Origin of the sequence: Streptomyces longhuiensis, assembly GCF_020616555.1 — a bacterium.
Taxonomy (GTDB): Bacteria; Actinomycetota; Actinomycetes; order Streptomycetales; family Streptomycetaceae; genus Streptomyces; species Streptomyces longhuiensis.
This window is the reverse complement of sequence record NZ_CP085173.1, coordinates 3,073,037-3,186,287: the sequence shown is the minus strand read 5'-3', so window position 1 is coordinate 3,186,287 and position 113,251 is coordinate 3,073,037. Positions and strand designations below refer to the sequence as shown.

General features: G+C 71.4%; 104 protein-coding genes and 2 riboswitches (2 of these 106 cut by a window edge). Of the genes, 53 read left to right on the top strand and 51 right to left on the bottom strand.

Annotation, left to right across the window (positions count from 1 at the left end):
• A protein-coding gene (gene lipB, locus LGI35_RS14880; protein ID WP_227294320.1) for a lipoyl(octanoyl) transferase LipB crosses the window boundary here: on the bottom strand, nucleotides 1-450 show its 5' portion. It extends 381 nt beyond the left edge of the window; only the first 450 of its 831 coding nucleotides appear in the window; the start codon lies at nucleotides 448-450; its stop codon lies beyond the left edge, outside the window.
• A 435-nt stretch (nucleotides 451-885) separates the two neighbouring features.
• On the opposite strand from lipB, the gene LGI35_RS14875 reads away from it, so the two are divergent.
• A complete protein-coding gene (locus tag LGI35_RS14875) occupies nucleotides 886-2,376 on the top strand; it encodes an NsdA family TPR-like regulatory protein (RefSeq protein ID WP_227294319.1) in 1,491 nt (496 codons plus the stop codon).
• Between the two features lie 21 nt (nucleotides 2,377-2,397).
• On the opposite strand, the gene LGI35_RS14870 is transcribed toward LGI35_RS14875, so the two are convergent.
• From LGI35_RS14870 to LGI35_RS14855, 4 genes are all read right to left on the bottom strand, one after another.
• Nucleotides 2,398-4,569: a family 20 glycosylhydrolase gene (locus tag LGI35_RS14870; RefSeq protein WP_227294318.1), complete on the bottom strand. Its 2,172-nt coding sequence runs from the start codon at nucleotides 4,567-4,569 to the stop codon at nucleotides 2,398-2,400.
• A gap of 231 nt (nucleotides 4,570-4,800) precedes the next feature.
• On the bottom strand, nucleotides 4,801-6,147 hold the full coding sequence (locus LGI35_RS14865; RefSeq protein ID WP_227294317.1) for an NAD(P)/FAD-dependent oxidoreductase: 1,347 nt from the start codon (nucleotides 6,145-6,147) through the stop codon (nucleotides 4,801-4,803).
• A 242-nt stretch (nucleotides 6,148-6,389) separates the two neighbouring features.
• Nucleotides 6,390-7,229 carry a peptidoglycan recognition protein family protein gene (locus LGI35_RS14860; RefSeq protein WP_227294316.1) on the bottom strand — a complete coding sequence of 280 codons (840 nt, stop codon included), beginning with the start codon at nucleotides 7,227-7,229 and terminating at the stop codon, nucleotides 6,390-6,392.
• 99 nt (nucleotides 7,230-7,328) lie between these two features.
• Nucleotides 7,329-8,132: an SDR family NAD(P)-dependent oxidoreductase gene (locus LGI35_RS14855; RefSeq protein WP_227294315.1), complete on the bottom strand. Its 804-nt coding sequence runs from the start codon at nucleotides 8,130-8,132 to the stop codon at nucleotides 7,329-7,331.
• Nucleotides 8,133-8,269: 137 nt separating this feature from the next.
• On the opposite strand from LGI35_RS14855, the gene LGI35_RS14850 reads away from it, so the two are divergent.
• The gene (locus LGI35_RS14850; protein ID WP_227294314.1) at nucleotides 8,270-8,941 is read left to right on the top strand and encodes a TetR/AcrR family transcriptional regulator; all 672 of its coding nucleotides are present in this window, start codon (nucleotides 8,270-8,272) and stop codon (nucleotides 8,939-8,941) included.
• Nucleotides 8,942-8,944: 3 nt separating this feature from the next.
• Here LGI35_RS14850 and LGI35_RS14845 read toward each other — a convergent pair whose 3' ends face one another.
• The gene (locus LGI35_RS14845) at nucleotides 8,945-10,051 is read right to left on the bottom strand and encodes a PP2C family protein-serine/threonine phosphatase (protein WP_227294313.1); all 1,107 of its coding nucleotides are present in this window, start codon (nucleotides 10,049-10,051) and stop codon (nucleotides 8,945-8,947) included.
• A 91-nt stretch (nucleotides 10,052-10,142) separates the two neighbouring features.
• Nucleotides 10,143-10,631: a GNAT family N-acetyltransferase gene (locus LGI35_RS14840; protein ID WP_227294312.1), complete on the bottom strand. Its 489-nt coding sequence runs from the start codon at nucleotides 10,629-10,631 to the stop codon at nucleotides 10,143-10,145.
• Nucleotides 10,632-10,694: 63 nt separating this feature from the next.
• On the opposite strand from LGI35_RS14840, the gene LGI35_RS14835 reads away from it, so the two are divergent.
• Entirely contained in the window at nucleotides 10,695-11,618 is a 924-nt protein-coding gene (locus LGI35_RS14835) for a TIGR01777 family oxidoreductase (RefSeq protein ID WP_227294311.1), read from the top strand.
• 328 nt (nucleotides 11,619-11,946) lie between these two features.
• Here LGI35_RS14835 and LGI35_RS14830 read toward each other — a convergent pair whose 3' ends face one another.
• The 9 genes from LGI35_RS14830 to LGI35_RS14790 all read right to left on the bottom strand — a co-directional run bounded on the left by LGI35_RS14830 (nucleotide 11,947) and on the right by LGI35_RS14790 (nucleotide 24,271).
• The gene (locus LGI35_RS14830; protein ID WP_227300307.1) at nucleotides 11,947-12,498 is read right to left on the bottom strand and encodes a DUF4240 domain-containing protein; all 552 of its coding nucleotides are present in this window, start codon (nucleotides 12,496-12,498) and stop codon (nucleotides 11,947-11,949) included.
• Nucleotides 12,499-12,601: 103 nt separating this feature from the next.
• Nucleotides 12,602-13,579, bottom strand: coding sequence for a helix-turn-helix transcriptional regulator (locus tag LGI35_RS14825; protein ID WP_227294310.1), 978 nt, complete (start codon nucleotides 13,577-13,579; stop codon nucleotides 12,602-12,604).
• Nucleotides 13,580-13,598: 19 nt separating this feature from the next.
• Nucleotides 13,599-14,372 (bottom strand): VOC family protein, encoded by a 774-nt coding sequence (locus LGI35_RS14820; protein WP_227294309.1) that lies wholly within the window; start codon nucleotides 14,370-14,372, stop codon nucleotides 13,599-13,601.
• 100 nt (nucleotides 14,373-14,472) lie between these two features.
• The gene (gene aceE, locus LGI35_RS14815; RefSeq protein ID WP_227294308.1) at nucleotides 14,473-17,172 is read right to left on the bottom strand and encodes a pyruvate dehydrogenase (acetyl-transferring), homodimeric type; all 2,700 of its coding nucleotides are present in this window, start codon (nucleotides 17,170-17,172) and stop codon (nucleotides 14,473-14,475) included.
• A 284-nt stretch (nucleotides 17,173-17,456) separates the two neighbouring features.
• Nucleotides 17,457-18,080: a GntR family transcriptional regulator gene (locus LGI35_RS14810; RefSeq protein ID WP_100592131.1), complete on the bottom strand. Its 624-nt coding sequence runs from the start codon at nucleotides 18,078-18,080 to the stop codon at nucleotides 17,457-17,459.
• A 169-nt stretch (nucleotides 18,081-18,249) separates the two neighbouring features.
• Nucleotides 18,250-20,022 carry a 2-oxoglutarate dehydrogenase, E2 component, dihydrolipoamide succinyltransferase gene (sucB, locus tag LGI35_RS14805; protein WP_227294307.1) on the bottom strand — a complete coding sequence of 591 codons (1,773 nt, stop codon included), beginning with the start codon at nucleotides 20,020-20,022 and terminating at the stop codon, nucleotides 18,250-18,252.
• 132 nt (nucleotides 20,023-20,154) lie between these two features.
• Nucleotides 20,155-21,543 (bottom strand): dihydrolipoyl dehydrogenase, encoded by a 1,389-nt coding sequence (lpdA, locus tag LGI35_RS14800; RefSeq protein WP_100592133.1) that lies wholly within the window; start codon nucleotides 21,541-21,543, stop codon nucleotides 20,155-20,157.
• A gap of 283 nt (nucleotides 21,544-21,826) precedes the next feature.
• Nucleotides 21,827-23,362, bottom strand: coding sequence for a leucyl aminopeptidase (locus tag LGI35_RS14795; RefSeq protein WP_227294306.1), 1,536 nt, complete (start codon nucleotides 23,360-23,362; stop codon nucleotides 21,827-21,829).
• A 126-nt stretch (nucleotides 23,363-23,488) separates the two neighbouring features.
• The gene (locus LGI35_RS14790) at nucleotides 23,489-24,271 is read right to left on the bottom strand and encodes an adenosylcobinamide-GDP ribazoletransferase (protein ID WP_227294305.1); all 783 of its coding nucleotides are present in this window, start codon (nucleotides 24,269-24,271) and stop codon (nucleotides 23,489-23,491) included.
• 67 nt (nucleotides 24,272-24,338) lie between these two features.
• Here LGI35_RS14790 and LGI35_RS14785 point away from each other — a divergent pair, with 67 nt between their 5' ends.
• On the top strand, nucleotides 24,339-25,094 hold the full coding sequence (locus tag LGI35_RS14785; RefSeq protein ID WP_227294304.1) for a hypothetical protein: 756 nt from the start codon (nucleotides 24,339-24,341) through the stop codon (nucleotides 25,092-25,094).
• Here the strand turns inward: LGI35_RS14785 and LGI35_RS14780 are convergent.
• From LGI35_RS14780 to cobT, 3 genes are all read right to left on the bottom strand, one after another.
• A complete protein-coding gene (locus LGI35_RS14780; RefSeq protein ID WP_227294303.1) occupies nucleotides 25,043-25,744 on the bottom strand; it encodes a hypothetical protein in 702 nt (233 codons plus the stop codon). The two genes, LGI35_RS14785 and LGI35_RS14780, sit on opposite strands and share 52 nt — an antisense overlap.
• Nucleotides 25,741-27,516: a phosphatidylglycerol lysyltransferase domain-containing protein gene (locus LGI35_RS14775; protein ID WP_227294302.1), complete on the bottom strand. Its 1,776-nt coding sequence runs from the start codon at nucleotides 27,514-27,516 to the stop codon at nucleotides 25,741-25,743. The genes LGI35_RS14780 and LGI35_RS14775 overlap by 4 nt, the downstream gene beginning before the upstream one ends.
• Nucleotides 27,517-27,638: 122 nt before the next feature.
• On the bottom strand, nucleotides 27,639-28,742 hold the full coding sequence (cobT, locus tag LGI35_RS14770) for a nicotinate-nucleotide--dimethylbenzimidazole phosphoribosyltransferase (RefSeq protein WP_227294301.1): 1,104 nt from the start codon (nucleotides 28,740-28,742) through the stop codon (nucleotides 27,639-27,641).
• 183 nt (nucleotides 28,743-28,925) lie between these two features.
• Between cobT and LGI35_RS14765 the strand changes: the two genes are divergently transcribed.
• Complete coding sequence (locus tag LGI35_RS14765; protein WP_227294300.1) at nucleotides 28,926-30,035, top strand: class I SAM-dependent methyltransferase; 1,110 nt, start codon at nucleotides 28,926-28,928, stop codon at nucleotides 30,033-30,035.
• A 23-nt stretch (nucleotides 30,036-30,058) separates the two neighbouring features.
• Here LGI35_RS14765 and LGI35_RS14760 read toward each other — a convergent pair whose 3' ends face one another.
• The gene (locus LGI35_RS14760; protein WP_227294299.1) at nucleotides 30,059-31,258 is read right to left on the bottom strand and encodes a bifunctional adenosylcobinamide kinase/adenosylcobinamide-phosphate guanylyltransferase; all 1,200 of its coding nucleotides are present in this window, start codon (nucleotides 31,256-31,258) and stop codon (nucleotides 30,059-30,061) included.
• Between the two features lie 100 nt (nucleotides 31,259-31,358).
• Here LGI35_RS14760 and LGI35_RS14755 point away from each other — a divergent pair, with 100 nt between their 5' ends.
• On the top strand, nucleotides 31,359-31,577 hold the full coding sequence (locus tag LGI35_RS14755) for a hypothetical protein (RefSeq protein ID WP_227300306.1): 219 nt from the start codon (nucleotides 31,359-31,361) through the stop codon (nucleotides 31,575-31,577).
• A gap of 174 nt (nucleotides 31,578-31,751) precedes the next feature.
• Here LGI35_RS14755 and LGI35_RS14750 read toward each other — a convergent pair whose 3' ends face one another.
• Nucleotides 31,752-32,459, bottom strand: coding sequence for a class I SAM-dependent methyltransferase (locus LGI35_RS14750; protein ID WP_227294298.1), 708 nt, complete (start codon nucleotides 32,457-32,459; stop codon nucleotides 31,752-31,754).
• 83 nt (nucleotides 32,460-32,542) lie between these two features.
• On the bottom strand, nucleotides 32,543-33,169 hold the full coding sequence (locus LGI35_RS14745; RefSeq protein ID WP_227294297.1) for a DUF3043 domain-containing protein: 627 nt from the start codon (nucleotides 33,167-33,169) through the stop codon (nucleotides 32,543-32,545).
• A 271-nt stretch (nucleotides 33,170-33,440) separates the two neighbouring features.
• Here LGI35_RS14745 and LGI35_RS14740 point away from each other — a divergent pair, with 271 nt between their 5' ends.
• The 5 genes from LGI35_RS14740 to LGI35_RS14720 all read left to right on the top strand — a co-directional run bounded on the left by LGI35_RS14740 (nucleotide 33,441) and on the right by LGI35_RS14720 (nucleotide 39,896).
• The gene (locus LGI35_RS14740; RefSeq protein ID WP_116502507.1) at nucleotides 33,441-34,238 is read left to right on the top strand and encodes a PspA/IM30 family protein; all 798 of its coding nucleotides are present in this window, start codon (nucleotides 33,441-33,443) and stop codon (nucleotides 34,236-34,238) included.
• A gap of 21 nt (nucleotides 34,239-34,259) precedes the next feature.
• Nucleotides 34,260-34,538 (top strand): PspA-associated protein PspAA, encoded by a 279-nt coding sequence (gene pspAA / locus LGI35_RS14735; RefSeq protein ID WP_227294296.1) that lies wholly within the window; start codon nucleotides 34,260-34,262, stop codon nucleotides 34,536-34,538.
• A gap of 88 nt (nucleotides 34,539-34,626) precedes the next feature.
• Entirely contained in the window at nucleotides 34,627-35,859 is a 1,233-nt protein-coding gene (locus LGI35_RS14730) for a sensor histidine kinase (RefSeq protein ID WP_423835706.1), read from the top strand.
• Entirely contained in the window at nucleotides 35,856-36,554 is a 699-nt protein-coding gene (locus tag LGI35_RS14725; RefSeq protein ID WP_227294295.1) for a response regulator, read from the top strand. The genes LGI35_RS14730 and LGI35_RS14725 overlap by 4 nt, the downstream gene beginning before the upstream one ends.
• Nucleotides 36,555-36,740: 186 nt before the next feature.
• Entirely contained in the window at nucleotides 36,741-39,896 is a 3,156-nt protein-coding gene (locus LGI35_RS14720) for an efflux RND transporter permease subunit (RefSeq protein ID WP_227294294.1), read from the top strand.
• A 79-nt stretch (nucleotides 39,897-39,975) separates the two neighbouring features.
• Here LGI35_RS14720 and nadA read toward each other — a convergent pair whose 3' ends face one another.
• The gene (nadA, locus tag LGI35_RS14715; protein WP_227294293.1) at nucleotides 39,976-41,166 is read right to left on the bottom strand and encodes a quinolinate synthase NadA; all 1,191 of its coding nucleotides are present in this window, start codon (nucleotides 41,164-41,166) and stop codon (nucleotides 39,976-39,978) included.
• A gap of 279 nt (nucleotides 41,167-41,445) precedes the next feature.
• Here nadA and LGI35_RS14710 point away from each other — a divergent pair, with 279 nt between their 5' ends.
• A complete protein-coding gene (locus LGI35_RS14710; protein ID WP_100592151.1) occupies nucleotides 41,446-41,802 on the top strand; it encodes an iron-sulfur cluster assembly accessory protein in 357 nt (118 codons plus the stop codon).
• A gap of 75 nt (nucleotides 41,803-41,877) precedes the next feature.
• Here the strand turns inward: LGI35_RS14710 and LGI35_RS14705 are convergent, their stop codons facing one another.
• Together LGI35_RS14705 and LGI35_RS14700 are read right to left on the bottom strand one after the other, a co-directional pair.
• Complete coding sequence (locus LGI35_RS14705; RefSeq protein WP_227294292.1) at nucleotides 41,878-43,359, bottom strand: hypothetical protein; 1,482 nt, start codon at nucleotides 43,357-43,359, stop codon at nucleotides 41,878-41,880.
• Nucleotides 43,360-43,490: 131 nt separating this feature from the next.
• Nucleotides 43,491-43,703 (bottom strand): hypothetical protein, encoded by a 213-nt coding sequence (locus LGI35_RS14700; RefSeq protein WP_227294291.1) that lies wholly within the window; start codon nucleotides 43,701-43,703, stop codon nucleotides 43,491-43,493.
• A 133-nt stretch (nucleotides 43,704-43,836) separates the two neighbouring features.
• On the opposite strand from LGI35_RS14700, the gene LGI35_RS14695 reads away from it, so the two are divergent.
• Nucleotides 43,837-44,811, top strand: a complete 975-nt coding sequence (locus tag LGI35_RS14695) for a carbohydrate kinase family protein (RefSeq protein ID WP_227294290.1) — start codon at nucleotides 43,837-43,839, stop codon at nucleotides 44,809-44,811.
• Between the two features lie 5 nt (nucleotides 44,812-44,816).
• Here LGI35_RS14695 and LGI35_RS14690 read toward each other — a convergent pair whose 3' ends face one another.
• Entirely contained in the window at nucleotides 44,817-46,205 is a 1,389-nt protein-coding gene (locus LGI35_RS14690) for a cysteine desulfurase/sulfurtransferase TusA family protein (RefSeq protein ID WP_227294289.1), read from the bottom strand.
• Between the two features lie 337 nt (nucleotides 46,206-46,542).
• On the opposite strand from LGI35_RS14690, the gene ctaC reads away from it, so the two are divergent.
• The 4 genes from ctaC to LGI35_RS14670 all read left to right on the top strand — a co-directional run bounded on the left by ctaC (nucleotide 46,543) and on the right by LGI35_RS14670 (nucleotide 51,023).
• Nucleotides 46,543-47,502: an aa3-type cytochrome oxidase subunit II gene (gene ctaC / locus LGI35_RS14685; RefSeq protein ID WP_227294288.1), complete on the top strand. Its 960-nt coding sequence runs from the start codon at nucleotides 46,543-46,545 to the stop codon at nucleotides 47,500-47,502.
• A complete protein-coding gene (gene ctaD / locus LGI35_RS14680) occupies nucleotides 47,499-49,235 on the top strand; it encodes an aa3-type cytochrome oxidase subunit I (RefSeq protein WP_116502518.1) in 1,737 nt (578 codons plus the stop codon). Before ctaC ends, ctaD begins: the two co-directional genes overlap by 4 nt.
• Nucleotides 49,232-49,630 carry a cytochrome c oxidase subunit 4 gene (locus LGI35_RS14675; RefSeq protein WP_227294287.1) on the top strand — a complete coding sequence of 133 codons (399 nt, stop codon included), beginning with the start codon at nucleotides 49,232-49,234 and terminating at the stop codon, nucleotides 49,628-49,630. The genes ctaD and LGI35_RS14675 overlap by 4 nt, the downstream gene beginning before the upstream one ends.
• A gap of 133 nt (nucleotides 49,631-49,763) precedes the next feature.
• Nucleotides 49,764-51,023, top strand: coding sequence for a L,D-transpeptidase (locus LGI35_RS14670; protein ID WP_227294286.1), 1,260 nt, complete (start codon nucleotides 49,764-49,766; stop codon nucleotides 51,021-51,023).
• A gap of 80 nt (nucleotides 51,024-51,103) precedes the next feature.
• Here LGI35_RS14670 and LGI35_RS14665 read toward each other — a convergent pair whose 3' ends face one another.
• Nucleotides 51,104-51,505 carry a DNA-binding transcriptional response regulator gene (locus tag LGI35_RS14665; RefSeq protein ID WP_227294285.1) on the bottom strand — a complete coding sequence of 134 codons (402 nt, stop codon included), beginning with the start codon at nucleotides 51,503-51,505 and terminating at the stop codon, nucleotides 51,104-51,106.
• A gap of 187 nt (nucleotides 51,506-51,692) precedes the next feature.
• Between LGI35_RS14665 and ctaE the strand changes: the two genes are divergently transcribed.
• From ctaE to LGI35_RS14635, 6 genes are all read left to right on the top strand, one after another.
• Nucleotides 51,693-52,313 (top strand): aa3-type cytochrome oxidase subunit III, encoded by a 621-nt coding sequence (gene ctaE, locus LGI35_RS14660; RefSeq protein WP_100592161.1) that lies wholly within the window; start codon nucleotides 51,693-51,695, stop codon nucleotides 52,311-52,313.
• Between the two features lie 74 nt (nucleotides 52,314-52,387).
• Nucleotides 52,388-53,197, top strand: coding sequence for a cytochrome bc1 complex diheme cytochrome c subunit (qcrC, locus tag LGI35_RS14655; protein ID WP_227294284.1), 810 nt, complete (start codon nucleotides 52,388-52,390; stop codon nucleotides 53,195-53,197).
• The gene (gene qcrA / locus LGI35_RS14650; protein ID WP_227294283.1) at nucleotides 53,194-54,252 is read left to right on the top strand and encodes a cytochrome bc1 complex Rieske iron-sulfur subunit; all 1,059 of its coding nucleotides are present in this window, start codon (nucleotides 53,194-53,196) and stop codon (nucleotides 54,250-54,252) included. Before qcrC ends, qcrA begins: the two co-directional genes overlap by 4 nt.
• Complete coding sequence (gene qcrB, locus LGI35_RS14645) at nucleotides 54,249-55,886, top strand: cytochrome bc1 complex cytochrome b subunit (RefSeq protein WP_227294282.1); 1,638 nt, start codon at nucleotides 54,249-54,251, stop codon at nucleotides 55,884-55,886. The genes qcrA and qcrB overlap by 4 nt, the downstream gene beginning before the upstream one ends.
• Before the next feature lie 159 nt (nucleotides 55,887-56,045).
• Nucleotides 56,046-57,110: an anthranilate phosphoribosyltransferase gene (trpD, locus tag LGI35_RS14640; protein ID WP_227294281.1), complete on the top strand. Its 1,065-nt coding sequence runs from the start codon at nucleotides 56,046-56,048 to the stop codon at nucleotides 57,108-57,110.
• Nucleotides 57,111-57,223: 113 nt separating this feature from the next.
• A riboswitch (SAM riboswitch) is annotated at nucleotides 57,224-57,340 on the top strand.
• A 167-nt stretch (nucleotides 57,341-57,507) separates the two neighbouring features.
• A complete protein-coding gene (locus LGI35_RS14635) occupies nucleotides 57,508-58,869 on the top strand; it encodes an aminotransferase class V-fold PLP-dependent enzyme (RefSeq protein WP_227294280.1) in 1,362 nt (453 codons plus the stop codon).
• A gap of 69 nt (nucleotides 58,870-58,938) precedes the next feature.
• Here the strand turns inward: LGI35_RS14635 and LGI35_RS14630 are convergent, their stop codons facing one another.
• Nucleotides 58,939-59,220 carry an Lrp/AsnC family transcriptional regulator gene (locus tag LGI35_RS14630; RefSeq protein ID WP_100592167.1) on the bottom strand — a complete coding sequence of 94 codons (282 nt, stop codon included), beginning with the start codon at nucleotides 59,218-59,220 and terminating at the stop codon, nucleotides 58,939-58,941.
• A 40-nt stretch (nucleotides 59,221-59,260) separates the two neighbouring features.
• Nucleotides 59,261-60,016, bottom strand: a complete 756-nt coding sequence (locus LGI35_RS14625) for a rhomboid family intramembrane serine protease (protein WP_227294279.1) — start codon at nucleotides 60,014-60,016, stop codon at nucleotides 59,261-59,263.
• Between the two features lie 156 nt (nucleotides 60,017-60,172).
• Here LGI35_RS14625 and LGI35_RS14620 point away from each other — a divergent pair, with 156 nt between their 5' ends.
• The 5 genes from LGI35_RS14620 (at nucleotide 60,173) to LGI35_RS14600 (ending at nucleotide 65,704) form a co-directional block, all read left to right on the top strand.
• Nucleotides 60,173-60,412, top strand: coding sequence for a hypothetical protein (locus LGI35_RS14620; protein WP_100592168.1), 240 nt, complete (start codon nucleotides 60,173-60,175; stop codon nucleotides 60,410-60,412).
• Between the two features lie 40 nt (nucleotides 60,413-60,452).
• Nucleotides 60,453-61,802, top strand: coding sequence for an NYN domain-containing protein (locus tag LGI35_RS14615; RefSeq protein WP_227294278.1), 1,350 nt, complete (start codon nucleotides 60,453-60,455; stop codon nucleotides 61,800-61,802).
• 317 nt (nucleotides 61,803-62,119) lie between these two features.
• On the top strand, nucleotides 62,120-63,145 hold the full coding sequence (locus LGI35_RS14610) for a C40 family peptidase (RefSeq protein WP_227294277.1): 1,026 nt from the start codon (nucleotides 62,120-62,122) through the stop codon (nucleotides 63,143-63,145).
• A 258-nt stretch (nucleotides 63,146-63,403) separates the two neighbouring features.
• The gene (locus LGI35_RS14605) at nucleotides 63,404-64,444 is read left to right on the top strand and encodes a C40 family peptidase (RefSeq protein ID WP_227294276.1); all 1,041 of its coding nucleotides are present in this window, start codon (nucleotides 63,404-63,406) and stop codon (nucleotides 64,442-64,444) included.
• A gap of 51 nt (nucleotides 64,445-64,495) precedes the next feature.
• Complete coding sequence (locus tag LGI35_RS14600) at nucleotides 64,496-65,704, top strand: hypothetical protein (RefSeq protein WP_227294275.1); 1,209 nt, start codon at nucleotides 64,496-64,498, stop codon at nucleotides 65,702-65,704.
• 12 nt (nucleotides 65,705-65,716) lie between these two features.
• Here the strand turns inward: LGI35_RS14600 and LGI35_RS14595 are convergent, their stop codons facing one another.
• On the bottom strand, nucleotides 65,717-66,955 hold the full coding sequence (locus tag LGI35_RS14595; RefSeq protein ID WP_227294274.1) for a glycosyltransferase 87 family protein: 1,239 nt from the start codon (nucleotides 66,953-66,955) through the stop codon (nucleotides 65,717-65,719).
• A 78-nt stretch (nucleotides 66,956-67,033) separates the two neighbouring features.
• Here LGI35_RS14595 and LGI35_RS14590 point away from each other — a divergent pair, with 78 nt between their 5' ends.
• Nucleotides 67,034-68,176, top strand: coding sequence for a glycosyltransferase family 4 protein (locus tag LGI35_RS14590; protein WP_227294273.1), 1,143 nt, complete (start codon nucleotides 67,034-67,036; stop codon nucleotides 68,174-68,176).
• Between the two features lie 161 nt (nucleotides 68,177-68,337).
• Here LGI35_RS14590 and LGI35_RS14585 read toward each other — a convergent pair whose 3' ends face one another.
• On the bottom strand, nucleotides 68,338-70,134 hold the full coding sequence (locus LGI35_RS14585; RefSeq protein WP_227294272.1) for an AMP-dependent synthetase/ligase: 1,797 nt from the start codon (nucleotides 70,132-70,134) through the stop codon (nucleotides 68,338-68,340).
• A gap of 309 nt (nucleotides 70,135-70,443) precedes the next feature.
• On the opposite strand from LGI35_RS14585, the gene LGI35_RS14580 reads away from it, so the two are divergent.
• From LGI35_RS14580 to LGI35_RS14555, 6 genes are all read left to right on the top strand, one after another.
• Nucleotides 70,444-71,205 (top strand): metallophosphoesterase family protein, encoded by a 762-nt coding sequence (locus LGI35_RS14580; protein ID WP_227294271.1) that lies wholly within the window; start codon nucleotides 70,444-70,446, stop codon nucleotides 71,203-71,205.
• A gap of 80 nt (nucleotides 71,206-71,285) precedes the next feature.
• Complete coding sequence (locus LGI35_RS14575) at nucleotides 71,286-71,720, top strand: SRPBCC family protein (RefSeq protein ID WP_116502535.1); 435 nt, start codon at nucleotides 71,286-71,288, stop codon at nucleotides 71,718-71,720.
• A gap of 223 nt (nucleotides 71,721-71,943) precedes the next feature.
• Nucleotides 71,944-73,110, top strand: a complete 1,167-nt coding sequence (locus LGI35_RS14570; protein WP_227294270.1) for an ArsA family ATPase — start codon at nucleotides 71,944-71,946, stop codon at nucleotides 73,108-73,110.
• 87 nt (nucleotides 73,111-73,197) lie between these two features.
• Complete coding sequence (locus LGI35_RS14565) at nucleotides 73,198-73,683, top strand: DUF5304 domain-containing protein (RefSeq protein ID WP_227294269.1); 486 nt, start codon at nucleotides 73,198-73,200, stop codon at nucleotides 73,681-73,683.
• A 53-nt stretch (nucleotides 73,684-73,736) separates the two neighbouring features.
• Nucleotides 73,737-74,690 carry an ROK family glucokinase gene (locus LGI35_RS14560; protein WP_100592179.1) on the top strand — a complete coding sequence of 318 codons (954 nt, stop codon included), beginning with the start codon at nucleotides 73,737-73,739 and terminating at the stop codon, nucleotides 74,688-74,690.
• 75 nt (nucleotides 74,691-74,765) lie between these two features.
• On the top strand, nucleotides 74,766-75,524 hold the full coding sequence (locus LGI35_RS14555) for an endonuclease/exonuclease/phosphatase family protein (protein ID WP_227294268.1): 759 nt from the start codon (nucleotides 74,766-74,768) through the stop codon (nucleotides 75,522-75,524).
• Between the two features lie 5 nt (nucleotides 75,525-75,529).
• Here LGI35_RS14555 and LGI35_RS14550 read toward each other — a convergent pair whose 3' ends face one another.
• A complete protein-coding gene (locus tag LGI35_RS14550; protein ID WP_227294267.1) occupies nucleotides 75,530-76,264 on the bottom strand; it encodes a hypothetical protein in 735 nt (244 codons plus the stop codon).
• On the bottom strand, nucleotides 76,257-77,036 hold the full coding sequence (locus tag LGI35_RS14545; RefSeq protein WP_227294266.1) for an alpha/beta hydrolase: 780 nt from the start codon (nucleotides 77,034-77,036) through the stop codon (nucleotides 76,257-76,259). Before LGI35_RS14545 ends, LGI35_RS14550 begins: the two co-directional genes overlap by 8 nt.
• A gap of 164 nt (nucleotides 77,037-77,200) precedes the next feature.
• On the opposite strand from LGI35_RS14545, the gene LGI35_RS14540 reads away from it, so the two are divergent.
• From LGI35_RS14540 to LGI35_RS14520, 5 genes are all read left to right on the top strand, one after another.
• A complete protein-coding gene (locus LGI35_RS14540; protein WP_227300304.1) occupies nucleotides 77,201-77,980 on the top strand; it encodes a lysophospholipid acyltransferase family protein in 780 nt (259 codons plus the stop codon).
• 57 nt (nucleotides 77,981-78,037) lie between these two features.
• Complete coding sequence (macS, locus tag LGI35_RS14535; protein WP_227294265.1) at nucleotides 78,038-79,267, top strand: MacS family sensor histidine kinase; 1,230 nt, start codon at nucleotides 78,038-78,040, stop codon at nucleotides 79,265-79,267.
• Nucleotides 79,264-79,959, top strand: coding sequence for a response regulator (locus LGI35_RS14530; protein WP_227294264.1), 696 nt, complete (start codon nucleotides 79,264-79,266; stop codon nucleotides 79,957-79,959). Before macS ends, LGI35_RS14530 begins: the two co-directional genes overlap by 4 nt.
• 150 nt (nucleotides 79,960-80,109) lie before the next feature.
• A complete protein-coding gene (locus LGI35_RS14525; RefSeq protein ID WP_116502543.1) occupies nucleotides 80,110-81,138 on the top strand; it encodes a 6-phosphofructokinase in 1,029 nt (342 codons plus the stop codon).
• 133 nt (nucleotides 81,139-81,271) lie between these two features.
• Nucleotides 81,272-82,276 (top strand): 2-hydroxyacid dehydrogenase, encoded by a 1,005-nt coding sequence (locus LGI35_RS14520; protein WP_227294263.1) that lies wholly within the window; start codon nucleotides 81,272-81,274, stop codon nucleotides 82,274-82,276.
• On the opposite strand, the gene LGI35_RS14515 is transcribed toward LGI35_RS14520, so the two are convergent.
• Both LGI35_RS14515 and LGI35_RS46605 read right to left on the bottom strand, forming a co-directional pair.
• Nucleotides 82,222-84,135 carry an anthranilate synthase family protein gene (locus LGI35_RS14515; protein WP_227294262.1) on the bottom strand — a complete coding sequence of 638 codons (1,914 nt, stop codon included), beginning with the start codon at nucleotides 84,133-84,135 and terminating at the stop codon, nucleotides 82,222-82,224. The two genes, LGI35_RS14520 and LGI35_RS14515, sit on opposite strands and share 55 nt — an antisense overlap.
• A gap of 105 nt (nucleotides 84,136-84,240) precedes the next feature.
• Entirely contained in the window at nucleotides 84,241-84,297 is a 57-nt protein-coding gene (locus tag LGI35_RS46605) for a trp operon leader peptide (RefSeq protein ID WP_227300303.1), read from the bottom strand.
• A gap of 100 nt (nucleotides 84,298-84,397) precedes the next feature.
• On the opposite strand from LGI35_RS46605, the gene LGI35_RS14505 reads away from it, so the two are divergent.
• Entirely contained in the window at nucleotides 84,398-85,750 is a 1,353-nt protein-coding gene (locus LGI35_RS14505; protein ID WP_227294261.1) for a class II 3-deoxy-7-phosphoheptulonate synthase, read from the top strand.
• A gap of 143 nt (nucleotides 85,751-85,893) precedes the next feature.
• The gene (locus tag LGI35_RS14500) at nucleotides 85,894-86,148 is read left to right on the top strand and encodes a (2Fe-2S)-binding protein (RefSeq protein WP_227294260.1); all 255 of its coding nucleotides are present in this window, start codon (nucleotides 85,894-85,896) and stop codon (nucleotides 86,146-86,148) included.
• Between the two features lie 25 nt (nucleotides 86,149-86,173).
• Here the strand turns inward: LGI35_RS14500 and bfr are convergent, their stop codons facing one another.
• The gene (gene bfr / locus LGI35_RS14495; protein ID WP_116502549.1) at nucleotides 86,174-86,653 is read right to left on the bottom strand and encodes a bacterioferritin; all 480 of its coding nucleotides are present in this window, start codon (nucleotides 86,651-86,653) and stop codon (nucleotides 86,174-86,176) included.
• Nucleotides 86,654-86,819: 166 nt separating this feature from the next.
• Between bfr and LGI35_RS14490 the strand changes: the two genes are divergently transcribed.
• Nucleotides 86,820-87,452, top strand: a complete 633-nt coding sequence (locus LGI35_RS14490) for a sulfite oxidase-like oxidoreductase (RefSeq protein WP_227294259.1) — start codon at nucleotides 86,820-86,822, stop codon at nucleotides 87,450-87,452.
• A gap of 31 nt (nucleotides 87,453-87,483) precedes the next feature.
• Here LGI35_RS14490 and LGI35_RS14485 read toward each other — a convergent pair whose 3' ends face one another.
• The 6 genes from LGI35_RS14485 to thiO form a co-directional block, all read right to left on the bottom strand.
• Nucleotides 87,484-88,032 (bottom strand): DUF4396 domain-containing protein, encoded by a 549-nt coding sequence (locus tag LGI35_RS14485; protein ID WP_227294258.1) that lies wholly within the window; start codon nucleotides 88,030-88,032, stop codon nucleotides 87,484-87,486.
• Nucleotides 88,033-88,112: 80 nt separating this feature from the next.
• Nucleotides 88,113-88,988, bottom strand: a complete 876-nt coding sequence (locus LGI35_RS14480) for a deoxyribonuclease IV (RefSeq protein WP_227294257.1) — start codon at nucleotides 88,986-88,988, stop codon at nucleotides 88,113-88,115.
• 34 nt (nucleotides 88,989-89,022) lie between these two features.
• Nucleotides 89,023-90,969, bottom strand: coding sequence for a Stk1 family PASTA domain-containing Ser/Thr kinase (gene pknB / locus LGI35_RS14475; RefSeq protein WP_227294256.1), 1,947 nt, complete (start codon nucleotides 90,967-90,969; stop codon nucleotides 89,023-89,025).
• A 94-nt stretch (nucleotides 90,970-91,063) separates the two neighbouring features.
• Nucleotides 91,064-91,858, bottom strand: a complete 795-nt coding sequence (locus tag LGI35_RS14470) for a thiazole synthase (RefSeq protein WP_227294255.1) — start codon at nucleotides 91,856-91,858, stop codon at nucleotides 91,064-91,066.
• 3 nt (nucleotides 91,859-91,861) lie between these two features.
• Entirely contained in the window at nucleotides 91,862-92,077 is a 216-nt protein-coding gene (thiS, locus tag LGI35_RS14465) for a sulfur carrier protein ThiS (protein WP_227294254.1), read from the bottom strand.
• Nucleotides 92,074-93,258 carry a glycine oxidase ThiO gene (gene thiO, locus LGI35_RS14460; RefSeq protein ID WP_227294253.1) on the bottom strand — a complete coding sequence of 395 codons (1,185 nt, stop codon included), beginning with the start codon at nucleotides 93,256-93,258 and terminating at the stop codon, nucleotides 92,074-92,076. The genes thiS and thiO overlap by 4 nt, the downstream gene beginning before the upstream one ends.
• Nucleotides 93,256-93,369, bottom strand: a riboswitch (TPP riboswitch). (Overlaps the previous gene by 3 nt.)
• Nucleotides 93,370-93,429: 60 nt before the next feature.
• Between thiO and LGI35_RS14455 the strand changes: the two genes are divergently transcribed.
• From LGI35_RS14455 to LGI35_RS14430, 6 genes are all read left to right on the top strand, one after another.
• Complete coding sequence (locus LGI35_RS14455; protein WP_227294252.1) at nucleotides 93,430-93,774, top strand: avidin-fold protein; 345 nt, start codon at nucleotides 93,430-93,432, stop codon at nucleotides 93,772-93,774.
• 115 nt (nucleotides 93,775-93,889) lie between these two features.
• A complete protein-coding gene (locus tag LGI35_RS14450) occupies nucleotides 93,890-95,125 on the top strand; it encodes an NAD(P)/FAD-dependent oxidoreductase (protein ID WP_376571010.1) in 1,236 nt (411 codons plus the stop codon).
• Between the two features lie 74 nt (nucleotides 95,126-95,199).
• Nucleotides 95,200-95,565 (top strand): Rv2175c family DNA-binding protein, encoded by a 366-nt coding sequence (locus LGI35_RS14445; protein ID WP_116502558.1) that lies wholly within the window; start codon nucleotides 95,200-95,202, stop codon nucleotides 95,563-95,565.
• 86 nt (nucleotides 95,566-95,651) lie between these two features.
• Nucleotides 95,652-96,299 (top strand): thiamine phosphate synthase, encoded by a 648-nt coding sequence (gene thiE, locus LGI35_RS14440; RefSeq protein ID WP_227300302.1) that lies wholly within the window; start codon nucleotides 95,652-95,654, stop codon nucleotides 96,297-96,299.
• Nucleotides 96,300-96,385: 86 nt separating this feature from the next.
• Nucleotides 96,386-97,306 carry a methylenetetrahydrofolate reductase [NAD(P)H] gene (gene metF / locus LGI35_RS14435; protein WP_227294250.1) on the top strand — a complete coding sequence of 307 codons (921 nt, stop codon included), beginning with the start codon at nucleotides 96,386-96,388 and terminating at the stop codon, nucleotides 97,304-97,306.
• A 46-nt stretch (nucleotides 97,307-97,352) separates the two neighbouring features.
• Nucleotides 97,353-98,195 carry a hypothetical protein gene (locus LGI35_RS14430; RefSeq protein WP_227294249.1) on the top strand — a complete coding sequence of 281 codons (843 nt, stop codon included), beginning with the start codon at nucleotides 97,353-97,355 and terminating at the stop codon, nucleotides 98,193-98,195.
• 19 nt (nucleotides 98,196-98,214) lie between these two features.
• On the opposite strand, the gene LGI35_RS14425 is transcribed toward LGI35_RS14430, so the two are convergent.
• The 5 genes from LGI35_RS14425 to LGI35_RS14405 form a co-directional block, all read right to left on the bottom strand.
• Nucleotides 98,215-99,714: a phytoene desaturase family protein gene (locus tag LGI35_RS14425; RefSeq protein WP_227294248.1), complete on the bottom strand. Its 1,500-nt coding sequence runs from the start codon at nucleotides 99,712-99,714 to the stop codon at nucleotides 98,215-98,217.
• 59 nt (nucleotides 99,715-99,773) lie between these two features.
• Complete coding sequence (locus LGI35_RS14420) at nucleotides 99,774-100,388, bottom strand: DUF4126 domain-containing protein (protein WP_227294247.1); 615 nt, start codon at nucleotides 100,386-100,388, stop codon at nucleotides 99,774-99,776.
• Nucleotides 100,389-100,777: 389 nt separating this feature from the next.
• The gene (locus tag LGI35_RS14415; protein WP_100592205.1) at nucleotides 100,778-101,386 is read right to left on the bottom strand and encodes a TetR/AcrR family transcriptional regulator; all 609 of its coding nucleotides are present in this window, start codon (nucleotides 101,384-101,386) and stop codon (nucleotides 100,778-100,780) included.
• Between the two features lie 35 nt (nucleotides 101,387-101,421).
• The gene (locus tag LGI35_RS14410) at nucleotides 101,422-103,506 is read right to left on the bottom strand and encodes a YhgE/Pip family protein (protein WP_227294246.1); all 2,085 of its coding nucleotides are present in this window, start codon (nucleotides 103,504-103,506) and stop codon (nucleotides 101,422-101,424) included.
• A complete protein-coding gene (locus LGI35_RS14405; protein ID WP_227294245.1) occupies nucleotides 103,478-104,287 on the bottom strand; it encodes an ATP-binding cassette domain-containing protein in 810 nt (269 codons plus the stop codon). Before LGI35_RS14405 ends, LGI35_RS14410 begins: the two co-directional genes overlap by 29 nt.
• A gap of 161 nt (nucleotides 104,288-104,448) precedes the next feature.
• On the opposite strand from LGI35_RS14405, the gene LGI35_RS14400 reads away from it, so the two are divergent.
• From LGI35_RS14400 to LGI35_RS14390, 3 genes are all read left to right on the top strand, one after another.
• On the top strand, nucleotides 104,449-105,003 hold the full coding sequence (locus LGI35_RS14400) for an SAV_6107 family HEPN domain-containing protein (RefSeq protein ID WP_227294244.1): 555 nt from the start codon (nucleotides 104,449-104,451) through the stop codon (nucleotides 105,001-105,003).
• A 128-nt stretch (nucleotides 105,004-105,131) separates the two neighbouring features.
• Nucleotides 105,132-105,902, top strand: coding sequence for a methyltransferase (locus tag LGI35_RS14395; RefSeq protein ID WP_227294243.1), 771 nt, complete (start codon nucleotides 105,132-105,134; stop codon nucleotides 105,900-105,902).
• Between the two features lie 272 nt (nucleotides 105,903-106,174).
• Complete coding sequence (locus tag LGI35_RS14390; RefSeq protein WP_227294242.1) at nucleotides 106,175-106,594, top strand: DUF3040 domain-containing protein; 420 nt, start codon at nucleotides 106,175-106,177, stop codon at nucleotides 106,592-106,594.
• A 186-nt stretch (nucleotides 106,595-106,780) separates the two neighbouring features.
• On the opposite strand, the gene LGI35_RS14385 is transcribed toward LGI35_RS14390, so the two are convergent.
• The 4 genes from LGI35_RS14385 to LGI35_RS14370 form a co-directional block, all read right to left on the bottom strand.
• Entirely contained in the window at nucleotides 106,781-109,189 is a 2,409-nt protein-coding gene (locus tag LGI35_RS14385) for a transglutaminase TgpA family protein (RefSeq protein WP_227294241.1), read from the bottom strand.
• Nucleotides 109,190-109,223: 34 nt separating this feature from the next.
• Nucleotides 109,224-110,573, bottom strand: coding sequence for a DUF58 domain-containing protein (locus tag LGI35_RS14380; RefSeq protein WP_227294240.1), 1,350 nt, complete (start codon nucleotides 110,571-110,573; stop codon nucleotides 109,224-109,226).
• The gene (locus tag LGI35_RS14375; RefSeq protein WP_227294239.1) at nucleotides 110,573-111,592 is read right to left on the bottom strand and encodes an AAA family ATPase; all 1,020 of its coding nucleotides are present in this window, start codon (nucleotides 111,590-111,592) and stop codon (nucleotides 110,573-110,575) included. The genes LGI35_RS14380 and LGI35_RS14375 overlap by 1 nt, the downstream gene beginning before the upstream one ends.
• A 218-nt stretch (nucleotides 111,593-111,810) precedes the next feature.
• Nucleotides 111,811-112,422, bottom strand: coding sequence for a beta-class carbonic anhydrase (locus LGI35_RS14370; protein WP_227294238.1), 612 nt, complete (start codon nucleotides 112,420-112,422; stop codon nucleotides 111,811-111,813).
• A gap of 255 nt (nucleotides 112,423-112,677) precedes the next feature.
• Here LGI35_RS14370 and rsmH point away from each other — a divergent pair, with 255 nt between their 5' ends.
• Nucleotides 112,678-113,251 carry the 5' portion of a 16S rRNA (cytosine(1402)-N(4))-methyltransferase RsmH gene (gene rsmH, locus LGI35_RS14365; protein ID WP_116502573.1) on the top strand. 386 nt of this gene lie beyond the right edge of the window, so 574 of the gene's 960 nt are visible here — the first part of the coding sequence; it begins with the start codon at nucleotides 112,678-112,680; its stop codon lies off the right edge, out of view.

Here is a 113,251-nt window from a genome sequence, read left to right as displayed (position 1 = left end):
GGACAGGCCGCCGAGCTTCGGGCGCTCCTCGGTCGCGTCCTTGGCGTCTCCGAGCACCCACACGCCCGCCCGGCCCTCGACGCGGGAGGTCGCCACGCCGAACTCGGCGCAGACCGCGATCATCGCGTCCTCGAGGCGGCGCAGGTGCGCGACCACGTCGACGGGGCGCGGCAGCTTCTGGATCGGGTAGCCGACGAGCTGGCCCGGGCCGTGCCAGGTGATCTTGCCACCCCGGTCCACGTCCACGACGGGAGTGCCGTCCAGCGGACGCTCCTCGGGCGCGGTACGGCGGCCCGCGGTGTAGACCGGCGGGTGCTCGAGAAGCAGGCAGGTGTCGGGGACCTCGTCCGCGAAACGGGCGGCGTGCACACGGCGCTGCTCGTCCCAGGCCTCCTGGTAGTCGACCGAGTCCGCTCCGAAACCCAAGCGGACGAACCGCAACTCATTCACGGTCAGTGCCTCCCTAGAACCTTCAGCGTGCACATATCGCGCCCCCAGCCACTGTACGGGCAGGGCTTTCATGCCAGCCGTTCAGGGAATCCTCACACGATCGGATGAAAGGGGGTCCCGGCCGGTCTGATCAGGAGCCCGCGTGCGCGCTGCGTGATAGCTTCGGCGCCGTCCGTGAGCGGGAGCCGCTCGTGGGCCTACCGCCTGACGGGCGGGAAGTCAGGCTTGTGGAGGCTGTGTAAGACCGGATTCCGGTCCGGCAGGGCCTGTGAAGCAGGAACCCACCGAGGTCCCGTGTGAGCGGGGCGGCAGGAGATTCCCCGCTTGCGGGGGAGGACGTCACATTCGCGCCGTTCCATGTGGGAGCAGTGCAGAGGGGGGCGCACGGTGGCCCCCCTCTACGGCTTCCTAGGGCCCGGAAGGCAATCGCAAAGCATGACGGAACGACCTCCGCAGCGCACGCCCAACCGCCAGCTTGCCGCGCTCATCGCGGAGGCAGGGTTCTCCAACGCCGGACTGGCCCGCCGAGTCGACCAGCTCGGCCTGGAGCACGGTCTCGACCTGCGCTACGACAAGACATCCGTGACCCGCTGGCTGCGTGGCCAGCAGCCCCGCGGCACCACCCCCGCACTGATCGCCGAGGTGTTCACCCGACGCCTGGGCCGCCGGCTCTCCGCCCAGGACCTGGGGCTCGACGCCTGCTCCCCGGTCTACGCGGGTCTGGAGTTCGCCGCCTCGCCCGAGGAGGCCGTCGACATCGTCAGCGGCCTGTGGCGCAAGGACTCGGGCAGCCATGCCGAGCTCCGCAAGATCGCGTTCACCCCGGCGGGACTCGTCGTACCCAGCCGGGACTGGCTGATCGGGCGGGCCGACGACCGGGTCGCCCACGGGGACCACGGCGGTCCCGGCGGCGTACGGATCCCCGCCCAGGGACGCTCTTCGGCCAAGCTTCCGTCCGGGCCCGAACAAGGGCCGCCCCCCTTGCCCCGGCAGCGCGGCCACGGCGAGCGCGGGCCCGGCCAGCGGGTCACCGCGGGCGACATCGCGGCCCTGCGCTCCGTCGGCGAACTCTTCCGCTCCCTCGACCAGGCGTACGGCGGTGGCCACGCCCGCCAGGCGCTCGTGCGCTACCTGGAGCACGAGGCCGAGCCGATGCTGCGGGGCACCTATGGGGAGCAGACCGGCCGGCGGCTCTTCGCGGCCACCGCCGATCTGACCCGGCTCGCGGGCTGGACCTCGTACGACATCGCCGCGCACGGGCTCGCGCAGCGGTATTTCGTGCAGGCGCTGCGGCTGTCGCAGGCGGCGGGGGACCGGACGTACGGGTCGTACGTGCTGGTCACGATGAGCCGCCAGGCCGTCTATCTCGGGCACGGGCGCGAGGCCGTCCAGCTGGCGCGGGTCGCCCAGCAGGGCGTGGGGTCCTCGGCGCCGCCCGCCGTACAGGCGCTCCTGCACGCGGCCGAGGCGCGCGGGCACGGCGTGCTCGGCGAGGTGCGCGCGTGCACGGCGTCGCTGGTGCGCGCCGAGCGGTCGCTGGAGGCGGTGCGGACCGGGGACGACGTGCCGCACTGGGCGCGGTTCTTCGACGAGGCGCAGCTGGCCGACGAGTTCGGGCACTGCCACCGGGATCTCCAGCAGTACCGCGCGGCGGCGCAGCACGCGGAGCGCTCGCTCCAGCTGCGAGCGCCCGGCTTCGCGCGCAGCCGGCTGTTCTGCCGGGTGGTGCTCGCCTCCGCGCGGCTCGGGCTCGGCGAGCTGGACCAGGCGTGCACCCTCGGCGCCGAGGCCGCGCAGGCCGCCTCCGAGATGCGCTCCGTGCGGGCGCACGAGTACGTGCGGGAGTTCGAGCGGCGTCTGGAGCCCTACCGCGACGCGGCCCCGGTGCGCGGATACCGGGACCGCGTCGCCGCCCTCAGCCACTGACGGGGCGGCGGCCGGCGGGTACTACGGGGTGTCCTTCGCGGACAGACCGGCGACCTGGGCGGCCGTCAGGGGCTCGTCCCAGGTGGTGAGTTCGTCGAGGTTGCCGCGCAGGCTCACCTTCTCCGTGCCGATGGAGCGCAGGGGCAGGGGGATCGACGCGTCGACCGTGCCGACCCGCTTCCCGTCGGCGTAGAGCGTGGTGTGGCCCGGTGTCGCCACCCACGTCAGCCGGGTCCAGCGATCGAGCGGCAGCGTGTGGTCGAAGCTGAGGTCGGCCGAGCCGTACCGGGTGAAGCCGACCTTGCCCGTGCCGTACTGCATGAGCTTGAGCGCGCCCACCTTCGAGCTGAGCAGCACCTGGTCCGCGGTGCGGGCCGTGGGCCGGACCAGCACCGACACGGTCCACGGCTCGGTCACGTCCAGGCCGCCGAAGCCGACACCGTCCCGGTCCGAGTCGAAGCGCCACGCCTGTCCGCGCACGCCGTCGTCCACCGGCGTCGGGTTGTTGATGATGTACGACGTGCCCGGCAGGTCACCCGCCGTGTCCTCCGCGAAGATCGTGTTGCCGGGGCTGCCCGCGTACGTCCAGCCCTTCGGGTACGCGGCCGTGTCGAAGGTCCAGCGATGGCTCGGCCGGCCGTCGTTCACCCGGAGCTTCACCGGTGTCGCGGTGATGCCGGGCGGGTCGCCGATACGGGCCGCGCGGGCCCGGAAGTCGGCCAGGGTGTCCGGGGTGGCCGTGCCGTTCCAGGCGCGGTCCGCGAGGATCGCCCGGGCGCCGGCCATCGACTGCTCGAAGTACGCGTCGTCGGCCCAGAAGTTGTAGTCGGCCCAGTTGGTCAGGCCGGAGCCGAGCATGTCGGGTGCCGTGCTGACGGTCCAGCTGTCGTACATCCAGGGCTCGTTCGGGTACAGGTGGTGGTAGTTGTTCGGGGTGTCGTAGAACGGGCCGATGGCGATCTCGTCGTGGCCCGGCACGGCGGGCTCGGCGCCCGTGCCCTCCCAGGTGAGGAAGACGACCGGGCCGTGGACGGTCTGCTGGGGCGCGGCCAGGTGCTCGGAGCCGTTGTAGACGGCGGTGCGCTTGCCGTGCGAGGCGATCACATCATCCAGGGTGTTGATGTACCGGTTGAGGAGATCGCCGAGCGTCGACACATCGGGCGAGGCGGCCAAGTAGTCCTGTACGCGGGGGCAGTTGGCGAGCTGGCCCGGCACCTCCTCGCCGCCGATCGAGAACAGCGGCGCGTCGAACCAGCCGGCGAACTCGTCGACGATCTGCTTCGTCTTCGCCACCGCCTTCTCGCTGGTCATGTCGATGATCCAGGCGGGCGTGAGGTGCGAGTGCGTGTGCGCGGCCGTGCAGGGGTTCGTACCTGAGCCGAAGCCGATGCCGAACGCGTCGCTGATCGCCGTCGCGTGGCCGGGGACCTCCAGGCCCGGCATCAGCTGTACGTGGTGGCGGGCCGCGAAGGACTTGAGGTGCTCGATGTCGGCGCGGCTGTAGCTGTGGTCGGGGTCCGCGAGCCCCGGGAACTTCGGGCTGTACAGGCGGAAGCCCTCCGACTCGGAGAGGTGCAGCATGAGCGTGTTCAGCTTCTGGTCGCCCATCCTGCGGATCAGGTTCTCCAGGTACGGGATCTTCCAGTACTTGCGGCCCGCGTCGAGGTGGACCATGCGGATCGCCTGCGTGGGGACGTCGGTGGCGCGGGCCCGGGGGAGCGTGCGGTGCCCGTCGTCCGTGGAGCGCAGGAGCTGGAGGAGCGTGCGGATGCCGTAGAAGAGGCCGTGCGTGGAGGCGGCCCGGATGCGGACGGCGCCGTCCGAACTGTCGAACCGGTACCCCTCCGCGCCGAGTTCACGGTCGTCGGCGAGGCCGAGGACGATGTCGCCGGGCCCGGCATGGGCCACGTCGCTCGCGACGCGCGGCTCGATGCCGGAGACCTGTCCGAGCTCCGTGCGCAGCTGGGCGGCGAGCTGCTGCACGCTCTGGCGGGCCGGGCCGGGGAACTCGGCGCGGCCAGACGGCTCGGAGGTCTCGGCGCGGGCGCGCGGGTCGACCAGGACGCGGGTGCGGGGCGTGAGGGTGACCGTGCCGCCGAGGGAGGTCCAGTCGGTGGGGCGGGGGACCACGGAAGGCTGCCCGGCGGGCGGTTCGGGGTTCTGCTCCGCGGGCTGGGCTGCTGACGACGGCACTACAGCTCCGATGAATCCGGTGACAAGGGCTAGGACGAACAGCAGGGCTGACGCCGTTCTTCGCACTGCGGCCTCCAGGGACAAGGGTGCGGATGTGGGGACCGTAAAGGGGAGTTGCAGTGGAGGCAAGGGTGCGCGTGCGGGAATGAGGGCGCCCGCCTCCGGAATGTGCCACGGAGACGGGCGCGTAAGGGGACCCTATAGAGGTCGGATGTGTGGCGTGGGTTCGGGTCAGGCGGCCGCCGACAACCTGCCGGTCGTCGGGGCCAGTTGGACGCCCAGGTCCGTGAGGATCGCGTGCGCCGCCCGGCGGCCCGAGTGGAGGGCGCCCTGCACCGTGCTCGTGCCGCGGTGGTCGCCGCAGACATAGAGGCCGTCGAGGAGCCGCACCGGGCGGTGCAGGTCGTGCGGGGCCGGCATCGCGGGCACCGCCTCCGGGTCGTGGTGGACCGCGAGGGTCTCCCAGTCGGAGGTCGACGTGCCGTAGAGGGCGGCCAGTTGGGCCCGCAGCTCGCGCTCGGGCGGCGGCGGGCCGAGGACCGTCGAGGAGACGAGCGCGCGGCCGGCCGGGGCGCGGGTCGGGTCGACCTGGCTGATCACCGCGGTGTATGCGACGGGGCCCAGCCGGTCGGCGTCGAGGAGCAGCGCCGGGTCGGTGAGCGGCGGCTCGGGGACCGCGTGGTGGACGACCGTGACGGGGTGGAAGTCCGGCACGCGCAGCCCCGGGAGCAGCTCGGCCGCGGCGCGCGCCCCGGTCGCCAACAGCGTCGAACGGCACCGGAGTTCACCCTGTTCCTCGGTCGTCACCGAGTTCGCGGAGATGGCGCTGACGCGGACACCGGTGCGGACCGTGCCCGGCGGGAGCCCGGCGGCGAGCATTTCGGGCAGGGCGTCGGCGCCGCCCTCGGGGACGCAGAGGCGGCCGCGCGCGTAGGCGTGCAGGGCGAGGTCCGCGCACCGGCTCGACGAGGTCAGGTCCGGGTCGCACAGGAGCGCCGACAGGAGGGGGCGCACAAAGCCGTCGAGGGTACGGGCGGGCAGCCCGCGGCCGATCAGCGCCTCGGAGGCGGGGAGTTCGGGGCGCGCGAGAAGGCGGGGCACGGGCGTCGCGGCAAGGCGGGCCAGGGCCCTGGCGAGCCGGGCGTGATCCAGGGGGCTGCCGAGTGGAGCGGTGGGGCGCGGACTCCTGGAGGTGCGGGGGCGGGGCACCCTGGGGGCGCTCGCGAGGGCGCGCGCCGTTGTGAGTGCGCCCTTTGCGCGCCGTGGGGCCGGGAGCTCCCCGGTGCGATGGCGGCGGCCGTCGCTGTGCACCAGCACACCCGGCGAGAAGGGGCGCAGGACGAGGGCGTCCAGGCCCGGGGCACGGCGCAGTTCGGGGTCCGAGGTGCACAGGAGCCGGCCGATCCGGTCCAGGCGGAACCCGTCGACCTTCTCCGTGGACATGCGGCCGCCCACACAGGGGCCGGCCTCCAGGACCAGGGTGGGGACGCCCGCCCTGGTCAGGCGGTGGGCGGCCAGGAGTCCCGCGACCCCGGCTCCCACGATGACGACGTCCGCGTGCTGTGCGGGCTCAGGCACGTGCGCCTCCCTGGCGGTTGTGCGGCTGGTGAGAGCCGTCGCTCGTACCCCGGACCGTCCGGCCGGCGCACGAAGACGGGCTCCGAAGGCGTCCTACCCCCCGGCGAACCCGCGTACGGCTCCGGAACACCCGGGCTGTACCCGAGTCCGTCGAGGGTAGGTCCGGGCCCCGGCACAGGGAGTCGCGCGTAGCCCGGGCACGGTCGCACAGGGGGCGCCCGGGGCCGCCGGACGCGGGGTCCCTAGCGCCCCTGGAGCGCCGCCGCCCGCTGCCTGATCTCCGGGAGCGCGGCCATCAGGGCCTGCCCCGGGCAGTACGTCTCGTACTCGTCCCGGTGCGCGGCGATGGCGTTGAACTCCGCCGTCCTGCCCTTGGGGAAGCGGCTGAGGCTGTTCGTCGAGGTGAGGCGGACGCGGGAGCGCGGGTCGACGTTCGCGAGGCCCAGCTTCCAGGCTGCCAGCGCCGCGATGGAGTTCGTCATGGCGCGGGGCACCGGGGTGCCCGCGACGAAGGTGCCGATGGCGGCGATGCCCGCCGTGCCCTTGTTGAAGCCCTGCGCGTGCGCCCCCACGACCGCCTTGTCGACGCCGCCCGCCCGGCCCTCGTAGATCGTGCCGCACCTGTCGACGAGGAAGTTGTAGCCGATGTCGTCCCAGTTCCGGCCGCCCGCCTGGCCCGTGTACAGGTAGCGGATGATGCGGGGCGTGTCGGCGCAGTCGTAGCCGTTCGGCGAGTCCGTGTGGTGGAGGAAGACCGCCGTGACGCGGGCGGCGTACCGGGCGGGCGGCCTGCGGTCGGTGTCGGCCAGCCACTTGGCCCGCGGCACGATGCGGGGCAGCGCCGCGGTGTACGGACGGTCGACCGGCCGGCGCACCGGCGACAGTACCGGCGGCCGGCGCACCGGTACGGCGGCCGGCGGCAGCGCCGGCGCGGCCCGGTCGGCGGGGGTGCGGCCCGCGGCCCGGCCCGACTTCGCCGCTGAACCGCCGTCCCCGGGCCCGACGGTCACGGCACACATCAGCAGCAGGCCGAAGACCGTGGCCACCGGTGCGCAGTACAACGTCATACGGAAGACGCGCATACGTGCCACTCTCCGTCGCGCGCCCGGGGCCCGCCCCGCACGCGGCGCCATACGAGTGATCGCGGACCCTCCGCAGGTCAGACCCGCCTTCGGCGCAGATCAGAAGTGCGTACCGCCGTCGATCCTGATCTCCGTGCCGGTGATGAACCTGCCGTCGTCCGAGCCGAGCAGCGCGACGACGGACGCCACGCTCTCCGGCCCCGCGAAACCCTGGCCGATGGCCGGCGCCAGCTTCATGAACAGGCTCATGTCGGCGTCCTCGGGCAGGCCGGGGCCGCTGCTCTGCCGGCTGGCGCCGGAGCCGTCGGTCATGCCGGAGGAGATGGAACCGGGCTGTACGGCGGTGAACCGGATGCCCTGCTTGCCGTACTCGCTCGCCAGGGCGTGCGTCATGGACTGGATGCCGCCCTTGCTCGCCGCGTACGCCGCCATGTAGGGGTGGGCGAACGTCGCCGACGTCGAGCTGAAGTTGATGACGGCGGAACCGTCACCCGCGAGCAGCGCCGGGATCGACTCACGGATCATCAGGAACGTACCGGCCAGATTGATCTGCAGCACCTGGTTGAAGTCGGCGAGCGACGTCTCGTGGGTGTGCGAGGAGCGCAGGATGCCGGCCGCGTTGACCAGCACGTCCAGGCCGCCGAGCGCCTCGACGGCGGCGGCGACGCCCGCGCGCACGGAGGCCTCGTCCGCGACGTTCACGACGACCGTGGTCAGCCGGTCCGCGGTGCCCGCGGCGGCCGCCTTCTCGACGGTGTCCTTCAGGCCCGCCTCGCTGACGTCGGCGGCGACCGCGCGGGCGCCCTCGGCGAGGACCCGCAGCACGGTGGCCTGGCCGATGCCGGAGCCACCGCCGGTGACGAGTACGCGACGGCCTTCGTAGCGGTTCAGGTTCGGGCTCATGTGCTGCTCCACTTCATTCTCTTCACGATCCGCGGCACCGGGATCGCCGGATTCGCTGTCCACCGTACGCCTGGATGGCACGTTTTGCCATAACGTCAGAACGTGCAGGTTTGTTCCAGGGCGCATAGGCTCCTCCGGTGAGCCCCACGAACGATCAGCGCAGTCCGCAGCCCTCCCTGACCGAGCGGCGCAAGGCCGCCACTCAGCTGGACATCGCCCGCGCCGCCGCCGAACTCTTCGCCGAGCACGGCCCCGACGGCACGACGGCCGAGGACATCGCCCACCGCGCGGGCGTCGCGCTGCGCACCTTCTACCGCTACTTCCGGGGCAAGCAGGACGCGGTCGGCCCGCTCCTCGCCGCGGGCGGCGATGCCTGGCGCGCCCTCCTCGCCGACGCCGAGCCCGGCGCCGACCTGCGGCTCACCCTGGAGACGGCCGTCACCGCCACGCTCTCCGCCCCCGGCGACCACGGCCCCGAACAGCTGGAGACGACCAGGGGACTGCTGCGCGCGGCCCAGGACGACGCCGCGCTGCGGGCCGTCTGGTACCGGGTCAACCAGGAGTCGGAGGAGCGCCTCGTGCCGGTCCTCGCGCGGCTCGCGGGCGAGCGGGCGGACCCCCTCGACGTACGGCTCGCCGCCGCCGCGGCCACCGACGCCATCCGGATCGCCCTGGAGGCCTGGGCCGCCACCGACGCACCCGCGACGGGCGCGACCGGCTCACCGGCGGTCCTCGCGCTCCGCTGCCTGCGCGAACTGACCGGCGGGATCAGCCTGTTGGGGGGCGGTCAGGGCACCGGCCGGCAGTGACCGTCAGTCGTCCGACGGGTCGACCTCCGGCGCGAACACGAGCATCGTCAGATCGTCCCGTACCGTCCCCGCGAACCGCACCACGTCCCGCCACAGCGCGTCCGTCAGCTCCGCCGGATCGTCCGTGCTGAACCGGACCAGACGCTCCGCCAGCGGATAGAAGGCGCCGGACGAGTCCCGCGCCTCGATCAGCCCGTCCGTCAGGCCGAGCAGCCGGTCGCCGGGCTGCAGCCGCACCGTGAGCTGCTCGGGCGGCGAGAGGCCCGCGATCCCGAGTCCGAGAGGCGCCCCGGACGGCACCGGCAGCTCGATGACCTCCTCCCCGCGCAGGAGCAGCGGACGCGGATGGCCGCACGACATGGCCCGTACCACCGGGGAGTCGTCGGGGAACTCGAGGAGCAGCGCGGTCGCGAACAGCTCGGCGTGCTCGTCCTCGGCCGAGTCGACCACGAGCCTGCGGTCGAGGCGCGCCGCGACCCCCTCCAGGTCCGCCTGGTCGAGCACCGCCTCACGGAACGCGCCGAGCAGCCCCGCCACCGTGCCCACCGCGGACAGCCCGTGGCCCTGCACATCGCCGATCACGGCGCGTACCCCGGCCGGACTCCTGCGTACGTCGAACAGGTCGCCGCCGACCAGCGTCCCGCGCTCGGCCGCGCGGTACAGGCCCGCGCAGCGCACCGATCCGACCCGTTCGCGCAGCGGCGGAAGCACGGCGAACTGGGCCGCCTCGGCGACCGTGCGCACGGTGACGAGCTGGTCGTCGCGCCGGCTGCGGACCCAGCCGATCAGCACGCTGAGCAGTGCCACGAAGGAGACCGTGAGCACGTCGCTGTTGCCGGGGTGCCCGAGGTTCATGAAGGGCACGTTCAGCAGGATGATCACGACGCCGCCGAGCAGCGCCGTGGCGGCGGGCCCGTACGTGAGAGCGGCCAGCGGCGGGATCGCCCCCAGCAGGAAACCGAGGTCCAGCTTCTCCTCGGTGACCAGCTGGGCCGTGCACAGGGCGAGGAGCAGAGCGACCGGCAGCACTCGCACCCAGCGCGGCGGCGGTGCCCCGCGCAGCCAGGCCCGCTCCTCGCCGTCCCGGCGACGCGACAACGCCCCGGTCATCGGCGGGCTCCTTCCCATGGACCCTTTCACGCTCCTACGGGAGGGCCGTCCCCGCACCCCGGGCGGGTCCGTCAGAACCGCCGCGCCCCGCTCACAGGGCCTGGCCCATGAGGACGTCGTCCACGTACTTCCCGTCGAGCAGGAGCTCCTCCGGCAGGACTCCCTCGACCACGAACCCCTCGGACTCGTACAGCGCCCGCGCGGGACCGTTGTGCCCGAGCACCCGCAGCGTCATGCGGCGCGCGCCGGCCTTGCGGGCGTGCTCCAGCGCCGCGCGGACCAGCGCCCGGCCGACCCCGGCGCCCCGCGCCTCGGCGGCGACCGCGAGGCCCTGGATCTGCCGGACATGGGTGTGGACGGCGAGCGACGTGGGATAGGCGATGCGTACGTAACCGGCGAGCCGCCCGTCGAGTTCCGCGACCAGATGGTCCCGCGGCCCGAACCGCTCCGAGAAGAACGGGTCGTACGGCGGCAGCGGCTGCGGCTGGACGGAGTGCAGCGTCGACCAGGCGGCGCGGTCGAGCCGGGCCAGCCCGTCCTCGTCGTCGGGGCGGGCGAGACGTATGTACGGCTGTGACATGGGGGCCACTGTACGACCGGCCCACGACCGGCCGCCGGGCGTTCCACGCGGCAGGATGGCCCCATGACCCAGAGCGATTCCGCACCCGTACGCCGCTCCCGGTTCGCCGTCGCCGGCGCCTCCGGCCTCATCGGCTCCGCCCTGACCCGGTCCCTGCGGGCCGACGGGCACGACGTCGTCCGCCTGGTCCGCAGGGAGCCGGCGGCCCCGGACGAGGTCCGCTGGGACCCGGAGCGGGGGTCCGTCGACGCGGCCGGGCTCTCCGGCTGCGACGCGGTCCTCAATTTCGCCGCCGCGGGCGTGGGCGACCGCCGCTGGACCGACGCGTACAAGAAGAGGATCCGCGACAGCCGGGTCCTCGGCACCGCGACGCTCGCCGAGGCCGTCGCCACACTCGAACAGCCTCCCCGTGTCTTCGTCAACGGCAGCGCCGTCGGCTACTACGGCGACACCGGCACGCGCGCCGTCGACGAGAGCGCGCCGCCCGGGGACGGGTTCCTGCCCCAGCTGTGCGTGGAGTGGGAGGAGGCCGCGGCGCCCGCCCAGGAGGCCGGAATCCGCACCGTGTTCGCGCGGTCCGGGCTCGTCGTGTCCCGCGACGGCGGGGCCTGGGCGCGGCTCTTCCCGCTGTTCCTGGCCGGGCTCGGCGGACGTATGGGCGACGGCCGCCAGTACTGGTCGTACATCGCGCTGCACGACGAGATCGCGGCCCTGCGCCACATCCTCGCCACGGACGAGCTGTCGGGCCCCGTGAACCTCACCGCCCCGCACCCCGTCACGAACGGCGAGGTGACCGCCGCGATGGGGCGCGTGCTGCACCGCCCCACCCTGCTGACGGCCCCCGCCTCCGCCCTGCGCATGGCCCTCGGCGAGATGGCGGGCGACGTCCTCGGCAGCACACGGGCCGTGCCGACCCGGCTCCTGGAATCAGGCTTCACGTTCGCGTTCCCCGGTATCGAGGAGGCGATCAGGGCGGCCAGGCGCTGACCCCCGGGACGCTTCGGCCGGCCTAGGGCGCCTATGGCCTGAAGGGCTCTGGGAGCTGGGCCGTCTATGGCCTGAAGGGCTCCGAGTGCTCGGCCGCCTGTGACCCGATGTGCTCTGGGAGCTGGGCCGCCTGTGACCTGAAGGGCTCTGGGAGCTGGGCCGTCTATGGCCTGAAGGGCTCCGAGTGCTCGGCCGTCTATGGACCGATGCGCTCCGAGTGCTGGGCCGCCTGTGACCTGAAGGGCTCTGGGAGCTGGGCCGTCTATGGCCCGATGTGCTCTGGGAGCTGGGCCGTCTATGGCCCGATGCGCTCCGAGACCTGGGCCGCCTATGACCCGAAGCGCTCCGAGTGCTCGGCCGCCTGTGACCCGAAGCGCTCCGAGAGCTTCGGGTACAGACGCTCGAGCTCCGCCGCGTTCTCGAAGTCGACCGGCGTGCCTTCCGGCTCCGCGGGCGCGGCCGGGATGCCGAGATCGGGCGCCACCGCGCCGGTCAGCTCCTCGTACGCCTCGTCCGCCGCGTAACCGAGCTCCTCGCCGTCCCCGTCGATCTCCTCGTCGAACTCGCCCAGCAGATCGGCGAGCGCGTCCGGCTCGTGCAGCGCGCCCTCGAAGACCTCCCGGCCCTGGCCGATCAGCCAGCAGCGGAAGTAGTCGAACGCGTCGTCGCTCGCCCCGCCGAGCAGCACCCACGCGGCGCCCCACAGGTCCCAGCGGTAGGCGCGGTGGTAGCGGGACTCGAAGTGACGGGCGAAGTCGAGCACCGCGTCGGGGTCGGCCTGGAGCAGCCGGTCGACGAGCAGCTCGGCATGGTCCTCGGGGTCGCCCTCGGCGGCCTCGCGGGTGCTGTCCACGATCTCCCAGAACTCCGTCTCGTCCATCACTGGACAAGCATCTGCCTTGGGGGTCGGGGACGCACGCCGAGTGCCGGAGCTGCGCCAGTTCGTTATGCGCGCACATGCCGAGGGCACGGCGCCCGGCAGTTCACCGGTAGCGGTCGGCCGTCCGCCGCGCCGCCTCGGCGAAGCGCTCGCGCAGCGCGGCGGGTGCGAGGACCTCCGCCTCGGGCCCGAGCGCGAACAACTGGCCGTACGCGACGTCCTCCGACTCGACCGGCAGAGTCACCGTCACCCACCCCTCCTCGTCGGGCTCGCCGGCCGACTCCCGCGCCGCACGCACGGACACGGGCTCGGTCGCGTGCGGAAGCTGCCGCAGCCCCGCGGGGGACAGCCGAAGGACGACCTCCGCGCGCAGGATGGACCGCGCGAACTGCTCGGCCCGCTCCTCCCAGAACCCCGGCAGGTCGAACTCCTCGTCCCGTACGAAGCGTTCCTCGCCCGCCTCGACGCCGGTGAACCGGTCGATCCGGTACACCCGGTGGGTCCCGCCGCCCACGACGCGGGCGCACAGATACCAGACGCCCGCCTTCAGGACGAGCCCGTACGGCTCCAGCTCCCGCTCGACCTCGGCTGCGACCTCGTCACGGCGGTAGCGGGCGCGCACCACCCTGTCGTCCCACACCGCGTCCGCCACCGCGGGCAGCAGCTCGGGCGTCCGCGGCTCCTTGAACCAGGCCGGCGCGTCCAGGTGGAACCGCTGCGCCGCCGTGCGCGAGGCGTCCCGCAGCGAGGGCAGCAGCGCCGCCGACACTTTCAGCCGCGCGGCCGACGCCGCGTCCTCGAGGCCCATCTCGCGCAGCGCGCCCGGCACCCCGGACAGGAACAGGGCCTCCGCCTCGCCGCGCGCCAGACCGGTCAGCCGCGTCCGGTAGCCGCCGATCAGCCGGTACCCGCCCGCCCTGCCCCGGTCCGCGTACACCGGCACGCCCGCCTCGGACAGCGCCTGCGCGTCCCGGGTCACCGTCCGCTCCGAGACCTCCAGTTCGCGCGCCAGCTCACCCGCCGTCATCGACGGCCGGGACTGGAGCAACAGCACCATCTTGATCAGGCGGGCAGCACGCATACGCCCATGATGCGGGCCCTCAGCGCGGGGTGTACGTGATGACCGCGAACGAGGCGCCCTGCGGATCGGCGAGCACCGCGAACCGGCCCGGCTCGATCGTCGTCGGGTGCACCAGGATCTGCCCGCCGAGTTCCTTGCAGCGGGCCGCCGTCGCGTCGGTGTCCTCGACGGCGACGTACACCATCCAGTGCGCCGGCAGATCCTCGGGGAACGAGCCCGACGTCGTGTCGAGCATGCCGCCGAAGGGCTCGTCGTCGACGCTCCACTCGGTGTAGGTGCCGCCGCCCCCGTAGGGGTGCCGCTTCGCGCCCCAGCCCAGTACGGACTGGTAGAAGTCGATGGATCCGTCCGGATCGCGGGTCAGGAGCTCGAACCAGCAGAAACTCCCCGGCGCGTTCACGACGCCGAAGCCCGTGTTCGTGATCGGCTGCCACAGGCCGAACGCGGCCCCCGACGGATCCTGGCAGACCGCGAAGACGCCGTCCTCCGCGATGGTCTCCGGGCCCGTGACCACCGTGCCGCCGTTGCCCTTCACGCGCGCGATGACCGCGTCGACCCCGGCCGACTGGTAGTACGGCAGCCACGCCGACGGTTCCTTCGGGCTCCTGGTCGGGCCGATGCCCGCGACCAGTTCCTCACCGGACCTGAAGAGGCCGTAGGTCTGCGACCGCGGATCGGACACCACTTCGCTGCGCCAGCCGAGGAGCCCCTCGTAGAAGAGCCGGGCCGCGTCGGTGTCCGGCGTGGAGAGGTCCGCCCAGCAGGGTGCTGACGGGGTTTTGGAGATCTTCATGGACGTGCAGCTCCCCTGAACGGCGCCCCCCTGGACTCCTCCTCATTCACGCACGCGTGCCCCGCCCCGGCAATCGGGACGGGGCACGTATGACCAGGGACTACAGGCCGTAGCGCTCGCGCGCCTCCTTCACGGCCGAGGCCTTGACCTCGCCGCGGCGGGCGAGCTGGGCCAGGGCCGCGACGACGATCGACTGCGCGTCGATGCCGAAGTGGCGGCGGGCCGCCTCGCGGGTGTCGGAGAGACCGAAGCCGTCCGCACCGAGCGAGGAGTAGTCCTGCTCGACCCACTGCGCGATCTGGTCGGGGACCTGGCGCATGTAGTCGGAGACCGCGAGGACCGGGCCCTGGGCGCCGTTGAGCGCCGTGCGGATGTACGGAGTGCGCTCCTCGCCGCGCAGGATCGCCTCGTCCGCCTCCAGGGCGTCGCGGCGCAGCTCGGTCCAGGAGGTCGCGGACCACACGTCGGCGGCGACACCCCACTCCTCGGCGAGCAGTTTCTGCGCCTCGAGGGTCCAGTGGATCGCCGTGCCCGAGCCGAGCAGCTGGATGCGGGGGGCGTTGGCGGCCGCGACGTTCACCCCGGCCGACTCGGCGGTGTTGAAGCGGTACAGGCCCTTGAGGATGCCCTCGTCCACGCCCGCGGGCTTGGCCGGCTGCGGCATCGGCTCGTTGTAGACCGTCAGGTAGTAGAAGACGTTCTGGTCCTCACCCGGGGCCGCCTCGCCGTACATGCGACGCAGACCGTCCTTGACGATCGCGCCGATCTCGTAGGCGAACGCCGGGTCGTAGGTCAGCGCGGCCGGGTTGGTCGCCGCGATGACCGGCGAGTGACCGTCCGCGTGCTGCAGACCCTCACCCGTCAGCGTCGTACGGCCCGCGGTGGCACCGACCAGGAAGCCGCGGCCGAGCTGGTCGCCGAGCTGCCACATCTGGTCGGCCGTGCGCTGCCAGCCGAACATCGAGTAGAAGATGTAGAAGGGGATCATCGCCTCGCCGTGCGTGGCGTACGCGGAGGACGCGGCGATGAAGTCCGCCATGGAGCCGGCCTCGGTGATGCCCTCGTTGAGGATCTGGCCGTCCGTGGCTTCCTTGTAGTACATCAGCTGGTCGCGGTCGACCGGCTCGTACGTCTGCCCCTTGGGGGAGTAGATGCCGAGCGACGGGAACAGCGACTCCATGCCGAAGGTGCGCGCCTCGTCCGGGACGATCGGCACCCAGCGCTTGCCGGTCTCCTTGTCGCGTACGAGGTCCTTGACCAGGCGTACGAACGCCATGGTCGTCGCGACCGACTGCGAGCCGGAGCCCTTGTCGAAGGACGCGAACGCCTTGTCGGCCGGGGCCGGCAGCGGAGCGATGGCGTGCGTGCGGCGGGCCGGGGCGGGGCCGCCGAGGGCCGCGCGGCGCTCCTGGAGGTAGCGGACCTCGGGGGAGTCGGCGCCCGGGTGGCCGTAGGGGACCTGTCCGTCGACGAACTGGCTGTCGGAGATGGGCAGTTCAAGGAGGTCACGCATGTCCTTGAACTCGTCCACCGTCAGCTTCTTCATCTGGTGGTTGGCGTTCTTGGACTCGAAGCCCTTGCCCAGCGTGAAGCCCTTGACCGTCTGGACCAGGATCACGGTCGGCGCGCCCTCGTGCGACAGGGCCGCACGGTAGGCCGCGTACACCTTGCGGGGCTCGTGGCCGCCGCGCGAGACCTTGAAGCACTCGGCGATCTTGTCGTCCGTGAGCAGCCTGCCCAGCTCGACGAGCGCGGGCTCGGAGCCGAAGAAGTGCTCGCGGATGTACGCGGCGTCGCGGGTCGCGTACGTCTGGAACTGGGCGTCCGGCACCTCGCGCAGCCGGCGCACGAGCGCGCCGGTCGTGTCGAGCTGGAACAGCTCGTCCCAGGCGGAGCCCCAGAGCGTCTTGATGACGTTCCAGCCGGCGCCGCGGAACTGCGCCTCCAGCTCCTGGACCACGCGGAAGTTGGCGCGGACCGGGCCGTCGAGGCGCTGCAGGTTGCAGTTGATGACGAAGGTCAGGTTGTCCAGACCCTCACGCGAGGCGAGCGCCAGGGCCGCGGTGGCCTCGGGCTCGTCCATCTCGCCGTCACCGAGGAACGCCCACACGTGCGAGGCGGAGACGTCCTTGATCTTGCGGTTGGTGAGGTAGCGGTTGAACCGTGCCTGGTAGATCGCCGACAGCGGGCCGAGGCCCATGGAGACGGTCGGGAACTCCCACAGCCAGGGCAGGCGCCGCGGGTGCGGATACGACGGCAGGCCGTCGCCGCCGGACTCCTGGCGGAAGCGGTCGAGCTGCTGCTCGCTCAGGCGGCCGTCCAGGAAGGCACGGGCGTAGATGCCGGGGGAGGCGTGGCCCTGGATGTACAGCTGGTCACCGGAGCCGTCGCCCTCCTTCCCCTTGAAGAAGTGGTTGAAGCCGGTCTCGTAGAGCCAGGCCGCCGAGGCGAAGGTGGCGATGTGGCCGCCGACGCCGTACTTGGAGCCACGGGTCACCATCGCGGCCGCGTTCCAGCGGTTCCACGCGGCGATCTTCAGTTCCAGCGCCTCGTCACCCTCGATCGCCGGCTCCGCGGCGGTCGGGATGGTGTTGACGTAGTCGGTCTCGAGGAGCTTCGGCAGCGCCAGGCCTGAGCCCTCGGCGCGCTCCAGCGTGCGGCGCATCAGGTACGCGGCACGGTGCGGCCCGGCCGCCTGGGTAACGGCGTCCAGGGAGGCCTGCCATTCGGCGGTCTCCTCGGGGTCGCGGTCCGGGAGCTGGTCGAGCTCGCTCGGCTGGATTGCGGAGGGGTCGGTCATTGCGCCGCCTTCCTGAGTCGGAGGGGGGTTCCCTTAGCGGAAAGGGTGGGGGTGCCCTAGGTCTTTGGCAGGACAGGGCGTGGGTCCCTGGTGGAGACCCGTCGGCGACTCTAACTCCCTGATCGATGATCGATCAAAGGGTTGAAGGAGAAAACTTCCTCAGACGGAGAAAGTGGGCATCCGGTGCCATTGAACGGGGCACCGGGTGCCTTGATTTCAAAGGCGGTACGCCGGATATTCGCAGGTGGGAGGGGTGGCGCGACGACGTCTGAGCGGGGTGCGGCTCAGGCGCGCGGGGCGCAGCCGAGCACATGCGCCTTCACCAGCTCCGCGATCGCGGGATCCCGGCGCCGGAACGCGGCCACGAGCGCCTCGTGCTCCTCCGCGTACGACTGCTGGACGGTGCCCAGCCACCGGATGGACAGGGCCGTGAAGACCTCGATGCCGAGGCCCTCCCAGGTGTGCAGGAGCACGGAGTTCCCCGCGGCGCGCACCAGTTCGCGGTGGAAGGCGACCGTGTGCCGCACCTGACCGGTCCCGTCGGCCTCCTGGTCGGCGCGGTAGAGGGCCGCCACATGGGGTTCGAGGGCCGAGCAGTCCTCGGCCAGCTTCCCGGCCGCCAGCTCCGCCGCGATGGCCTCCAGACCGGCCCTGACCGGGTAGCTCTCCTCCAGGTCGGCGGCCGTCAGGTTCCGCACCCGCACGCCCTTGTTGGGGGCGGACTCGATCAGGCGCAGGCTCTCCAGCTCCCGCAGGGCCTCCCGCACGGGCGTCTGGCTGACCTCGAGCTCCGTCGCGATGCGGCGCTCCACGATGCGCTCGCCCGGCTTCCAGCGCCCGCTGACGATCCCCTCGACGATGTGCTCGCGGATCTGTTCGCGCAGCGAGTGGACGACGGGCGCGGTCATGATGGCTCCTCCAGCGACGGGATGGTGCGGCCCGCAGGGTCTCGTCGGGGGCGGTGGCCAGGGAGACGGGCGGGCAGAGACCCCAAGGTGCGTTGACCTCTAGACAATACGGCGGCGCCCCCGTCCGGAAGACCTCCGGACGGGGGCGTACGCGCTGATGAGACGAGAGTTACAGGCCGAGCTCGACCTCGAACTCGCCGGCCTCCAGGATCGCCTTGACCGCGGTCAGGTAGCGGGCGGCGTCCGCGCCGTCCACCAGACGGTGGTCGTAGGAGAGCGACAGGTACGTCATGTCACGGACGGCGATGGTCTCGCCGAGGTCCGGGTGGTTGATGACGACCGGACGCTTCACCGTGGCGCCGATGCCCAGGATCGCGGCCTGGTTCGGCGGCACGATGACGGTGTCGAAGAGCGCACCGCGCGAGCCCGTGTTGGAGATCGTGAAGGTCGCACCGGACATGTCGTCCGGCGTGAGGCCGCCACCGCGGGCCTTGCCGGCCAGCTCGGCGGTCTTCTTCGAGATCCCGGCGATGTTCAGGTCGCCCGCGCCCTTGATGACCGGCGTCATCAGACCCTTCTCGGCGTCGACGGCGATGCCGATGTTCTCCGAGTCGAAGTACGTGATGGTGCCTTCGTCGTCGTTGATCCGGGCGTTGATGACCGGGTGGGCCTTCAGCGCCTGGGCGGCGGCCTTGACGAAGAACGGCATCGGGGAGAGCTTGACGCCCTCACGGGCCGCGAACGCGTCCTTCGCCTTGGCGCGCAGCTTCATCAGCTTGGTGATGTCGACCTCGACGACCGAGGTCAGCTGGGCCTGCGAGTGCAGCGCCTTCATCATGTTGTCGCCGATGACCTTGCGCATGCGGGTCATCTTGACCGTCTGGCCGCGGAGGGGGGAGACCTCCAGGGCCGGGGCCTTCGCGGCGGCGGCCGGAGCAGCGGCGGCGGGGGCCGGGGCGGCCTTCGCGGCCTCGGCGGCCGCGATGACGTCCTGCTTGCGGATACGGCCACCGACGCCGGTGCCCTTGACGGTGCCCAGGTCCACGCCGTTCTCCGACGCGAGCTTGCGGACCAGCGGGGTCACGTACGCGCCGTCGTCACCGGCGACCGCGGCGGGGGCCGGGGCAGCGGGGGTGACCGGAGCGGGAGCGGCGACCGGTGCCGGGGCCGGGGCGGCCGGAGCCGCGGGCGCGACCGGTGCCGGAGCGGCGACCGGTGCCGGGGCCGGGGCGGCCGGAGCCGCGGGGGCAGCCGGAGCCGGTGCCGGAGCGGCAGCCGGAGCGGCCGGGGCGGCGGGCGCGGCGGCAGCCGGAGCGGCACCGGGAGCACCGATGACGGCCAGCTTGGCGCCGACCTCGGCGGTCTCGTCCTCGGCGACGGAGATCTCCAGGAGAACGCCGGCGACGGGGGAGGGGATCTCGGTGTCGACCTTGTCCGTGGAGACCTCGAGCAGGGGCTCGTCCTCCGCGACCTCCTCGCCGACCTCCTTCAGCCAGCGGGTGACGGTGCCCTCGGTGACGGACTCGCCGAGAGCGGGCAGCACGACGTCGGTGCCGGAAGCGGCACCGGCAGGGGCGGCCGGAGCGGCCGGGGCGGCGGCCGGAGCCGCGGGGGCTTCGGGGGCCTCGGCGGCGGGGGCCGGAGCGGCGGCCGGGGCCGGGGCCTCGGCAGCGGCGGGAGCCGGGGCGGCGGCCGGGGCGCCCGTGCCGTCGTCGATGACGGCGAGCTCGGCGCCGACCTCGACGGTCTCGTCCTCGGCGACCTTGATGGAGGCCAGGATGCCGGCGGCGGGCGAGGGGATCTCGGTGTCGACCTTGTCGGTCGAGACCTCGAGCAGCGGCTCGTCGACCTCGACGCGCTCGCCCTCGGCCTTCAGCCAGCGGGTGACGGTGCCCTCGGTGACACTCTCACCGAGCGCCGGAAGGGATACGGAAACCGACATGGTTTCTGTTGCTCCTTAGTGGGGTCTCCCCTGCTCGAGCGATGTTGAGAGCTTGGGGGAGTGCGGAAGTCTGTGGTCGGTCGTCGCGCCCAGGGGACGACAGGGACGACTGGGTCCAGCCTGCGGCCTGACCTAGTCGTGCGAGTGCAGCGGCTTGCCCGCGAGGGCCAGGTGGGCCTCTCCGAGTGCCTCGTTCTGCGTCGGGTGGGCGTGGATGAGCTGGGCGACCTCGGCGGGCAGCGCTTCCCAGTTGTAGATCAGCTGGGCTTCGCCGACCTGCTCGCCCATACGGTCGCCGACCATGTGGACGCCGACCACGGCACCGTCCTTGACCTGGACGAGCTTGATCTCGCCCGCGGTCTTGAGGATCTTGGACTTGCCGTTGCCCGCGAGGTTGTACTTCAGAGCGACGACCTTGTCCGCGCCGTAGATCTCCTTGGCCTTGGCCTCGGTGATACCGACGGAGGCGACCTCGGGGTGGCAGTACGTCACCTTCGGCACGCCGTCGTAGTCGATCGGGACGGTCTTGAGACCGGCCAGACGCTCCGCCACCAGGATGCCCTCGGCGAAGCCGACGTGCGCGAGCTGGAGCGTCGGGACGAGGTCACCGACGGCAGAGACGGTCGGCACGTTGGTCTGCATGTACTCGTCGACCAGGACGTAACCGCGGTCCATCGCGACGCCCTGCTCCTCGTAACCGAGACCGGCCGAGACCGGGCCGCGGCCGATGGCGACCAGGAGGACCTCGGCCTCGAAGGTCTTGCCGTCGGCGAGGGTCACGCGGACGCCGTCCTGCGTGTACTCGGCCTTCTCGAAGAAGGTGCCGAGGTTGAACTTGATGCCGCGCTTGCGGAACGCGCGCTCCAGGAGCTTGGAGCTGTTCTCGTCCTCGACGGGCACGAGGTGCTTCAGGCCCTCGACGACGGTGACGTCGGTGCCGAAGGACTTCCACGCGGAGGCGAACTCGACGCCGATGACGCCGCCGCCGAGGATGATCGCGGACTGCGGGACGCGGTCCAGCTTCAGCGCGTGGTCCGAGGAGATGATGCGGTTGCCGTCGATCTCCAGGCCCGGCAGCGACTTCGGCACGGAGCCGGTCGCGAGGAGCACGTGGCGGCCCTGGACGCGCTGGCCGTTCACGTCCACGGAGGTCGGGGACGACAGGCGGCCCTCACCCTCGATGTACGTCACCTTGCGGGAGGCGACGAGACCCTGCAGGCCCTTGTACAGGCCGGAGATCACGTCGTCCTTGTACTTGTGGACGCCCGCGATGTCGATGCCCTCGAAGGAGGCCTTGACACCGAACTGGTCGGCCTCGCGCGCCTGGTCGGCGATCTCGCCGGCGTGCAGCAGGGCCTTCGTCGGGATACAACCGTTGTGCAGGCAGGTGCCGCCGAGCTTGTTCTTCTCGATCAGGGCGACGTCCAGGCCCAGCTGCGCTCCGCGCAGGGCCGCGGCGTAACCGCCACTGCCACCGCCGAGGATCACTAGGTCGAAAACGGTGCTGGCGTCGTTCGCCACGTCACGTCCTCCATGCATGTGCGCCGTACGCCGGTCTGCAGTGACCGGGCGGCGGCTGGTGTCCGGCCGCTTTTTTATGCTTCGGCCCTGTGGTGGGGGCCCTGTCCTGCCGAGAACCCATCTTCGCACTTGTCGGAGGCGGACGGGACGCCGGGCCCGGGGGTGAGACGGCGGTTACACCTGAAACCCGGCTGAGGGGGTCCGGAAGGCTGCGGATTTCGTCGAAAGCGAACAGCCCCCGGGTGCCGTCGCACCCGGGGGCTGTCGAGCAGTGCCCTACGCGTCAGCCGAGGTCACCGTCGGCCGTGCGCTCCGCGAGGCGCACCAGCGTACGGACCGCGGAACCGGTGCCGCCCTTGGGCGTGTAGCCGGACGCGCCGCCCTCGTTGAAGGCCGGGCCCGCGATGTCGAGGTGGGCCCACGTGATGCCCTCGCCGACGAACTCCTGGAGGAAGAGGCCGGCCACCAGGCCGCCGCCCATGCGCTCGCCCATGTTGGCGATGTCGGCGGTGGCGGAGTCCATGCCCTTGCGCAGGTCGGAGGGGAGCGGCATGGGCCAGGACGGCTCGCCGACCTCCTCGGCGACCTCGTGGATCGACGTACGGAAAGCGTCGTCGTTCGCCATGATGCCGAACGTGCGGTTGCCAAGCGCCAGCATCATCGCGCCGGTCAGCGTGGCCACGTCGACGATCGCGTCCGGGGTCTCCTCGGAGGCCTTGGCGATGGCGTCGGCCAGGACCAGGCGGCCCTCGGCGTCCGTGTTCAGGACCTCGACGGTCTTGCCGGAGTACATGCGAAGGACGTCACCCGGGCGGGTGGCCGAGCCGGACGGCATGTTCTCGGCGAGCGCCAGCCAGCCGGTGACGTTCACCTTGAGGCCCAGACGCGCGGCGGCGACGACGGCGGCGAACACGGAGGCGGCGCCGGCCATGTCGCACTTCATCGTCTCGTTGTGCCCGGCCGGCTTGAGGGAGATGCCGCCCGAGTCGTACGTGATGCCCTTGCCGACGAAGGCGAGGTGCTTGTCGGCCTTGGACGACGTGTAGGAGAGCTTCACCAGGCGCGGCGGGGCCTCCGAGCCGGCGCCGACGCCGAGGATGCCGCCGAAGCCGCCCTTGGCGAGCGCCTTCTCGTCGAGGATCTGCACCTTGATGCCGTGCTCCTTGGCCGCGGCCGAGGCGACGGCGGCGAAGGCCTCCGGGGTGAGGTCGTTCGGCGGGGTGTTGACCAGGTCGCGGGCGCGGTTGAGCTCCTCGGTCACGGCGATGGCGCGCTCCACGGCGGCCTTGAACGCCTTGTCGCGGGGCTTGGCACCGAGCAGGGCGATCTCGGCGAGCGGCGCCTTGCCGTTCTTCTTGCCGTCCTGGGCCGACTCCTTGTAGGCGTCGAAGGAGTACGTGCCGAGCAGGGCGCCCTCCGCGATCGCGCCCGCGTCACCCGAGTCCTCGACGGGCAGGGCGAACGCGGCCTTCTTCGCACCGGCCAGCGCGCGGGCGGCGGCACCGGCGGCGCGGCGCAGGGCCTCCGCGTCGTACGTCTCGTCCTTCTCCGGCACCGGGCCGAGACCGACGGCCAGGACGACCGGGGCCTTGAAGCCGGACGGGGCGGGGAGCTTCGTCACCTCACCCTCACCGCCGGAAGCGCCGAGGGTCTCCAGAACGGCGGCGAGCTTGCCGTCGAAGGCCTTGTCCACGGCCTCCGCGCCGGGGGCGACGACGAGCCCGCCGGTCTTGGACGCGGCACCCTTCGCCACACCGACGACGATCGCGTCGGCACGCAGGCCGGACGCGGCGGCGGTGCTGAGAGTCAGAGCAGTCACGGTGGTGAGGTCCCTACTTTCATGGTGTCTGAACGAATTCTGACGGGCCGTGGGGTGTATGGCCCCTTGGGGAGCCTACGCCCGTGTGCGCGAGGGTGCGCTTCGCGGTATGCGACCGCGGCCGTGTCAGCCGAGAGTGAGGACGACGAGGGCGGCGGTGGCGGCGGTCTCGGCGACGCCGCCGAAGACATCGCCGGTCACTCCGCCGAAGCGGCGCAGGCAGTGGCGCAGCAGGAGTTCGGCCGCGCAGCAGGCCAGTACGGCGGCCGCCGCGCCGCGCACGGCGCCGTACGCCGAGCCGGTGGCGGCGCCCGCGGCACCGGCGGCGCACACGGTCACGGCGGCGGCGAGCAGCGCCCCGCGCACCGGCACCGTCCCGGCGACGGCCGCGCCCAGGCCCTCGGGCCGGGCCGGCGGGACACCGGCGCGCGAGGCCAGGGTGAGCGCGAGCCGGGCGGTGAGTGCCGAGACGACGACGGCGAGCGCGCCGCGGGCCCACGATTGCGCGTACAGCTCGAAGAGCGCGGCGACCTGGGCGAGGAGCACGAGCACGAGCGTGATGACGCCGAACGGGCCGATGTCCGACTGCTTCATGATGCGCAGCGCGTCCTCGGCCGGCTTGCCGCTGCCGAGGCCGTCGGCGGTGTCGGCGAGCCCGTCCAGGTGCAGTCCCCGGGTCAGCGCGGCCGGGACGCTCACGCTCGCCACGGCCGCGAGCAGCGGTCCGGCGCCGAGCAGCGTCAGGATCGCGCCGAGCGCGGCGGCGGCCAGGCCCACGACGAGCCCGGCGACGGGGGCGCAGAGCATTCCGGCGCGGGCCGCCTCGCGGTCCCATCGGGTGACTTCGACCGGGAGCACGGTGAGGGTGCCGAAGGCGAAGCGGAGGCCGTCGGCCGGGGTTGCGGACATCCCGGCAGGCTACCCGGGGGGCCCAGCACAGCGGGCGGCGCCCGTGCCCCGGCGGCAGGATGGCCGCATGGGTGACTGGTGGTACCGGAACATCGTCGAGCCGGGGAAGCTGCCGCTGCTGCTCGCCCTCGCCGCGTTCCTGCTGACCTTCGTGGCGACCCGTACGATCACGCGCCTCATCCGGGCCGGGCGCGGGCCGTTCCGCAACGTCACGCCGGGCGGCATGCACATCCACCACGTGGTGCCGGGCGTGATCCTCACCGTCGTCGGCGGGTTCGGCGCGGTCGGCAGCGGGCGGCACGGCGTCGCCGCCTCGATCTGCGCGGTGATCTTCGGGACCGGCGCGGGCCTGGTCCTCGACGAGTTCGCGCTGATCCTGCACCTCGCCGACGTGTACTGGACCGAACAGGGAAGGCAGAGCGTGGAGGTGGTGGTCCTCGCCGCTGCGCTCGGGCTGCTCGTCCTCAGCGGCTTCTCGCCGCTCGGTGTGAACGACGTGACGGGACAGGAGGAGCAGGGGCGCGGTACCGCGATCCTCACGGTCCTGGTCAATCTCCTGTTCGTCGTGCTGGCCATGTTCAAGGGGAAGCCCCGGCTCGCGATCCTCGGCGTACTCGTGCCGTTCGTCGCGCTGTTCGGGGCCATCAGGCTCGCGCGGCCCGGATCGGCGTGGGCCAAGCGCTGGTACCGGCGGCGCCCCAAGGCCAGGGCCAGATCGCGGCTGCGCGCCTACCGGCACGACCGGCGCTGGTCGAAGCTGAGCCGGGGCTTTCAGGACCTGATCGGCGGCACACCCGACCCGGAGCGCTCGGTGTCCCGGTGACGCGCGGTGGCGAGGGCCCACCGCGCCACGACGACCAGGGCGACCGCGGTCATCGCCGCCAGGTGCTCCTTGCCCGCGAGGTTCGGCTTGATGGCCGCCTCGATCACCATGAGGGCGACCACCACGCCCGCCGTCCACCAGGCGTGATGGCGCCAGCACACGTACACGGCGAGGCCGACGACCGCCGCCGAGGGGCCGTTGTCGACGAGCAGCGCGTCCGACGCGGGCAGGCCGAGCGGGCTGTCGGGGCCGAGGGCGATGCCGAGGCGGGCGTAGAGGGTGCCGGCGAGGGTGGCGACGTATCCGATGGCGAGCGTGCCCCGCCAGCCGAGGCAGATCTCCGCGATGCCGAACACGATCAGTACCTGTGCGAGCGCGCCCCACACCGGCAGGTCGAGCGCCGGCACGGAGAGGGACAGCGGGGTGCGCAGCACGGACAGCCACAGCGGGTCCTCGGCCCGTACGGAGCCGACGCCTTGCACGAACCGATAGCCCCAGGCCTGGTTCTGCGCGTACTGGAACAGGGCCGTGAGGCAGACCGCGCCGAGCGTCATCGGCGCCGCCCGCCACCTCTTCGCGACGAGCCCCCTGTGCACCGTCGACCACAACTGGCCCCACTCGGCGCGGGCCAGGGCGGCCGGGGATCTCACGGGCGCGGCTCCAGATGTCGGCGGTGCATCCAGTTCGGCAGGCCCGGTGCCTCGAGAAAGCCCTCGGCGCGCGCGGAGGCGAGGCCGATCCGCGGCAGGTCGGCGCTCTTCTCGAAGAGCAGGAAGCGGGGTTCCCAGATGGGCCGGTACTTCGCGTTGGCCCGGTAGAGGGATTCGATCTGCCACCACCGTGAGAAGAAGCTGAGCAGCGAGCGCCACAGGCGCAGCACCGGGCCCGCGCCGAGCCGCGAGCCACGTTCGAAGACGGACCGGAACATCGCGAAGTTCAGCGACACCTGCGTGATCCCGATCTCTCCGGCCCGCTGGAGCAGTTGGATCACCATGAACTCCATCAGCCCGTTCTCGGAGTCCCTGTCACGCCGCATCAGGTCGAGAGAGAGCCCCTCCGGTCCCCAGGGGACGAACGAGAGGACGGCCTTCAACTCGCCTTTCCCGTCCGTGCATTCGAGCATCACGCAGCGTCCGTCCGCCGGATCGCCGAGCCGCCCGAGCGCCATCGAGAAGCCGCGCTCGGTCGCCCCGTCGCGCCAGTCGTCGGCGCGCTGGAGCAGGTACGTCATCGCGTCGGCGGGGATGTCCTCGTGGCGCCGGATCCGCACCTCGTAACCCGCGCGCTTGACCCGGTTGTAGGCCTGGCGGACGGTGCGCATGGCGCGGCCCTCCAGTGTGAACTCGGCGATCTCGACGATGGCTTCGTCGCCGAGTTCGAGGGCGTCGAGGCCGTGCCGGGCGTAGATGGTGCCCGCCTCCTCGCTCGCGCCCATCACGGCCGGGATCCAGCCGTGTTCGCGCGCCTCCACGAGCCAGGGCGCGATCGCGCCGGGCCAGGCCTCGGGGTCGCCGATCGGATCGCCCGACGCGAGCGAGACCCCGCCGACGACGCGGTACGCGACGGCCGCCTTGCCCGTCGGCGACCACACGACGCTCTTCTCGCGGCGCAGTGCGAAGTAGCCGAGCGAGTCCCGGTCGCCCTCCTTGTCCAGCAGTGCGCGCAGCCTGGCCTCGTCGTCGGGGGTGATGGGGTCGACGGCCTTGCGGGAGCGGAACGCGGCGTACGCGACGGCGAGCAGGAGGAGGGTGCTCAGGATGTTGATGACGACGTTGACCCAGTTCGGCGACGTGATGCCGGGGTAGCGGGACTCGTCGGTGGCGACCGAGATGAGGCGCAGGGTGCCGTAGCGCCAGCGCTCCAGGAACGTCGAGTGGTGCCCGTCGTGCGCCTGGTTGGTGACGGTCACGAGGAACGTCGCGAACAGGGACGTCACGAGGAGTCCGCCGATCCCGACCGCGGCCGCGAGCTTCGCGTTCGAGCGGTCCCCCTTCGCGTAGAACTCCCGCCGTCCGAGCAGCAGCGCGGCGACGAACGCGGCGGTCAGGACGAGCGAGATCCAGTTCTGCGCGTACCGGCTCACCTCGGGGAAGAACATCACGACGATGAACAGGAGCAGGAAGAGCCCGCTCAGTACGAGGTTGAGGATCCACGCGGCGCGCTTGCGGCGGCGCATCGTGATCGCCAGGAACCAGGTGAAGACCCCCGACGCGAAGCCGGCCGTCAGCAGGTACGGGGTGAAGTAGTTGTCGGTGTTGTGCCGTTGCAGGTCCTGGCCGAGGGAGACCCAGACCGCGCTCAGGAGGTTGATGAACGTGACGACGCGCAGGTACCAGACGAGGAAGGCGGCCGCCCGTTTCGACGTGGGGGTGGAGGCGTGGGCGGGGCGCGCGGGTGGAGCGCTCGTGTGTTCATCTGCCATAGGCAGGGAGCATATGGGGCATTTAATGCGATGTGGGTCGAGCATCGCCGGGGCGCGAAACGGCGGGTCGCGGCGGTACCGAACCCGCCGCGACCCGCCGTCAAAATGGCGCGCCCTGTGCCCTACTCGGTCGCGTCGGCGGTCTCCGGCTCCTCGGCGGCCGGCGACTCCTCTACGGCCTGCGGGGCCTCCGGCAGCTCCGCCGCCAGCGCCGCGGCGGCCTGTACCAGCGGCAGCGCGAGCAGCGCCCCCGCTCCCTCGCCCACTGTCACGCCCTGGTCGAGCAGCGGCTCCATCGCCATCCGGTCCAGCGCCTTCGCCTGCGCGGGCTCCCCGCTCGACTGGCCCGCCAGCCACCAGTCCGGCGCCCGGAACGCGATCCGCTGTCCGACGAGCGCGCACGCCGCCGACACGACGCCGTCCAGGATCACCGGCGTACGCCGCACCGCGCTCTGCAGAAGGAACCCGGTCGCGGCGGCGAGGTCCGCGCCGCCCACCGCGCCGAGCAGCGCCAGTTGGTCGCCGAGCACGGGCCTGGCCCGCCGCAGGGCGTCCCGCACGGCCGCGCACTTGCGCATCCACGCCAGGTCGTCGATCGGCGAGCCGCCGCGCCCGGTCACCACGGACGCGTCCGTCCCGCACAGCGCCGCGATCAGCGTCGCGGCCGCCGTCGTCCCGCCCACGCTGAGATCCCCGAGGACCACCAGATCCGTGCCGGAGTCCGCCTCCTCGTCGGCGACGGCCATGCCCGCGCGGAACGCGGCCTCCGCCTCCTCGGGCGTCAGCGCGTCCTCGACGTCGATGCGCCCGGACGACCTGCGCACTCGGTGCCGTACGACCTCGGCGGGCAGCTCGCCGGGCTCGCAGTCCAGCGACATGTCGACGACCCGTACGGGAACACCCAGGCGCCGCGCGAGGATCGCCGACGCGCTCCCGCCCTCGATGGCCTGGCGCACCAGCGCCGCGGCACTTCCCGCGGGCCGCGCCGACACCCCGAGTTGCGCGATCCCGTGGTCACCCGCGAACAGCACCACGCGCGGCCGCTCCAGCGGCTTGACCGGCACGGCGGCCTGGGCGGCCGACAGCCACTCGCCCAGCTCGTCGAGGCGGCCGAGCGCGCCGGGCGGCACCGCGAAGCGGGCACGGCGTTCCTCGGCGTCGCGGCGCGTCCCGCCGTCGGGGCGCTCGATCAGATCGGTGAAGTCGTCGAGATTCAGCGAGCTCATTCGCCGAACAGTACCGGCCGTTCCCCGACGTGGCGCATGACGTGGTGTTACGCCATGCGATGCATCGCGTCCGCAGCGTCATTGCGGGTCTCTCCGTGATCCTTTACGTTCCTGGATGCCCCGGATTGTCGTATCGCCCCAGGGCGGTGTGGCGCCCTTCGGACCGTCCCACAGGAGTTCGTGATGACCCCCACGACCGAGGCCGTCGCCGAGCGGCGGCCCGCCTATCTCACCGAACTCGCCCAGGGCACCGACCGGTTCCACGAGCCGCGCAGGACCGACTGCCCCTGGTGCGGCTCCGGCCGCCTGCGCACCCGGCTGCGGACCACCGACCTCCTCCAGCACAAGCCCGGCAGCTTCGTCGTCGACCAGTGCCGCGCCTGCTCGCACTCCTTCCAGAACCCGCGCCTGACTCCCGAGGGACTGGCCTTCTACTACCGGGACTTCTACGACGGGCTCAACGCCGGCCACTCCGCCCGGCTCCTGAACGCCCAGCACTCCGCGCGGCGCTCCGCCCGGCGCCACCGCGCCGCCGCCCGCACCCTGCTGGCCCTCATCGAGCCGGAGAGCTGGCTGGACGTCGCCACCGGGCAGGGCCACTTCCCGGCGGCCGCCAAGGAGGTCCACCCGTACACGGCCTTCGACGGGCTCGACGCCGGAGCCGCCGTCGAGGAGGGCCGCAGGGCCGGCCGCGTCGAGGAGGCCCACCGCGGCACCCTCACCGAACTCGCCCCCGCGCTCGCGGGACGCTACGACGCGCTGAGCATGTTCCACTACCTGGAGCACGCCACCGACCCGCGCGAGGAACTCAAGGCCGCCCGCACCGTCCTGCGCCCCGGCGGCCACCTCCTCGTCGAGGTTCCCGACCCCGAGAGCCGCTACGCGAAGCTGCTCGGCAAGTGGTGGGTGTCGTACTTCCAGCCCCAGCACCTGCACCTCATCCCCATGGACAACCTCAGCCGCGAGCTGGAGCGCCTCGGCTACACGGTCGTCGCGACCGACCGCCGCGAGGCGCACGTCCCGCTCGACCTCACCGCCGGCCTCGCCCTGTTCCTCGGCCACTGGCTGCCGAGCGCCGACGCACCCTGGCGCAGCAAGGCCCCCACCCCGCTCCAGCGCGGGCTGCGCACGGCCCTCACGTACGCCGTCGTGCCCCTCGTCGCCGCGGCCTACGCGGCGGACCAACTGCTCGCCCCGCTCGCGGGCCGCACCCGCTTCTCCAACGCCTACCGGGTCGTGGCCCGCAAGAACACCGCGGGACCCGGCAGGGACCCGCAGCTGACCGAGGTCTGAGAGGCCTGGCCGGACGCCCCGTGTCAGCCGCGCAGCACGAGCGCCTGCCCGGCCACCACGAGCAGTACCTGTTCGCACTCGGCGGCGAACGCCGTGTTCAGGCGCCCCAGTTCGTCCCGGTAGCGGCGGCCCGACGCGGTGGCCGGGACGATCCCGGAACCCACCTCGTTCGACACGGCGACGACCGTGCGCGAGGTGTTCCGCACGGCCTCCGTCAGCGCCGCGACCTTCTCGCGCAGCGCCCGCTCCCCGCCGCCCGCCCACTCCGCGTCGTCCCAGGCCCGCACCTCGTCCATGGCGTACGTCAGCCACAGGGACAGGCAGTCGATGAGCAGCGGGGGACCGTCCTGCGCGAGGAGCGGCACGAGGTCGCACGTCTCCGTCGTGTTCCAGGAGCCGGGACGCCGCTCGCGGTGCAGTGCCACCCGCTGCGACCACTCGGTGTCCCCGCCCCGCGTGCCGCCCGTCGCCACGTACAGCACGCCCGGGAACGCCTCGAGGCGCCGCTCGGCCTCGACCGACTTCCCGGACCTCGCCCCACCGAGGACCAGCGTCCTGCGCGGCACGTCCGGCACGTCCTCGTACGCCCCCACCACGAGCGTCGTCCCGTCCGGCACGGCCCGTGCGCCCGCCGCCGCCAGACGGCGCGTCAGCTCCGGACCGGGCGGCACGTCGTGGTCGATGTGGACCGCGAGCAGATCGGTCGTCGCGCCGATCGCCCCCACGGCCCGCAGCCTGGCCGCCGCGTCCGGGCGGTCCACGATGTCGGCGAGCACCATCTCGTACGGCCGCTCGGCCTCCTCGAAGCCCGCGGGCGCCGCGCCCGGCGGCAGGTACAGCAGCCGCTCGCCGTCCGGCCCGGTCACCTCGTAGCCCGTCCCCGGCGAGTCCATCGGCAGGGCCCGTACCCGGTGCCCGGTCAGCAGCGCCAACTCGCTCCCGTCCGGCACCCGGCCCGGCGACACGAGCCCCGCCGGCACCTCGACGGGCGGCCCGTCGTGCGGATGCGAGAGCAGTACCTGCCGTACGCCGCTGAGGCTGTGCCCCGAGCGGGCGGCGGCGAACGCCGCCCCCGGCGTCAGGTCGAGCATCAGCGTGCCGTCGATCAGGAGCGCGGTCGCGGCGCGCGCACCCGGCCCGAGGGCGGTGGCGCAGGCCGCGCAGGGGCAGTCGGGGCGGGGCAGGCCGGTGGGTGCGCCGGTGCCGAGCAGAGTGAGTTCCACGGGAAGATCCTCCCGCGCCACCGCGAGCGGCGCTCGCCCGGATAGGCTTCCGGGCAGTACTCAGACCGTGAGCTGGTCCGTTGACTCCCTGGAGGCTGACATGGCGGCGTGGACGTGGAGGTTCGAGAAGTCGGACGGGACGGAGGTCCAGCCGGCGGTGCAGCCCGAGGAGTTCACGACTCAGGGCGACGCGGAGTCGTGGATCGGCGAGTACTGGAAGGCCCTCGCCGAAGGCGGCGCCGACCAGGTCAGCCTCTTCGAGGACGACGCGAAGATCTATGGTCCGATGGGCCTGCATGCGGAGGACGCGCCCGCGTAGGTCCGCAGCACCTTCCGGAACGCCGAGAGGGGCGGCGACCCGCACGGGTGGCCGCCCCTTTCGCTCCCGATGCGTCCGTCCCGGATCTCGCCGGGCGTGACCTCGACCGTCTTCTCGGCCCCGCTCCTCGTGCACGTCACCGAGAATCGGCGACCGTGGTGCGCGCCGGGACCCTCAGCCCCGCACGCCGCACAGGTGCAGCAACGCCGCCACCCGGCGGTACGGCTCCGTGCGGCCCGCCCGCTCCTCCGCCGCGAGCAGCGTGTGGAACTCGCCGGGCGGCGGCACGGGGGCGTCGTCCCCCGCCGTGTCCGTGAAGACCCGCACTCCGTACCAGGCGTGCAGTGGAGCCCCGATCCCGGCCAGCGTCGCGGTCAGCGCGTCGAGCCGGTCGGCCCGCACGTCGAGCCCGAGCCGGTTGCGGTACGAGAGGGTGTCGAAGGAGCCGAGCGCCGCCTGCCAGTCCCCGGCGAGGCCGGGCCGCATGGCGAGCGCGTCACCGTTGCGCACGAGGAGCGAGAGCAGGCCGCCGGGGGCCAGCATCCGCGCCAGGCCCGCGAGCAGCGCGTCGGGGTCCTCGACGTACATCAGGACCCCGTGGCACAGGACCACGTCGAAGCTGCCGGGCAGGAAGTGCACCCCGGTCTCACGGCCGTCGCCCTCCACGAGGCGCACCCGGCCGCGGATGCCCTCGGGCTCCTCGGCGAGCGCGGCCCGCGCGACGGCGACCATCCCGGGATCCTGCTCGACCCCGGTCACCTGATGCCCGGCACGCGCGAGGCGCAGGGCCTGCGTGCCCTGGCCCATGCCGACGTCGAGGATGCGCAGCCGCTGCCCGACGGGGTAGCGCGCGGCCAGCTGCTCGTCGAGCTGCCGGGCCACGAGCTCCTGGCGTACGGAATTGCGCAGACCGCTCAGCTTCCCGAGCCAGGACGCCGCGGCGCCGCCGGAGAAGGCCTCCGTGCTCAGGGCCGCTCCCCGCGCTTGACCTGGGGCTTGGGCAGACGGAGCCGGCGCATCTGGAGCGTGCGCATCAGGGCGTACGCGACGGCGCCCTTCTTCGGCTCGTTCGGGAACTTCTCGGCCAGGCGCTTCTTCAGGCGGAACGCCGTCACGACCGAGTCGAGGACGATCAGCACGATCACGATGAGCCAGAGCAGCAGCGCGATGTTCTGGAGGCTCGGAATCCGGATCATGGTCATCACGAGGATGACCACCGCCAGGGGCAGGAAGAACTCGGCGATGCAGAAGCGCGAGTCGACGAAGTCGCGCGCGAACTTTCGCACCGGACCCTTGTCGCGGGCGGGAAGATAACGCTCGTCACCGCTGGCGAGCGCCTGGCGCTGCCTCTCCATCGCGGTGCGGCGCTCGTCACGCTGCCGCTTCGACGCCTCCTTGCGGGTCGTCGGCGTATTGGCCACGCTGCGGCGCTGGGTCTGGGCCTGGCTGCGCTTGGGCGTGGGGCGGCCCTTGGGGGCCTGCGGGTCACGGGGCTGCGTGGAGTTGGTCACCGGTGCCTTGGCGGCCGGGGCCTTCTCGTCCTTGGATCGGCTACGGAACACAAAACCCAAGGGTACGTGGTGCGCGCGCATGGACCAGAGGCGAGTGGGGAACGATCCGGCAACACCCTGCGTCAGTGTTGCTGAGCGTTCCCGGCAGCTGCACCGCGTGCTCGTCGAACCGGCCACCCCAGGGGGCACCTACTCCCTGCGCCGGAGCGGGACCGGACGCAGTCGTCCTTGGGGATGAGCGCATCCGCACCTGAACAGTGCGGTAATAGAGGCAGGACCCGTACTGTGGGTTCTGTCGCAGTGCTGGTGCTGGACGTCTGCTGGATCTGTCAGAAGGGGGCGCGCGAAGCCCATGAGCGGTGTCATGAAGCGTATGGGGATGATCTTCCGCGCGAAGGCGAACAAGGCCCTTGACCGGGCCGAGGACCCGCGCGAGACCCTCGATTACTCGTACCAGAAGCAGCTGGAGCTGCTCCAGAAGGTGCGCCGCGGCGTCGCCGACGTGGCGACCTCGCGCAAGCGCCTGGAGCTGCAGCTCAACCAGCTCCAGACCCAGTCGTCCAAGCTGGAGGACCAGGGCCGCAAGGCGCTCGCGCTCGGCCGCGAGGACCTGGCCCGCGAGGCGCTCTCGCGCCGGGCAGCGCTCCAGCAGCAGGTCACCGACCTGGAGACACAGCACCAGACCCTTCAGGGCGAGGAGGAGAAGCTCACCCTCGCGGCGCAGCGCCTCCAGGCCAAGGTCGACGCCTTCCGTACGAAGAAGGAGACGATCAAGGCGACCTACACCGCGGCCCAGGCGCAGACCCGCATCGGAGAGGCCTTCTCCGGCATCTCCGAGGAGATGGGCGACGTGGGCATGGCCATCCAGCGTGCCGAGGACAAGACGGCGCAGCTCCAGGCCCGGGCCGGCGCGATCGACGAGCTGCTTGCCTCCGGCGCCCTCGACGACCAGTCCGGCCTCGCCAAGGACGACATCCAGAGCGAGCTGGACCGCCTCTCCGGTGGTACGGATGTAGAGCTGGAACTCCAGCGGATGAAGGCCGAACTGTCGGGCGGCTCCTCCTCCTCGCAGCAGGCCATCGAGGGCGGTCAGGGCCAGCAGTCCCCGACGCAGACGCCGCAGGACACCCCGCGCTTCGACAAGCAGTAGTCCCACGCCGAGGAGGGCGTCATGATCGTACGGATCATGGGGGAGGGGCAGGTGGAGCTGGCCGACAGCCACTTCACCGAGCTCAACAAGCTCGACAACGAGCTCCTGGCCGAGATGGAGAACGGGGACGGCCCCGGTTTCCGCCGCACGCTCAACGCCCTGCTCGAAACGGTCCGCTCCGTCGGCACCCCGCTGCCCGACGCTTCGCTCGAACCCTCGGAACTTATTCTTCCGTCCCCGGACGCGACCTTGGAAGAGGTCAGGGAGATGCTCAGCGACGAGGGCCTGATCCCTGGCTGAGCCCCTGCCCCCGGTACGCGGCCCGTCGCGCGCACCGCTGATGGACGGGCCTGCCGCGCACGGACGAGGGGGCGATACCGTGACGCCGGTGACCCCCTTCGTACGCTGGGCCAGGACTCACCCCCGGGCCATGGACGCCGCACTCGCGGCGGCGGTGCTGCTCTGCATGATCGCCGCCTCCTTCGCCGATCCGAACGGCGGCCGCGACGGCACCCCCACCTGGGGCACCCGCAGCCCCCAGGTCCTCAGCGTCGTCCTCATGGTGCTCGGTGCGGCCGCCCTCGTCCTGCGCCGCCGCGCGCCCATGGCGGTCCTCGCGGCCACCTCCGCCGTCACCCTGGCCGAACTCGTCACCGGCGACCCCCGCGCGCCCGTCGCGATGAGCGCCGTCGTCGCGCTCTACACCGTCGCCGCCACCACCGACCGCCCCACCACGTGGCGCGTCGGCCTCGCCACCATGGCCCTCCTCTCCGGCGCCGCCATGCTGGCCGGCCCTCTGCCCTGGTACACGCAGGAGAACCTCGGCGTCTTCGCCTGGACCGGCATGGCCGCCGCGGCCGGGGACGCGGTGCGCAGCCGGCGCGCGTTCGTCGACGCGATCCGCGAGCGGGCCGAGCGGGCCGAGCGCACACGGGAGGAGGAGGCCCGGCGCCGGGTCGCCGAGGAGCGCCTGCGCATCGCCCGCGACCTGCACGACGTCGTCGCGCACCACATCGCCCTGGTCAACGTCCAGGCGGGCGTCGCCTCGCACGTCATGGACAAGCGCCCCGACCAGGCCAAGGAGGCCCTGTCGCACGTGCGCGAGGCGAGCCGCTCCGCGCTCAACGAACTCCGCGCCACCGTGGGCCTGTTGAGGCAGTCCGGCGATCCGGAGGCGCCCACCGAACCGGCGCCGGGACTCGACCGCCTCGAAGACCTCGTCGGTACGTTCCGCAACGCCGGCCTGCCCGTCGAGGTCGCCTGCGCCGACCGGGCCACCGGCCTGCAGGCCGCCGTCGACCTGGCCGCCTACCGGATCATCCAGGAGGCCCTGACCAATGTGCAGAAGCATGCGGGCACCGAGGCCAAGGCCGAGGTCAGCGTCGTGCGCGTAGGCCCGAACATCGAGGTCACGATCCTGGACAACGGGCCCGGCACCGAGCAGCCCTCGCCCGACAGCGGCGGCCACGGTCTCCTCGGCATGCGCGAGCGCGTCGCCGCGATCGGCGGCAGCTGCTCGGCGGGACCGCGCTACGGGGGCGGGTTCCGCGTCCATGCGATCCTTCCCGTCCAGGCCCGCGCCACCGCGGGCCTCGCCACGGACACGGGGGACGCCGGATGACCATTCGGGTACTGCTCGCCGACGACCAGGCCCTGCTGCGCAGTGCCTTCCGCGTCCTCGTGGACTCCGAACCCGACATGCTCGTCGTCGGCGAGGCCTCGGACGGCGCGGAGGCGGTCGGCCTCGCCAAATCCGAGAAGGCCGATGTCGTTCTCATGGACATCCGGATGCCCGGCACCGACGGACTCGCCGCGACCCGCCTGATCAGCGCCGACCCCGAACTGGCACACGTACGCGTCGTGATGCTCACGACGTTCGAGGTCGACGAGTACGTCGTCCAGTCGCTGCGCGCGGGCGCCTCCGGCTTCCTCGGCAAGGGCGCCGAACCCGAGGAGCTCCTCGGCGCCGTGCGGATCGCCGCCGCGGGCGAGGCGCTCCTGTCGCCGGTCGCCACCAAGGGCCTGATCGCCAAGTTCCTCGCCCAGGGCGAGGGGTACGGCGACTGGGAGGACGGCGCCCGCCCCGGCGGCGCCCACGGCGAACGTCTCGCCGCGCTGACCACCCGCGAGCGCGAGGTCCTCGTCCAGGTCGCCGGCGGCCACTCGAACGACGAGATCGCGGAGCGCCTCCAGGTCAGCCCGCTCACGGTCAAGACCCATGTGAACCGCGCCATGGCCAAGCTCGGCGCGCGGGACCGTGCCCAACTCGTAGTAATCGCGTACGAATCGGGCCTGGTCCGTCCAAGGGTGGAGTGAGCCGGGGCCTCCGCGTACTACGGGCGCAGTATGCGGCGCATAAGAACGGGACCTGGGAGCTACGGATCCGCCCTCGCGCATGACTGAGGGTGTAGGGGGCCCCGCACGTCTCTTCGGACGCACCCGCGTCCCCCGGCCGCCCGGGGCCTCCTCCTGCCGCGCCTGCCACAGAGAGAGACCCACACCATGTCCTGGCTGTCGAGATTCAGCCTCGCTCAACGGGCCCTGATCGGGCTGATGTCGATCATCGCGATCGTCTTCGGCGCCATCGCGATACCCCAGCTCAAGCAGCAGCTGCTGCCCTCCATCGAACTGCCCATGGTGTCCGTCCTGGCCCCGTACCAGGGCGCGTCTCCCGACGTGGTCGAGAAGCAGGTCATCGAGCCGCTCGAGTCGACCATCGAGGCGGTCGACGGCATCACCGGCATCACCTCCACGGCGAGCGAGGGCAACGCCGTGATCATGGCCCAGTTCGACTACGGCAACGGCTCCAAGCAGCTCGTCGCCGACGTCCAGCAGGCCGTGAACCGGGCCCGCGCCCAGCTCCCCGACGACGTCGACCCGCAGGTCATCGCGGGCTCCACGGACGACATCCCGACCGTCGTCCTCGCCGTCACGTCCGACAAGGACCAGCAGGCGCTCGCCGACCAGCTCGACAAGACCGTCGTCCCGTCCCTCAAGGACATCGACGGCGTCGGCCAGGTCACCGTCGACGGTGTGCGCGACCTCCAGGTCACCGTCACCCCCGACGACAAGAAGCTCGCCGCGGCCGGCATCAGCCAGGCCGCGCTCGGCCAGTCCCTCCAGGCGGGTGGCGCGACCCTGCCCGCCGGCTCCTTCGACGAGGGCGGCAGCAACCGCACCGTCCAGGTCGGCGGCGGCTTCACCTCCCTGAAGCAGATCGAGGACCTGATGGTCACCGGCGAGGGCGTCAGGAAGCCCGTACGCCTCGGTGACGTCGCCGAGGTCGCGCAGCGGCCCGCGAAGGCCGACTCGATCACCCGCACCGACGGCAAACCCAGCCTCGCGGTCATGGTCACCATGGACCACGACGGCAGCGCGGTCGCCATCTCCGACGCGGTCAAGGACAAGCTCCCCGACCTGCGCAAGGACCTCGGCACCGGCGCGAAGCTCACGGTCGTCAGCGACCAGGGCCCGGCCGTCTCCAAGTCCATCGACGGCCTGACGACGGAGGGCGCGCTCGGCCTCCTCTTCGCCGTCCTCGTCATCCTGGTCTTCCTGGCGTCGATCCGCTCGACCCTGGTCACCGCGGTCTCGATCCCGCTCTCGGTCGTCCTGGCCCTGATCGTCCTGTGGACCCGTGACCTCTCGCTCAACATGCTCACGCTCGGCGCGCTGACCATCGCGATCGGCCGCGTCGTGGACGACTCCATCGTCGTCCTGGAGAACATCAAGCGGCACCTCGGCTACGGCGAGGAGCGCCAGGAGGCGATCCTCAAGGCGGTCCGCGAGGTCGCGGGCGCCGTCACGTCGTCCACCCTGACCACCGTCGCCGTCTTCCTGCCCATCGGCCTGGTCGGCGGCATGGTCGGCGAGCTGTTCGGCTCGTTCTCGCTGACGGTCACGGCGGCCCTGCTGGCCTCGCTGATCGTCTCGCTCACCGTCGTCCCGGTCCTGTCGTACTGGTTCCTGCGCCCGCCCAAGGCGATCAAGGGCGTCGATCCGGAGGAGGCGCGCCGCAAGGCGGAGGAGAAGGAGGCGCGGTCCTGGCTCCAGCGGATCTACGTCCCCGTCCTGCGCTTCGCGACCCGTCGCCGCCTCACCAGCGTCCTGATCGCGGTCGTGGTCCTGGTCGGCACGTTCGGCATGGCCCCCATGCTGAAGACGAACTTCTTCGACCAGGGCGAGCAGGAAGTCCTGTCCATCAAGCAGGAGCTGAAGCCGGGCACCAGCCTGGCGGCGACCGACGCCGCGGCGAAGAAGGTCGAGAAGCTGCTCGACGGCGTCGACTCGGTCAAGGACTACCAGGTCACCATCGGCTCGTCCGGCTTCATGGCGGCCTTCGGCGGCGGCACCGACACCAACCAGGCGTCGTACCAGGTGACGCTGAAGGACAAGGCGTCGTTCGAGAAGACCCAGGACCGCATCGAGAAGGGTCTCGGTGAGCTCGCCGGGATCGGCCGGACCACCATCGCGGCCGGTGACGGCTTCGGCAGCCAGGACCTGAGCGTCGTGGTGAAGGCGGCCGATGGCCAGGTCCTGCGCAAGGCGGCCGACGAGGTCCGCGACGAGGTCGCCGAGCTCGACGGCGTCACGGACGTCACCAGCGACCTGTCGCAGTCGGTCCCGCGCATCTCGGTCAAGGCCAATTCCAAGGCCGCGGCCGCCGGGTTCAACGACACCACGCTCGGCGCGGCCGTCGGCCAGGCCGTGCGCGGTACGACCAGCGGCAAGGCGATCCTCGACGACACCGAGCGCGACGTCGTCGTGAAGTCGGCGAAGCCCGCCACGACCATGGACGAGCTCAAGAAGCTCCCGATGGGCCCCCGCGGTCTGAAGCTCGGCGACATCGCCACGGTGAAGCTGGTGGACGGGCCGGTCTCCATGACCCGGATCGACGGCGCCCGCGCCGCGACGATCACGGCCAGGCCGACCGGTGACAACACCGGCGCGGTCAGCGCCGACCTCCAGACGAAGATCAAGGCGCTGAAGCTGCCCGCGGGCGCGAAGGCCACGATCGGCGGCGTCACGTCCGACCAGGACGACGCGTTCAAGAACCTCGGCCTCGCGATGCTGGCCGCGATCGCGATCGTGTTCATGCTTCTGGTCGCCACGTTCCGCTCGCTGGCGCAGCCGCTGATCCTGCTGGTCTCGATCCCGTTCGCGGCGACCGGCGCGATCGGCCTGCTCATCGCCACCGGCACCCCGATGGGCGTCCCGGCGATGATCGGCATGCTGATGCTCATCGGCATCGTGGTCACCAACGCGATCGTCCTGATCGACCTGATCAACCAGTACCGCAAGGAGGGCTACGGCACGATCGAGGCGGTCATCGAGGGCGGTCGCCACCGTCTGCGCCCGATCCTCATGACGGCCCTGGCGACGATCTTCGCCCTGCTCCCGATGGCGCTCGGCGTCACCGGAGAGGGCGGCTTCATCGCCCAGCCGCTCGCGGTGGTGGTGATCGGCGGTCTGATCACGTCGACGCTCCTGACGCTCCTCCTCGTCCCGACGCTCTACGCGATGCTGGAGCTCCGCAAGGAGCGGCGCCGCAAGAAGCGCGAGGCGAAGCGGGCGAAGAAGGCCGGGGTGACGGCCGGACCGGAGGCCGCGGAGGCCTCGGAGTCCGAGTCCGGCGAGCCGGAGCCGGCGGGCGTCTGACCCTTTCGGCACAAAGCCCGGAGCCCGGGTCCCGCCTCGATGGGGGACCCGGGCTCCGGGCTTTCTACGGCTTTCGCGCCTACGGCAGCGCCAGCATCCGCTCCAGCGCCTGCTTCGCGAACTGCTCGGTCTCGCGGTCGACCTCGATCCGGTTGACCAGGTTGCCCTCGGCCAGGGACTCCAGGGCCCACACCAGGTGCGGCAGGTCGATGCGGTTCATCGTCGAGCAGAAGCAGACCGTCTTGTCGAGGAAGACGATCTCCTTGTCCGGGTGCGCGTTGGCGAGGCGCCGCACCAGGTTGAGCTCGGTGCCGATCGCCCACTTCGACCCGGCCGGGGCCGCGTCGAGGGCCTTGATGATGTACTCCGTCGAGCCGACCTCGTCCGCCGCGGCGACGACCTCGTGCTTGCACTCGGGGTGCACCAGGACCCGTACGCCGGGGATCCGCTCGCGGACGTCGTTCACCGAGTCGATCGAGAAGCGTCCGTGCACCGAGCAGTGCCCGCGCCACAGGATCATCTTCGCGTTCCGCAGCTCCTCGGCCGTCAGGCCGCCGTTCGGCTTGTGCGGGTTGTACAGGACGCAGTCGTCCAGGGACATCCCCATGTCCCGCACGGCGGTGTTGCGGCCGAGGTGCTGGTCCGGCAGGAAGAGCACCTTCTCGCCCTGCTCGAAGGCCCAGTCGAGGGCCCTCTTCGCGTTCGACGAGGTACAGATCGTGCCGCCGTGCTTGCCGGTGAACGCCTTGATGTCCGCGGAGGAGTTCATGTACGAGACGGGCACGACCTGCTCGGCGATGCCGGCCTCGGTCAGCACGTCCCAGCACTCGGCGACCTGCTCGGCGGTGGCCATGTCGGCCATGGAGCACCCGGCGGCCAGGTCGGGCAGGACCACCTTCTGGTCGTCGCCGGTGAGGATGTCGGCGGACTCGGCCATGAAGTGCACACCGCAGAAGACGATGTACTCGGCCTCCGGCCGGGCGGCCGCGTCACGGGCGAGCTTGAAGGAGTCGCCGGTGACGTCCGCGAACTGGATGACCTCGTCGCGCTGGTAGTGGTGGCCGAGCACGAAGACCTTGTCCCCGAGCTTCTCCTTGGCCGCGCGGGCGCGCTCCACCAGGTCCGGGTCGGACGGGGAGGGCAGGTCTCCAGGGCACTCCACGCCGCGCTCGCTCCGCGGGTCGGCCTCGCGGCCGAGCAGCAGGAGAGCCAGCGGAGTCGGCTGAACATCCAGGTCAACGGTGGTCTGGGCCGTGGTCACGTCACGCACCCTTTCTTGTTATGACATTCGTGCGGCGAGGCTTCTCGTCGAAATGACGCTATCTATCATAACTGCTTCACGTCAGAATGACGATGGCCATCGTGTCTATGTGACGCAATCCGCGTGGACCGGCCCGTGCCTCCCGCGCGCGGGGTGTGCGAGCATGAAAGGGCAAGGAAGCCGAACTCGCCGAGAGGCGAAACACGAGCGCCAGGGCCGGAATGAAACCGCGGCCCCGCCGGTTGGAACGTCGGCAAGCAGTCTCCGTACAACCCTGGAGAGAAGCAGATGTCCGTATCGGACGAGACCACCACCGTGAGCGACGGCATCCTCCTGTCCGACGCCGCCGCGGCCAAGGTCAAGGCCCTCCTTGACCAGGAAGGGCGCGACGACCTGGCGCTGCGCGTCGCCGTACAGCCCGGAGGCTGCTCCGGCCTGCGTTACCAGCTCTTCTTCGACGAGCGCTCCCTCGACGGGGACGTCGTGAAGGACTTCGGTGGCGTCAAGGTCGTCACCGACCGCATGAGCGCCCCGTACCTGGGCGGCGCCTCCGTCGACTTCGTCGACACCATCGAGAAGCAGGGCTTCACGATCGACAACCCGAACGCCACGGGTTCCTGCGCCTGCGGCGACTCGTTCAGCTGAGCCTGAGCCTGTACGTACACGAAGCGGCGGTTCCCTGCTCGAGGGGGAACCGCCGCTTCGTGTTTCGTCAGGGGGTCAGCTCTGCGGCGCCGGCTCCTGTCCCCGCTTGCCGTCCGCGTGCGGCACCGCCCTGTCCGTCGAGTCCACGACCTTGCGGCCGTCGAGCGGCTCGTCCAGCGTCACCGGCAGCGTGTAGAACTTCGCCATCGCGATGCAGACCGTGCCCTTCTTCCGCGTCTCCGTGACCTTCAGGGCGACCTTGCCGTCCTTCTCCGTCGCGGCGGCCGTGTAGGTGCTGCACACGCCGCCCGTGAAGTGCGCCGTCAGCGTCCGCCCGTCCACCGCGTAGCTGTCCGGGCGCACGTCGCGGGTGTCGGTCCCCGGGTCACCGGGCCTGACGCTCGGCCGCGGGCTCGGCTTGTCGGCCGGCCCCGGTGCGTGCGGCGACGTCAGGAACTTCGGGTCCACCGCGGGATGCGTCACCGTGAACGCCGCCTGCCCGCCCTGCGGCTTCACCTGGAACAGCCACGACGGTACGAGGATCTGCCGCCCCTGCGTGAACTGCACCGCGAGCCCGAACGTGGCCCCCGTGACGTGGACGGGCTCCGCCGCGGGCAGCTTCGTCGGCGCCTTGCACGGCGCCTCGTCCCGCTGCTTCACCGGCACCGGGCTCGCGCAGCCGCCGATGCCGACGCGACCGGCCCCGACAGCCGCGGAGTTGAGCAGATCGAGCGTCTTCTGCGCGCTGATCACGGGGTAGGTGTCGCCCTTGACCGGCTGCTTCAACTGGCCGCTCCCGCCGACCACTTGGCCGTCCGAGCCGACCTGCACGCCCGTGGTCCAGCCGTACGTCGGCAGGTCGCCCACGCGCGGCTCCGCGTTCACCACCCGTATCGCGCCCATCAGTTGGCGCGCGTCGAGCTTCGCGTCGTCCTGGCCGAGCGCCTTGAGCACCGGAGCGGCCGCCTTCTTCGCGGCGGCCTCGCTCACGGCGTCCTTGGCGCTGCCGTTCCCCGGCGCCTCGGTGCACTTCGTCGGGCTCGCGCACTTGTGGCCCGCGGACGGTGCGTAGCGCGCGTACGTCCAGGCGCCGGGTGCCCGCTCGGTCACCTGGAGTGAGGGGCCCGAGCCGTCCTTCGCCGGGCCCACCTTCCAGGCGCCGTTCTCCAGGCGCGGGGCGCCCTGCGCGTCGAGCGTCCTGGCGAGCGCGGCGACATCGGCCGCGGTCACCTTGCCCTCGCTCCGGTAGACGGGGGCGTCGCCGGGCCCCGTGGGGAGCTTGCCGTCGGCCCGGTAACGGGTGCCGTTCGGGTCGGGCTCGCCCGGCGCGATTCCCGAGGTGGAGCCCGTGCCGCCCTCCCGGTAGCCGTCCAGGGCCAGCGGCGGAGGAGTGGAGTCCTCGCCGGCGGCCGGAGTCCCGCCGCGGCCGTCCCCGTCGGCCGAGGTCGCCGCGAAATACGCGCCACCGCCACCGACGAGGAGTACCGCTGCCGCGACCGAGGCGACGGCCAGCGGGGACCGCCCCCGGTGTCGATCCTGCGTCTGCTCGGTGCTCACCGCATCGCTCCTTCAGCTGCTGCGTCGTACGCCGTATCCCCTATACGGGGGACAGCGATGGGACGCAGCGGGGGAGCGTGCGGTTCCCTCCTCGCTCCCCAGGGCCCGCGCGGGCGCCTCTTCGGTCCGCTCTAGTCCCCGTACTCGGACATCGAGTCGATGAGCCGCGCGGACTCGGCGGGCACGACGACGCCGTGGGGGAGGGAGGGGGCGACGGGAGTCTGCTTGTCCTTGACGGGGGCCGTCCAGTGCGGGGCCATTCGGGCGCAGTCGCCGCGCAGGGAGGCGAGGCCGCCTTCGAGGTCGAGCGGTGCGGACGCGGTGCGGACCTTGAGGTTCGTCATAAAGGAACGCTATGCAGGTCCGGCCCCGCGAAGAAAGACCTACTATCGGGTAGTTTTGCCGCTTCAGTCGGACGGACGCGACCCGGTAGCGTAAAGCGTCAACCCCCTCCGCTCAGGAAGACGTGACCACGCCGTGCGTATCGCAGTCACCGGCTCCATCGCCACCGACCACCTCATGACCTTCCCCGGCCGCTTCGCCGACCAGCTGGTCGCGGATCAGCTGCACACGGTCTCCCTCTCCTTCCTCGTCGACAACCTCGACGTCCGCCGGGGCGGTGTCGGCGCGAACATCGCGTTCGGCATGGGGCAGCTCGGGACGGACCCGATCCTGGTCGGCGCCGCGGGCTCCGACTTCGACGAGTACCGCGCCTGGCTCGACCGGCACGGCGTGGACACCGACTCCGTCCGCATCTCCGAGGTCCTGCACACGGCCCGCTTCGTCTGCACCACGGACGCCGACCACAACCAGATCGGCTCCTTCTACACGGGCGCCATGAGCGAGGCCCGCCTCATCGAGCTGCAGTCCGTCGCCGAGCGCGTCGGCGGCCTCGACCTGGTGCTGATCGGCGCTGACGACCCGGAGGGCATGCTCCGTCACACGGAGGAGTGCCGCTCGCGCTCCATCCCGTTCGCCGCGGACTTCTCGCAGCAGATCGCCCGGATGAACGGCGACGAGATCCGCACGCTCCTGGACGGCGCGACGTACCTCTTCTCGAACGAGTACGAGAAGGGCCTCATCGAGAGCAAGACCGGCTGGACCGACGAGGAGATCCTCGGCAAGGTCGGCCACCGCGTCACGACCCTCGGCTCGCGCGGCGTCCGCATCGAGAGCGTCGGCGAGGACCCGATCGAGGTCGGCTGTGCCGAGGAGGAGGCCAAGGTCGACCCGACCGGCGTCGGCGACGCGTTCCGCGCGGGCTTCCTGTCCGGCCTGGCCTGGGGCGTCGGTCACGAGCGCGCCGCCCAGGTCGGCTGCATGCTCGCCACGCTGGTCATCGAGACCCTCGGCACGCAGGAGTACCAGCTGCGCCGCGGCCACTTCATGGACCGCTTCACCAAGGCGTACGGCCACGAGGCCGCGGCCGAGGTCAAGGAGCACCTGAAGTAGTCGCGTCAGGAGAGCCGGCGGACCACATAGGCGGTACCGCGCTCCGCCGGCTCCTCCCCGACGTACTCCTGGCTCCGCATCTCGCACCACGCCGGGATGTCGAGCCGCGCCGCCTCGTCGTCGGCTAGCACGGTCACGGTCCCGCCCACCGGCACGTCCCCGATCACCTTCGCCAGCTCGATGACGGGGATCGGGCACCGCTTGCCGAGCGCGTCGACCACGAGCGAGGGCGCACTCTCCGGCGCGGGGGCGGGCGCGGTCACCGCCGTCGCCCCCAGCCGCTCCCGTACCGACGCCACCGTCCCCGGCAGCACCCCGAGGAACTGTTCGACGTCGTCCCCGGCCGTCCCGAGCGGCAGCGACACCCGTACGTTCCCCTCGCTCAGCACCCCCATCGCCTTGAGCACATGGCTCGGCGTCAGTGTGCTGCTCGTGCACGACGAGCCGGACGAAACGGAGAAACCGGCCCGGTCCAGCTCGTGCAGCAGAGTCTCTCCGTCGACATAGAGACAGGAGAAGGTCACCACGTGCGGCAGCCGCCGCACCGGGTCGCCCACCACCTCGACATCGGGCACGAGCCCCGGCACCCGGGCCCGGATCCGCTCCGTCAACTCCCGCAGCCGCGCGTCCTCCTCGGCGGCCTCGGCCCGCACCGCCCGCAGCGAGGCCGCCGCCGCCACGACGGCCGGAATGTTCTCGAACCCGGCCGCACGCCCCGACTCCCGCTCGTCGGCCGGGCCTTGGGCCGCGAACCGCACCCCCTTGCGCACGACGAGCAGCCCGACGCCCGCCGGGCCGCCCCACTTGTGCGCGCTGCCCGCGAGCAGCGACCAGTCGCCCTCGACCGGCCCCCACGCGAGCGACTGCGCCGCGTCCACGAGCAGCGGCACCCCGGCGACCCGGCACGCCGCGGCGACCTCGGCCACCGGCTGCACCGTCCCCACCTCGTGGTTGGCGGACTGGAGACAGGCGAGCGCCGTGTCCTGTCTGAGCGCATCGGCGTACGCGGCGGGGGAGACGGCACCGGCCCGGTCCACGCCCACCTCGGTCACCGAACCGCCGTCGGCCTCCAGCGCGGCAGCCGAATGGAGTACCGAGGAGTGCTCGACCGCGGAAACCACCAGATGCCGGCCGACACGCCGACGTCCCGCGAGCGCGCCGGAGATTCCCGCATGTACGGCACGCGTCCCCGAAGGGGTGAAAACAAGCTCGTCCGGGCGGCAGCCCACGGCGTCCGCGGCGGCCTCACGGGCCGCGTCCAGGAGCAGCCGGGCCCGCCTCCCCTCGCGGTAGAGCCGGGCGGGGTCGGCCCACCCCTCGTCCAGCGAGGCGAGCAGCGCCTGCCGGGCCACGGGGTGCAGGGGAGCGGAGGAGGCAGCGTCGAAGTAGGACACACCGCAACGGTAAAGCCCCGGGTGAGCGCGACGTCGGGCCAGGGGCGCGGAGGACGGCGCGAGCCGCCACCCGGAGCGCGCGCCGGCCGGACCACCAGCGCCCGCACCCACCGGACATCCCCCCGATCCCCCGTCAGATCCCCCCGGAACAGCAAGTTCCACCCCTTCTGAGTGACCCGCGGCGCGTTAGGCACCCTCCCCGCGCGACCCCAAATAGCGTCCAGTAGGGTTTGGTCCGCATAAACATCCAAACCCCTGCCCGTGTGCCAGGGCGGCGAGCGACCAGCGAGACGGCCGTAGCCAACCAGCGCGGGCGAGACTCTCGGGAAGGCGCTACGTGAGTCCCAACGGCTCCGACCGCTCGTCGCGGCGCCCGATGCGGCGGAAGCTGCCGCAGGTGCTGACTGCGGGCCTGATCCTGGTAACCGCTACTGGTTGCACATACAAGGACTTCCCTCGTCTTGGTATGCCGACCCCGGTTACGGAAGAAGGTCCCAGGATCCTCTCCCTCTGGCAGGGCTCGTGGGCGGCAGCGCTCGCCACGGGTGTCCTTGTCTGGGGCCTGATCCTGTGGAGCATCATCTTCCACCGGCGCAGCCGCACCAAGATCGAGGTACCAACGCAGACGCGGTACAACATGCCGCTAGAGGCGCTGTACACGGTTGTACCGCTCATCATCGTCTCGGTCCTCTTCTACTTCACGGCACGAGACGAGTCGAAGCTCCTCAGCCTCGCCGACAAGCCGGCCCACACCATCAACGTGGTCGGCTATCAGTGGAGCTGGGGCTTCAACTACGTCGAGAACGTGCCCGGCTCCACGGGTGACGCGAAGACCTCGAAGGAACTGGCCGGCATTCCGGACCGCTTCATCGAGGACTTCCCGGCGAACGCCGGTGGCGTCTACGAGGCCGGCACGCCGGCCTCGAGGAACCCGCAGACGAAGAACCCCGGCCCCACCCTCTGGCTCCCCAAGGGCGAGAAGGTCCGGTTCGTCCTCACCTCGCGCGACGTCATCCACGACTTCTGGGTGGTGCCGTTCCTGATGAAGCAGGACGTCATTCCGGGCCACACCAATGCCTTCGAGGTGACTCCCAACCGGGAGGGCACCTTCCTGGGCAAGTGCGCCGAGCTCTGCGGCGTCGACCACTCGCGCATGCTGTTCAACGTGAAGGTCGTCTCTCCTGAGCGCTACCAGCAGCACCTCAAGGACCTCGCGAAGAAGGGGCAGACCGGTTACATCCCGTCCGGCATCGCGCAGACGAGCCACGAGAAGAACCGGGAGACGAACAACCTGTGAGCATCCTCAACGAACCCCAGGGTGCCGCCGCAGCTGACGACTCGTACGAGAACGAGCTGCCGGTCAGGCGCAAGCAGCCGGGGAATGTCGTCGTCAAGTGGCTGACCACCACTGACCACAAGACGATCGGCACGCTCTACCTGGTCACGTCGTTCGCGTTCTTCTGCATCGGCGGACTCATGGCGCTCTTCATGCGCGCCGAACTCGCTCGTCCCGGCAACCAGATCATGTCGAACGAGCAGTTCAACCAGGCGTTCACGATGCACGGCACGATCATGCTGCTGATGTTCGCGACGCCGCTGTTCGCCGGATTCGCGAACTGGATCATGCCGCTGCAGATCGGCGCGCCCGACGTGGCGTTCCCGCGGCTGAACATGTTCGCGTACTGGCTCTACCTCTTCGGCTCGCTCATCGCGGTCGGCGGCTTCCTCACCCCGCAGGGTGCGGCCGACTTCGGCTGGTTCGCCTACAGCCCGCTCTCGGACGCCGTCCGCTCGCCGGGCATCGGCGCCGACATGTGGATCATGGGTCTGGCCTTCTCCGGCTTCGGCACGATCCTCGGCTCGGTCAACTTCATCACCACGATCATCTGCATGCGCGCACCCGGCATGACGATGTTCCGTATGCCGATCTTCGTGTGGAACGTGCTACTGACCGGTGTACTGGTCCTGCTGGCCTTCCCGGTCCTGGCCGCCGCGCTGTTCGCCCTGGAGGCGGACCGCAAGTTCGGTGCTCATGTGTTCGACGCCAGTAATGGCGGCGCCTTGCTATGGCAACACCTCTTCTGGTTCTTCGGCCATCCAGAGGTGTACATCATCGCGTTGCCATTCTTCGGAATCATTTCCGAAGTGATCCCGGTGTTCTCGAGAAAGCCGATGTTCGGTTACTCGGGTCTGATCGGCGCGACCATCGCGATCGCGGGTCTCTCCGTGACCGTGTGGGCGCACCACATGTACGTCACCGGTGGCGTGCTGTTGCCGTTCTTCTCCTTCATGACGTTCCTCATCGCCGTACCGACAGGCGTGAAGTTCTTCAACTGGATCGGCACGATGTGGAAGGGATCGCTGTCCTTCGAGACACCGATGCTCTGGACGATCGGCTTCCTGATCACCTTCGTCTTCGGTGGTCTGACCGGCGTCATCCTGGCGGCCCCGCCGCTGGACTTCCACGTCTCGGACTCGTACTTCGTCGTCGCGCACTTCCACTACGTCGTCTTCGGCACCGTGGTCTTCGCGATGTTCGCCGGATTCCACTTCTGGTGGCCGAAGTTCACGGGCAAGATGCTCGACGAGCGGCTCGGCAAGATCACGTTCTGGACGCTGTTCATCGGCTTCCACGGCACGTTCCTGGTGCAGCACTGGCTGGGCGTCGAGGGCATGCCGCGTCGTTACGCGGACTACCTCGCGGCCGACGGCTTCACCGCGCTGAACACGATCTCGACGATCTCCTCGTTCCTGCTCGGTCTGTCGATCCTGCCGTTCTTCTACAACGTGTGGAAGACCGCCAAGTACGGCAAGAAGGTCGAGGTCGACGACCCGTGGGGCTACGGCCGTTCGCTCGAATGGGCGACGTCCTGCCCGCCGCCGCGGCACAACTTCCTCACCCTGCCGCGCATTCGCAGTGAATCGCCGGCGTTCGACCTGCACCACCCGGAGATCGCCGCGATGGACCAGCTCCAGAACGGCGGCCACGGGGGCAACGCTCTCTCCGGTGGCAAGGAGGCCGGCAAGTGAAGGTCCAAGGCAAGATGTTCATCTGGCTGAGCGTCTTCGTGCTCGCCATGGCGATCGTCTACGGCGTGTGGTCGAAGGAGCCCGCCGGAACCACGGCGCTCTTCCTGGCCTTCGGCCTGTGCATCATGGTCGGCTACTACCTGGCCTTCACGGCCCGGCGGCTCGACACCGGTGCGCAGGACAACAAGGAGGCCGATGTCGCGGACGACGCCGGTGACGTGGGCTTCTTCAGCCCGCACAGCTGGCAGCCGCTTGCCCTGGCCATCGGTGGTGCCCTCGGTTTCATGGGCGTCATCTTCGGCTGGTGGCTGATGTACTTCTCGGCCCCGATCATCCTGATCGGCCTGTGGGGCTGGGTCTTCGAGTACTACCGCGGCGAGAACCGGACCCAGTAGGGCCCGGCCGACGCCGAAGGGCCCGGACATTCCTGATGGAGTGTCCGGGCCCTTTCCCGTGCCCCGCGCCGGCCGTGCCTCGGACGGCCCAATCGACGCGCCGCGAGCGACCAGGGTTCATACCGTGTTGCTCATGAACAACTCACCGAGAATTCGCACGGTAATGGGCTGCACTCTGCTGGTGACCGCACTCGGTGCGAGCGTCACGGCCTGCGGCGGCTCCAGTCACCCGCTCACCGCCAAGCCGTACGACGCAGCGAGCGAGATCAGCTTCAGCGGGGAGTCCGGGAGCAAGAAGGCCGACCCGAACAAGCCCATAGAAATCACCTCGGAGGGCGACGAGGCACGCATCACCGATGTCACCGCCACCGATTCCATAGGCCGCTATGTCGCGGGCGAACTGTCCGCCGACGGAAGCAGGTGGCACAGCACCGCCCCGCTCGCCGCTGACGCCCACTACACGGTGCACGTGAGCACCGAGGACGAGGACGGCGAGCCGGGCCGCAAGGTCCTCACCTTCGACACGGGCCACGCGGGCAAGAACAAGGCCCTGAAGGTCACCTTCGGCCCCGATGCCGGGAAGTACGGCGTCGGACAGCCCGTCACCGCCGCACTCAGCGCCCCCGTCAAGGACAAGGCCGCACGGGCCGTCGTCGAGAGGGCCCTGAAGGTCGACTCGGAGCCCGCAGTGGCGGGCTCCTGGACCTGGGTGGACGACAAGACGCTGCACTACCGCCCCGAGGAGTACTGGCCCGCAGGCGCCACCGTGGAGGCGCACAGCACCCTCAACGGCATCAAGGTCGGCGACCGCCTCTGGGGCGGCGACTCCAAGCCCCTCCGCCTCACCATAGGTGACCGAATAGAGGCCGTGACCGACGCCGCCTCGCACCAGATGACGGTCTACCGCAACGGCCGCGTGATCAACACGATCCCCGTCACCACCGGCAAGCCCGGCTTCGAGACCCGCAACGGCGTCAAGGTCGTACTCGGCAAGGAAGCCCTCGTACGGATGCGCAGCACCAGCATCGGCATCGCCGAGGGCTCGTCGGAGTCGTACGACATGGACGTGTACTACGCGACCCGGGTGACCTGGAGCGGCGAATACGTGCACGCCGCCCCCTGGTCCGCGGGCTCCCAGGGATACGCCAACGTCAGCCACGGCTGCACCGGCATGAGCACCAGCAACGCCGAGTGGTTCTTCAACACCGTCCGCACCGGCGACATCGTGAAGGTCGTCAACAGCAACGGCGCCCAAATGGACCCGTTCGGGAACGGCTTCGGCGACTGGAACCTCAGCTGGAAGAACTGGGAGAAGGGCAGCGCCATACAGGCGGCCGCGACGGACGGCGGCCGCAGCGGCGTCCAGGCGGCCCGACTGAGCCCCGAGGTGTGAGACTTCTGACTCCGGACCACACACGGAAGGGGCGACCCGCGGCAGAGCTGCGGATCGCCCTTTCGGCGTACCGAAGCGCCCTACGCCTCCACGGCGCGCCGCGAGCGCAGCAGAGAGGCCAGTGCGCCCGCGAGCTCGACCGGGTCGACCGGCAGCGTCACAGCGGCCTCGGCACGGCTCCAGGTGGCCAGCCAGGCGTCCTGCGGGCGGCCCATCAGGAGCAGCACCGGCGGGCAGTGGAAGATCTCGTCCTTGATCTGCCGGCAGACGCCCATGCCGCCCGCGGGAACGGCCTCGCCGTCCAGGACGCAGACGTCGATGCCGCCGCGGTCCAGCTCCTTGAGGACGGCCGGGAGCGTGGCGCACTCGACGAACTCGACCTCGGGGGCGTCGGCGGCGGGCCTGCGCCCGGTCGCGAGGCGGACCTGTTCGCGGGTGCTTGCGTTGTCGCTGTAGACCAGGACCGTCGCGGTCGACTGCATCGTTCCTCCGAGACTTCGGCGTCTTTGACTCATCAAGGTGGGGAAGCGTTGCGCGGAGCCTACTCCTCCCGACACCCCGTCAACACCGGTTCGGACACCGCCCCGATGGGCCATACGGGCTGGACACACCCCACAGACACTCCGAACGGCACCCCCCGGAGTGAGCGCGAGATAAGCGACCGACATAATGTCGGTCGTGGCGACAGCAACGACAGTAGAAACCGGGCACGCGCACCCGTCGGTCAATCGGCCGAACCTCACCAGCGTCGGAACCATCATCTGGCTGAGTTCCGAGCTGATGTTCTTCGCGGCCCTCTTCGCGATGTACTTCACCCTGCGATCGGTGACCGGGCCAGATCACTGGAAGGAAATGGCCGAGTCGCTGAACGTTCCGTTCTCAGCGACGAACACCACGATCCTGGTGCTCTCCTCACTGACCTGTCAGCTCGGCGTGTTCGCCGCCGAGCGCGGGGATGTGAAGAAGCTCAGGACATGGTTCATCGTCACCTTCATCATGGGTGCGATCTTCATCGGCGGTCAGATCTTCGAGTACACCGAGCTGGTCAAGAAGGACGGTCTCTCGCTGTCCTCCGACCCGTACGGCTCGGTGTTCTACCTGACGACTGGCTTCCATGGACTGCACGTGACAGGTGGCCTCATCGCCTTCCTGTTCGTCCTCGGCCGCACATACGCGGCCAGGAAGTTCACCCATGAGCAGGCGACCGCAGCCATCGTCGTGTCCTATTACTGGCACTTCGTCGATGTCGTCTGGATCGGCCTTTTCGCCACGATCTACCTGATCAAGTAGCCGGTACGTCGATCCCGACGCACCGACTCGTCCAGCAAGCACCGACGCAGAAGATCCTGACACCGGGGTAATCCGTGAAAAAGCTCTCCGCACGACGACGCCATCCGCTGGCGGCGGTCGTCGTCCTACTCCTCGCGCTGGCGGCCACCGGGGGGCTGTACGCCGCGTTCGCACCCGCGAGCAAGGCGCAGGCCGACGAAACCGCCCAGTCCCTCGCCATCGACGAGGGCAAGAAGCTCTACGCCGTCGGCTGCGCCAGCTGCCACGGCACCGGCGGTCAGGGCAGCTCTGACGGTCCGCCGCTGACGGGCGTGGGCGCCGCGGCCGTCGACTTCCAGGTCGGCACCGGGCGCATGCCTGCGCAGCAGCCCGGCGCGCAGATCCCGAAGAAGAAGGTCATCTACTCGCAGGCCGAGATCGACCAGCTCGCGGCGTACGTCGCCTCGCTCGGTGCCGGTCCGACCGTCCCGACGAAGAACCAGGTCAGCCCGGAGGGTGCGGACATCGCCAACGGTGGCGAGCTGTTCCGTACCAACTGCGCGCAGTGCCACAACTTCACCGGTGAGGGCGGCGCGCTGACACACGGCAAGTTCGCGCCGAGCCTGGAGGGCGTGAGCCCGAAGCACATCTACGAGGCCATGCAGACGGGCCCGCAGAACATGCCGTCCTTCCCCGACACCACGATGCCGGAGAAGAGCAAGAAGGACATCATCGCGTACATCAACGCGGTCAACGGTGGCAAGACCGAGAGCCCCGGCGGTCTGAACCTGGGCGGGCTCGGCCCGGTCAGTGAAGGCCTGTTCGCCTGGATCTTCGGCCTCGGCGCACTGGTCGCCGTCGCCGTCTGGGTCGCCGCTCGGACCGCAAAGGCCAAGAAGTCATGAGTAGCCAAGAGATTCCAGAAGAGAACCTGCCCAGCGCGCAGGACGCCGACCAGCCGCACGGCTCGGTCGCGGTGAAGGACGACCCCTTCGCCGATCCGGGGCTGCCGCCCCACGAGCACCGGATCCAGGACATCGACGAGCGGGCCGCCAAGCGCTCCGAGCGCGTGGTCGCCTTCCTGTTCATGCTCTCGATGCTCTCCACCGTCGCCTTCATCGCCTCGTACGTGACGATCAAGGCCGACAAGAGCGTCTACATCTGGCCGATCGGGCACATCAGCGCGCTGAACTTCGCGCTCGGTATGACGCTCGGCGTCGCCCTGTTCTGCATCGGCGCGGGCGCGGTCCACTGGGCCCGCACCCTGATGTCCGACGTGGAGGTGGCCGACGACCGTCACGCGATCTCGGCCGAGCCCGACGTCAAGGCGAAGGTCCTGGCGGACTTCAAGCAGGGCGCCAAGGAGTCGCAGTTCGGTCGGCGCAAGCTGATCCGCAACACGCTCTTCGGCGCGGTCGCCATGGTCCCGCTCTCCGGCGTCATCCTCCTTCGTGACCTCGGTCCGCTGCCGGAGGACAAGCTCCGGCACACCGCGTGGAAGAAGGGCAAGCTCCTCGTCAACATGAACACGAACGAGCCGCTGCGTCCTTCGGACATCGTGGTCGGCTCGCTCACCTTCGCCAAGCCCGAGGGCCTGGAGGAGACGGACGAGGACTTCCAGCAGGTCATGGGCAAGGCCGCCCTGATGCTGGTCCGGATCCAGCCGGAGGACATCAAGGACAAGCAAGAGCTCGAGTGGGCTCACGAGGGCGTCGTCGCGTACTCGAAGGTCTGCACCCACGTGGGTTGCCCGATCTCCCTGTACGAACAGCAGACGCACCACGTGCTCTGCCCCTGTCACCAGTCCACCTTCGACCTCTCCGACGGCGCCCGCGTCATCTTCGGTCCCGCCGGCCACGCGCTCCCGCAGCTGCGTATCGGCGTGAACGGCGAGGGTTACCTGCAGGCGCTCGGCGACTTCGCAGAGCCCGTCGGTCCTGCTTTCTGGGAGCGCGGATGAGCACTACGACGACCAACGACGCGTCCTCGCGCGAGAAGGCGCCCGCCGGTGAGCGGGTAGCCGACTGGGCGGACGGCCGGCTCGGGATCTACTCCCTGGCCAAGGCCAACATGCGCAAGATCTTCCCGGACCACTGGTCCTTCATGCTCGGTGAGATCTGCCTCTACAGCTTCATCATCATCATCCTCACGGGTGTGTACCTGACGCTGTTCTTCCACCCGTCGATGAACGAGGTGGAGTACCACGGCAGCTACGTCCCGCTGCAGGGACAGCTGATGTCCGAGGCGTTCAACTCGACCATGCACATCTCCTTCGATGTGCGCGGTGGTCTGCTGATCCGGCAGATCCACCACTGGGCGGCGCTGATCTTCCTCGCCGGCATGTTCGTGCACATGATGCGCGTGTTCTTCACGGGTGCGTTCCGCAAGCCCCGTGAGATCAACTGGCTGTTCGGCTTCCTGCTGTTCGTCCTCGGCATGTTCACCGGCTTCACCGGTTACTCGCTCCCGGACGACCTGCTCTCCGGCACCGGTGTCCGCTTCATGGAGGGCGCGGTCCTGTCCGTGCCGATCGTCGGCACGTACCTGTCGTTCTTCCTCTTCGGCGGCGAGTTCCCGGGCGGCGACTTCGTCGCGCGGTTCTACTCGGTCCACATCCTGCTGCTGCCGGGCATCATGCTCGGCCTGGTGGTCGGCCACCTGATCCTGGTCTTCTACCACAAGCACACGCAGTTCGCGGGCCCCGGAAAGACGAACAAGAACGTCGTCGGCATGCCGCTGCTGCCGGTCTACATGGCCAAGGCGGGTGGCTTCTTCTTCCTGGTCTTCGGTGTCATCGCGGTCGTCTCCGCGATCGCGTCGATCAACCCGATCTGGGCCATCGGCCCGTACCGGATCGACCAGGTCTCCACCGGCGCCCAGCCCGACTGGTACATGGGCTTCTCCGAAGGCCTGATCCGCTTCATGCCGGGCTGGGAGATCAACCTCTGGGGCCACACGCTCGTCCTGGGTGTGTTCATCCCGCTGATCATCTTCCCGCTGGTCCTGGTGGCCATCGCGGTCTACCCGTTCATCGAGTCCTGGGTCACCGGCGACAAGCGCGAGCACCACATCCTGGACCGCCCGCGCAACGTCCCGACCCGGACCGCGTTCGGTGCAGCCTGGATCAGCTGGTACTTCGTCCTGCTCGTCGGTGGTGGTAACGACCTCTGGGCCACGCACTTCCACCTGTCGATCAACGCGATCACCTGGTTCGTGCGCATCGGGTTCTTCGTCGTGCCCGTGCTGGTCTTCGTCGCCACCAAGCGGATCTGCCTCGGCCTCCAGCGCCGCGACAAGGACAAGGTGCTGCACGGACGCGAGTCCGGCCTCATCAAGCGCCTGCCGCACGGTGAGTTCATCGAGGTCCACGAGCCGCTCGGGCCCGACGCCCTGCACACCCTCACCGCGCACGAGCAGTACGCGCCGCTCGAGATCGGCCCGACGGTCGACGAGAACGGTGTGGAGCGCAAGGTGTCCGGTACCGAGAAGCTGCGGGCCAAGCTCTCCGAGGGCCTGTACGGCGAGGAGAGCCAGATCCCCAAGCCGACTGTCGAGGAGTACAAGGAGATCACCAGCGGCCACGGCCACCACTGATCACCTGAACTGACCCCCCACTCTCGGCTTCGCTCGAGCGGGGGACCCATGGTCGCCACGGTGAGAGCCCCGTCCAGGCACTGGACGGGGCTCTTTGCCGCTCTCCGGGCTGGATAGGGTGGCCTTGTTCCCCTACACACGAAAAACCAGGAGCGGCAGATGAATGCTGTGACCCCCGCAGGAGGCAATACCGCGGCGGGCCGTTCCTGGCCCCAGCTGCTGAACGGCCTCCTCGAAGGGCGCGACCAGAGCGCCGACGACACCGCCTGGGCCATGGACCGCATCATGCGGGGCGAGGCCACGGACGTGCAGATCGCCGGGTTCGCTGTGGCCATGCGCGCCAAGGGCGAGACCGTCGAGGAGATCTCCGGCCTCGTACGGTCCATGTACGAGCACGCGAACGTGATCGAGGTCCCGGGCGACACGGTCGACATCGTCGGCACGGGTGGCGACGGCGCCAAGACGGTCAACATCTCCACGATGTCGGCCATCGTCATCGCGGGTACGGGTGCCAAGGTCGTCAAGCACGGCAACCGCGCCGCCTCGTCGGCGTCCGGCGCCTCGGACGTCCTGGAGAAGCTCGGCGTGAATCTGGAGCTGACGCCGAAGCGCGTGGCCGAGGTCGCGGAGGAGGCGGGGATCACGTTCTGCTTCGCCGTGAAGTTCCACCCGGCGCTGCGGCACGTGGCGGCGGCGCGCGGCCAGCTGGGCATCCGCACGACGTTCAACTTCCTCGGTCCGCTGACCAACCCGGCCAAGGTGCGGGCACAGGCCGTCGGGGTCGCCGACGCGCGGATGGCGCCCATCGTGGCCGGTGTCTTCGCCGAGCGCGGTCACTCGTCGCTCGTCTTCCGCGGCGACGACGGGCTGGACGAGCTGACGACGACGGCGACCTCGCGGATCTGGGTGGTCCGGGACGGCGCCGTGCGCGAGGAGGCCTTCGACCCGCGGGACGTCGGCCTCGAGCTGGTGCCGGTGTCCGCGCTGCGGGGCGCCGACGCGTCGTACAACGCGGAGGTCGCCCGCCGCCTCCTGGACGGCGAGAGGGGCCCGGTACGGGACGCGGTCCTCCTCAACTCGGCGGCGGCGCTCGTCGCTCTCACGCCCGGCGAGGGCCCTCTGACCGACCAGATCCGGGCCGGCATGGCCCGCGCCGCCGAGTCGATCGACTCGGGCGCCGCGAAGAGGTCGCTGGAGCGCTGGGTGGCGGCCAGCAACGCGTGAGCGCGTAAGGAAGACAGGGTGGGGAGGTGCCGGTCGGTGCCTCCCCACCACTCTCCGTCCGGGATGCGGACACGCTGTTGCGATGAAGCGATCAGCTGGCATACTTCTCGGCAGGTCATGAGTGACAGCGATTAGGCCCCGGCTCGCTGTCCGGCAACCCTCCGTCCGTGGCGGGGTGCCCCGGGTGAAGACCAGGCAGTGCACAGCAAGGTGCTCTGCAAGCGCGGACCCCTGCACACCCTGGGGTCCTGGTCCTCAAGGGAGCAGTCTCGTGAGCAAGCGAATGCGATAGGGCATCTCCGCCCCACCTCCGCACACCCCCTTTTTCTTTACGGCTGCGCCGTCGAGCCATCGGCTCCGGCGCGGTCAATTCGCTTACCTCTCACGGGAGTTCGCCATGTCTGTCTCCACCGCTGCCGCCGACCAGTCGCTTTGTACCCCTCTGCCGGTTCTCGGCCGGGATGTCACCGTTCCGCTCGTCACCGGTGGCGAGGTCACCTACGCGGCCCTCGACTACGCGGCCAGCGCCCCGGCGCTCCAGCGGGTCTGGGACGACGTGGCCGCCTACGCGCCGTACTACGGCAGCGTCCACCGCGGTGCCGGGTACCTCTCGCAGCTGTCGACCGACCTCTTCGAGAACTCCCGCGTGACCGTCGCCGAGTTCCTCGGCTGCCGCGCGGACGACCAGGTGATCTTCACCCGGTCGACCACCGACTCGCTCAACCTGCTCGCCGCCGTGCTCCCCGCCGACTGCGAGGTCTTCGTCTTCGAGACCGAACACCACGCCTCGCTCCTGCCGTGGCGCGACGCCCGCGTGACGTACCTGAACGCGCCGCGCACGCCCGACGAGGCCGTCCAGACCCTGGAGAGCGCCCTCGCCGAGCGCGACCCCTACGGGCCCGCCCTGGTGTGCGTCACGGGCGCCTCGAACGTCACCGGCGAGCTGTGGCCCGTCCGTGAGCTCGCCGCCGCTGCCCACGCCCATGGCGCCCGTATCGTCCTCGACGCCGCGCAGCTCGCCCCGCACCACCCCGTGGACATCCAGGACCTCGACGTCGACTGGGTCGCCTTCTCCGGGCACAAGCTGTACGCCCCCTTCGGCTCCGGCGTCCTCGCCGGCCGCGCCGACTGGCTCCAGGCCTCCGAGCCGTACCTCGCCGGTGGCGGCGCCTCCCGCAAGGTCGCGCGGCGTGCGGACGGCGGTGTGGACGTCGAGTGGCACGACAGCGCGGCCCGCCACGAGGCCGGTTCGCCGAACGTCATCGGCGTCTACTCCATCGCCTCCGCCTGCAAGGCCCTCACCGAGGCGGGCTTCGACTCGCTCGTCGCCCGTGAGCAGCACCTGATCGGCAAGGTCCGTGACGGTCTCGCCGCCGTGCCCGAGGTGAAGGTCCTCTCGCTGTTCGGCGACGACGCCCCGCGCGTCGGCGTCATCTCCTTCGTCGTCGACGGCTGGAACAGCTCGCACTTCGCGGCCGCGCTCTCCGCCGAGTACGGCATCGGCGTGCGCGACGGCCTCTTCTGCGCCCACCCGCTCGTGCGCACCCTGCTGGGCAGCGACCCGCAGTCGCAGGGGGAGTGCGGGGCGCCCGAGGCCGCGCCCGGCGAGAAGTCCCTCAACGCGATCCGCGTCAGCTTCGGCGCCGGCACCCCGGACGAGCACGTCGAGCGCTTCGTCCGCGCCGTGACCGAGCTGGTCCGCGACGGCGCGCGCTGGAACTACCGCACGGAGGACGGGCGTTGCGTCCCCGCCGTGTGATCCGCGCACCGCGCCGGACATGACGAAGGCCGCCCCTCGGGGCGGCCTTCGGTCGTCAAGCGGACAGGATCAGGAGTCGAGCCCGATCGCGAACGCCGCCTCCAGGTCGTGCTGCGAGTAGGTGCGGAACGCGACGTGCGTGTCCGTCGCCTCCACGCCGGGGATCTTGCTGATCTTCCCGGGGATGACGTCCGCCAGGTCGTCGTGGCGCGCGACGCGCACCATGGCGATCAGGTCGTACGTTCCGGTCACGGAGAAGACCTCGCTGACGCTGTCGAGGGCGGCGATCGACTCGGCGATCTCGGGGATCCGGTCCACGCTGGTCTTGATGAGCACGATCGCGGTGATCACGGCTGGCTGTCTCCCTCGGTGGCCGTGGCTGGGGCTGCTTTCACTCTAGCCCTCCCGTCTCCCGCCCCCGCCCGCGCGCAGAAGCGCTCCGCGCACCCCGCTCTCTCCCTCCGTAGCGCACCCACGCGTAGAGGAACCCGACGGAGAACCCGACCAGGTGCGCCAGGTAGGCCACCCCGGGCCCCTGGCTGCCCTGCCGCGCCGCGGCCCATTGGAGCGCCACCCAGAACGGCAGCACCACCCACGCGGGAAACCGCAGCGGCAGGAAGAACAGGAACGGGAACACGCTCGTCACGCGCGCCCTGGGGAAGAGGTACAGGAACGCCCCGAGCACCGCGGAGATCGCCCCTGAGGCACCCACCAGGGTCTGCTCGGAGCTCGCGTGCGCGATCGCGTAGCCGAGCAGCGCCACGCAGCCGGAGAGCAGGTAGAAGAGCGCGAACTGGAGGTGGCCCATACGTTCTTCGACCATCGCGCCGAAGACGTACAGGAAGAGCATGTTGCCGAGCAGGTGCAGCCAGCTGCCATGGACGAAGAGGGCCGTGACGGTGGTGAGGGCGGCGCGTGGGGAGCCGGTGAGCAGCTGGGAGGGGATCACGCCCCAGCGGGCGAAGTAGTCGCTCTGCGCGGCGAGCAGCCGGTCGCCCGTGCCGTAGGCGGGGTTGAGCCCGGACCCCGGGGACAGCAGGAAGGCCACGCAGCACAGCACGATCAGCCCGTACGTCACCGGTGCCGGCTGGTTCCTGACGGCCGACCTGACCGTCCTCACCGCCGCCGTACCCCAATTGTCGATCATGTGCCAGATCATGACGTAACGGTGCACACCTGCCCAGACGGCCTGCCGGGATTCCCCACTGTGGACGCCCGCGCGGGGGGTCCCCGCCAGGCCGTAGGGTTACTGGCACCACGCACCACGGAAAACGTACGACCCCGAAAGAAGGCGACAGCCCCGATGACGGTTCCCCTGCCGACCGCCGAGACCCGTTGGCGCTGCACTCTCTGCGGCAACCTCACGCGTTTCGACGTGACCCGCTCGTCGAAGGTCGTCGAATACGTGCACCTCGACCTTGCCGGTGACCCGAAGGTCGAGGAACGCGAGGTGGTCAGTGAGACCATCGAGTCGGTCCGCTGCCGCTGGTGCAACGCGGTGGATCAGGTCGAACTCGTGGACAGGCCGGGTGCCGGCTCCTGAGGGAGCGGACCCCCCGAAAATACGGACATTGGGGTGACGGATGGTGGAGAGCGAAGGCGGGGAGGCCGGGGACGGCGCCGCTGAGGTGCTCGACCGGCCGTTGCCCGAAGGTGTGCGGCACCGGGTCGTGCAGATCGTCTCGGACGGTTTCGGCGGGCTGACGGTCGCCGAACTGCCGCCCCAGTTGCGGCAGTATGCGCGCTTCACCCCGACCCGGCGCGCCAAGTTCGCCGGCAACGCGATGGCGGCCGCCGTGGAGAGCGACACGCTCTTCCGCCAGCGCATCGGCGAACGTCTCAGAGACGCCCAGCCGGAGCTCGCCGGCGCCCTGGACTCCGGGGCGCCGCCGCCCGCCGCCGACCCCTTGGACGTGGCCGCCGCGGCCTATGTGCTGCGGCCCACGGGCTGGGTGAAGCTCGTGGCGGCCGCCGGCGAGGAGGCCGTGCGGGCCGACGCCGAGCGCGCCGACGAGGAGACGAAGGCCGAGCTGGAGCGGCTGCGCGCGGAGGTCGAGGCCGCCCGTGAGCAGGGCAGGTCCGAGACCGAACGGCTGCGCGCGGAGCTGGAGTCGGCGAAGAAGGAGGCCGAGTCCCTCCACCGCAAGCTGCGCAGCGCCCTCAGCGACGTCAAGCGCGGCGAGGCGGCCCTGCGCAAGGTCCACGGCGAGACCGAGGCCGTACGGGCCGAGACGCATGCGCAGCTGTCCGCCGCCGACAGCGAGACGCGGCGGCTCAAGGCTCGGCTCGGCGAGACGGAGGCGGCGCTCGAGGCTTCCCGCAAGGCGGCGCGCGAGGGCCGCAGCGTCGAGGACATGCGCGTACGGCTGCTGCTCGACACCGTCCTGGAGTCCGCCCAGGGGCTGCGCCGCGAACTGGCGCTGCCACCCGTGTCCGTGCGCCCCGCCGAGACCGTGGACGCCGTCGAACCCGGGCGGATGTCGCCGAAGGACATCGCGGCCCGCGCCCTGTCCGAGCACGACCCCGCCATCCTGGACCAGTTGCTCGCCCTGCCGCAGGCCCATCTCGTGGTCGACGGCTACAACGTCACCAAGACCGGCTATCCGACGATGCCGCTGGAGAAGCAGCGGCTGAGGCTGCTCGGCTCGCTCTCCCAGCTCGCCGCGCAGACCGGTGCCGAGGTCACCTGTGTCTTCGACGGGGCCGAACTCGCCGCGCCCGTACTGCTGGCGCCGCCGCGCGGGGTGCGTGTGCTGTTCTCGAAGGCGGGTGTGACCGCCGACGAACTGATCCGCCAGCTGGTGCGCGCCGAGCCCTCCGGACGGCCCGTGGTGGTCGTCTCCACGGACCGCGAGGTGGCCGACGGGGTCGCCAAGTCGGGCGCCCGTCCCGTCGCCTCCGTGACGCTCCTGAAGCGTCTCTCGCGCGGCTGACCGACCGCCGCGCAGGTTCCGGCCCTTCGCCACATAGGCAACGTAGGTCTCATACGTAACCTCTGGGCCTGATGCCCGAATTGGCGGATCGTTTACGCAACGTAGTGTCAAACGAGCATTACCGCACGTGAGTTGCGTGCAAAGAATGCGCTCGGTGACCGACTTTTTTCCCGTCAGGATTTGAACTGATCACAGGAAGGTCACTAGGGTCTGGCCTCGAACCTCCGCTCGGGTGATCGCTCATCGGGAGTGACGGCAGAGGGTCACCGCCCACCGGCGTGTCGGTAGGCGGCTGGAGGAAGAAGGAGCTCGCCTTCGTGGCGTCCCACCGTCGACCCAAGCAGCCGAGCCGCACCCGTGTGACCGTGCTCACCGCAACCGCCGCCGCAGCCGTGGCCCTCACGTCGCAGGCGGCACAGGCCGCGCCGAAGCCGACCAAGAGTGAGGTCAAGGCCAAGGTCGACAAGCTCTACGAAGAGGCGGAGAAGGCCACCGACAAGTACAACGGGGCCAAGGAGAAGCAGAAGAAGCTCGAGAAGGAGATCGGCGACCTCCAGGACAAGGTCGCCCGCGGCCAGGAGGACCTCAACGAGCTCCGCTCCGGCCTCGGTTCGATGGCCAGCGCGCAGTACCGCTCCGGCGGCATCGACCCCTCCGTCCAGCTCTTCCTCTCCGCCGACCCGGACGACTTCCTGGACAAGGCCTCCACGCTCGACCAGCTCAGCGGTCAGCAGGTCGAGGGCCTGAAGAAGATCCAGGAGAAGCAGCGTTCGCTGGCGCAGGAGCGCCAGGAGGCCGCCGACAAGCTCAAGGACCTCGCCGACACCCGCACGGAACTCGGCAAGAAGAAGCAGCAGGTCCAGAGCAAGCTCAGCGCCGCGCAGAAGCTCCTCAACACCCTCACCGCCGCCGAGCGGCAGAAGATGGCCGCCGACGACGCCCGCGCGAGCCGCTCCGCCGGCGCCCGCGTCGACCTCGGCAACGAGGTCCCGGCCTCCAAGCGGGGTGCCGCCGCCCTGAGCGCCGCCGCCACCCAGCTCGGCAAGCCGTACGTCTCCGGCGGCACGGGCCCCAACTCCTACGACTGCTCCGGGCTCACCCAGTGGTCGTACGGACAGGCCGGTGTGGGCATAACCCGGACCACGTACACGCAGCAGAACGACGGCCCGAAGATCGGCATGAGCCAGCTCAAGCCCGGCGACCTGGTGTTCTTCAACAACCTCGCGCACGTGGGCCTGTACGCCGGCAACGGCCAGGTGCTGCACGCCCCGCACCCCGGCGCCGTCGTGCGCTACGAGTCGATGAGCACCGTCGGTTCGTTCATGTTCGGCGTCCGCATCTGACCGTGCGGTCCGGCTGAGGACCTGGTCCGGATCCACCGGGCGAGCGCGACGCGAAAGCGCGCCCGTTCGGGCGAATTCCGGCATCACCCGCTTACCCCACGCCCCGCCCATGACCTGCGTCATAGGCGGGGCGTCGCGTTTTCCGCCCACAGCGGTCGTTGGCCGCGCCCGCCCCTCGCGGCTACTGTCGCCCCGCATTCCCCCGACCGGGTTCTCCGGCCGGGGGTCGTTCGTCAGCGGAAGGGGGAGCGGCTACTCGTGGGGTCTCATCGCCGTCCCGCACAGTCCGGCCTCGACCGGAGCGCGCGCGGCTCCACTGTGTACGTCCTGTCGGCCGTGGCGGCCACCGCCGCCGGACTCACCGCCGCCCCCGCGGGCGCCGCGCCACAGGACCGCCCGTCCGGCACCCGGGCCGAGGTCGACCGCCTCTTCGAGCAGGCCGAACAGGCCACCGAGGCGTTCAACAAGGCCGACGAGCGCGCCGACAAGCTCCGCGACGAACTGGGGGACCTTCAGGACAGCGTCGCCCGCGGGCAGGACCGCATCAACACCATGCGCGGCGCCCTCGGTTCGCTCGCCGGAGCCCAGTACCGCTCGGGCGGCATCGACCCCGCTCTCGCCCTGCTCCTGTCGTCGGACCCCGACGGCTATCTCGACAAGGCGTCCGTCCTCAACCGCATCACCGCCCGCCAGGCCGGCGAACTCACCGAACTGCAGCGGGCGCAGCGCGACCTGTCCCAGGAACGCGCCGAGGCCACCCTCAAACTCGTCGACCTGGAGCGCTCCCGCAAGGCCGTCGCCCGGCACAAGCGGACCGTCGAGGACAAGCTCGCCAAGGCGCGCCGTCTGCTCGACTCCCTGCCCGCCTCGCAGCGTGAGGCCTACGAGCGCGCCTCGCGCGGTGGCGCGCGCGACGGCGTCCCCGATCTGTCGGGCGCGGGCGTCCCGTCGTCCGGCCGGGCCGCCGCGGCGGTCGCCGCCGCCATGTCCGCGGTCGGCAAGCCGTACGTGTGGGGCGCCAACGGGCCCTCCGCGTTCGACTGTTCGGGCCTCATGCAGTGGTCGTACGCGCGGGCGGGCGTGGGCCTGCCGCGCACCTCTCAGGCCCAGCGGTACGCGGGCCGGCAGGTGCCGCTGTCCGAGGCGCGGCCCGGCGATCTCGTCGCCTACCGCTCGGACGCCAGCCACATCGGGATGTACGTCGGAAACGGCCAGGTCATCCACGCCCCGTACCCCGGCGCGCCCGTGCGCTACGACCCGGTGGGCATGATGCCCGTGTCGTCCGTGACACGGGTCTGAGCGGTCGATGCAGGCGGGGCCCGGCGCGGCAGGCGCCGTACGATCGGGAGGATGGCTGGTCGTGGGCGTGGTGCGGGTGGAGCGGGGGCGTGTGTCGCCCTGCTGTCCGTGGCCGGCCTGCTCACCGGGCTCGTCGGCTGCGGCGGGGGAGCGGCGCAGGACACCGCGCGGGACGATGTGCAGCACACCCTCGACCGCAGGGCCGACGCCGTCCTCGCCCGGGATCCGACCGCGTACCGGGCCACCGGCAGCGCGGACGCCGAGGTTCCGGCGAACCTCACCGACGTCCCGCTGACCTCCTGGACGTACCGGCTCACGCGCCTGGACCGCTCCGGCAGCCACGCCACGGCCGGTGCGGAGCTGCGCTACCGGATCAAGGGCTACGACAGCGCCCCTGTCGTCTCCGGGCGCTCCCTCGGGCTCGAACTGCGCGGGGGCCGCTGGTACGTGACCTCCGACCGGCCCGCCCCGAACACCGGCGAGCAGCTCTGGGAACAGGGCAGGGTCGTCGTCGAGCGGGGCGCGCACAGTCTCGTCCTCGGCGTCGGCAGGTCCCACGGCGCGCTGAGCGACTACGCGGACCTCGCCGACGAGGCAGTGCCCGCCGTGAGCGAAGCCTGGGGGACCGGCTGGGCCCGGCGGGTCGTGGTCCTCGTCCCGAAGTCCCTCGACGGCATGGGGGCGCTGCTCGGGTCGCCCGCCGCCGGGTACCGGGGGATCGCCGCGGTGACGACCGGCGAGGCGGGGGCGCCGGGGCGGACGCCGGCCGACCGGATCATCGTGAATCCGGACGCGTACGGCGTGCTCGGCTCCTTCGGCAAGCAGGTCGTCCTCACGCACGAGACGACCCACGTCGCCACCCGCGCGGCGACGTCGGGCGCGACTCCGCTGTGGCTGTCCGAGGGGTACGCGGACTGGGCCGGCTACCGCGGCACCGGCCGCTCCGCGGGGCAGGCCGCGCCGGAACTGGAACGCGCGGTGCGGCTCGGACGACTGCCGGCCGCGCTCCCCACCGACCCGGACTTCGGGTTCTCCGGCGACGCGGGGCGGCTCGCGCAGGCGTACGAGGGCGGGTGGCTGGCCTGCCGGATGATCGCCGACCGCTGGGGCGAGGCGAAGCTGAACGACTTCTACCGCGCCGTGGGGAAGCACAAGCGGCGGACCGGGGCGGTCGAGGAGGCGATGGCGAGCGTGCTCGGCACGACGGAGGAGAAGTTCACGGCGGACTGGCGGGACTACCTGCGGGCCCAGCTGGGCTGACCGGCCCGCGGGTCATGACGTGAGCAGGGTCTCGTCACGAGCCGCCCGGGGAGGCGGCGCCTGTTCGCGCGCCCGCGGCTCCGTGACCGTCTGCCGCCACAGGCGCCGGGCGGCGGTGAGGGAGGCGGCGACCAGCAGTCCGTTGCGTACGAGGATCAGGGCGAGGCCGAGTCCGTCGCCGTACACGACGTGTCCGAAGCCGAGCGGGAACTCCAGGAACGTGACGAGGGACGCCGCCACGACCAGGCAGGCCGGCGGTGTCATCCGGCTCGCGGAGAACACGGTCGACACCGCGGCCAGACCGGTCAGCCACAGCATGTACTGGGGGCTGATCACCCGGCTCGTCGTCGTGAACAGCAGCACCGCGACGAACGCCGCGTCCGCGAGCGTCCCCGGCGCCCAGGCCCGCGCCCTCAGCCGCCACGTCAGGAGCCAGGCGAACGCGAGCAGCGTCAGCACCTGCGCGACCACGCTCACGACGTCCACGTAGGGGCCGAGGAACTCCATCGAGCCGTAGTGCAGCCCGACGGAACCCGGCCAGCCGAACTGCCGCGCCACGTGGAACACCAGCGCGCCCAGCGACTCGACCTCCGTGCCACGGTCGCGCTGGGAGGTGAGGAAGCCGAGCGCGCCCGGCATCGCCGCCGCGAAGGCGACGAGCAGGGCGCCGGCCGTGACGGCCGCGCCGCCCCAGGAGACGCGCGTGACGCGGCCGCGGCGGGTCCCGAGCAGCAGGAGCAGGGGCCACACCTTCAGCAGCGCGCCGAGCCCCGTGAGCGCCCCCATGACGCGAGGGTGCCGAGCCCCGGCCAGCAGCGCCGCCACCGCGACCGCCGTGACCATGACGTCGTAACGGGCGTACGCGGTCGGACCGAGCAGCGGCACGCCCGCGACCCACACCCACGCCCCGCGCCACGACCTGCCGGGCCGCCCGCCCGCGTACACGAGGAGCCCGAAGGTGAGCGCGTCGGCGAGGAGGGCGAGCACGAAGAACGCGGTGGCGTAGGACAGGAACGGCAGGAGGGCGGGGGAGAGGATCGCGCCCGCGGCGGCCGGCGGGTACTGCCAGGTGACGTCGTCCAGCGGGAACGTGCCCGTGCGCAGGATCCCGTACCAGTTGCGGTAGATGACGGAGACGTCGCTCGTCACGTCGGGACCCGGGACCGTGATCACCTTCAGGACGCACAGGAGGAGCAGCGCCCTGGTCGCGGCCCACACCAGCACCGCGGGGACCGGGATTCTCGGCATCATTCGGGCCATGATGCCGGGCAGAACTGTGCAGGGGCCGTGAAGCACGGCCCACCGGCGCGTTAGGTACTGTCGGCGGCGATGCACAAGACCCTGATCGTGACCAACGACTTCCCGCCCAGGCCCGGTGGCATCCAGGCGTTCCTGCACAACATGGCGCTCCGCCTGGACCCCGAGCAGCTCGTCGTCTACGCCTCCACCTGGAAGCGCACCCGCGAGGGCGTCGAGGCGACCGCCGCCTTCGACGCCGAGCAGCCCTTCACCGTCGTGCGCGACCGTACGACGATGCTGCTGCCGACGCCCCGCGTCACCCGGCGCGCGGCGGGCCTGCTCAAGGAGCACGGCTGCACGTCGGTGTGGTTCGGCGCGGCCGCCCCGCTCGGCCTGATGGCCCCGGCGCTGCGCAAGGCCGGAGCCCAGCGCCTGGTGGCCACCACGCACGGGCACGAGGCCGGCTGGGCGCAACTGCCCGCGTCCCGCCAACTCCTGCGCCGCATCGGCGAGTCGACGGACACGATCACGTATCTCGGCGAGTACACGCGGTCGCGGATCGCCGCCGCGCTGACGCCCGCCGCGGCGGGCCGGATGGTGCAGCTGCCGCCGGGTGTGGACGAGAAGACGTTCCACCCCGGCTCCGGCGGCGCCCTGGTGCGCGAGCGGCTCGGACTGACCGACCGGCCCGTCGTCGTGTGCGTCTCGCGGCTCGTGCCGCGCAAGGGGCAGGACACCCTGATCCTCGCGATGCCGCGGATCCTGGCGGCCGTCCCGGACGCGGTGCTGCTCGTCGTGGGCGGCGGCCCGTACGAGAAGGAGCTGCGCAAGCTCGCCGTGGAGACGGGCGTCACCGACTCGGTGCGCTTCACGGGGGCCGTGCCGTGGTCGGAGCTGCCCGCGCACTACGGGGCGGGCGACGTGTTCGCCATGCCGTGCCGGACCCGGCGCGGGGGCCTCGACGTCGAGGGACTCGGCATCGTCTACCTGGAGGCGTCGGCGACGGGCCTGCCGGTCGTCGCGGGCGACTCCGGCGGCGCGCCGGACGCGGTGCTCGACGGGGAGACGGGCTGGGTCGTGAAGGGCGGTGACGCGGAGGACTCCGCGGACCGGATCATCACGCTTCTCGGCGACGCGGAGTTGCGGCGGCGCATGGGGGAGCGGGGGCGTGAGTGGGTCGAGGAGCGCTGGCGGTGGGATCTGCTGGCCGAGCGGCTGCGGGAGTTGCTGTAACGCCTGACGCCGGACGGGCTGGATGGATCATCCAGCCCGTCCGGCGTCCGAGGAAACTCGTCCGGCGTCTGAGGACAGGGACGCGGGAGTGCGGGGGTGGAGCCCCCGCAAGGATCAGCCGGTAGATCTCGCAAGGCTCAGCCGGGTAGATCTCGCAAGGCTCAGCCCCGGTAGATCGCTTCGATCTCGTCGGCGTAGTCCTTCGCGACCACGTTCCGCTTCAGCTTCAGGGACGGCGTCAGGTGCCCCGACTCCTCCGTGAACTGGGTCGGCAGGATGCGGAACTTGCGCACCGACTCCGCCTTGGAGACCGCCGCGTTGCCGTCGTCCACGGCCGCCTGGATCGCCGCGAGGAGATCCGCGTCGTCCCGCAGGGACACCGCGGTCGAGCCGGCCGGCTTGCCGTGGTCGGCGGCCCAGCGGCCGAGGAACTCGTCGTCGACCGTGACGAGCGCGCCGACGAAGGGGCGCCCGTCGCCGACCACCATGCACTCGGCGACCAGGGCGTGCGCACGGATGCGGTCCTCGATGACGGCCGGGGCGACGTTCTTGCCGCCCGCCGTCACGATGATCTCCTTCTTGCGGCCGGTGATCCGGAGGTAGCCGTCCTCGTCGAGCGTGCCGATGTCGCCCGTGTGGAACCAGCCGTCGGCCAGCGCCTCCTCGGTCGCGGCCTCGTTGTTCCAGTAACCCGAGAACAGGTGCTCGCCGTGCAGCAGCACCTCGCCGTCGTCGGCGATCCGGACCACGGAACCCGGCAGCGGCTGGCCGACCGTGCCGATCTTCTGCCGGTCCCACGGGTTGAAGGCGGTGGCGGCGCAGGACTCGGTCAGGCCGTAGCCCTCGAGGACCGTGAAGCCGATGCCGCGGAAGAAGTGGCCGAGGCGCTCGCCGAGCGGGGCGCCGCCGGAGATCGCGTACTCGCCGCGGCCGCCGAGTACGGCGCGCAGCTTGGAGTAGACGAGCTTGTCGAACGTCTTGTACTTGAGCTTCAGACCGATGGACGGGCCCTTGGGGGTGTCCAGGGCGCGGCTGTACTCGATGGCCGTGTCGGCGGCCTTGTCGAAGATCTTGCCCTTGCCGTCGGCCTGCGCCTTGGCGCGCGCCGAGTTGTAGACCTTCTCGAAGACGCGCGGCACACCCAGGATCAACGTCGGCCGGAACGCGGCCAGTTCATCGGTGAGGTGCTTGATGTCGGGGGCGTGGCCCAGCTTGATCGGGGCCATCAGCGAGGCGACCTCGACCAGGCGGCCGAAGACGTGCGCGACGGGCAGGAAGAGCAGCACCGAGCACTCGCCCGTGCGGAAGAGGGGCTTGAGGCGCTCGACCACGTCGCCGCACTCGGCGAAGAAGCTGCGGTGCGTGAGGACGCAGCCCTTGGGGCGGCCCGTGGTGCCCGAGGTGTAGACGATCGTCGCCGGGTCGTCGGCCTTCGCGACGGCGCTGCGCTCGTCGACGGTCGCGTCGGAGACGGCGGCGCCCGCGCGGTCCAGCTCCTGGACGCCGTCGGCGTCGATCTGCCAGACGTGCGCGAGGCCGGGGAGGCGGTCGCGCACGGACTCGACGGTGGCCTCGTGCCCGGCGCTCTCGACCACGCAGGCCACGGCGCCGGAGTCGCCGAGAATCCACTGGATCTGCTCGGCGGAGCTGGTCTCGTACACCGGGACGGTGATCGCGCCGGCGCTCCAGATCGCGAAGTCGAGGAGCGTCCACTCGTAGCGGGTACGGGACATCAGGCCGACCCGGTCGCCCGGCCGCACGCCGGAGGCGATCAGGCCCTTGGCGGCGGACCGCACCTCCGCGAGGAAGGTGGTGGCAGTGACGTCCTGCCAGGTGCCGTTCACCTTGCGGGCGATGACGGCGACGTCGGGGTGCTGCGCGGCGTTTCTGCGGACGATGTCGGTCAGATTGCCGTCCGCAGGGACCTCGTACAGGGCCGGAAGGCTGAACTCGCGCAAGACTGCTGCTCCTCATAGGGCACCGGCGCCACGGCATTGTGTGAGTCGACGATGCGGTCCAAGATCGGGCAGGTGCTCAGCTGCTGAAGCAGTGGTAGCTCCAGTGGTTGAAATACTGAGCACTACTGGACTGCCCGGACGTTACCCACCGGTACTGCTTTTCCGGTAGGGGGTCCAGGCCAGATGTTCGCTGCGTCACACGCCGTGTAACTGCTCCGCCGACCCTAGTCCACCGAATCGGCGAATAGGAAGTAACCGCAGGTCCGGCCCCCTCTACCCACGATTCCCACACAGTTCTAGGGTGATCGCATGCGCGTACATGTGGTCAGCGATGTGCACGGAAACTCCACAGACCTCGCCCGGGCGGGAGACGGGGCGGACGCCCTCGTCTGCCTCGGTGACCTGGTGCTCTTCCTCGACTACGCAGATCATTCGCGGGGCATCTTCCCGGACCTGTTCGGCGTGGAGAACGCGCACCGCATCGTCGAGCTGCGCACCGCCCGCCGCTTCGAGGAGGCACGTACGTTCGGCGCCGGACTGTGGGCCGGGATCGATCGCGGGACCGCCATCGAGACGGCGGTGCGCAAGCAGTACGCCGAGCTCTTCGCGGCGTTCCCCACACCTACGTACGCCACCTACGGCAACGTCGACATCCCGCACCTGTGGTCCGAGTACGCCGGACCCGGCACCACCGTCCTCGACGGCGAGCGCGTCGAGATCGGCGGCCTCGTCTTCGGCTTCGTCGGCGGCGGACTGCGCAGTGCCATGCGCACCCCGTACGAGATCAGCGACGAGGAGTACGCCGCCAAGATCGAGGCCGTCGGGGAGGTCGACGTGCTGTGCACCCATATCCCGCCGGACGTCCCCGAACTCGTCTACGACACCGTCGCGCGCCGCTTCGAGCGCGGGAGCCGCGCCCTCCTGGAGGCGATCCGGCGCACCCGCCCCCGGTACTCCCTGTTCGGTCACGTCCACCAGCCGCTCGCCCGGCGCATGCGGATCGGGGCGACGGAGTGCGTCAATGTCGGCCACTTCGCGGGTTCGGGCAGGCCCTGGGCCCTGGAGTGGTGACAGCGCCGCCGCCGGTGCGCGGTAGCCTTCACGCGATACACACCACCCCTCAGCGGACCGCATCTGGAGGAGCCACCGCGATGGCGGAACACACCAGCTCGAGCATCACGATCGAGGCGGCACCGGCCGATGTCATGGGGGTGATCTCCGACTTCGCCCGCTACCCCGACTGGACGGGAGAGGTGAAGGAGGCCGAGGTCCTCGCCACGGACGGCGCGGGCCGCGCCGAGCAGGTGCGACTCGTCATGGACGCCGGAGCGATCAAGGACGACCAGACCCTGGCCTACACCTGGACCGGGGACAACGAGGTCTCCTGGACCCTGGTCAAGTCCCAGATGCTGCGCTCCCTCGACGGCACGTACCTCCTCAAGCCGTCCGGATCGGGCACCGAGGTCACCTACCGCCTCACGGTCGACGTCAAGATCCCCATGCTCGGCATGATCAAGCGCAAGGCCGAGAAGGTCATCATCGACCGCGCCCTCGCCGGCCTGAAGAAGCGCGTGGAGACGAAGTAGCTTCCGGCGCCCCCGTCCGGCGGTCCGGCGCCCCCGTCCGGCGGTCCGGCGCCCCCGTCCGGCGGTCCGCCGCCCGCGTCCGGCGGCCTGCCGGGGGCGCGTCCGCCGCGGCCACGGCCCTCACCGCCGCCCGCCGCGGAGCCCGCACTCTCGTGCTCTCGGCCGAACCCCGCCCCCAGCGGTCCGCCGGGGGCGACCCGCGCCCCAGGTAGCCTCACACTCCATGCGCACCGTTCTGGTAACCGGCCCCGGCGGCTCCGGCCGGACCACCGCCGCCGCGGCCACGGCCCTCACCGCCGCCCGCCGCGGAGCCCGCACCCTCGTGCTCTCGGCGGACCCCACGGACACCCTCGGCGCCGCCCTCGCCACCCCTACGAGCGCGGCGCCGACGTCCGTCGAACCCGGTCTCACCGCGATACGTCTCGCCCCGGCGGACCGCTTCCGCGAGGACCTCGCCGGCCTCCAGGAAAAGGCCGCGTCCGCCCTCGACCTCCTGGGCGCCACCCGCCTCGACGCCGAGGAACTCACCCCGCTTCCCGGCAGCCACGAGCTCGCCCTGCTCCGCGCTCTGCGTGACAGCGCCCACGGCCCCTACGACCTCGTCGTCGTCGACCTCCCCTCGACGCCGCAGGCCCTCGCCCTGCTCGCCCTGCCGGAACAACTGCGCCGCTACCTGCGCCGTCTGCTCCCCCCTGAACGCCAGGCCGCCCGCGCCTTGCGCCCCCTCCTCGGCCGCCTCGCCGGCGTCCCCATGCCCGCGGAGTGGCTGTACGAGACGGCGGACCGCTGGGACACCGAACTCGCCGCCGCCCAGGCCGTCATCGAGGACCCGCACACGACGGTGCGCCTCGTCGCCGAGCCCACGCCCGCCGCGGCCGACGCCCTGCTCACCACGACCACCGCCCTCGCCCTGCAGGGCCTGCGCGCCGACGCGCTGCTCGCCTCCCGCGTGCTCCCCGACGGCTCCACCGACCCCTGGCTCACCGACGCCGCCGCCCGCCAGCGCAAGGTCGTCGCCACCTGGCAGGGCACGTACGACGTGCACGAGCTGCCTCATCTGGGCCGTGACCCGCGCGGCGCCGACGACCTGGCCGCGCTCGGCGCACCGCCGGTCCCGGCCGCGCCGGCCGCGACGGAGTGGCCCGTCGAGGACCGCATCGCCGACGAGGGCGTCCTCGTGTGGCACCTGCCGCTGCCCGGCACCGTCCGCGAGGACCTCGGGCTGGTGCGGCGCGGCGACGAACTCGTCGTCACCGCCGGACCGCTCCGCCGCATCGTCTCCCTGCCGTCGGCGCTGCGCCGCTGCACCGTCGCGGGCGCCGGCCTGCGCGACGGCGTCCTGCGCATCAGGTTCACCCCCGACCCCGACCTGTGGCCGCGGGGACGGTGAACGGATTACCGCCGTTCGGGTAACGTCGAAGGTACGCACCTCCTGGTACGCACCCACCCATATACGTTCTCGCAGGAGTCAGCCGCCATGAGCGACGCCACCGAGCAGCCCGCACCCGAGGCCGACGCCGACGCCTGGGAGAAGGCGTGCGCCGAGGACCTCGCGGAGGAGAAGGCCCGCCGCCGTGCCGAGTACGGGCCCCAGCCCGGCTCGGCCGCCGAGGAGCTGCGCAAGCTCGTCGACGCCGTCGCCGAGAAGCTGTCGGGGCTCCAGACGCCCCTTCTCGGCGCGGTCGCCCAGGGCACCGCGCAGCAGGTCGTCAGCCAGGTCGTCAAGCAGGCGAAGGCGGCCGTCGAGCCGGTCGTCGAGCGCAACCCCGAGGTCTTCGACCATCTCGCGGCCGCGGGCAACGAGCTGCTCGCCGCCTACCGCTCCGCCGTCGAGCGCCAGGAGCAGCGCTGGACCCAGCGCTCGTCGGGCGCCCAGGCCGGACGGGCCGCCGGGGACGACACGGACCCCCGTGACGAGGGTCCCGAAGCGCCTCCGCCAGGCGAACACATCGACCTCGACTGAGAGCCGCTCGGGTACGGTGGGCCGTAGCGGGGCTCGACCGAACTGAGGGATTCATGGGACTCACCATCGGCGTCGACATCGGCGGCACAAAGATCGCGGCCGGCGTGGTCGACGAGGAAGGCAACATCCTCTCGACGTTCAAGGTGCCGACTCCCAGCACGTCCGAGGCCATCGTTGACGCGATCGCCTCGGCCGTCGAGGGCGCACGGGCAGGACACGAGATCGTCGGCGTGGGCATCGGCGCCGCCGGATACGTCAACCGCCAGCGCTCCACGGTCTACTTCGCGCCCAACATCGACTGGCGCCAGGAGCCGTTGAAGGAAGAGGTCGAGAAGCGGGTCGGCCTGCCGGTCGTCGTCGAGAACGACGCGAACGCGGCCGCCTGGGGCGAATACAAGTTCGGCGCGGGCAAGGGCCACCGGAACGTCATCTGCATCACGCTCGGCACCGGCCTCGGCGGCGGCATCATCATCGGCAACAAGCTGCGCCGCGGCCACTTCGGCGTGGCCGCCGAGTTCGGCCACATCCGGATGGTCCCGGACGGCCTGCTGTGCGGCTGCGGCAGCCAGGGCTGCTGGGAGCAGTACGCCTCCGGCCGCGCGCTCGTCCGTTACGCCAAGCAGCGCGCCAACGCGACCCCGGAGAACGCGGAGTTCCTGCTCTCGCTGGGCGACGGAACCCCGGACGGCATCGAGGGCAAGCACATCTCCATGGCCGCCCGCCAGGGTGACGCCGTGGCCGTCGACTCGTACCGCGAGCTGGCCCGCTGGGCCGGCGCGGGCCTCGCCGACCTGGCCTCGCTGTTCGACCCGTCCGCGTTCATCGTCGGCGGCGGACTCTCGGACGAGGGCGAGCTCGTCCTCGACCCGATCCGCAAGTCCTACAAGCGCTGGCTGGTCGGCGGCAACTGGCGCCCCGTGGCGGACGTCATCGCGGCCCAGCTCGGCAACAAGGCGGGCATGGTCGGAGCGGCGGACCTGGCGCGGGAGCCCGACCCGATCATGTGACACCGGCTGCTTCAGCCACCGAACGCCCGCCGTTTCCCCGGAGAAACGGCGGGCGTTCGTCGTATCTTGATCGTCATGGTCACCGGATCGCTCCCCAACTCCCGCACCGAACCCGACGGTTCGGCCGTCGTCCGGGTGCTCAGCTACAACATCCGCTCGATGCGCGACGACGCCGCCGCGCTCGCCCGCGTCATCGCGGCCTGCGCCCCCGACCTGGTCCTGATCCAGGAGGCGCCCCGATTCTTCCGCTGGCGCAAGAAGCTCGCCCGGCTCGCGGCTGCCTCCGACCTGGTGATCCTCTCGGGCGGCGCGAGCGCCGCGGGCCCGGCGCTGCTCTGCTCCCTGCGCGCCACCGTCGAACGCACCGAGGACGTCCTGCTGCCCCTCACCCCCGGACTGCACCGGCGTGGTTTCGCGACCGCCGTCGTCCGCTTCGGCGACGCCAGGATCGGCGTACTGAGCTGCCATCTGAGCCTGCAGAAGGACGAGCGGTACGTGCAGGGCGGGATGCTCCTCGACCGGCTCGCGGCGCTCGGCGTCGAGCACGCCGTCGCGGGCGGTGACCTCAACGAACGCCCCGGCGGCCGCACGTTCCGGCGCCTCGCGGCGGCTCTCCAGGACGCCTGGGCCACGAAGCCGTGGCTCGGCGAGTACACCTCGACACCGGCCGACCCGCATCAGCGCATCGACGCGATCCTCGCCACACAGGGCGTCGAGGTCCTCGGCTGCGGGGTCCCGGTGGGTATGCCGGGCGTGAGCGAGGACGACCTGAGGGCGGCCACGGACCATCTGCCGGTCCTGGCCGCCCTCAGGGTTCCCGCCGCCCGGGTCTGACCGGGTCAGACGACCGCGCCGCGCCCCGGATCGTCGTCGTCATCGTCGCCCTGCATGCGCATCACGAGCGTGCCGAAGCCGCCGAGGAAGCCACCGACGCATACCGTCGTGAGCCACCACGTCATCTGCCAGCCGAGCAGCACGGCCAGCAGCATCAGGACCGGGCCGCCGATCACGGCGAGCCAGGCGAACTTGGCCGTGACGTCCGCCTCGGGCAGCGGCGGGGGCTCCGGGGGCACGAAGTGGCCCTCGTCGTCGGCGTCGCTGTCCGACGGCTCGGCCGGCCGGTAGTCGCGGGGGCCGCCGACGCCGGGTGCGAAGGAGACCGACGAGCCGAGCGGCGTCGCGGGCTTTCCGGACTTGCCGGTCTTCGCGGTGTCCGGCGCCGAGCCGCTTCCCTCCGGGCCGTCCGTGTCCGAACCGTTCGTCTCGGAGCCGTCCGTGTCCAGGTCGGGCAGGGCCAGGTCCTCGATCGACCTGAAGGGCCTGGCGCCCGGCGGGTCCGGCGGCTCCTCGCCGTACCCGGCGACGATGGCGGCCCAGGCGGCGTCCTCGTCCACGGGCTCGCCGGCGCCCTCGGCCGCCGCCGCAGCAGCAGCCGCGTCCGCGCCGGGCTGCTGCTCCTTGCCGAGCTGCGCCGGACCGGGCGGCGCCGTGCCCGACGCCGCCGTCTCGGCTGACGCGTCCTCCGGCTCGCGGCTCTCGTCGCCGGCGGGCTCACGTCGGTCCTGCTCAGCCACCGGTGGCCGTCCCTTCCTTACCGACACTGGGGGCGAGCCGGCCGATGAACGCATAGCTCTCGTCGAAGATCCGGTCCGCGTCATGGTCCAACGTCGCGACGTGGTAACTCTGTTCCAGCAGGATCTCCTCGACGTCCGTGGACGAGATCCGGCTGAGGACGCGGGCCGAGTCGACGGGCGGCACCACATGGTCCTGGGTGCTGTGCAGGACGACCAACGGCTGTGTCACCTGCGGCAGTTCACGGTCGACGATGCGGAAGAAGTTCCGCAGGGAGTGCGCGGCGTGCAGCGGCACCCGGTCGTAACCGATCTCCGACGAGCCCTCCTTCGCGATGTCGCTGGCGATCCCCTTCGTCGAGCGCACGAGGTGCCGGGCCACCGGGAGGGCGTGCGCGGCGAGGCCGTGCACCTTGTTCCCCGGGTTCACCAGGACCAGGCCCGCCACCTCGTCCCCGTGCTTCGCCGCGAGCCGCAGCGCGAGGGCGGCGCCCATCGACAGACCGAAGACGAAGACCTGGGAGCACCGGTCCAGCAGCTCGCGCAGGGCGCGGTCCACCTCCGCGTACCAGTCCTGCCAGCCGGTGACCTGCATGTCCTCCCAGCGCGTGCCGTGACCGGGCAGCAAGGGGAGCGAGACGGTGAGGCCGCGCTCGGCGAGGTACTCCGCCCAGGGGCGCAGCGACTGCGGGGAACCGGTGAAACCGTGACAGAGGAGGACGCCGACCTCTCCGCCCTCGTGGCGGTACGGCTCGGCTCCAGGAATGACCGGCACCTTCGGTCTCCTGTTCATGAGAGGGGGATCGCCCGGGACTGCGGGGCGTACTTCACCGTACGCGACCGTGCTGACACCGACCAGGGTCGTCGGGCCTCGGAGCTGCGGCGCGGGTTAAGGTCTGACCACGGACAAGGGAAGGCAGTGGGTTGATCTACGGCGCAATGAAGGTGGCCATCGGAGGGCCGCTGAAGCTCGGCTTCAGGCCCTGGGTGGAGGGCCTCGAGAACATTCCCGCCGAGGGTCCCGCCATCCTGGCCAGCAACCACCTGTCCTTCTCGGACTCCTTCTTCCTGCCGGCGGTGCTCGACCGCAAGGTCACCTTCATCGCGAAGGCCGAGTACTTCACGACGCCCGGCGTGAAGGGCAAGCTCACGGCCGCGTTCTTCAAGGGCGTCGGACAGCTGCCCGTGGACCGCTCCGGTTCGCGCGGCGCGGGCGAGGCGGCGATCAAGAGCGGCATCGAGGTCCTGGAGCGCGGCGAGCTCTTCGGCATCTACCCGGAGGGCACCCGCTCGCCCGACGGCCGCCTGTACCGCGGCAAGCCCGGTGGCCTCGCGCGCGTGGCGCTCGCCACCGGCGCGCCCGTCCTCCCGGTCGCGATGATCGACACCGAGAAGATCCAGCCTCCCGGCAAGGTCCTGCCCAAGCTGATGCGTCCCGGCATCCGCATCGGCAAGCCCCTCGACTTCGGCCGCTACCAGGGCATGGAGCACGACCGGTTCGTGCTGCGGGCCCTGACCGACGAGGTCATGTACGAGATCATGAAGCTCTCCGGCCAGGAGTACGTCGACATGTACGCGACCGCCGCCAAGCGGCAGATCGCGGACGCGGCGAAGGCCGAGGCCAAGGCGGAGAAGGAGGCCAAGGCGGAGAGGGAAGCCCTGGCCGAGAAGGAAGCCAAGGAGAACAAGGGCGGCGGCGTGGAACGGCCGGCCTCCTAGCCGCGTCGTCGTTCTGGGAGCGGACGTTCCGGGAGCCGCAGTTCGGGGGGTGGGTGCGTGGCCAGGCGTGAACGCGTGATGACGATGTCCGTCGAGCAGCCGCTGTGGCGCGCGCTGACGGCGTACCGGCTGCTGACGATGCTGTACGCGATCGGCCTGTTCGTCACCGCGCAGGACAGGTTCCACCGCCCATGGGTGGCGATCGGCTACTTCGTGGTCCTGGTCGTGTGGACCCTGGCCACGCTGCCGCGCGTCGCGAACGCCGCGAGCTGCACCAAGCGCTTCCTCACCGCCGACCTGATCGTCGCGCTCGCCGGCATCCTGCTCACACCGGTCGCCGTCGAGCACAGCCGGATCGTGGCCGGCGGCCCGACCCTGCCGTCGATCTGGACGGCCGGCGCGGTCCTCGCGTACGCGGTCAAGGGCGGCTGGCGGTGGGCCGCGTTCGCCTCGCTGCTCGTCGGCGTCGCGAACGTGGTGCAGCGCGGCGCCTTCAGCCGCGACACCCTCCACAACGTCCTGCTCGTGTGCATCGCGTCGATCGCCATCGGCTACGTCGTCGAGGTGGCCCGCGCCTCCGAGCGCACCCTCGCCCGGGCCCTGGAGATCGAGGCGGCCACCCGTGAGCGGGAGCGGCTCGCCCGCGACATCCACGACGGCGTGCTCCAGGTCCTCGCCATGGTGCAGCGCCGCGGCACCGCGCTGGGCGGTGAGGCCGCCGAGCTCGGCAGGATGGCCGGTGAGCAGGAGGTCGCCCTGCGCACCCTGGTCGCCGGCGGTCTCGTGCCCGCCTCGCGTGCCTCCGAGGACGCCTCGCAGGGCGCGCTCGTGCGGGTCGTGGATGAGCCGGACGGCCTGCCCGGTACCTCGACGCCCTGCGATCTGAGGTCGCTCCTCGCGCCGCACGCGGGGGCGCGGGTGAGCTTCGCCGAGCCGGGCGCACCGGTGCTCCTGCCGCCGGCCGCGGCGAAGGAACTGGCGGCGGCCGTCAGCGCCGCCCTGGACAATGTGCGCAGGCACGCGGGGACGGACGCCCGGTCCTGGATCCTCGTCGAGGACGAGCCCGACGCCGTGATCGTGACGGTGCGGGACGACGGACCCGGCATTCCGGAAGGACGTCTCGCGCAGGCCGAGGGGGAGGGGCGGCTCGGTGTCGCCCAGTCCATCCGCGGCCGGCTGCGGGACATCGGCGGCACGGCCGAGCTGATCTCGGTGCCGGGACAGGGCACCGAGGTCGAACTGAGAGTTCCGAAGGTTTCACGGGGGAAGGCGGGATCGGGAAGATGACCGAGCAGCAGCGGGAGGGTGCCGCGGCAGGTGCGATCAGGGTCATGGTGGTCGACGACCACCCGATGTGGCGCGACGCCGTCGCGAGGGACCTGGCCGAGGCGGGTTTCGACGTGGTGGCCACCGCGGGCGACGGCGAGCAGGCGGTGCGCCGGGCCGGCGCCGCCGCGCCCGACGTCCTCGTGCTCGACCTGAACCTGCCGAAGAAGCCCGGCGTGCAGGTCTGCAAGGAACTCGTCGGCGCCGACCCCGCCCTGCGCGTCCTGGTCCTGTCGGCGAGCGGGGAGCACGCCGACGTCCTGGAGGCGGTGAAGTCCGGCGCCACCGGTTACCTGCTCAAGTCGGCGTCGACCGAGGAGCTGACCGACGCGGTGCGCCGCACGGCGGCCGGCGACCCCGTCTTCACCCCGGGGCTCGCGGGCCTCGTCCTCGGCGAGTACCGGCGCCTGGCCTCCGAACCCGCGCCCGCCGCGGGCGCGGACGAGCCCAAGGCCCCGCAGCTCACCGAGCGCGAGACCGAGGTCCTGCGTCTGGTCGCCAAGGGCCTGAGCTACAAGCAGATCGCCGAACGGCTCGTCATCTCGCACCGCACCGTGCAGAACCACGTGCAGAACACCCTGGGCAAGCTCCAGCTGCACAACCGCGTGGAGCTCGTCCGGTACGCCATCGAGCGCGGCCTCGACGACGCGTAACCGCCTCCGGGCCTTCTGAAGGATCACCACACAAAGGTCAACTCCTCCACTCTTCAACGGAATTCACTCTTCGCGTGCTGCCGAAGTGACGTGGATCACTATTAGCGTGACCCGTGTCAGCTCACAGTGCTGTGGCGAAGGGACATTTCCATGCGGGTCGGAGTACTGACCGGAGGCGGCGATTGCCCCGGGCTCAACGCCGTCATCCGTGGCATCGTCCGCAAGGGCGTGCAGGAGTACGGCTATGACTTCGTCGGCTTCCGGGACGGCTGGCGCGGGCCGCTCGAAGGCGACACCGTACGGCTCGACATCCCGGCCGTGCGCGGCATCCTGCCCCGCGGTGGCACCATCCTCGGCTCCTCGCGCACCAACCCCCTCAAGGTCGAGAACGGCATCCGCCGTATCAAGGAGACCCTCGCCAAGGAGGAGGTCGGGGCGCTCATCGCGATCGGCGGCGAGGACACCCTCGGCGTCGCCGCCCGTCTCACCGACGAGTACGGCGTGCCCGTCGTCGGCGTACCGAAGACCATCGACAACGACCTGTCCGCCACCGACTACACCTTCGGATTCGACACCGCCGTCGGCATCGCGACCGAGGCCATCGACCGGCTGCACACCACCGCCGAGTCCCATATGCGGGTCCTGGTCTGCGAGGTCATGGGCCGCCACGCGGGCTGGATCGCGCTCCACTCGGGTCTCGCGGGCGGGGCCAACGTCATCCTCATCCCCGAGCAGCGCTTCGACGTCGACCAGGTCTGTGCCTGGGTCACCAGCCGTTTCAAGGCCTCGTACGCCCCGATCGTCGTCATCGCCGAGGGCGCCATGCCCAAGGACGGGCAGATGGTCCTCAAGGACGGGACGCTCGACTCCTTCGGGCACGTCCGTCTCTCCGGAGTCGGCGAATGGCTGGCCAAGGAGGTCGAGCGGCGCACCGGCAAGGAGGCCAGGACCACCGTCCTCGGCCACATCCAGCGCGGCGGCACCCCCAGTGCCTTCGACCGCTGGCTCGCCACCCGCTTCGGGCTGCACGCCATCGAGGCCGTGCGCGACCGCGACTTCGGGAAGATGGTCGCGCTGCGCGGCACGGACATCGTCCGGGTGCCGATCGCCGAGGCGACCGCCCGGCTGAAGACGGTCGATCCCGCGCTGTACGAGGAGGTCGGGGTCTTCTTCGGCTGAGGCGCGAGGCCGGGTGACGCCGGGGGTGGGGCGAGGTGAGGTCCTCCCACCCCCGGGTGTCACGGGGGTGCCCGGCCCGTATATTCGCCGTAACCGGCACACACGACTCGATACGGCAGAAACGGGAGTAGTCGTGGAGATCCTCGCATTCGGCGTGCAGTCCGACGAGAAGCCCCTCATGGAGAAGGCGTTCGCCGGCCATCACGAGGTCCGCTGTCTGGACGTCTTCCTCAACGAGGACACGGCCCCCATCGCGGCCGGCTACGAGATCATCTCCACCAGCGTCAACGCCACCCTGAACAACCGCGTCCTGCAGACCCTCGCCGCCGGCGGCACGCACCTGATCGCCCAGCGCTCCACGGGCTTCAACAACATCGACCTCGAGGTCGCCGAGCGCCTCGGCCTGACCGTCGCCCGCGTCTCGTACTACTCGCCGTACTCCGTGGCCGAGTTCGCCTGGACCCTCGCGATGGCCGTCAACCGCCGCATCGTCCGGGCCTCCAACCGCACCCGCGACTTCGACTTCAGGCTCGACGGGCTGATGGGCCGCGACCTGCGCGGCCGCACCGTGGGCGTCCTCGGCACCGGCAAGATCGGCGAGGCGTTCACCCGGATCGCCCACGGCTTCGGCATGAAGCTCCTCGGCTGGGACATCGCCGAGAACCCGGCCTGCGTCGAACTCGGCATGAAATACGTCGACAAGGAGCGCCTCTTCACCGAGTCCGACCTGATCAGCCTGCACGTACCCCTGCTCCCCGCCACCGAGCACATCGTCGGCAGCGCCGCCCTGCGCACCATGAAGGACGACGCGATCCTGGTGAACTCCAGCCGCGGCGGCCTCATCGACACCAAGGCGCTCGTCTCCGAGCTGCGCGAGGGCCGCTTCACGGGCGTCGGCCTCGACGTGTACGAGGCCGAGGCCGGGCTCTTCTTCCTCGACAAGTCGCTCGACGTCGTCGAGGACGACACCCTGGCCCGCCTCGTCACCTTCCCGAACGTCCTGGTCACATCGCACCAGGCGTACTACACCGTGGACGCGGTGAGCCAGATCATCGAGACCACGGTGGCCAACGTCCTCGACTATCAGGCGGGCCGGCGCTCCGAGAACGTCCTCGTGCCCTCCGCGCCCAGGAGCTGACCCAGCAGCTCCCGCACGACGTCCGCCCCGCGCAGCGACAGCACCGACTCCGGGTGGAACTGCACCCCCGCCACTGCATTTCTCGTCGCGCCTCCGGCACGACCCGGCCCGCGCAGCGCGTGCACCTCGCCGCTCGCCGTGTCCCGGCTCACCTCGACGCCGTGCGCGGCCAGCTCCATCGCCGTGTCGTCGTCGCACCGCGCCACGAAGCTGTTGTAGAACCCGACGGTCTCGGTCCGCCCGAACAGGTCGACGTCCGTCTGCGCGCCCTGGTACGGCACCTCCTTGCGGACGATCTCAAGGCCCAGCTCGGCCGCGATCAGCTCGTGGCCGAGGCACACGCCGAGCACGCCGTGCCGGTGATCACGCAGCACCTCGGCGGTGAGCGCGCGCAGGAAACGCATCTTCGGGTCCGTCTCGTCGGAGGGGTTGCCAGGTCCCGGGCCCAGGACGACGGGGCCCTCGTGGGCGAGCACGGCGTCCCGCAGCCCCGGCTCGTCGTAGCGCCGCACGGAGACGGTGAGGCCCGACGACCGCAGCAGATGCGCCAGCATCGCCGTGAACGTGTCCTCGGCGTCCACCACGAGCGCGTGCCCCTCCAGGGCCGCCGCCTTCTCCTGCATCCGCAGCCAGAACGGCGCCAGCGCGGCCCGCCGCCCGTCGAGCGCCGCCTGCACCCGCGGATCGTCCGCGAGCGCGGGCCGCACGCCCTCGCCGCGCGGCCGGCCGGGCCGCACCCCCAGCGCGGCCAGCACCCCGGCCGCCTTCGCGTGCGTCTCCTGGACCTCGCTCGCCGGGTCGGAGCCGCGCACCAGCGTCGCCCCGACCGGCACCCGCAGCTTCCCGCCCGCGTCGATGTCGGCCGTACGGATCAGGATCGGGGAGTCCAGGGTCTGCGCCCCGCCGGCGTCCCGCCCGACCAGCGCGAGCGCCCCCGCGTAGTAGCCGCGCCCACCCACCTCGTGCCGCTCGATCACCCGGCAGGCGTTCTGCACCGGCGACCCCGTGACGGTCGCCGCGAACATGGTCTCCTTCAGGACCTCGCGCACGTCCAGCGAGGACCGGCCCCTCAACTCGTACTCCGTGTGCGCGAGATGGGCCATCTCCTTCAGGCGCGGGCCGATCACGACCCCGCCCATGTCGCCGACGGTGCACATCATCTTGAGCTCCTCGTCGACGACCATCGACAGCTCCTCGATCTCCTTGCCGTCGGCGAGGAAATCCAGCAGGTGCTCGGGCGTCGGGCCCTCGGCCGGGTAGCGATAGGTGCCGCTGATCGGGTTCATCACGACCGTGCCGCCACTCATCCGCACATGCACCTCGGGGCTCGCCCCGACCAGCGTCCGCTCGCCGGTGTGCACGACGAACGTCCAGTACGCGCCCCGCTCCCCGGCGAGCAGCCGCCGGAACAGCGCGAGCGCGTCCGCCCGCCCGAACCCGCGGATCGCGCCCTCGTACGTGCGCCGGATCACGAAGTTCGCGCCCTCGCCCTGCCCGATCTCCTCGCGCAGGACCCGCTCCACGATGTCCGCGTACGCGGCGTCGTCCACGTCGAAGCCTCCGTCCGACACGCGGACGTCATGGGCCGGCAGCTGCGCGAGGACGTCGGCCAGCGGCAGCTCGTACGTCTGGTCGGGGGTGAGCACCGCGAGTGGGGTGCCGTCGTCGCGGACGTCGAAGCCGCGCTCCCTGATCTGCCGGAACGGCACGAGGGCGAGGCCCTCCGGGATGTCGGCGAGGCGCTCGTAGGTGCTCACGGGGCCGACCAGGAGTTCCACGGTGTCGTGGTCGTGTCCGGGTGCGCGGCGGCGCAACAGGGCGAAGGGACGGTCGTCGTGCAGCAGGTCGGACAGATCCATGGCGTGTGATTCCTCTTCCGTACTCCGGTTGCGGAGAGGAACGGCCAGGTCCCGGAAAACACTGAAGGCCGCCCTCGGGCGGCCTTCGCTTCGCTGTACGCGCAGTCAGTGGGCCGCTGGGTGAGCGGTCCACCACCAGTTACGGGACGTGTGCGCGAACATGAGCGGCACCTTACCCGATGGGCAGCTCATCTGTGGACGACGCGTCTCAAAGGGTGAGCGGTCGGCTGGACCGCTCACCTGACCCCGTAATGTTGAGGGCGTGACCGTGAACGCTAAGACCAGCGCAAGCGCTGGCAACACCTGGCGAGACCTGCCCGCGGCGCAGCAGCCCGAGTACCCCGATGCCGAGGCTCTGCGCGATGTGATCGCGGACCTCGAGTCGTATCCGCCGCTCGTCTTCGCGGGCGAGTGCGACCAGCTGCGCGCCCGACTGGCGGCCGTCGCCAAGGGAGAGGCGTTCCTCCTCCAGGGCGGCGACTGCGCCGAGGCCTTCGACGCCGTGTCGGCCGACCACATCCGTAACAAGCTCAAGACGCTGCTCCAGATGGGTGCCGTCCTCACGTACGCGGCCTCCGTGCCCGTCGTGAAGGTGGGCCGCATCGCGGGGCAGTACTCCAAGCCGCGCTCCAAGGGCACCGAGACCCGTGACGGCGTGACCCTGCCGACGTACCGAGGCGACTCGGTCAACGGCTTCGCCTTCAACGAGAAGGCCCGCGTCCCGGACCCCGAGCGCCTGAAGCGGATGTACAACGCGTCCGCCTCCACGCTCAACCTGGTGCGCGCCTTCACCACCGGCGGCTACGCCGACCTGCGCCAGGTGCACGCCTGGAACCAGGACTTCGTGAAGTCGTCCCCGTCCGGCCAGCGCTACGAGCAGCTCGCCCGCGAGATCGACAACGCGCTGAACTTCATGCGCGCCTGCGGCACCGACCCGGCCGAGTTCCAGACGGTCGAGTTCTACGCTTCCCACGAGGCGCTGCTCCTCGACTACGAGTCGGCGCTGACCCGCGTGGACTCGCGTACGGGCAACCTGTACGACGTGTCGGGCCACATGGTGTGGATCGGTGAGCGCACCCGTCAGCTCGACGGCGCGCACATCGAGTTCGCCTCGAAGATCCGCAACCCGGTCGGCATCAAGCTCGGCCCGACGACGACGGCCGAGGACGCGCTGCAGTACATCGAGCGCCTCGACCCGGACCGCGAGCCCGGCCGCCTGACCTTCATCGTCCGCATGGGCGCCGACAAGGTCCGCGACAAGCTCCCGGAGCTGGTCGAGAAGGTCACCGCCTCCGGCGCGACCGTCGCGTGGATCACCGACCCGATGCACGGCAACACGTACGAGGCGGCCTCGGGCCACAAGACCCGCCGCTTCGACGACGTGCTCGACGAGGTCAAGGGCTTCTTCGAGGTCCACAAGGCGCTCGGCACCCACCCGGGCGGCATCCACGTCGAGCTCACCGGTGACGACGTCACCGAGTGCGTGGGCGGCGGCGACGAGATCTTCGTCGACGATCTGCACCAGCGCTACGAGACGGCCTGCGACCCGCGCCTGAACCGCAGCCAGTCCCTCGACCTGGCGTTCCTGGTGGCGGAGATGTACCGCGACCAGTGATCTTGCAGTAAATCGCCGTGGGGCGCGGATCACATCGATCCGCGCCCCACGGCACTTTTGTGCTCCGCACCCGGCGGGTAAGGTTAGGTTAGCCTCACCGTTCATTAGGGCGGGGGCAACGAACCGGTCCTGATCACTGGGAGGTGAACCGCGTGTACGTCTGCAACTGCTTCGGTGTGACCGAGGACCAGGTCAAGAAGCACGCGGACGGCGGTGCGTGCACCCCTCGCCAGATAGCGTCGGCTTGCAAGGCCGGCACGGACTGCGGCTCGTGCGTACGCCGCATCCAGGCGCTGCTCGGCCGCGGGAACTGCCCGCGCCGCGAGCTGGTCGAGCAGGGAAGGCCCGTCCTGACGGCCGATCCGAACGCCCTCGTGGACCTTCCGGACGCCGCCTGAGGCTCCGTCCGGGCCGGTGCGGCCGCTAGCTGTCCGGCTGCTCGATCTGCTGGGCCAGGTACAGCGCCTCACCGAGACTCTCGATCAGCTCCAGCTGGGTGTCGAGGTAGTCGATGTGGTGCTCCTCGTCTTCCAGGATGTCCTCGAAGATCCGCGCCGACGTCACGTCGCCCTTGGCCCGCATGACATCGATGCCGCGCTTGAGTCGGTCGATCGCCTCGACCTCGACCTGACGGTCGGCCTGGAACATCTCCGTGACGGTCTGCCCGACCCGTACGTGGAAGAGCCGCTGGTAGTTCGGCAGAGCGTCGAGGAAGAGAATTCGTTCCGTCAGCCGGTCCGCGTGCTTCATCTCGTCGATGGACTCTGCACGGGTGTACTTCGCGAGCTTGGTCCAACCGTTGTTGTCCTGGATCCGGTAGTGGAGCCAGTACTGGTTGATGGCCGTCAGCTCGCCCGTGAGCTGCTCGTTGAGGAATTCGATGACCTCGGGGTCGCCCTGCATCGCAGAGGCTCCTTCCACGTGGTGGACTCGGCAGAGATTGCGCGCATCCTCGCACCGGCACCCGAATACCGTCCAGTAAGTGCACGCTTAGTAGGAGTTGCCCTTTTCCGAGGTGGCAGGCTCTCGCTGGTCACGGCCACTACCCGGGGTCTGTCAGGATGGAGGCATGGGTCAGCCGGTGGGTCGCGAGTCTGGGGGAGCAGTGCAGTCGGAGCTTCCACCGGGACAGCGTCTCCAGCGGGGCTGGCCGGTCACCCACTACGGCCCGGTGCCCAAGTTCCGCCCCGAACGCTGGGAGTTCAGGGTCTTCGGCGCGACCGCCGACGGGGACAAGCGCTGCTGGACCCACGAGGAGTTCTCCGCCCTGCCGTACGGCACGGTCGTGGCCGACCTGCACTGCGTCACGAAGTTCAGCATGCTCGGCGCGGAGTGGGGTGGCGTGCCCGCCGCGACGATTCTCGAGCTGGCGCCGCCCGCGCCCGCCGTCACCCATGTGATGGTCTGGGCCGAGTACGGGTTCAGCGCGAATCTCCGCCTCGAGGACTTCGCCGCCGACCGCACCATCTTCGCCACCCACAAGGACGGCGAACTCCTCACCGCGGAACACGGCTTCCCGCTCCGCCTCGTCGTGCCCCATCTGTACGCCTGGAAGGGCCCGAAGTGGGTCCGCGGCATCGAGTACATGACGGCCGACCGCCGCGGCTTCTGGGAGGAGCGCGGCTATCACAACGTCGGCGACCCCTGGCGGGAGCAGCGCTACTCGTACCAGGAAGAGCCCGGGGACGGCCCCGAGCTCTGAGTCCTGGCTCTCCTGCGCCGGGTGCCGGCCGTCAGTGGTGGTACTGGTGCACCACCGCGTGGCCCTTGCCGCGGCCGATCATCCACTTGTTGACCGGCGTGGTCACCACGAAGGCGATGGCCAGTGAGGCGGCCAGCGCGCCCCAGAACAGGGCGTCCGACAGATGGGCGTCCATCGCGCTCGGCCACAGCGCGATCACGCCGTTGTCGATCAGCTCCATGACGGCGATGGACAGGGTGTCCGCGGCGAGCGCGACCCGGAACGCGGTCCTGAAGTCGACACCGGCCTTCAGGACGCTGCGCAGCGTGAGCGAGTAGCCGAAGAAGAACGCGAGCACGATCGCCAGGATCATCGTCGGCAGGTTGCCCCAGCCGAACGCCGTGCCGATCACCATGCCGAGGACCTCGCCGATGGCGCATCCCGTGAGGCAGTGGAGGGTCGCCTGTGCGGCCATGGACCAGCTGACCTTGCCGAGGCCGTGCCCCTCGTGGGCGTGCCCGGAGTGCGCGTGCTGCTCGTGATCCGCGTGCTGGTTGTGCTGCGCGTGCTGCTCGTGTCCGGCGTGCGTCTCGTGCTGCATGAGTTCCCCCAACGTCAGTGAGCGGTTCCTGTCGCCGACAAGAACCGTATACCCCCTGGGGGTATTCCTCAACTGATCTCCTAGCCCTTCCGCAGCTCCTTCAGACGGGCCACGTCCGTCGCGTGGCCCACCTTGCCGCCGGGCGTCTCGATGATCAGCGGCACGTTCTCGGTCGCCGGGTGGGCCATCAGCGCGCGGAACGGCTCGGCGCCGATGTGGCCGGAGCCGATGTTCTCGTGGCGGTCCTTGTGCGCCCCGGCGACGTCCTTGGAGTCGTTGGCGTGGATCAGCTTGAGGCGGCCCTCGCCCACGGTGTCCACCAGCAGGTCCAGGGTCTGGTTCATGCCGGCGGGGCCCGTCAGGTCGTGGCCCGCCGCGAAGATGTGGCACGTGTCCAGGCAGACACCCAGCTTCGGATGCGCGTCCAGCGCGTCGAAGTACGGCCCGAAGTCCCAGGTCCGCGAGCACAGCGAAGAGCCCTGGCCCGCCGTCGACTCCAGGAGGAGGTACGGGTCGTCGTCATGGGTCAGCTCGTCGAGGAGCGGCAGCATCCGCTCCCGCACCTGCGCGAGCGCCACCTCACGCCCACGGCCGCCGGTCGCCGAACCCGTGTGCACGACGACGCCGAGCGCGCCTATCTCGCGGGCCCGGCGCAGCGAGTGCCGCAGGGACTCCACGGACTTCTCCACGGTCGCCTCGGTGTGCGAGCCGAAGTTGATCAGATAGGGCGCGTGGACGTACGCCGGGATGCCCTCGGCGGCGCAGGCCGCGCGGAACGCCTCGTCCTGTTTCGGATTGCCGGGCGGCGTCGCCCAGCCGCGCGGGTTGGCGACGAAGACCTGGACGGTCTCGGCGCCGAGCTCGCGCGCGTACGAAAGCCCTACGGAGGCCAGGCCGCCGGCGACGGGGACATGGCCGCCGACCGGGTTACGGGATGCGGTGTCGGTGGTGCTCACCCGTCAAGGGTGGCACGCGCGCGTGGCCGTCCCGTCAGCGGATCTGGATGGTGATCGTCGACCCCTTCGGGGCCTTGTCGCCGCCCTTCACGGACTGCTTCTTCACGGTGTCGCCGAAAATGCCGAGCAGACCGCGGTCGTCCTCGACCTCGAAGCCGCGGGCCTCGAGCTTCTGGTGGGCGTCGTCGACGCTCATGCCCACGACGTCGGGGACCTCGACCATGACCGGGCCCTTGGAGATCGTCAGAGTGACCGTGTCCCCCTCGCCGAGTCGCTTGCCCTCGACCGGTGACTGCCCGGCGACGCTGCCCTTGTCCACGTCCGAGTACGCCCGTTTCGTGGAGATCTCGGCCTTCAGGCCCACGTCCTGCAGGTCGGCGACGGCGTCCTCCTCGGACTCACCCGTCACGTCCGGGACGTCCACCGCGGCGCCCCTGCTGACCACGAGCGCGATGGCCGAACCGGCCCTGCGCGTGGTGCCGGTCTCGGGGTCCGTGGCGACCACCGCCCCCTTGGGGACGTCCTCGTCGAACTCCTTGGTGACCATGCCGGGCTCCAGGCCCACGTCCTTCAGCCGGCGCTCGGCCTGGCCGAGGGGCGTGCCCTGGAGATCGGGGACCTTCACGGTCTCCGGGCCCAGGGACACCGTGAGATCCACCGTCCCGTTGTCCCGGATGCGGGCGCCCGTCTCGGGGTCGCTGGCGATCACGGTGCCGCGCTTCACGGTGTCGCTGTACGAGCGCTTGACGTGCCCGAGGTCGAGACCGGCCTGGTCCAGACGCTCCTTGGCCTGCGTCTGCGTCTTGGCGAGCAGCGGCGGGACCTTCGTGAACTGGCCCGAGTTGATGTACCAGACGCCCGCGCCGAGGCCGAGGGCGAGCAGCACGGCCGCGAAGGCCGCGAGCACACCGCGCCGCGGACGACGCCTGCGGGAACGGGTGGGCGGCGGGGGCGGCGTCTCGAAGCGGCTCGTGCGGTTGAGCTCCGCCTGCGGGTCCTGGTCGTCGCCGGGCAGCGGGAGCTGTACGCCCCTGGTCCGCAGCGCCCGCGGGATCACGCTCGTACGGTCGTCGGAGATGTCACGGTCCCCGAGGTCCTCGGGGCGTGCGGCCGGCGGCACCGCGTCGAGCTGCGCGTCCGTGAGGGCGGCCCTGGCCGCCCTGACCTGGGCGAGCAGCGCCACCGCGTCGTACGGCCTGAGGTCGGGCGTGCGCGCGGTCGCGGAGGCGACGAGCGCGTCCAGCTCCGCGGGCAGGCCGGGAAAGGACGCGGACGGGGGCGGCACGTCCTCGTTCAGGTGCTGGTAGAGGACCTGGGCGGGGGAGTCGCCCGAGTGCGGCTTGGCGCCCGTGAGCATCTCGTAGAGCACCACTCCGCACGCGTACACGTCGACGCGGGGGTCCGCGGTGCCGGACTCGATCTGCTCGGGGGCGAGGTAGGAGACGGTGCCGAGGACGGCGCCCGTCGTGTTCGTGACGGTGTTCACGGCCCGTACGAGGCCGAAGTCGGCCACCTTCACGCGGCCGTCGTCCCCTATCAGGACGTTCTCCGGCTTCATGTCGCGGTGCACGAACCCCGCGCGGTGCGCGGCGCCGAGCGCGGCGAGGACCGGCTCCAGGATGTCGAGCGCGGCGCGCGGCCGCAGCGCCCCGCGGTCCCTCAGGACGTCCCGCAGGGTGCAGCCCGCGATGTACTCCATCGCCAGATAGACGTACTGGCCGTCCGCGCCCTGGTCGAAGACCCCGACCACATTCGGGTGGGAGAGCCGGGCGACGGACTTGGCCTCGCGGATGAAGCGCTCGACGAACGAGACGTCGGCGGCGAGGGCCGGGTGCATCACCTTGAGCGCGAGCACGCGGTCGAGGCGGGTGTCCACGGCCCTGTAGACCGTGGCCATCCCGCCGACCGCGATGCGTGCGTCGACGCGGTACCGGCCGTCGAGCACCTGCCCGACGAGAGGGTCCTGAAGGGTCGTGTCCACGCAGGTGAGTGTACGAGCCGTCGCCGACACCCGGCTCCGCGGTCGCCTGCGAGCGGCCGTACTGCAGCAGAGCTGTAACCGTGCCGTACGGCCCTCAGAAAGCGGGCCGCTCCGGGTCCAGCCTGGCCATCCCGGACACGGGCGACGAGGCCTCGGCGAAGTGCCTGCGGGGGATCCGGCCCGCCCGGAACGCCAGCCGCCCCGCCTCGACCGCGTGCCGCATGCCCTCCGCCATCAGGGTCGGCTCCTGCGCGCGGGTGACCGCCGAGGCGAGCATCACACCGGCGCATCCCAGCTCCATCGCGAGCGCCGCGTCGGACGCCGTCCCGGCGCCCGCGTCCAGGATCACCGGCACGCGCGCGTGCTCGGTGATCAGCTGGAAGTTGTGCGGGTTGCGGATGCCGAGCCCGGAGCCGATGGGGGAGCCGAGCGGCATGACCGCGGCGCAGCCCACGTCCTCCAGCTTCCGCGCGAGCACCGGGTCGTCGTTCGTGTACGGCAGCACGGTGAAGCCGTCGTCGACGAGGATCTCCGCCGCGTCCAGGAGCTCGATCGGGTCGGGCAGCAGGGTGCGCTCGTCCGCGATGACCTCCAGCTTGACCAGGTCGGTGCCGAGCGCCTCGCGTGCGAGGCGGGCGGTCAGGACGGCCTCACCGGCGGTGAAACAGCCCGCCGTGTTCGGCAGCACCTGGATCCCCAGCTTCTGGAGGACGGAGAGCACGGAGCCCTGCACGCTCGCGTCCACGCGCCGCATCGCGACGGTCGTCAGCTCCGTGCCGGACGCGACGAGGGAGCGTTCCAGGACGTCGAGGCTGGGCGCCCCGCCCGTGCCCATGATCAGCCGGGACGAGAAGGACGTACCGCCGATGACCAAGGAGTCGTCAGCCATGGGTCAGCCTCCCTGGACCGCGGTGAGGACCTCGACGCGGTCCCCGTCCGTGAGTGCGGTGACGGCCCACTGGGTGCGCGGGACGACGGTTTCGTTGAGTGCGGCGGCGACGCCGGACGGTGCGCTGGTCAGCGCGGAGACGAGGGCGTCGAGCGTGGTGCCCGGGGCGACCTGGCGGCCCTCGCCGTTCACGGACACGTGGGTGACGGACACGGTCATACGGACTGCTCCACAGAGACGGGTGCGGGGACGGCGTCGAAGCGCCGCGGGGTGAAGGGGCGGGCCACTTCGGGGAGTTCGCCGGTGGCGAGCACGTGGGCCATGGAGTCGCCGGTGACCGGCGTGAGCAGCACGCCGTTGCGGTAGTGGCCGGTGGCGAGCAGCAGGCCCGGCAGTGCGGTCGGGCCGAGGATCGGGGCGTTGTCGGGGGAGCAGGGGCGCAGGCCCGCGCGGGTCTCCGTCAGCGGCAGTTCCGTGATGCCGGGCATCAGCTCGTGGGCGTCGCGCAGCAGCTCGTAGACGCCGCCCGCGGTGACCGTCGTGTCCCAGCCGAGCTCCTCGCTGGTGGCCCCGACGACGAGCTCGCCGTTGACCCGGGGCACCAGGTAGAGGTTGCCGCCGCGCACGACGGCGCGCACGGTGCGGCTCAGGAACGGCGCGTACACCTTCGGCACGGCCAGGCGCAGCACCTGCCCCTTCACCGGGCGCACCGGCGGCAGCACGTCGTCCGGGACCCCGGCGAGCCTGCCGCTGAGGCTGCCGCCGGCGAGGACGACCTGGTCCGCGTCGAGCCCGGTGCCGTCGGCGAGGACCACGCCGCGCGCGGCCTCACGGACGACTGCCAGTCGCTCGGCCCATTGCCGGTGGAACCGCACCCCGGCCAGCTCGCAGGCCGCTACAAGGGCCTTCGCGAGGCGTCTCGGGTCGATCTGGTGGTCGCCGTCGACGCGCAGGCCGCCCCGCACGGACGGGGCCAGCATCGGTTCGAGGCGCCGGCACTCACGGCCCGACAGCCACTCCGAGTCCAGGCCCGACTTGTGCTGGAGGGCGTGCAGTTCCCGAAGGTGCGCGCGGTCGTCCGAGTCGAGCGCGACGGCGAGGGTGCCGCACGCGCGGTAGCCGAGGTCGAGCCCGGTGGCCTCGGAGAGCTCGGCCGCGAACGCCGGATAGCGGCGCGCGGACTCCACGTTGAGGCCGAGGAGGGTCTGTTCGGCCTCGCCGTAGTGCAGTTCGGTGACGGCGGCGAGCATCCCGGCCGCCACCTGAGCGGCCCCGCCGCCCGGTTCGGGGTCCACGACCGCGGTGCGCAGCCCGCGCTGCGCGGCCCGCCACGCGGTGACGAGACCGATGATCCCGCCGCCCACGACCAGGACGTCGAAGCCTTCTGAAGTACGCGACATGGGCGTCCAGCCCCTCCCTTCGCCGGCATGACCCGGATCAGGTTCGTACGGTCGGAGGCCGTCCCAGCCTCCCTCTCAGCCCGGTACGTCCGGACTCCCGCGAGTGCTTTACGGTGGCCACCCTAACCCCCTCGATCGCTTTCCCGACGCCCAGTAAGGGAGCCCGCCCGCATGGCCCGTTCGCTCGACGGACTCGTCCTCGCCCCGGTCGCCGACCAGGCTCCAGGTCAGGTGGGTACGCGGACGCGGTTCGCGTACCACGAGGAGGACGGCCGGGTCTGGGCCGAGTACGCGGGCGGGGACGTGGTGCGCGGCCACCTCGTGGGCACCCGTGAGGGCGACCGGATCGACTTCAGGTACGTACAGCTGAAGACGGACGCGACGACCTCCTCCGGGCACTGTGTCTCGCTCGTCGTGGATCTTCCCGACGGGCGGGTGCGGCTGGACGAGACGTGGGAGTGGGAGTCGCAGGCGGGCAGCGGGACGAGCGTCGTCGAAGAGGTCCCCGGCGCCTGACGGGGCGGGCGCGGGGGCCGCAGCCGTCAAACCGGCGGCCGGTGTGGAAGACGTCACGGGACCGGAGTGACGCGGCCCGCTGACTGACTGAATGTCAGGTGCATATGGTGATCCGGTGAGCGAGCAGACCCAGAACCAGGCACCGGTGCCCCAGGCCGGACGGCACGTCGTCATCGTCGGCGCCGGGATGGCGGGGGTCCAGACCGCCGTGGCCCTGCGCGAACAGGGCTTCACCGGCGCCGTCACGCTGATCGGCGCCGAACCCCACCAGCCGTACGACCGGCCCCCGCTGTCCAAGGCCGTCCTGCTCGGCAAGGCCGAGGGGTCCGCCTTCGACGTCGACTTCGAAGCACTCGACATCACGCTCGAACTGGGCCGCGAGGTCACCGGCGTACGCCCCGCCGAGCACACCCTCGACACCGCCACCGGACCCGCCCCCTACGACGTCCTCGTCCTCGCGACCGGCGCCGAACCCATCAGGCTGCCCGGCACGGAGGACATCCCGGGCGTCCACCTGCTGCGCACGCTCGACGATGCCGAACGTCTGCGCCCCGTCCTCGCCGCGCAGCGCGACATCGTCGTCGTGGGCGCGGGCTGGATCGGTGCCGAGTTCGCCACCGCGGCCCGCGAGGCCGGATGCGCGGTCACCGTCGTCGAGGCGGCCGAGCGGCCGCTGGCCGGGGCGCTGCCCGAGGACGTCGCCGCTCCCATGGCCGCCTGGTACGCGGACGCGGGGGCGGAGCTGCGCACCCACGCGCGCGTGGAGCACGTCGAACCGGGTGCCGTCCTCCTCGACGACGGCACCCGGGTGCCCGCGGGAGCCGTCGTCGTCGGCATCGGGGCCCGCCCCGCCACCGGCTGGCTCACCGGCTCCGGCATCACCCTCGGCGCCCACCGCGAGGTCGTGGCGGACAACCGCCTGCGCACCTCCGAGCCCGATGTGTACGCGGTCGGTGACTGCTCGTCCTTCCCATCGGGCCGGTACGGCGAGCGCCTGATGGTCCACCACTGGGACAACGCGCTCCAGGGGCCCCGCACCGTCGCCGCCAACATCATCGGCGAGACCCCGGCGACGTACGACCCGGTGCCGTACTTCTGGTCGGAGCAGTTCGGCCGCTTCGTGCAGTACGCCGGGCATCACGCGGCCGCGGACACGACCGTGTGGCGCGGCGACCCGCAGGGCGCGTCCTGGAGCGTGTGCTGGCTGCGCGAGAGCCGTCTCGTCGGCGTCCTCGCCGTGGGCCGCCCGCGTGACCTGGCGCAGGGGCGCAAGCTCATCGAGTCCGGCGCCGCGCTGGACCCGCAGGTCATCGGCGACCCGGCCCGTCCCCTGAAGGCCGCCGTCGTATAACCGCCCGGCGCGGACGGGGGCCCTTTTGCGCGGCCGCGTTTCCCACTGTCAGTCCGGGATGGCACGCTTGTCCTGTGACCGAGATTGACGCAAAGATCGATGCTCTCGTCCCCGAGTGGCTCACCCTCCCCGACATCGCCGAGCAGTTCGGCGTGGAGGTGACGCGTGTGCGGCAGCTGGTGAAGGAAGGCCAGGTGATCGCCGTACGCCGCGGTGAGAACAGGGCGCTGCACGTGCCCGCCGCCTTCATCGACGGCGACAAGGTCGTCAAGGGCCTCACCGGGACGCTGACCCTGCTCAGGGACGACGGCTTCAACGACGAAGAGATGCTCGAGTGGCTCTTCACCCCCGACCCGACCCTGCCGGGCACCCCCGCGCAGGCGCTGAGCGAGAATCGCGGAACGGAGGTGAAGCGCCGCGCCCAGGCGCTCGCCGTCTGACCTGACAACCGTCCGGCGTGCGGGGGGGGGGCCCCCCCCCCCGGCGCCCCCCACGCCACCGACCACGGGGGGACCCACCCATGGCCATGGCCGCCACGCAGCGCGCCCAGCTCGCCGACGCCCGGCTGTACCTGTGCACGGACGCCCGCAAGCGCCAGGGCGACCTCCCCGAGTTCCTCGACGCCGTCCTGGCGAACGGCGTGGACATCGTGCAGCTGCGCGACAAGGGCATGGAGGCGGGCGAGGAGCTGGAGCACCTGGCCGTCCTCGCCGACGCCGCCGCCCGCCACGGCAAGCTGTTCGCGGTCAACGACCGGGCGGACGTCGCCCACGCCGCCGGCGCCGACGTCCTGCACCTGGGCCAGGGCGACCTGCCGGTCGCGGCCGCCCGCGCCATCCTCGGCGAGGACGTCCTGATCGGCCGCTCCACGCACGCCGACACGGAGGCCGCCGCGGCCGCCGTCCAGGACGGCGTGGACTACTTCTGCACCGGCCCCTGCTGGCCGACCCCCACCAAGCCCGGCCGGTACGCTCCCGGCCTCGACCTGGTGCGCTACACGGCCTCGCTCGGCACGGACCGCCCCTGGTTCGCGATCGGCGGCATCGACGCGGGGAACCTGGACGAGGTGCTCGAAGCGGGCGCCCGCCGCGTCGTCGTCGTCCGCGCCATCACCGAGGCGGACGACCCGGGCGCGGCCGCGGCCGACTTCGCGAAGCGGCTGCGTACGGCCTGACCCGTCCGGACGCGCTCCGCCAAGACGTGTGTCCGCAGGGTGGACGGAGATTAGGGAGAGGGCGCTCCCGTGGCTAACCTGCCCATATGGCCCTTGGCACCGCTTCCACCAGGACTGATCGCGCACGCACCGTGCGCGACATGCTCGCGACCGGCAAGACGACCTTCTCGTTCGAGTTCTCGGCGCCGAAGACCCCGAAGGGTGAGCGGAACCTCTGGAACGCGCTGCGCCGGGTCGAGGCCGTCGCGCCCGACTTCGTCTCCGTGACGTACGGCGCCGGTGGTTCCACCCGCGCCGGCACGGTCCGCGAGACGGAGCAGATCGTCGCCGACACGACTCTGACCCCGGTCGCCCACCTCACGGCCGTCGACCACTCCGTGGCCCAGCTGCGCAACATCATCGGCCAGTACGCGGACGCCGGCATCAGGAACATCCTCGCCGTGCGCGGCGACCCGCCCGGCGACCCCATGGCCGACTGGGTCGCGCACCCCGAGGGCCTGACCTACGCCGCCGAACTGGTCCGGCTCATCAAGGAGTCGGGCGACTTCTGCGTCGGCGTCGCGGCCTTCCCCGCGATGCACCCGCGCTCCGAGGACTGGGACTCCGACGTGCGCCACTTCGTGGACAAGTGCCGGGCGGGCGCGGACTACGCGATCACTCAGATGTTCTTCTACCCGGAGGAGTATCTGCGGCTGCGCGACCGGGTCGCGGCGGCGGGTTGCGACACCCCCGTCATCCCGGAGATCATGCCGGTCACGAGCGTGCGCATGCTGGAGCGGCTGCCGCAGCTCAGCAACGCCACGTTCCCGCCCGCCCTGAAAGAGCGCATCCTCACAGCCAAAGACGATCCGGCGGCTGTACGCTCCATTGGCATCGAGTTCGCGACGGAGTTCTGCGCGAAGCTGCTGGACGAGGGCGTTCCGGGTCTGCACTTCATCACGCTCAACAACTCCACGGCGACACTGGAGATCTACGAGAATCTGGGCCTGCACGACCAGCAGGCCTGACCCGGCCGTATTCCACCAGGGCGGCGGCCGTACGAGAGGGGCGTACATGGGCTGGACGGTCCTCTACATCGCGTTCGGAATCGTCGCGTTGTGGCTGCTCGGTGAGGTACTGCTCCAGTACAAGGCGCGGCTGCGCTTCCGGCTGCTCGCCTTCGTCGGGTTCGTGGGCGTCGTCCTCGGTGTGCTGATCCCGTCGGTGATCGTCATCGGGATCGGCGCCATCACGTTCGCCGTCGGCCAGACCTACGTGACGCTGTCGTTCCGCAGGGGCTTCTCCACGGGCTGGGCGCTCGGCGGGAACCCCGGCGCGAGCAAGCGGCGCAAGATCAAGGAGCCCGTCCACCAGGATCCGACCCTCGAGGTCTCCGACCTGGAGTACGAGTCCGCCGCCCCGGACGCCCCCGGCGGCCAGGAACCCGAGTCCCCGGCCGAGGTGACGTCGGTCTACGCGCCGCAGCCGATGCCCGACGACACCGGCCAGTACGGCGTGTACACCCCGGCCGCCGCACAGACGGATTCCGGCGCGCAGGGCTACGCGTACGACGCGTACGCGGGCTACGACCAGCAGCAGTACGGCTACGACAACGGCCAGCAGCAGTACGCCGCCTACTCCGACCCGTACATCGGGACGCAGACCTACCCGGCGCAGCCCCAGTACGACGACGCGTACGGCACGGGACAGCAGTACGGCGACCCGTACGCGGCGGGTGGCTACGGCATGGAGACGCCGCCCGGCGGGGTCTGGGTGCCCCAGCAGCGCACCGGCGACGACCAGCACCAGCAGTACGGCGGCGAGCTGCCCCCGGAGCAGCCCTACCCGTACGAGCAGAACGGCCAGGGCGGGTACGACGCGGGCTCCGGCTACAACGAGCAGCAGTACCGCTACTGAACCCGGCGGGCGCCGCCCGTCACTGCGAGCCGCGGAAGTCCGGTCCCTCCACGATCAGCCCGGCCGCCAGCGCGCCCGACATCCCCGCGTGCGGCAGCCCGCCGCCCGGGTGCGACCAGCCGCCGACGGCGAACAGGCCAGGAACGCGTGTGCCGTTCGACGGGTGCAGGAGCCGGCCGGAGGCCGCGGCCAGGGCCGGTGCGGGCACCGAACCGCCGTCCGCGCCCGTCGCGTCGGCGACATCGGACGGGGTGCGGACCTCGTGCCACAGCAGACGGTCGCGCAGCCCGGGGACCGCGTGCCCGGCGGCGTCGACGACCCGTTCCACGTCCGCGTCCGTCACGCGTGCGCCGCGCGCCACCGTGACCACCAGGGTCACCGCCTCATGGTCCGGGTCCGGCGCCACCGAGGCGTCGTCGGGACGAAGCACCGTCACCGTGGGCCGCTCCGCCACCGCCGTGCCTCCGCCGAACAGCGCGGCCAGCTCGGCTTCGCGGTCCGCGGCGTGCACGACCGTCCGGTGCGGGGCGTCGCCGGGACGCGCGCCGCGCAGCGCCAGGAACACCGTCAGCCGGCTCGGCAGCGCCGACTGCGGCGCCACCGAGTCCTCGGCTCTGAGCGCCCGGCCCGGCAGCAGCTCGTCGAGGACACCGGGCGCCACACCGGCGACCACGAAGTCGGCCTCCACGACCCGGCCTTCGGCCAGCTCCACGCCCGCCGCCCGGCCGTCCTTCTCCACGATCCGTGCCACCGGCGCGTCGAACTCGAACGCGACCTTCCGCTGAAGACAGCGCTCGTACACGGCCCGCGCCAGCTCCCGCATCCCGCCGCGCACCGCCCAGGTGCCGAAGGTCTGCTCCATGTACGGCAGTACGGCCGCGCTCGCCGGGGCCGTACGCGGATCGAGGCCGGACGCGAGCGCGTACTGCTCGAGGAGCGCGACGAGCCGCGGCTCCCCGCCCAGCTCGAGAGCGGCGACCTCGGAGAGCGTCGCCGCCGACAGGTCCTTGCGCAGCATCCTGCGGCGGACCACCGCGGGGTACGGCTCGCGGTCCGCGAGGATCCGCCAGTTCGGCCACAGGGGCTCTTCGAGAAGCGGGCGCCGGGTACGGTCCCAGGCCTCACGCGCCCGGTTCATGAACGCCGACCAGTGCGCGCCCGAGCCCTCCCCGAGCGCCGCGTCCAGGGCGTCGGCGATGCCCGCGCGCCGCGCGTTCGGCAGGTCCACCGCCGTGCCGTCCGCGAAGACATGCCGCACGGCGGGCTCCACCTGGATCAGCTCGACCGCGTCCTCCAGCGGTTGCTTGCCCGTCTTGATGAACAAGTCCCGGTAGACCGCGGGCAGCTGGAGCAGCCCCGGGCCCGTGTCGAACGAGAAGCCGTCCCGAGCGAAGCCGCCGAGCGCCCCGCCGTACGTCGACGAGCGCTCGTACACCGCCACCCGGTGGCCTGCCACGGCCAGCCGGGCAGCGGCCGCCATCGCGCCCATCCCGGCGCCGATCACCGCAATCCGTGCCATGACGGCGACTTTATCCGCCCCCGCCGGCACCCCCGCGGACAGCCCGGCCGGGCGCCGGATCAGCCCGGCGGCGCCCCGGTCCGGTGGGCGATGCGCCGCTCCTCGCGCCGCTGCGCCCGGCGCCGCAGGAAGCGCCGGATCCGCGAGATCAGGAAGTACAGCATCAGCAGCCCGAGGACGAGCAGGACGGCGGCGATGATCGCGGCCGCTTCGGGATGGACCATGGCGAGCGTGATGATTCCGGCGACGCCGAGGTCCTCGGCCGAGCTCACCGCGATGTTGCTGAACGGCTCGGGCGAGGTGTTGATCGCCATCCGGGTGCCGGCCTTCACGGCGTGGCTGGCCAGTGCCGTCGACCCGCCGACCGCGCCCGCGGCCAGGTCGGACAGCGACCCGCTCTGGCCCGCGAGCAGAGCGCCGACGACGGCGCCCGACACCGGCCGGATCACCGTGTGCGCGGTGTCCCAGAGCGAGTCCACGTAAGGGATCTTGTCGGCGACGGCCTCGCACAGGAACAGCACTCCGGCGGCGATGAGCACGTCGGTGCGCTGGAGCGACTCGGGGACTTCGTCCGTCAGCCCGGTCGCGCCGAAGACGCCGAGGAGGAGAACCACCGCGTAGGCGTTGATCCCGCTCGCCCAGCCGCTGGTGAAGACCAGGGGGAGTACGGACACGGACGAGATCGTAACCAGTCGCGGAGTCCGCGTCCTGGGCCTGAGCACCCAGGCCTGAGTATCCGTACCTAGTACGTGAGATGAGTAGCTGCGCGGATGGGGTCCGACCTGCGCGGACGGGAGAGTGGAGGCACGGAAGGGGGCGCGGCGCCGGTACCGCCGACACGGGGCGGCGGAACAGGCGCTTCGCCCCCTTGGCCGGACCTCCCGCCACGGCGGGGGCGAGGCACGGGGGCCCGCACGACCGGCGGGCCCGCGGGGGAACACGGGGATACGGGGATACGGGGAACACGGGGGGGCAACGGGGGACGCGCCGGTCCGGTGAGGCCTGAGAATTCGGGCCACGCCGGACCGGCGCTCTGTCGTCTCCGCCCGTGTGTCCGGGGCGGTCAGCGGCCGCCGGTCACGCGTCCCTGGAGCAGCCGTGACAGCGCCGCGTGGACGTCGTCCAGGGAGCGCTCCGGCTGGAAGGCCTGCCAGTCCAGGGCGGCCACGAGGACCATGCCGACGAGCGCGGCCGCCGTCAGCGGGATGTCGATCTCCTCGCTCAGCTCACCGCCCTCGACCGCGTCCCGCAGCACGTCCTCCACGACGGCGACTGCCTCCTGCCGGACCACCGCGAGCGTGGACTGCCAGGCGCGGTTCGTGCGCCACAGCTCGGCCACGTACAGCTGTGTGAAGGCCGGATAGCGGTCGATGAAGACGAGGCCGGCCCGGATCATCGCGTCGAGGGCGTCGATCTTGCTGCCGCCGCTCGCGGCCGTCTTCTCCGACGCCTCCCGCAGTGAGGCGGTGAGAAGCCCGACCCCGTGCCGGAGCAGCTCCTCGAAGAGGACCGACTTGCTGGCGAAGTTGTAGTAGACCGTGCCTTTCGCGACCCCGGCGCGCTCGGCGATCTCGTCGACCGTGGTGGCCGAGAACCCCTGCTCCGCGATGAGCGTGACCGCGGCCTCGTACAGCTTCTGCCGGGTGGCCTGGCGCCGTGTGCTGCTTTCCATGCCCCTGATTCTCACAGGCGGAGGTGTGGGCGCGCTCACAGGCTGAGTTCGGGGTGCAGCCGGTCGAGTGTCCACACCTGCTTGCCGCGGGCGCTGAGCGCGGTCAGGGCCAGCGCGCCGGCCGTGAACGCGGCGAGCACGGCGCACGCCTGCCACACGGGTCCGAGGCCACCGCCCGAGATCAGTCTCCGCAGCGCCTCGACGACGTAGGTCATCGGCAGGAAGGGGTGGATCGCGTTGAAGAAGCCGGGGCTCGTCTGTACGGGATACGTGCCGCCCGCCGATGTCAACTGGAGCATCAGGAAGGCGAGTACGAGGATCCGCCCCGCCGCTCCGAAGCGGGCGTTCAGCCATTGCACGATCGCGGCGAAGCACGCCGTGACGAGGAAGAGGAAGCCGACCGTTCCGGCCGCCCTGACCATCTGGAGCCCCAGCGCCCAGTGCAGCACCGACATCAGGGCGGCGACCTGGAGCACGCCGAGCGCGGCCACGGGCAGCCAGCCGGCCAGCGCGATCCGCCAGGCGGAGGCGCCGGCGGCGAGTGCGCGCCGGTTGAGCGGCTGGATCAGCATGTAGGCCACCATCGCGCCGACCCACAGGGACAGCGGGATGAAGTAGGGGGCGAATCCGGTGCCGTAGTTGGGCGCCTTGTGCAGGGACTGCGAGGCGAGCTGGACCGGGTCGGACATGACACCGGTGCGCCGGTCGCGGTCCTTCTTGTCGTAGTCGGGGATCTGCTTCACCCCGTCGTGCAGCCCGCCGGCCAGCTCTCCGGAGCCGTCGGCCAGCTTGAACATGCCGCCGTTGAGGTCGCTCGCGCCCGTCTTCAGCTTGCCGACGCCCGTGTCGAGGTCCGCCGAGCCCGTCTTCGCCGTGCCGAGCCCGGTGTGCAGCTGCTTGGCGCCCTTGGCGACCTGCCCCGCGCCCTTGTTGAGCGCGTTGATCTTCGAGACGGCGGTGGCCACGTCCTGGTCGAGCGTCGGGGCGTGCTTGGCCAGCGCCTCGGACTGCCGCTGGAGCGTGGCGAGATGGCGGTCGAGGGTGTCCAGGTCGCCGTGGTCGTCCTCGATCAGGACGTTCAGGTCGTCGGCGATCTTCGCCACGTCGGCCGCGGCCACCTTGGCCTTCTTCAGGTCGGGGCAGGCCGGGTCGGACAGCGGCAGCGTCTCGCAGCGCGCCTTGTAGACCCCGTCCAGGACGTCGGATCCCGCGTGCGCGCCCTTGGCGGCCGTCGGCGCCGTCTTCACCAGGACGTCGAGGTTGTCCCGGATGCCCTTCGCGGAGTCGGCGACGAGCCGGGCGGTGTCGCCGATCGCCTTCTTGTTGTCCTTGAGGAACGGCCGCACCTGCCCGGCGACACCGTTGACCTTGTCGGCGAGGAGCTGGGTGCCGTCGGATACCTGCTTCGAGCCGGACTCCAGATCTCCCGCGCCCTTGTCCAGCCTCTTGATCCCGCCGGCCAGGTCACCGCTGCCCTTCTTGGCGTCCTTCAGACCGTCCGCCAGGTCCTTGGACCCCTTCTTCGCCTTGCCGATACCGCCCTTGAGCTGGTCGGCCCCCTTCGCGGCCTTCTTGGTCGCGTCGTGGATGTCGGAGAAGGAGATGAAGATCCGGTCGAGGAAGGAGCGCGACGCGTTGGTGGACGCCGCCGAACGCACCTCGGAGAACACCGTCCGCGAGATCTGCCCGACGATGTAGTTGTTGGCGTCGTTCGTCCGCACCTGAAGGGCGCCGGTCTCGGGGGTGTCCCCGGAACTGGACGCGATGCGCTCGCTGAAGTCCGCGGGCATCGTCAGCGACAGGTAGTACGTCCCGTCCTCGACGCCCTTGCGGGCCTGCGCCGCACTCACCTCGTGCCACTCGAAGGTCTTGCTGTCGTGCAGCCCCTCGGTGATGTCGTCGCCCGCCACGATCTTCTGGCCGGCGGCCCGGGCCCCCTTGTCGTCGTTGACGAGCGCGACGGGAATCTTGTCGAGACGCCCGTACGGGTCCCAGAACGACCACAGGTAGAGGGCGCCGTACAGCAGGGGCAGCAGCAGGAGCGCGGCGAGCGCGGCGCGCGGCAGCTTCCCCCTGCCGAAGCGCCTGAGCTCAAGCGCGGCCAGCTTCGGCGAGCGCATCCGCCGTCTCCTTCTTGTTCTTGTTGTTCTTGTCGGTCTCGTCTTGCGTGGTCTTCTCGGTCTTCTCGGCCTTCTCGGCCTTCTCGGCGGGGGCCGTCGATACGACGACCGCGTCCTTCGGCGCCTCGCTGCACACCGCCACGACCGTCGTGCCCGACTCGGCGACGGACCTCAACAGGTCCCAGACCTGCGCCCGTTCGGTGTCCGAGAGCTTCAGGTCGGTGTCGTCGACGCCGAGCAGCCGCGGTCGCCCGATCAGCGCGAGGGCCACGGACAGCCGGAGCGCCTCGATCCGCTCCAGGTCGCGCACGGCGGTACGCGTGCCCTTCGGCAGCGACTCGCGGTCGAGGCCCGCGGCGGCCAGTGCGGTGTCGATCCGCAGCCGCGACGCGGCAGCACGCTCGGCCCGGGGCCGCAGCAGCGCCCGCAGGGAACCGTCGAACCGCCGCTGGAGCAGGGCCCGTTCGCGCAGATGCTCCTCGACCGTCAGCGCGGGATCGAGGTCGGTGACCCCGGGCGCATGGGCGAGAGCGCTGATACGGCGGACGGCGGACAACTGCTTCGGCAGCCGGAAGGGGCCGACGGACGCCGCGCCCTCGGTGGGCCGCATGCGTCCGGTGAGAGCGAGCAGCAGGCAGGTGCGGCCCGACCCGGACGGCCCCTCGACGGCGACGAGCGCCCCGGGCTCCGCGTCGATGTCCACCCCGCGGAACGCCCAGCCGCGCGGACCCTTGAGCCCGAACCCCTCGGCGCTTACGGCGACCGCGTTCGGACCGTCCATGGTCAGGCCCCCCACTTTTTTTGAACTGACTGGTCAGTGCAAAAGTTAGCCCGAACTGTCGCTCGAAGCAAAAACGCAGGTCAGGGCCGATTGTCAGTGGCGTACTCCACGATGGGCACATACGGCCACTGAGCCGTCACGCAGACGACAGGAGGTTCGTCATGGCTGGACATTCAGCAGCAGCCGCACGCCGGCCCCGCGCCACTGGCCCTGCACCTTCGCTGACCGGACCCGCCGCCGACGTCCACCCCGTACTCCGCAGGGCGACAGCCCCTCCCGCCGCCCTCGACCTGCTCGCCCAGGCGCACACGGGACTCGACGAGGCGGCCCTCCTCGAGACGCCCAACGAGCGGTACGCCACGGCCCACCTCGCCGCCCTGCGCACCGCGGCCGCCGTACTCGCCGCCCGCGGCCGCCCCGAACCCACGCCACGACGCCGTGCCCGGATACGGAGCGCCTGGGAAGTGCTCCCCGAGATCGCACCCGAACTGACCGAGTGGAGCGCCCTGTTCGCCTCCGGCGCCACCCGCAGGGCGCGCGCCGAAGCGGGCATCCAGGGGGCGGCCGGCACCCGCGACGCGGACGACCTGCTCCGCGATGTCGCGATGTTCCTGCGCCTCGTCGAGAGGATGCTGCTGCTCCAGCCCGTACTGCCCCAGCCCAGGGCGCAGGACGAGGCCCCGGCGGCGGGCCGGGAGGTGCCCGACGTGGGGTGACCGGACAGCTCTCACGAGGCAATAGGGTGGAGGCGCCCGAAGCCTCCACCCATCGCCGTGCCGGTGGGGGAGGAAACCCCATCGCTCCGCAGCCCATGAGCCGGAGCCGCGCCGAGGAGTCACCTGTCGTGTCGGACCCGATGCGCCCCCGCGCTTCTCTCCGTACCGCCGTCGTCTGGGACGTTCTCAAGGACGCCCTCGACCGTCGCGTCAAGGCCACGGGGCGCGAGTCGCTCGACGTGCTCGACACCGGAGGCGGCAGCGGTAACTTCGCGGTGCCCGTGGCAGGCCTCGGCCACCGCGTCACCGTCGTCGACCCCAGCCCGAACGCGCTCTTCGCGCTCGAGCGCCGCGCGGCCGAGGCCGGCGTGGCCGACCGCGTGCGCGGGGTGCAGGGCGACGTCTCCGGTCTCTTCGACGTGGTCGAGCGCGACGCATACGACGCGGTCCTGTGCCACGGCGTCCTGGAGTACGTCGACGACCCGGCCGAGGGCGTACGCAACGCGGTGGGCGCCCTGCGCCCCTCCGGCGTCCTCAGCCTGCTCGCCGCGGGACTCGGCGGCGCCGTGCTCGCACGCGCGCTCGCCGGGCACTTCAAGGAGGCCAGGCAGGCCCTCGACGACCCGGCGGGCCGCTGGGGCGACGGCGACCCCGTGCCGCGCCGCTTCAGCGCCGAGCAGCTCACCCAGCTCGTCGGATCCGCGGGCGTCGAGGTCGGCGCGGTGCACGGCGTACGGGTCTTCGCCGACCTCGTGCCCGGCGTCCTCGTGGACACCGAACCGGGCGCCCTCCAGGAGCTCCTCAAGCTGGAGGCCGCAGCCGCCGAGCTGCCCGCCTTCCACTCCGTCGCCACGCAGCTGCACGTCCTCGGCCAGAAGCGGGGGACCCCGGAGGCCTGAGTGCCCCGGTGACGCGCCGCTGATCAGGGGCGCAGCGGCGGATGGAGTACGCCACAGGCCCCCCGTATCTGCGCCCGGCGCCGTATGATCGAGGGAGACGGTCCGCATGACGGGACGGCCGCCGGGGCATTAACGCCTCAGCGAGCCGGAGCGGCGTGGTGGTCCTGGTTGGCGAAGTTGGCGTAGAGGGGCGGGTTTCACGGGGGCGATTCCCTGCCTATCCTGAAGGGGACCCCCGGTCGCCCCGGCGACTGCACGATGAGGAGGACTCCGTGCCGCTCTCGGAGCACGAGCAGCGAATGCTCGAGCAGATGGAGCGAGCGCTGTACGCCGAAGATCCCAAGTTCGCGACAGCGCTTGAGGGAAGCGGGCTGCGTACGTACACCCGACGTCGGGTCTACCAGGCAGTCGCCGGATTCCTGGTGGGTATCGCGCTCCTCATGGCCGGAATGGTCGCAAAGCAGATCTGGATCAGCGTGGTGGGGTTCCTCGTCATGCTGGGCTGCGCGGTCCTTGCCATGACCGCATGGCGCAAAGCGCCCAAGCCCGGTGAACAGCCGGCTGCCGGAGCAGCGCCAGGAGCGCCGCCGACCGCGCGGCGACAGGGCAAGAAGCACCGGTCGATGATGGACCGGATCGAGAAGCGCTGGCAGCGGCGCCGAGACGAACAGGGCGGCCAGGGCGGCCGCTGAGCCCCGCCGGACGAGGTCCTCACGGGATCAGACGTCCTCTGGGAAACAGATGTAGCTGAGGGGTGACCACTCGCGGGTGGTCACCCCTCAGGCGTATCCGCGGGCCGCGGAGTATGCGCAGACCGGCGCCCCTCGCGCGCAGGCGTGACCGCTTGCGCGCGAGGGGCGCCGCCCCGCAACCTCCTGTCAGCTCTCCTGGCCGGAAGGCCGCCGTGCCCGCCGCAGAAGCGTCGACCTCCGGGCCGTCCAGCGGGAGCCGAGCTCCGCCCAGCGCTGCGAAAGGCTCCACGCCACTCGAACGGTCGAGCGCGGTGCGAGCGTCGCCCGCAGCCGGGCCGAACGGCTCGCCTTGGCGCGCAGGCCCTGCTCGAGGCGGCGCACATCGTCCCCGAGACCCGCCGTCGGCTGCGGCCTCGGCGCGTAGAGCACCTGCTCCACCGCGGCCGCCACCCGATGCACGGAGTCCGCGGCCACCTGATCGAGCTTCCCGACCCGGACGATCCGCGCGGCAGCCTTCCGCGGCGTCTTTGACTCGTCCGGTGCGATGCCGTGGTCCCACGCCGTATCGGTCACTTCCAGCCACGCCGCGAGGGTGCGGGCCGCCGCGTCCCCGTCCGTGCGGCCGGACGAGCCGAGCCGCACGGCCCGGACCCGCCGCCGCCACAGCATCGGCAGCAGCGGCACGAGCACCACCAACAGCACGCCCAGCGCGACGAGGGCGATCGTGCCGAAGGGCGGGCCGTCGCCGCCGGACGCGCCGATCACCGCGGGCGCCGTGTTCGAGCAGCCTCCCAGCTTCCGCTCGGCCGCCGGGCAGTTGTCCGATGCGGAGGGCTGCCCTGCCGACGGCTGGGACGAGGCGGCCTCGCTCGGCGCCGCCGGGTTGCTCGGGTCGCCCGCCGGGGTGTCGTCACGGGTGTAGTCGGGCGCCGTGCCGCGGTTCGGCGTCGGCTCGAAGCGCGTCCAGCCCACGCCCTCGAAGTACAGCTCCGGCCACGCGTGCGCGTCCCGCAGGCCGACCGACATCCGGCCGTCCGCCTGCGGAGAGCCCGGCGTGAAGCCCACCGCCACCCGCGCCGGGATCCCCAGCGTCCTGGCCATCGCAGCCATCGAGAAGGAGAAGTGGACGCAGAAGCCCTCCTTGTCCTTCAGGAAACGGGCGATGGCCGAGGAGCCGCTGCCGGCCTGCACCTCCGTGTTGTACGTGAAGCCCCCGCTCACGGTGAAGTAGTCCTGGAGCTTCACGGCCCGCTGGTAGTCGTTCGACGCGCCCTCGGTGACGCGCAGCGCCGTCTTCTCGACGATCGCCGGCAGCGACGACGGCACCCTTGTGAACTCCCGCCGCAGCTCGCTCGGCGCCGTGGGAGCGTTCGCCAGCTGCTCCGCCGTCGGCTGCACGATCAGGCTCTCGACGCCGTACTTCTTGCCGCGCGTGGTCTGGTCGTGGTCGCCGACGAGGGTCCGGCCCACCGGCTCGTACCGCCAGCGTCCCGAGATGTCGACCTTCGTCGCCGGGTAGGGGAGCGGCAGCCAGTCCTGGGCGTACCAGCCGGCCGCCGCGATGTTCGTGCGGATCTCCGTCCTGCGGACGTCCGCGCCGAGGCCGCGGGGGCTCGGGAAGGGCGAGGGCACGTCGATGATGCTGCGCTTGGCGGGCCGCCAGGTCGTCCCGTCGAACTCGTCGAGGGAGACGATCCGCAGATAGAGGTCCTGGGTGTCCTTCGAGTTCGTGCGGTACGACATCACCTCCCGGTCCTCGGGCTGGTTCAGGCTGTTCTGGAGGGAGACCAGGGGGTTCACGGCGGAGATGGTGCCGCCGCCCCCGGAGCCCACGCCCCCGCCCGTACCCGTCGGGCCGAGCAGGCCGCCGTCGAGCGCGGGCAGGGCGAGCGGTACCACCAGGGCGATGCCGAGCGCGAGCGCGCCGATGCGGCGGCCCGTGCGGATCGGGGCCACGGCATCGGCCGCGCTCTCGGCCGCGCCGCCCGGTGAGCGGGCCGTACCGCCGAAGACGCGCCCCCATTGCGAGAGCCGGTCCCGGCCCTCGGCGAGGAGCAGCAGCAGATAGCCGCCGGCGGCGAGGAGGAACCACAGCCAGTCGGCGGAGCCGTGGGAGAGGCCCGCGGCGACCGAGTACAGGGCGAGCAGCGGCAGCCCGGCGGGCGCCGCGCTGCGGAACGTCACCGCGAGCGCGTCCACCGCGAGGCCGATCACCAGGACGCCGCCCACCAGCATCAGCCGGATCCCGTCGGACAGCGGCGCGGGGATCGCGAACCGCCCCACGTCGTCGCCGCCCGCCTGGAGCAGCTCCCCGAAGTGACGGAACGCCTCCGGGCCCGGCAGCACCCCGCCGATCGCCTGCGCGTGCGCGAACAGCAGGGTGAGGAGCATCAGCGTCACGAGCGCCTGCACGGCCACCGTGAGCGGCCGCGCGAGAGGCACGCGCCGGGTCAGTGCGCCCACCCCGGCCTGGACGACCAGCAGGAACGCGGCCTGGAAGATCCAGGTCGCCAGATCGACCAGCGGCAGCAGGGCACACGCCGCCATGAACGTGGCCGCCGTCGCACACAGCGTCAGCCGAGCGCCTCCACTCATGACCGCGCCTTTCCCCCGGTGACATCACGCATGATCAAGAACCCCACCCCGTCACCGCCGGTCCGCTCTCCGCGCCGGTGGACGCCCGGTGCCGGTCGGCGTCGCGCCACAGGTCGATGAGGGAGGTGCCGGGCGGGACCGCGAGGGCCGACCAGCCCGCCTCGCGCAGCATCCGCAGCCGTTCCTCGCAGCGCTCCGAAGGGGCGCCGCGCGTCCAGGTCTCGCTGTCGAGCACGAAGGCGACGGCGCCGCCGCTGCGCTGCCGCATCCGGGCCGCGACCGCGGTCTGCTCCTCGTCGAGATCGCCGAAGAAGGCCACCAGCAGCCCCTCGTTCCCGCCGCGCAGCACGTCGTACGCGCGCGAGAGCCCCGAGCCGTCCGAGTGGTCGACGACGGCGAGCGTGTCCATCATCAGTCCGGCCGCGTCCGCCGACTCCTGGCTGGCGCCGGCGAACCCGTCGGACCCCTCGCCCGGCACCGAATTGCCCGTATCGGTCAACAGGCGTACGGAGAAGCCCCGTTCGAGCATGTGGAACAGCGTCGACGCCGTGCCCGACACCGCCCACTCGAAGGCCGAGTCGGGGCCCGCGCCCTGGAAGGCGAGGCGCCGGGTGTCGAGGAGCACCGTGCAGCGGGCCCGCTGCGGCTGCTCCTCTCGGCGCACCATCAGCTCGCCGTAGCGCGCGGTCGAGCGCCAGTGCACACGGCGGAGGTCGTCCCCGTAGCGGTACCCGCGCGGGATCACGTCGTCCTCGCCGGCCAGGGCCAGCGAGCGGTTCCGCCCGTCGCCGTACCCCTTGGCCTCGCCGGTCAGCCGCACGGCGGGCAGTGGCTCCACGCGCGGGATGACTGTGAGGGTGTCGTACGTGGAGAAGGAGCGGGACAGCTCGCACAGCCCGAAGGGGTCCGTCAGGCGCAGCTGGAGCGGGCCGAGCGGATAGCGGCCCCGCAGGTCCGAGCGCACGCGGTACGACACCTCGCGGCGGCCGCCCGCCTCCACCCGGTCGAGGACGAAGCGGGGGCGCGGCCCGAGCACGTACGGCACCCGGTCCTGGAGCATGAGCAGGCCCGTGGGCAGCCGCGAGACGTTGTCCATGCGGAGATGGACGCGGGCCTCGCTGCCCGCGGGCACGCGCGCGGGGGACAGCCGCCGGCTGCCCGCGACCCGGTAGCGCGTGCGGTAGAGCACGAACGCGCAGACCAGCGGCAGCACGGCGAGCAGCAGTCCGACCCGGAGCAGATCGCTCTGCCCCAGGACGTACGCGCAGATCGCCGCCGCCACCCCGGCGGCCAGGAACGAACGTCCCCGGGTGGTCAGCCCCGAGAGCGCGACCCGAAGGCCGCCCTTGTCGTCGTCACTGCCGAAGCCTCCCCCCTCGTCCATCACGGCCTCCGGGCGCCGGGCGGCTGCTGGTTGTACATCGGGGACCCGTGGCCCGAGGCCGCCGGGACCGACGTGTGCTGGAGGATCTCCAGGACCACCTGCTCGGACGTGCGACGGTTCAGCTGGGCCTGCGCGGTGGGCAGCAGGCGGTGCGCGAGGACCTGCACGGCGAGCGCCTGCACGTCGTCGGGCAGCGCGTACTCACGCCCGCTCAGCGCCGCGGATGCCTTCGCCGCCCGCAGCAGATGCAGCGTGGCGCGCGGCGAGGCGCCGAGTCTCAGGTCGGGGTGGCTGCGTGTGGCGGCGACCAGGTCGACCGCGTACCGCCGCACCGAGTCGGCCACGTGGACCGAGCGGACGGCGTCGACCAGCTTCACGATGTCGTGCGCGTGCGCCACCGGCTGGAGGTCGTCCAGCGGGGAGGCCCCGCCGTGGATGTCGAGCATCTGCAGCTCGGCCTCCGGGCTCGGGTAGCCGATCGACACCCGGGCCATGAAGCGGTCGCGCTGCGCCTCGGGCAGCGGGTAGGTGCCCTCCATCTCGACCGGGTTCTGCGTGGCCACCACCATGAAGGGGCTGGGCAGTTCGTAGGTCTGCCCGTCGATGGTGACCTGGCGCTCCTCCATGGACTCCAGGAGCGCCGACTGCGTCTTCGGGGACGCGCGGTTGATCTCGTCGCCGATCACGATCTGCGCGAAGATCGCGCCGGGCTTGAACTCGAAGTCCCGGCGCTGCTGGTCCCAGATGGAGACACCGGTGATGTCCGACGGCAGCAGGTCGGGCGTGAACTGGATCCGACGCACCGAGCAGTCGATGGACTTGGCGAGCGCCTTCGCCAGCATGGTCTTGCCGACGCCCGGTACATCCTCGATGAGCAGGTGCCCCTCGGCCAGGAGCACCGTCAGCGAAAGCCGTACGACCTCCGGCTTGCCCTCGATCACACCCTCCACCGACCTGCGGACTCGCTCCACAGTGGTGGTCAGATCAGTGAGGCTCGCTCGATCGTCATAGGTCGTCACCCGGCCCTCCTCGGCCCGTACTTTCCGGGCCGACGCTCTTGGCTGCGGACCGGCCCACCCCGAAACACGGACACCACGCGCGAGCAGTTCCGTCTCCTCGCGCGAGGCGCCTGACCGCATTCTTGTTGCCGTTACCGGTTCGTGTCACTCGACTGTGGATAACTGGCAGCGATATGTCGGGGCTTACGACCTTTTGAGAGCATGGTCGAGTCCGTGGCTCAGTTGGGCAGGATCTCCCGCAGCAGGCCCGACTTCACGTCGAAGACAAAGCCGCGTACGTCGTCGGCGTGCAGCAGGAAGGGCGAGGTGCGCACCTTCTGGATGGACTGGCGCACGTCCTGGTCGACATCGCGGAACCCCTCGACGGCCCAGGTCGGGCGCTGGCCCACCTCCATCTCCAGGTCGTGCCGGAAGTCCTCGGAGAGGCCTTCCAGGCCGCAGCCCGAGTGGTGGATCAGCACCACGCTGCGGGTGCCGAGCGCCCGCTGGCTGATGGTCAGCGAACGGATGACGTCGTCGGTGACGACGCCGCCCGCGTTGCGGATGGTGTGGCAGTCGCCCAGCTCGAGGCCCAGTGCGGCGTGCAGGTCGAGCCGCGCGTCCATGCAGGCCACCACGGCCACCTGCAGAACGGGACGGGCGTCCATACCCGGGTCGGAGAACGCCTCGGCGTAGCGCTGGTTCGCCTCGACAAGGCGGTCGGTCACGGTGCCCTCGGCAGGTATGGCGCTTTCGGACTCGGCAGGGAGGGATGCGGAAGTCGTCATAGCTATGACGGTAATGGTCACCCCCGGGACAAGCCCGCTGTGAGAGCGGACAAAGAACGCCATCGGGGCTTGTTGTGAGGTAACCCACAGGGGCGGCTCCGGCTCGCCCGTACGGGTGATTTCTCCTGATCGGAGGCATCGCGAAGAGGCGGCGCGCGGCGCGCAGGCCGGTTGATTGACCGGGCGACACCGTGGACTAAAGTGACGCGGAAACCCCAGGAAACACCGAAGATCCCGGCACTTCACCGGACTCTTCACCACGTGCGCGACGGGCACCCCGGCGGTGCGTGGGCGCCGCGCCGGAACTGAGAGGGCCCCTTGAGCCAGACCCGACATGTCCCGGTGATGCTCCAGCGCTGCCTGGACCTGTTGGCCCCGGCCCTCGCCGAGCCGGGTGCGGTCGTCGTCGACTGCACGCTCGGCCTCGGCGGACACAGCGAGGCCCTTCTCTCCACGTTCCCCTCCTGCCGCCTCGTCGGTCTCGACCGCGACAAGGAGGCCCTGCGCCTGTCCGGTGAGCGCCTCGCCCCGTTCGGCGACCGCGCCACCCTCGTGCACGCCGTCTACGACGAGCTTCCCGAGGTCCTCGACCGGCTCGGCATCCCGCGTGTGCAGGGCGTCCTCTTCGACCTGGGTGTCTCCTCCATGCAGCTCGACGAGGCCGACCGCGGCTTCGCCTACGCGCAGGACGCGCCGCTCGACATGCGCATGGACCAGACGACCGGAATGAGCGCTGCCGAGGTCCTCAACACGTACCCCCCGGGCGAACTGGTGCGGATCCTGCGCGCGTACGGCGAGGAGAAGCAGGCCAAGCGGATCGTCTCGGCCGTCGTGCGTGAGCGCGAGAAGGAGCCGTTCAGCAACAGCGCCCGGCTCGTGGAGCTGATCCGCG

Coding starts and splice junctions, on each gene's coding strand:
- LGI35_RS14830 (WP_227300307.1), bottom strand. CDS start 12,498: ATGGACGAGACGGAGTTCTGGGAGATCGTGGACAGCACCCGCGAGGCC.
- LGI35_RS14555 (WP_227294268.1), top strand. CDS start 74,766: ATGGTCACCGGATCGCTCCCCAACTCCCGCACCGAACCCGACGGTTCG.
- LGI35_RS14790 (WP_227294305.1), bottom strand. CDS start 24,271: ATGTCCGCAACCCCGGCCGACGGCCTCCGCTTCGCCTTCGGCACCCTC.
- thiS (WP_227294254.1), bottom strand. CDS start 92,077: ATGACCGTGTCCGTCACCCACGTGTCCGTGAACGGCGAGGGCCGCCAG.
- LGI35_RS14385 (WP_227294241.1), bottom strand. CDS start 109,189: ATGAGTGGAGGCGCTCGGCTGACGCTGTGTGCGACGGCGGCCACGTTC.
- LGI35_RS14710 (WP_100592151.1), top strand. CDS start 41,446: ATGTCCGTATCGGACGAGACCACCACCGTGAGCGACGGCATCCTCCTG.
- pspAA (WP_227294296.1), top strand. CDS start 34,260: ATGATCGTACGGATCATGGGGGAGGGGCAGGTGGAGCTGGCCGACAGC.
- thiE (WP_227300302.1), top strand. CDS start 95,652: ATGGCCGCCACGCAGCGCGCCCAGCTCGCCGACGCCCGGCTGTACCTG.
- LGI35_RS14400 (WP_227294244.1), top strand. CDS start 104,449: ATGGCTGGACATTCAGCAGCAGCCGCACGCCGGCCCCGCGCCACTGGC.
- LGI35_RS14590 (WP_227294273.1), top strand. CDS start 67,034: ATGCACAAGACCCTGATCGTGACCAACGACTTCCCGCCCAGGCCCGGT.
- LGI35_RS14470 (WP_227294255.1), bottom strand. CDS start 91,858: ATGGCTGACGACTCCTTGGTCATCGGCGGTACGTCCTTCTCGTCCCGG.
- trpD (WP_227294281.1), top strand. CDS start 56,046: ATGAATGCTGTGACCCCCGCAGGAGGCAATACCGCGGCGGGCCGTTCC.
- LGI35_RS14785 (WP_227294304.1), top strand. CDS start 24,339: ATGGGTGACTGGTGGTACCGGAACATCGTCGAGCCGGGGAAGCTGCCG.
- aceE (WP_227294308.1), bottom strand. CDS start 17,172: ATGACCGACCCCTCCGCAATCCAGCCGAGCGAGCTCGACCAGCTCCCG.
- LGI35_RS14810 (WP_100592131.1), bottom strand. CDS start 18,080: ATGACCGCGCCCGTCGTCCACTCGCTGCGCGAACAGATCCGCGAGCAC.
- LGI35_RS14525 (WP_116502543.1), top strand. CDS start 80,110: ATGCGGGTCGGAGTACTGACCGGAGGCGGCGATTGCCCCGGGCTCAAC.
- LGI35_RS14425 (WP_227294248.1), bottom strand. CDS start 99,714: ATGGCACGGATTGCGGTGATCGGCGCCGGGATGGGCGCGATGGCGGCC.
- qcrB (WP_227294282.1), top strand. CDS start 54,249: ATGAGCACTACGACGACCAACGACGCGTCCTCGCGCGAGAAGGCGCCC.
- LGI35_RS14490 (WP_227294259.1), top strand. CDS start 86,820: ATGGGTCAGCCGGTGGGTCGCGAGTCTGGGGGAGCAGTGCAGTCGGAG.
- LGI35_RS14845 (WP_227294313.1), bottom strand. CDS start 10,051: ATGACCGGGGCGTTGTCGCGTCGCCGGGACGGCGAGGAGCGGGCCTGG.
- LGI35_RS14625 (WP_227294279.1), bottom strand. CDS start 60,016: ATGATCGACAATTGGGGTACGGCGGCGGTGAGGACGGTCAGGTCGGCC.
- LGI35_RS14635 (WP_227294280.1), top strand. CDS start 57,508: ATGTCTGTCTCCACCGCTGCCGCCGACCAGTCGCTTTGTACCCCTCTG.
- LGI35_RS14820 (WP_227294309.1), bottom strand. CDS start 14,372: ATGAAGATCTCCAAAACCCCGTCAGCACCCTGCTGGGCGGACCTCTCC.
- LGI35_RS14825 (WP_227294310.1), bottom strand. CDS start 13,579: ATGCGTGCTGCCCGCCTGATCAAGATGGTGCTGTTGCTCCAGTCCCGG.
- LGI35_RS14485 (WP_227294258.1), bottom strand. CDS start 88,032: ATGCAGCACGAGACGCACGCCGGACACGAGCAGCACGCGCAGCACAAC.
- LGI35_RS14745 (WP_227294297.1), bottom strand. CDS start 33,169: ATGCGCGCGCACCACGTACCCTTGGGTTTTGTGTTCCGTAGCCGATCC.
- LGI35_RS14665 (WP_227294285.1), bottom strand. CDS start 51,505: ATGCAGTCGACCGCGACGGTCCTGGTCTACAGCGACAACGCAAGCACC.
- LGI35_RS14515 (WP_227294262.1), bottom strand. CDS start 84,135: ATGGATCTGTCCGACCTGCTGCACGACGACCGTCCCTTCGCCCTGTTG.
- qcrA (WP_227294283.1), top strand. CDS start 53,194: ATGAGTAGCCAAGAGATTCCAGAAGAGAACCTGCCCAGCGCGCAGGAC.
- LGI35_RS14600 (WP_227294275.1), top strand. CDS start 64,496: ATGGCTGGTCGTGGGCGTGGTGCGGGTGGAGCGGGGGCGTGTGTCGCC.
- LGI35_RS14855 (WP_227294315.1), bottom strand. CDS start 8,132: ATGAGCCCGAACCTGAACCGCTACGAAGGCCGTCGCGTACTCGTCACC.
- LGI35_RS14570 (WP_227294270.1), top strand. CDS start 71,944: ATGCGCACCGTTCTGGTAACCGGCCCCGGCGGCTCCGGCCGGACCACC.
- thiO (WP_227294253.1), bottom strand. CDS start 93,258: ATGTCGCGTACTTCAGAAGGCTTCGACGTCCTGGTCGTGGGCGGCGGG.
- LGI35_RS14455 (WP_227294252.1), top strand. CDS start 93,430: ATGGCCCGTTCGCTCGACGGACTCGTCCTCGCCCCGGTCGCCGACCAG.
- LGI35_RS14720 (WP_227294294.1), top strand. CDS start 36,741: ATGTCCTGGCTGTCGAGATTCAGCCTCGCTCAACGGGCCCTGATCGGG.
- LGI35_RS14415 (WP_100592205.1), bottom strand. CDS start 101,386: ATGGAAAGCAGCACACGGCGCCAGGCCACCCGGCAGAAGCTGTACGAG.
- LGI35_RS14615 (WP_227294278.1), top strand. CDS start 60,453: ATGGTGGAGAGCGAAGGCGGGGAGGCCGGGGACGGCGCCGCTGAGGTG.
- LGI35_RS14765 (WP_227294300.1), top strand. CDS start 28,926: ATGACCCCCACGACCGAGGCCGTCGCCGAGCGGCGGCCCGCCTATCTC.
- LGI35_RS14755 (WP_227300306.1), top strand. CDS start 31,359: ATGGCGGCGTGGACGTGGAGGTTCGAGAAGTCGGACGGGACGGAGGTC.
- bfr (WP_116502549.1), bottom strand. CDS start 86,653: ATGCAGGGCGACCCCGAGGTCATCGAATTCCTCAACGAGCAGCTCACG.
- LGI35_RS14740 (WP_116502507.1), top strand. CDS start 33,441: ATGAGCGGTGTCATGAAGCGTATGGGGATGATCTTCCGCGCGAAGGCG.
- LGI35_RS14700 (WP_227294291.1), bottom strand. CDS start 43,703: ATGACGAACCTCAAGGTCCGCACCGCGTCCGCACCGCTCGACCTCGAA.
- LGI35_RS14670 (WP_227294286.1), top strand. CDS start 49,764: ATGAACAACTCACCGAGAATTCGCACGGTAATGGGCTGCACTCTGCTG.
- LGI35_RS14530 (WP_227294264.1), top strand. CDS start 79,264: ATGACCGAGCAGCAGCGGGAGGGTGCCGCGGCAGGTGCGATCAGGGTC.
- LGI35_RS14840 (WP_227294312.1), bottom strand. CDS start 10,631: ATGTCACAGCCGTACATACGTCTCGCCCGCCCCGACGACGAGGACGGG.
- LGI35_RS14565 (WP_227294269.1), top strand. CDS start 73,198: ATGAGCGACGCCACCGAGCAGCCCGCACCCGAGGCCGACGCCGACGCC.
- LGI35_RS14875 (WP_227294319.1), top strand. CDS start 886: ATGACGGAACGACCTCCGCAGCGCACGCCCAACCGCCAGCTTGCCGCG.
- sucB (WP_227294307.1), bottom strand. CDS start 20,022: ATGTCGGTTTCCGTATCCCTTCCGGCGCTCGGTGAGAGTGTCACCGAG.
- LGI35_RS14430 (WP_227294249.1), top strand. CDS start 97,353: ATGGGCTGGACGGTCCTCTACATCGCGTTCGGAATCGTCGCGTTGTGG.
- LGI35_RS14595 (WP_227294274.1), bottom strand. CDS start 66,955: ATGATGCCGAGAATCCCGGTCCCCGCGGTGCTGGTGTGGGCCGCGACC.
- LGI35_RS14575 (WP_116502535.1), top strand. CDS start 71,286: ATGGCGGAACACACCAGCTCGAGCATCACGATCGAGGCGGCACCGGCC.
- LGI35_RS14835 (WP_227294311.1), top strand. CDS start 10,695: ATGACCCAGAGCGATTCCGCACCCGTACGCCGCTCCCGGTTCGCCGTC.
- cobT (WP_227294301.1), bottom strand. CDS start 28,742: ATGAGCTCGCTGAATCTCGACGACTTCACCGATCTGATCGAGCGCCCC.
- metF (WP_227294250.1), top strand. CDS start 96,386: ATGGCCCTTGGCACCGCTTCCACCAGGACTGATCGCGCACGCACCGTG.
- LGI35_RS14370 (WP_227294238.1), bottom strand. CDS start 112,422: ATGGCGTTCTTTGTCCGCTCTCACAGCGGGCTTGTCCCGGGGGTGACC.
- LGI35_RS14380 (WP_227294240.1), bottom strand. CDS start 110,573: ATGGACGAGGGGGGAGGCTTCGGCAGTGACGACGACAAGGGCGGCCTT.
- LGI35_RS14860 (WP_227294316.1), bottom strand. CDS start 7,229: ATGCGCGTCTTCCGTATGACGTTGTACTGCGCACCGGTGGCCACGGTC.
- LGI35_RS14540 (WP_227300304.1), top strand. CDS start 77,201: ATGAAGGTGGCCATCGGAGGGCCGCTGAAGCTCGGCTTCAGGCCCTGG.
- LGI35_RS14560 (WP_100592179.1), top strand. CDS start 73,737: ATGGGACTCACCATCGGCGTCGACATCGGCGGCACAAAGATCGCGGCC.
- LGI35_RS14620 (WP_100592168.1), top strand. CDS start 60,173: ATGACGGTTCCCCTGCCGACCGCCGAGACCCGTTGGCGCTGCACTCTC.
- LGI35_RS14725 (WP_227294295.1), top strand. CDS start 35,856: ATGACCATTCGGGTACTGCTCGCCGACGACCAGGCCCTGCTGCGCAGT.
- LGI35_RS14405 (WP_227294245.1), bottom strand. CDS start 104,287: ATGGACGGTCCGAACGCGGTCGCCGTAAGCGCCGAGGGGTTCGGGCTC.
- ctaE (WP_100592161.1), top strand. CDS start 51,693: ATGTCGGTCGTGGCGACAGCAACGACAGTAGAAACCGGGCACGCGCAC.
- LGI35_RS14775 (WP_227294302.1), bottom strand. CDS start 27,516: ATGGCAGATGAACACACGAGCGCTCCACCCGCGCGCCCCGCCCACGCC.
- LGI35_RS14580 (WP_227294271.1), top strand. CDS start 70,444: ATGCGCGTACATGTGGTCAGCGATGTGCACGGAAACTCCACAGACCTC.
- LGI35_RS14410 (WP_227294246.1), bottom strand. CDS start 103,506: ATGCGCTCGCCGAAGCTGGCCGCGCTTGAGCTCAGGCGCTTCGGCAGG.